Raw genomic sequence first — 115,343 nt, 5'->3', positions numbered from 1 at the left:
CACGGGAGCACGGCCGGACGATCGCGGTGTTCCCGGAGACGAAGCACCCGACGTACTTCCGGTCCATCGGCCTGCCGCTGGAGCCGAAGCTGGCCGCGGCGATCCGCCGCAACCGGCTCGGCCGGCGCGAGTGCGTGGTGCAGTCCTTCGAGCCGACGAGCCTGCGGCGCATGACGGACCTCGGCGTACCGCTGTGGCAGGCCCTGGGGACCACGGGCGGCCCGTACGACCTGCCCGGGCGGACCTACCGGGACATGATGACGCCGACGGGTCTGGCGGAGATCGCCGCGTACGCGGACTGGATCGGGCCGGACAAGGCGTCGCTCGTCGGCACCTCGCTCGTCGCGGACGCGCACGCGGCGGGGCTGCGGATCGGGCCGTACACCTTCCGCGCGGAGAACCAGTTCCTGCCGGAGCGGTTCCGGCGCGGGAGCGGAGCGAACGATTTCGGGGACGCTTTCGCCGAATACGCGCTGTACTACCGCATGGGGGTCGATGCGGTCGTGACCGACTTCCCGGACCTGGCGGTGATCGCGAGGAGGAGCTGATGTTCTTCAAGGACAAGCACTGCCCGACCTGCAAGGGCAGCGGCACGCAAGTGTTCACACCGCTCAAGCCCGAGGAGCGCAAAGCACTCGGGACGAACCGCACGGACCTGTGGCGCTGCACCGCCGCGGGCTGCCGGTGGTATCAGCCCTGGGACCACCAGGCCGGCGGGGGCCGGCTCCCGGAGGAGTTGCAGAACCCGGGAGCCGACGCCTCGCGGTGATCCCTACAGGTTGGAGAAGTCCGGGCCCTTGGTGCGAGTGCGCTTGATCTCGTAGAAGCCGGGGACCGACGCCACGGCGAGGGTGCCGTCCCACAGGCGGCCGGCCTCCTCGCCCTGCGGGGCCGGGGTGACGACCGGGCCGAAGAAGGCGATCTGCTCGCCGTCGGGTCCGGGCACGGCGATGACCGGGGTGCCGACGTCCTGGCCGACCTTGTCGATGCCCTCCTTGTGGGAGGCGCGCAGCTCCGCCTCGTACGGGGTGGAGTCCCAGTGCTCCAGGAGGGACTCGGGCAGGCCGACGTCCTTCAGGGCCGCGGCGACGGTCTCCTTGCCGGGGCCCTCGGCCCGGTTGTGGATGCGGGTGCCGAGCGCGGTGTACAGGTCGCCGAGGACCTCGGGGCCGTGCTCCTGCTGCGCCGCTATGACGACCCGGACGGGGCCCCACGCCTTGGTCTCCAGCAGCTCGCGGTACTCCTCGGGCAGCTCGTCCAGCCTGTTCTCGTTCAGGACGGCGAGGCTCATGAGGTGCCAGCGGACCTCGATGTCCCTGACCTTCTCCACCTCCAGCACCCAGCGGGAGGTCATCCAGGCCCAGGGGCACAGCGGGTCGAACCAGAAGTCGACGGGGGTCTTGTCCGACATGTCTCTCCTCGAAAGGCAACCGTTTCTCCGGCAACGCCGGTGTGCGCTCGCCTCATTCCCGGCTGCCCCGTGTCAGGTGCGCGTGGCAGGATCGGTCCTGTTCAGCCGTGCCCCACGACATCTGAGGAGTGCCGCCCGTGCCCGGTGAGAATCTGTCCCGCGACGAGGCCCGGGAGCGGGCCGCCCTGCTGAGCGTCGACGGGTACGAGGTGTCCCTCGACCTGCGTTCGGCGGTCGGCGAGGACCAGGGTGACGGGCCCCGCACCTTCCGCTCCGTCACGACGGTCCGCTTCCGCTGCAACGAGCCCGGGGCGAGCACCTTCGCGGACCTGATCGCGCCGAGTGTGACGGCCGTCTCGCTCAACGGCCGTGATCTGGACCCCGGAGAGGTCTTCGACGGCTCCCGGATCACGCTGGAGGACCTGGCCGCGGACAACGAGCTGGTGGTCGACGCCCAGTGCGCCTACTCCCGCACCGGCGAGGGTCTGCACCGCTTCGTCGACCCCGAGGACGGCGAGGTGTACCTGTACACGCAGTACGAGCCGGCCGACTCCCGCCGGGTCTTCGCGAACTTCGAGCAGCCCGACCTGAAGGCCCCCTACCGCTTCGAGGTGCGGGCCCCCGAGGGCTGGACGGTGTGGAGCAACGGCGCCGGTGAGCAGACCGACGGGGTGTGGCGGTTCGCCGAGACCAAGCCGATCTCGACGTACATCACCTGTGTGGTGGCGGGCCCGTACCACTACGTGACGGACTCCTACGCGCGTACGTTCGCGGACGGCACGACGCTGGAGATCCCGCTCGGCGCCCTGTGCCGCAAGGGCCTCGCGCCCCACTTCGACGCCGACGACGTGTTCCTGGTCACCAAGCAGGGCCTGGACTTCTTCCACGACCACTTCGACTTCCCGTACCCGTTCGGCAAGTACGACCAGGCGTTCGTGCCCGAGTACAACCTGGGCGCGATGGAGAACCCGGGGCTGGTGACGTTCCGGGAGGAGTTCATCTTCCGCGGGAAGGTGACGCAGGCGTCCTACGAAGGCCGGGCCAACGTCATCCTGCACGAGATGGCGCACATGTGGTTCGGCGACCTGGTCACCATGGAGTGGTGGGACGACCTGTGGCTGAAGGAGTCCTTCGCGGACTTCATGGGCGCGTTCTCCCTGGTCGGCGCGACCCGTTTCGTCAACGGCTGGATCACCTTCGCCAACCGCCGCAAGGCCTGGGCCTACCGCGCCGACCAGCTCCCATCGACGCACCCGATCACGGCGGACATCCGCGACCTGCAGGACGCCAAGCTCAACTTCGACGGCATCACGTACGCCAAGGGCGCGTCGGTGCTGAAGCAGCTCGTGGCGTACGTCGGTGAGGAGGCGTTCCTGGAGGGCGCCCGGCGCTACTTCAAGCGGCACGCGTACGGCAACACGCGCCTCGGTGACCTGCTGTCGGTGCTGGAGGAGACCGGCGGCCGGGACATGAGCACCTGGTCGCGGTCCTGGCTGCAGACGGCCGGGGTGAACGCGCTGACCCCGCAGGTACTGCTGGACGCGGACGGCCGCGTCGAGGAACTGGCGGTCGTCCAGGAGGCGGCCGAGTCGCACCCGGAGCTGCGGCCGCACCGGGTGGCCGTGGGCCTGTACCGGGTCACGGACGGCGGGACGCTGGAGCGCTACGCGCGCGTGGAGACCGACGTCGACGGCGCCCGCACGATCGTGGCGGACCTGGCCGGCGCCGAGGCTCCCGACCTGGTCCTGGTCAACTACGACGATCTGACCTACTGCAAGATCCGCTTCGACGAGACCTCGCTGGCGACCCTGCGCGAGCACCTGGGAGCGGTCACCGACCCGCTGGCCCGCGCCCTGTGCTGGTCGGCGCTGTGGAACATGACGCGTGACGCGCTGCTCCCGGCGCGGGACTTCGTGGACATGGTGCTGCGGTTCGGCGGGCGCGAGTCCGAGATCGGCGTCGTGCAGATGCTGCACGCGTGGGCGGAGTCGGCGGTCACCCACTACACGGCGTCCGCCCGGCGCGAGACGGCCGCGGCGCTGCTGGCCGAGGGCGCCCGGCGCGAGCTGTACGCGGCCGTGCCGGGCGGCGAGCACCAGCTCGCCTGGGCGCGCTTCTTCGCCCGGACGGCCACCACCGAGGCGGACTTCGCACTGCTGGGGGACCTGCTCGCGGGCACGGCGACGGTCGAGGGCCTCGAACTGGACCAGGAGCTGCGCTGGGTGTTCCTGGAGCCGCTGGCCGCGCACGGGGTGGTGGACGAGAAGGCCCTGGCCGAGGAGCTGGCCCGGGACGACACGGCCTCCGGCAAGCGCCACCAGGTGCGCTGTCTGGCCGCCCGCCCGTCCGAGGCGGTCAAGGCGCAGGCGTGGGCGCAGGTCGTGGAGTCGGACGCGCTGTCCAACGCCATGGTCGAGGCGACCATCGCGGGCTTCTCCCAGGGCTCGCAGCGGGAGCTGATCGCGCCGTACGCCGGGAAGTACTTCGCGGCGATCGAGCGGGTGTGGGCCGAGCGGTCGATCCAGATCGGCATGCACGTGGTGCAGGGCCTGTTCCCCTCACTCCAGCAGTCGCAGGAGACGCTGGACGCCACGGACGCGTGGCTGGACGCCCACAAGGAGGCGGCCCCGGCGCTGCGTCGGCTGGTGCTGGAATCCCGTGACGATCTGGCACGCGCGTTGCGCGGACAGGCGTGCGACGAGGCCGCTGACCAGTAGCTTTGGCCTGAGATCGGGGCGTTCCGCCTTCGTTACGAGACAAGTGCCTCCGAGCCGTAACCCCTGGTCCGCACCCGAACGGACCAGGGGCTTTCGGCAACCGAACATCCGTCCTTTAGTGCCGGGTTGTCCGTAATTGTCGACGGACTCGTAACAGCGGTTCAAAGAGGGTCGGAACGCGGGAAATTGCCAGTCATGACCCACAACACCCCGCTCTCCCCCCGCCCGCTGCACGACCTGTCCGGCGGTGGCCGCCCCCGCGTGCTGACGACGGCCGAGCTCCGCGCGCACGGTGTCTCCACGGCCGAGACGAACGAGCAGTGCCGTGCGGGCGGCCCCTGGCAGCAGCTCCTCCCGGGCGTCGTCCTGCTCCACCCGGGCCCGCCGACCAGCGAGGAGCGGCTGCACGCGGTGCTGATGTACGCGGCGCGGGAGCGCGGCACCGGGGTGCCCGCCCAGCCCGGCGCGAGCCGGCCGCACGCCCCCGCCTACCCCGAGGTGATGATCACCGGCCTGGCCGCGCTGACGCTGCACGGCTTCTCCTCCACTCCCCCGCTGCCGTCCCTGGAGGCGATCGACGTCCTGGTCCCGCGGATGCGGCGGCTGCGCTCCACGGGCTGTGCGCGCATCGTCCGCACGCCCGTCGTGCCCGACCCGGAACAGGTCACGGGGGTGCCGGTGGCACCCGTGGCCCGCGCGCTGGCCGACGCGGTGGCCGAACTGGCCGACGCCGTCACCGTGCGCCGGCTGCTCACGGAGGCGGTCCGGGGCGCCCACTGCGACCCGACGGCGGTGGTCCGCGAGCTGAACCGGGCCCAGCTGCTGAGCCGCCCGCACGTGGTGGACGCGGTGGAGTCCCTGCTCGCGGAGGGCCGGGCCCGCGCCGAGGACCGCCTGTACCGCATGATCGGCGAGTACGGCCTGCCCGACCCGGTCTGGAACGTCGACCTGCGCCTGCCCGGCGGCCCCTACCTCGGCGGGGTCGACGCGTACTGGCCCGACCAGGCGGTGGCGGTGGAGCTCGACACCCGGGCGCCCCGGCAGGACGACGACGCCCTGTGGTCGGAGTACGCCCGCAAGCGCGAGCACCTGGAGCGGCTGGGGATCACGGTCGTCCACATCACGCCGAGGAAGCTGCGCGACGCCCCGGAGCAGCAGGCGACGGTGATCCGCACGGCCCTGATGGCCTCGGCCGACCGCGAACCGGCCGCGTGTGTCGTGGTGTTGCCCCGGTAGTGACGAGCCGCGACAACACCAGGAGGGGAGAGGAGGGGCCGCCGGGGCACACCGGCGGCCCCTCCTCGTGCCCGGGGCCCTACCGGCCGCAGAACTCCGCCTCGACGCAACGGGTCTCAGGCCTTCTTCAGCACCAGCTCCGTGTTGCGGTCCTTCGGGTCGCCGCCGAGGGTCGTCCTCGCGCCGGGGGCGTTGAGGGACAGCTCGCGGTAGAGCGCCGCGAGGCCGGTCTGGGAGAGGTCGGAGAAGTCCGTGCGGTGCGGGGCCGAGGACTCGACCAGGGTCGTGAACAGGGAGATGGTGCCGTCCTTGTTGTCGGTCAGCTCGATGACCCGGGCGAGCTGCGGGAAGTCGACATGGGAGGCCGTGGAGATCTCCCAGAAGGAGCCGCCACCCGCCAGGGCGTGCGGGGTGATCACGTTCTTGTGGATGTGCCCGTTCACCCAGGCGAGCACCCTGGGGTGGCCGCCGAGCAGGGCGAGGACCTCCTGGCCGTCGTGGCGGCGCTCGTCGGGCCTCGCCGGGTCGCTGCGCAGGTTCGTCATCGTCTTGCTGGTGTGATGGCTGAAGATCACCGCGTAGGAGTCCTTGTTGTCCCGCAGCGTCTTGTCCAGCCACTTCAGCTGGGCCGTGCCGATAGACCCCTCGTAGTGGCCGCCGGAGTCGGTGGTGTCCAGGCTGATGCCGATGACGTCGTCGGAGATGCGGAAGGCGTAGTACTGGGTGCCCGCGTCCAGGTTGGCGGAGGAGTAGCCGTGTCCGGCAGGACCGAGGCCGCGGTGGGCCGGGTCCAGGTGCGCCTCGACGTACTCGGCCGGGGTGAAAGGGGCGCGCCTCTCGTCGGGGGTGACCGACCGCATGGAGCGGGCGTGGGACTTCAGGAAGTCGTGGTAGCGGACGCCCTTGGGGTCGGCGGCCTGCTTGATCTGCGCCTGCAGCTGCCGCGCCTCGGCCGCGGTCACGTTCATCAGCTTCTTGCCGCCGACGGCGAGTTCGGTGAGGTAGGAGTCGCCGTGCGAGGCGTAGCAGCCCATCGGCAGGGTGTCGTGGTTGCCGACGGTCGAGTACCAGGGCAGGTTGAGGCCGGGGCTGCGCACCTCACGGATCGCCGCCTTCAGGAAACCGTCGAGGTGGGGGAAACCCGCCTGCTTGTCGCTGTCGCGGACGGCGGCGTCCGGCTGCCAGTACTGCTTGAGGCCGCTGTTCTGGACGCCCTCGTAGCGGCGCGGGTCCCCGGTGTTGGGTGTGATGCGCCCGCCGCTCATGATCTTCAGGTACCAGTCCAGCTCGGACTTGGCGTTGTTGTCGGTGTTGTCGCCGGTGGTCATGGCGAAGTGCAGCGGGGCGCCCGTGACGGGGGCGCCACGCAGTGCGTTGATCCGCTCCACGAGCGCGATCGCGCCCTGCACGGTCAGCGCCTCGTGCGGCCGCCAGGCGTGGATGTCGGCCGAGCGCAGGTACTCCAGGCGCAGCGGGTGCTGCGCGTCGATGATGTGCAGATCGGTGAGCTGCACGAACGCGGCGAGCGCGGTCCGGCGTCCGGCACGGCCCGACTGGGGCGCGGCCAGGTCGGAGCGGACGACTCTGCTCCAGCCGGGGCCGTCCCCGAGGCGCCGGTAGCCGGAGGCGCCGCGCGGGGTGGCGACGTTCGCCACGGTGGTGCCCTTGGTGTAAGGGGCGAGCGGCGCGGCCGGTGCCTGCCGCGAGGAGGCGGCGACGGCCTCGGTCGCCTGCTGGGTGCCCGTGGCGGCCTGGCTGTCGCTGGGCCGCAGGGCGTAGCCGACACCCCCGGCCAGGGCGACCGCACCGGTGGCGGCGAGGACGGAACGACGGTGGATGCCCTGGCCGGAGCCGGCGACTGAGCGTGTGCGCGACATGCGCTTCTCTCCCCGAGTGCGAACGCGTCGGCAGTGGTCGCGGGGCGCTCACGACGTGAACACCTCGCTCGTACTGGATCGTTCGCAGCGGGAATGACCTGCGCGTGAACGAGGCGGCAACGCGCAGCGCCGATCACCGAACGTGGATCTCGGACCGCCCCGCACGTCGCCGCCTGCTCCGGATGCGGCCCGGAGCCGGTCACGCGGCGTTCATCTTCCGGGGTACCGCACCTACTCCACGGCGTCCGCCAGCCGTCCGGTGACCGGGCGTTCGCGCCACATCCGCAGCGCGATGTCGACCATCGAGATCCGCACCAGCCCGGGGACCGCGTCCAGGTCGTGCCAGGCGGCGAGGTCGGTGGAGCCGTTCACCTCGTTGCGCAGTTCACCGCCGATGATGCGGCCCTCGTAGACGAGCCGGACGCCGTGGTGGTCGACGGGGGCTCCGAAGCCGTTGCGGAAGACGCTGTGCGAGGAGTTCACGCCGAGCAGCCCGGTCACCTCGATGCGGTACCCGGTCTCCTCCTCCACCTCCCGCCGGACGGTGTCGTAGGGATCCTCACCGTGCTCCATGCCGCCGCCCGGCACGACCCATTCGAGCGTGCCGTCCCAGGCGGGCGAGCGGGCGAGCAGGATCTGTCCGTCCCGGACGCATATGGCGTAGGCCGCCACCCTCAACTTCTGTCTCACTCCGGGACGTTAACCGATTTCTTCACCACCTTCGGGACTGATGTCCACAAATCGCATCGCGGGTTTTCCCCATACATCCATTTCGTTTGGGTCAACCCTCCCCAAAGGACTTCACCTTGCGTAAAGCTGTGCGATCGTCCGGGCCTGCCGTTCGGGCCCGTGCGACCAGGGCCGATCGACCCCGGTCGTTTCCCGCTCGTTCCTTTACCTACAAGGGATGCCGATGACCCCTCCCACCCCGCGCGATCAGATATCGGGCCCGAGACGTGTGGCCCGCATCGCCGTGGCCGCCGGTCTCGTCGCCGCGCTCTCCGCGGCCGGGCCGATCCCGATGGCCTTCTCCGCCGACGGACCGGGCGCGGACGCCCCCGCCGACCCCGGCGTCAAGTCCGCGCACACCAAGCTCGGTTCGGACGACGCGGATCTGCTCGCGGAGGCCAAGGCCGACGGTGACAAGACCGTCACGATGATGATCGCCACCGCGCCCGGGAAGACCGAGCAGGTCGCCGGAGAGCTGGACGCGGTCAAGGGCGGCTCGGTGGGCCGGGCCGACGACAAGCTGGGCTACGTCCGGGCCACCGTCCCGACCGCCAAGGCGGACTCGGCGATCGCCGCCGCCGCGAAGCTGTCCTCCGTGCACGGCATCGACCTGCGCGAGGAGATCCCGCTGGACGACCCGACGCCGAGCGCGGACACGGCCAAGGGTGCGAAGGCCGCGCAGGGCACGTACCCGGCACCGGGGAAGAACACGCCCGCCGAGAACCCGTACAACCCCTCGTTCGAGACGGGCGCGGTCGACTTCGTCGAGGATCACCCGAAGGCCGACGGACGCGGCGTCACCATCGGCATCCTGGACTCCGGCGTGGACCTCGGCCACCCGGCGCTGCAGAAGACGACGACCGGTGAGCGGAAGATCGTCGACTGGGTGACGGCGACCGACCCGATCATCGACAACGACAACACCTGGCGCCCGATGGTCACGGCCGTGTCCGGCCCGGCCTTCAGCTACCAGGGCCAGTCGTACAAGGCACCGGCGGGCTCCTACGCCGTCAGCCTCTTCAAGGAGTCGTACACCGCCGGCGGCGACGCCAAGGGCGACGCCAACCGCGACGGCGACACCACCGACGCCTGGGGCGTGCTGTACGACGCCAAGACCGGCACGGTCCGGGTCGACCTGAACAACAACAACGACTTCGCCGACGACGAGCCGATGAAGCCGTACAAGGACGGCCGGCAGGTCGGGTGGTTCGGCACCGACGACCCGAAGACCGACGTCGCCGAGCGGCAGCCGTTCGTCGTGGAGATCCGCAAGGACGTGCCCATGGACCCGCTGGGCGGTTCCTGGGTCGGCAAGAAGTCCGACTATGTGAACATCGGCGTCATCGAGTCCGAGCACGGCACGCACGTCGCCGGCATCACCGCCGCCAACGGCCTGTTCGGCGGGAAGATGGACGGTGCCGCCCCCGGCGCCAAGCTGGTCTCCTCGCGCGCCTGCACCTGGTCCGGCGGCTGCACCAACGTGGCGCTCACCGAGGGCATGATCGACCTCGTCACCAAGCGCGGCGTCGACATCGTCAACATGTCCATCGGCGGTCTGCCGGCGCTGAACGACGGCAACAACGCGCGCGCCGAGCTGTACACACGCCTCATCGACACCTACGGCGTCCAGCTGGTGATCTCCGCGGGCAACTCCGGCCCCGGCGCCAACACCATCGGCGACCCGGCCCTGGCCGACAAGGTCATCTCGGTCGGCGCGTCCGTCTCCAAGGAGACCTGGGCCGCCAACTACGGCTCGGTCGTGGAGAAGAAGTACGCGATGATGCCGTTCTCCTCGCGCGGCCCGCGTGAGGACGGCGGCTTCACGCCGACCCTGGTCGCCCCGGGCGCCGCGATCAACACCACGCAGACCTGGCTGCCGGGCTCCCCGGTCGCAGAGGCGGGTTACTCCCTGCCGGCCGGCTACTCGATGCTGCAGGGCACCTCGATGGCCTCCCCGCAGGCCACGGGCGCCGCGGCGCTGCTGATCTCGGCCGCGAAGCAGAAGAAGATCGACCTCACGCCGGCGACCCTGCGCACGGCCCTCACCTCCACCGCCGACCACATCAAGGGTGTGCAGGCGTACGAGGAGGGCGTGGGCCTCATGAACATCCCCGACGCCTGGGACGCGATCCGCGACGACGCCACCGCCCACACCTACTCGGTCAAGGCGCCGGTCGACACCGCGATCGACCAGTTCCTGAAGACCCCGGGCTTCGGCACGGGCCTGTACGACCGTGAGGGCGGCCTGAAGGCCGGGCAGAAGAAGACGTACGAGATCACCCTGACCCGTACGTCCGGCGCCGACAAGGCGATCCGCCACGAGCTGCACTTCGAGAACAACGCGGGCGGCACGTTCCGCATCGTCGGCTCCGACGAGGTGAGGCTGCCGCTGAACCAGCCGGTGACCGTCAAGGTCCAGGCCGCGCCGAAGTCCGCCGGCCTGAAGAGCGCGATCCTGGAGGTCGACGACCCGAAGACCGAGGGCATCGACGAGCAGGTCCTCGGCACGGTCGTGGTCTCCGCGCCGCTGAAGTACACCTTCTCCGCCTCGGACTCCGTGCAGCGCAACAGCACCCAGCACTACTTCGTCACCGTCCCCGAGGGCGCCAAGACCCTCGAGGTCGCGATGAGCGGGCTGAAGGACAAGAGCCAGACCCGGTTCATCTCCATCCACCCGCACGGCACGCCGTCGGACCCGGCGTCGACGGTCAACTGCTACCCGAACTACAACAACCCGGCCAACACCTGCCGCCCGGACGTGCGTTCGTACGCCGACCCGCAGCCGGGCGTCTGGGAGATCGAGGTCGAGTCGCGCCGTACGTCGCCGCTGCTGGACAACCCGTACAAGCTGGACGTCGCCGTGCTCGGTGCGGCCTTCGACCCGGAGACCGTGACCGTGCCCGAGGCGAAGGTCGGCACCCCGGCCACCGCCTCCTGGAAGGTGACGAACGGCTTCGCCGCACTCGACGGCAAGCTGGCGGGCGGTCCGCTCGGCTCGGCCAAGGTGGCCCGCCCCTCGATCAAGCAGGGCGAGAAGCAGACCACGACGGTCGAGGTGCCCGCGGGCGCCAAGTCGCTGGACGTCGCCATCGGCGGTGTCTCGGACAACGCCGCGGACCTGGACCTCGCCGTGTACGACGCGTCGGGCACGCAGGTCGGCAGCTCCGCCGACGGCGACTCGGAGGAGTCTGTCTCCATCCCCTCCCCGGCCGCCGGGAAGTACTCGATCGAGGTCGTCGGCTACTCGGTGCCGGCCGGCACCACCGCGTACGACTACCGGGACGTGTTCTTCTCCCCCTCCCTCGGCAGCGTCACGGTCGACGGGTCGGCGCCGGTGAAGCTCGGCACGGGCGACTCCGCCACGGTCTCGGGCAGCGTCACCGCCGCGGCGGCCGCTCCCGAGGGGCGTGAGTTCTTCGGCCAGGTCCAGCTGGTCAACGCCCGCGGCACGGTCGCGGGCCTGGGCAGCGTGAAGATCGAGAAGGTTCTGCCGTAACGGCAACACGGCATCGGTGGGGCGGGCGTCCGTAGGGGCGCCCGCCCTTCCTGTTGCTCCTCACGGGCACGGAACGGCGCGCGAGGCGGGCAGCGCGTCGGTGATCCACGCCCGGTCGCGGGCGATCTCCTTCTCCCCCGTCGCCCACATGTCCGGGTGGGCCTGGTCGCCGGAGACACCGACGAGCATGTGGTCACCTGCTCGGAGGGAGGGCTCGGAGCCGGTCTCCATGGGGAAGGTGATCCGTGCCCGGCCCTTGTCGGGCTTGTAGTAGCGCGTCACGTCCAGGGTGATCCGGTCCTGGCCGGTACCGGGAACGGTCTCGACCTCGGCGACTGTGCCCTCGACGACCAGCCGGGCGCAGGCCAGATACCCGGCGTGGCCGAGCTTGGCGCCCGCTTCGGCGTGCGGCCGCCCGGCGCTGCTGTCGGCGGCGGACGACCCGCCCTGATCGCTCCCGGCGCTCATGCCGCCGCTCTGGACGACGAGCCAGCCCATGCCGATCACGAGACTGGCCCCGACGGCGGCGACGAGGCCCTTCACGGCCACGGCCAGGGGCTCGGGCCGCTTGCGGCGCGAGGCGAGTGGCGTCACGGAGGCGCCGCCGCCGGTCTCGGTTCCGGGTGCCTGCGCGGGCTCGGCGAGGGCGTGCCCGAGGAGGCCCAGCTGCTCGCGCAGCACCCCCACGTCGGCGGTCACGGCCCGGTACTCGGCCATGAACGCCTCGCTCGCACGGGCCTCGCGCGGTGGCGCCTCGCCGGTGATCGCCGCCATCAGCGCATCGGTCCCGTCGCGCCCGGCCTGGTCCTGTGGGGCGGTCATGTCACACCACCTCGTCCTCGTGCAGGCGGGCGCGCAGGGCCCGTACCGCCGTGTGCAGCCGGCTCTTGACCGTGCCCTCCGGGATGCCGAGCTGCTCGGCGATGGACCGGACCGGCAGGTCGGCGTAGAAGCGCAGGACGACGACCTGCCGCTGGGCGTCGGGCAGCTCGTCCAGGCCCTGGGCGACGGCGACGGACAGCACGCTGCTGTCCTCGCCGGAGGGATGCTCCGTCTGGCGCAGCGCGGCCAGCCGCTCCCCGAGCCGCTCCTGGCGGCGCTTGGCCCGGTGCCAGTCCATCGCGAGGTTGGAGGCGACGACCGCCGCCCACGCCGAGACGTCCCGCGGCGCCTCCCGGCCGCTCGCGGCCCGCTCCAGCAGCCGCAGGCGGACCTGCTGCACCCCGTCCGGCAGGTCCGCCTGCGGCACCCCGCCGAGCGCGAGCACCGCCCGTACCCGGCGTTCCTGTGCCGCGTCCAGCGGATCGGTCTCGCCGCGGCGATCGCCCTGTCTCGGCGGAACGTCGCCGGACCCGGCGTGCGCCTCCCGGGCGCGCCGGGCCCTCCCGCGCAACAGCACAAGCCACCCCCTAGCCGTGTTTCTCCTACGACGCCGGGACGGCCCGGAACGTTCGGTGGTCTTTCGGCCTGGTTCCGTCGCGGCCCGCCCGGATCCGGCCGGATTGGGCCGAGGCGTACATCACACTTCCGTGTGGCCGGGACCGGCATGGGCAGGCGAGCTTGCGGCGCACGACCCCTGCCGGACGAATTCCTCCAGCTCAGCGGGGTCGACACCGCAGGTCCGCAACCATGGAGTGGGACGAGCCGTCCCACTCTCCGGGCAGACCGGGGAAAGAAGTGGACAGGCGGGCCGTGGTCGGCCGCATGATGGAAAAGCCTCGGCCAAGCAACGAGTACGTGAAGAGACGCAGGAGAGGGAGTCACCGTGAGGGTCGGAATCGTCGGAGCCACCGGACAGGTGGGCACGGTCATGCGCAGGATCCTCGCGGAGCGGAACTTCCCGGTCACCGAGCTGCGCCTGTTCGCCTCGGCCCGTTCCGCGGGGTCGCAGCTGGACGGCGTGACGGTCGAGGACGCGGCGACCGCCGACTACACCGGCCTCGACATCGTGCTGTTCTCCGCGGGCGGCGCCACGTCCAAGGCACTGGCCGAAAAGGTCGCCTCCCAGGGTCCCGTGGTGATCGACAACTCCTCCGCGTGGCGCAAGCACCCGGAGGTGCCCCTCGTCGTCTCCGAGGTCAACCCGCACGCGATCAAGAACCGTCCCAAGGGCATCATCGCGAACCCGAACTGCACGACCATGGCCGCGATGCCGGTGCTGCGTCCGCTGCACGCCGAGGCGGGCCTTCAGGCCCTGGTCGTCGCCACGTACCAGGCGGTCTCCGGTTCCGGCCTCGCGGGCGTCGCCGAGCTGCACGGGCAGACGCAGAAGGTCGTCGCCGACGCCGAGAAGCTCACCCACGACGGCGAAGCGGTCGACTTCCCCGAGCCGGGCGTCTACAAGCGCCCCATCGCCTTCAACGTGCTGCCGCTGGCCGGCAACATCGTCGACGACGGGCTGAACGAGACCGACGAGGAGCAGAAGCTCCGCAACGAGTCCCGCAAGATCCTGGAGATTCCCGAGCTCAAGGTCTCCGGCACCTGCGTGCGCGTCCCGGTCTTCTCCGGCCACTCCCTGCAGATCAACGCCCGCTTCGCCCGTCCGATCTCCCCGGAGCGCGCGGCGGAGCTGCTGAAGGACGCCCCGGGCGTCGAGCTCTCCGACATCCCGACGCCCCTCCAGGCCGCCGGCAAGGACCCGTCCTACGTCGGCCGCATCCGCCGCGACGAGACGGTGGACAACGGCCTGGCCCTGTTCGTCTCCAACGACAACCTCCGCAAGGGCGCGGCCCTGAACGCGGTGCAGATCGCGGAGCTGGTGGCGGCGGAGCTGAAGGGCTAGTCCCTGTCCCTCGCGGGGGCCCTTCGCACCTCGTAGAGGAAGCAGCCGTACTCGACGGCCCGGACGTGGACGAGTGCCACGGCCGGGTCGTCGAACGCTTCCCGGAAGGCCTGCTGGAAGGCGCCGGCTTCCCGGACCAGCCTCCCGCCGAGGATGTGCCCTTGGGCCGAGTAGCGGCGCACCGTGCGATGGCTGTTCGTGAAGGGCAGGGCGTCGCCTGCCGGGCCCTCGCACTCCTCGGCGTGCAGGAAGACCGGACCCTGTTCGTCGTAGGCGCCCGGAGCGGCGCCCGTTTCCGCGGCCCAGCGGCGCAGCGGGGCGTAGGACACCAGGGCGATGCGTTCGCCCGGCTCGCTGCGTCGCAGGCAGCAGCGCAGGGGCGCGCCGCCCTCGGTGTCGGTGAAGGGGGCCGCGGGGCGGCCCGCGTCGTCCGTCGAGCGCAGCTCCTTCAGGGCGCGCGGGGGGATGGCGCGTGCGGTGTACGTGGTCGTCGTCATACTCCTCAGACTGGCTCGCACGGGGCCGTGTCACCGGCGGGATCCGGACGTCGCGTTCCCGCACCCGGGGGCGGACCCGGACGCCTCCGTGGATCAGGCGAGCCCCGCCCGGGCCCTGGCCTCCCGAGGGGTATCCCTAGCAGAACCCCGGGTCGTCGCCTGACGCCGAGCCGCCGTGGAAAGATGACGCAACCCACCCATAACGAGGAGATGACCGCGTGCCTGGCACAAACCTGACCCGCGAAGAGGCGCAGCAGCGGGCGCAGCTGCTCGCCGTTGACTCGTACGAGATCGAACTCGACCTCTCCGGCGCGCAGGAGGGCGGCACCTACCGGTCCGTGACCACGGTGCGCTTCGATGTGACCGCCGGGAACGGCGCGGAGTCGTTCATCGACCTGGTGGCGCCGGCCGTGCACGAGGTGACCCTGAACGGAGACTCCCTCGACCCGGCCGAGGTCTTCGCGGACTCCCGGATCGCCCTGCCCGGCCTGCTCCAGGGGCGCAACATCCTCCGGGTCGTCGCCGACTGCGCGTACACCAACACCGGTGAGGGCCTGCACCGGTTCGTCGACCCCGTCGACGACCAGGCCTACCTCTACACCCAGTTCGAGGTGCCGGACGCCCGCAGGGTGTTCGCGAGCTTCGAGCAGCCGGATCTGAAGGCGACGTTCCAGTTCACCGTGAAGGCCCCCGAGGGCTGGACCGTCATCTCCAACTCGCCGACGCCCGAGCCGCAGGACAACGTCTGGGTCTTCGAGCCGACGCCGCGCATCTCGACATACATCACGGCGCTGATCGTCGGCCCGTACCACTCGGTGCACAGCGTGTACGAGAAGGACGGCCAGTCCGTCCCGCTCGGCATCTACTGCCGTCCCTCCCTCGCCGAGTACCTGGACTCGGACGCCATCTTCGAGGTGACCCGGCAGGGCTTCGAGTGGTTCCAGGAGAAGTTCGACTACGCGTACCCGTTCGAGAAGTACGACCAGCTGTTCGTGCCGGAGTTCAACGCCGGCGCGATGGAGAACGCGGGCGCGGTGACCATCCGCGACCAGTACGTGTTCCGCTCGAAGGTCACGGACGCGGCGTACGAGGTGCGCGGCGAGACCATCCTCCACGAGCTGGCCCACATGTGGTTCGGCGACCTCGTGACCATGGAGTGGTGGAACGACCTGTGGCTGAACGAGTCGTTCGCCACGTACACGTCCATCGCCTGCCAGGCGGATCACCCCGAGTCGCGCTGGCCGCACTCCTGGACCACGTTCGCCAACTCCATGAAGACGTGGGCGTACCGCCAGGACCAGCTGCCGTCGACGCACCCGATCATGGCCGAGATCAACGACCTCGACGACGTGCTCGTCAACTTCGACGGCATCACGTACGCCAAGGGCGCGAGCGTGCTCAAGCAGCTCGTCGCGTACGTCGGCGAGGACGAGTTCTTCCGGGGCGTGCAGGCGTACTTCAAGGCGCACGCGTTCGGCAACACGCGCCTGTCGGACCTGCTGGGCGCCCTGGAGGAGACCTCGGGGCGTGATCTGAAGTCGTGGTCGAAGGCCTGGCTGGAGACGGCCGGCATCAACGTGCTGCGCCCGGAGATCGAGACGGACGCCGACGGCGTCGTCACGGCCTTCGCCATCCGCCAGGAGGCCCCGGCCCTGCCCGCCGGTGCCAAGGGCGAGCCGACGCTGCGCCCGCACCGGATCGCCGTCGGCCTGTACGACCTCGACGAGGCGAGCGGCAAGCTGGTCCGCCGGGAGCGGATCGAGCTGGACGTGGACGGCGAGCTGACCGCCGTGCCGCAGCTCGTGGGCGAGCGCCGCCCGGCCGTGGTCCTGCTCAACGACGACGACCTGTCGTACGCGAAGGTCCGTCTGGACGAGCAGTCGCTGGCCTTCGTCACGGAGCACCTCGGCGACTTCGAGTCCTCCCTGCCGCGCGCCCTGTGCTGGGCGTCGGCCTGGGACATGACGCGGGACGCCGAGCTCGCGGCCCGTGACTACCTGTCGCTGGTGCTGTCCGGCATCGGCAAGGAGTCCGACATCGGTGTCGTGCAGTCGCTGCACCGCCAGGTGAAGCTGGCGATCGACCTGTACGCCGACCCGGCCGCCCGCGAGGCGCTGCTGGCCCGCTGGACGGACGCGACGCTGGCGCACCTGCGGGCGGCGGCTCCGGGCAGCGACCACCAGCTGGCGTGGGCGCGCGCGTTCGCGGCGACGGCCCGCACGCCGGAGCAGCTGGACGTGCTGGACGCGCTGCTGGACGGCTCGCAGACGATCGAGGGTCTGGTCGTCGACACGGAGCTGCGGTGGGCGTTCGTGCAGCGGCTCGCGGCGGTCGGCCGGTTCGACGAGGCGGAGATCGCGGGCGAGTACGAGCGGGACCGGACGGCCGCCGGTGAGCGGCACGCGGCCACGGCCCGTGCGGCCCGCCCGACCGCGGAGGCCAAGGCCGAGGCGTGGGCGTCGGTCGTGGACTCCGACAAGCTGCCGAACGCCGTGCAGGAGGCGGTCATCGGCGGCTTCGTCCAGACCGACCAGCGTGAGGTGCTCGCTCCGTACGCGGACCGGTACTTCGAGGTGGTCAAGGACATCTGGGAGTCCCGCTCCCACGAGATGGCCCAGCAGATCGCCGTCGGTCTCTACCCGACGGTCCAGGTGTCGCAGGAGACCCTGGACAGGACGGACGCGTGGCTGGACTCCGCCGAGCCGAGCGCGGCCCTGCGGCGCCTGGTCTCGGAGTCCCGCGCGGGCGTCGAGCGCGCCCTGCGGGCCCAGCGGGCGGACGCGGCGGCCGGGGAGTAACCCCGCGGGTCTTCCCTCGGTGACAGAAGGGGCGTCCGGTGCACCGGGCGCCCCTTCGTCTGCCCTGCATCCACCACGGACGGACGACGAACTCCTCCTCGCCCAACCGAAGCCGTTGTGCGACGACTTCACTGACAGAAGGTGTCAGCGAACCTCCGGATAGTGGTGCCGTGATCCTCAACCACCACTCCCGCCGCGCCGAGCGGCTGCTTGTGCCCGCTGCTTTCGCCACCGCTCTCGGCAACAATGTCCAGCTTGTCGTCGGGGCGCTGCTCCTGATCAGGGAGCAGCGGACCATGATGGCCGTCGGCTGGCTGTTCATCGCCGTCGCCGGGCCGCAGGCGCTGCTGTCGCCGTTCTTCGGCCGGCTGGCCGACCGCTTCGACCGGCGAGCCCTGTGGATCGGGTGCGATGTCACCAGCGCGGCGCTGGCTCTCGGGCTGCCGCTGTGGCTGGCTTGCGGTGGTGCCCCGGAACCCGGGGTCTACTGCGCCAATCTGGCGCTCGCCATGGTCGCCGCCCTGTTCTTTCCGGCCAGCTCCGCGCTGATCAAGGAACGAATTCAGGCGGACGGGCTGCGGCGGTTCAACGCCCGCTACGAGATGGCGACCCAGGCGGGGATGCTGCTGTCGGCGACTGTCGGCGGGCTGTGCGTCCAGGCGTTCGGTGCCGTGCCGCTGCTGGTGTTCAACGCCGGGACTTTCCTGGTCTCGGCGCTCTGCGCCGCTGCGGTGGGGCGTTGCCCGGAGCGGGTACCGACGGCCACCGCGGCCGCGGAGCAGGCGCCGGTCCGGGCGGCTGCACGGGGGCCGCTGCGGATGCGGCGTTTCATCCTGCTCTACGCCCAGGGCAGCGTGGTCGTCACGGTCTTCAACGCTCTGCTGCCCACCGCGGTGATCGGTGAACTCCGCCTGGGAGCAGGGACGTTCGGTGTCGTGGACGCCTTGGGGAGCCTCGGTTTCCTGGCGGCCGCCGGAGCCTACCGGGTCGTCAGCAGACGCGGCGCGGACCTTCACATCGCCGTCGTGGGCTTTCTGCTCTGCGATGTCTGCCTGGTGTTCCAGGGCCAGTTCGGGATCGTCGGATACTTCGTGGGGGTGCCGCTTGGTGCGTTCTTCTTCGGGCAGGCCCGGATCGCCTCCCGCACCATGTTGATGGCCTCGGCCGACGATGCCTCGGTGGGCAGGGCCTTCGGGCTGGCGAACGGTGGCGGGCTGGCGGCTACGGTCGGGGTGATGTTCCTGGTCGGGATGGTCACCGACCACAGTGACACGCGCTACGGCTTCGGGGTCCTCGCCGCCCTCGCACTGTCGGCCACCCTGTCCGCCGGACTGCTGCTGAGGTCGCCTGCCACGTCCCGGCCCGATGCGTCCGCCGGCCGGTACCGGTCGAGCACGGCCGCCGCCGTCTCCGCGATCCTGCGGCGGAGCTCCTCGGGGGCGAGCACCTCGATGTCCGGACCCAGTGACAGGAGTACGGGAACCGCCAGGTCGACCGATTCGAGCGGCACCGTGGCCGTCACCCAGCCGTCACCGTCCGGCGGGCCTGCCGAGACTTCGACCGCGCGGACCAGTGCCGCGTCCAGGCGGTCCGGCAGTGCGGCGAGCAGCGCCGGAGCGATCCGGAGGGAGGCCTGAAGCCGCAGTCGGCGGGCGTCGTAGGCGGTGAGGTAGTCCTGCCAGTGTGCGGTCAGGTCGAAGCCGTCGGGGCGCTCGAAGCCGTCCTCCCCGACCTCGAGGCGGAGGATCGACGACACCCGATAGGTCCGCACCGAGCCGTCCACCGCTGCGACGAGGTACCAGACGCCCGCCTTGAGGACCAGGCCGTAGGGGTCGAGTTCGCGCTCGACCTCCTGCGGCTCGGCCCAGCGGCGGTAGCGCACCCGGATGCGCCGCTGGTTCCACACGGCATGGGCGAGCGCTACGAGAGCGGGCGGGGAGTCCTGTTCCCGGTACCAGCCGAGAGCGTCGAGGTGGAAGCGCTCCCGGATCCGGTCGGCTCGGTCCCGCAGGGGGATCGGGAGCGCCGCGGACAGTTTCAGCTGTGCCGCCGCGAGCACCTCGCCAAGGCCCAGGTCGTCCGCCGCGCCGGGCAGCCCGGCCAGGAACAACGACTCGGCCTCGTCGGCGTGCAGGCCGGTGAGCTGGGTCCGGTAGCCGCCGAGCAACTGGTAGCCACCACGGTGCCCGGCGTCCCCGTAGACCGGAATGCCCGCACTGCTCAGTGAGTCGATGTCCCGGTAGACGGTCCGGGTCGACACACCCAGCTCTTCGGCGAGCTCGCCGGCCGTCAGCCTGCCCCGGTTCTGCAGCAGGAGAACGAGGGAGAGGAGCCGGGCCGCGCGCATGAACCGATCATCGCAGCGCAGCGCCCCGCACGTCCGTCGGCTTCGGGAGAACGTTCCGCCGCGTGCGGTCCAGCGCCCGCGACGGCCGCGACACGAACTGCCCCGCCACCGTCGCCCCGAAGGCCAGCCCCATGCCCACCAGTTGCACCGGCGTCAGCGCCTGCCCGAGCGCCGCCCAGCCGACGACGGCCGCGGTCAGCGGGGAGAGCGGGCCGAGGAAGGTGACCTGGGTGGCGGTCATGCGGCCGATGCCGCGGAACCACAGCCAGTAGGCGAGGGCCGTGTTCGCGAGGGCGAGGTAGAGGTAGCCGCCGACCGCCCGGCCGTCCAGCGCCGGCGGGGCGCCCTCGACGAGGAGGGCGAGCGGCGCGATGATCAGGCCGCCCGCGGTCAGCTGCCAGCCGGTCAGCGCCAGCGGTCCGACGCCCTCGGGGCGGCCCCACCGCTTGGTGAGCACGGTGCCGGTGGACATCGACGCCGTGGAGGCGACGGCCGCCAGCAGGCCGAGGGTGTCCAGCGCCCCGGCCGCCCGCAGGACGACGAGGCTGACCCCGAACGCGGCCACGGCCCCGGTCACCAGCGTCCGTGCCGACGGCCGCTGGCCGAGCAGCAGCGCCGAGAGACCGGCCACGAACAGCGGCCCGGCCGAGCCGACGACCGCCGCCAGGCCGCCGGGCAGCCGGTAGGCGGAGAGGAACAGCAGCGGGAAGAAGGCGCCGATGTTCAGCGCGCCGAGCACCGCCGCCTTCCACCACCAGGCGCCGCGCGGCAGCACCCGGGCGAGGGCGAGCAGCAGCAGACCGGCGGGCAGGGCGCGCACCAGGGCGGTGAACAGGGGGCGGTCGGGCGGGAGGAACTCGGTGGTGACCGCGTAGGTCGTGCCCCAGGAGACGGGCGCGAGGGCGGTGAGGGTGATGAGGACCGGGCGGGAGAGGGCCATGGGAGACACCCTTCTGAGTAGGTCAGCAGAAAGTAGCTTACCGCTAAGCAACTTTCCGTCAAGCTACTTTCTTGCGGGTGACCGAGGTGCGGCCGATACTCGTGCCATGAGCGAACGCCCCGAGCAGCGCAAGGACCCCGTCGACGCGATCATCGAGCAGTGGGCCGCGGTCCGGCCCGACCTGGACACCGCCGCCATGGAGGTCTTCGGCCGGGTCGGCCGGCTCTCCCTCGCGATGGGCGACCGGATGGAGAAGGCGTACGCGAGGTTCGGGATCTCACGCGGGGAGTTCGACGTCCTGGCGACCCTGCGCCGCTCCGGGGAGCCCTACACGCTCTCCCCCCGTCAGCTGTCCGCGACGCTGATGCTCACGACCGGTGGCATGACGGGGCGCCTGGACAAGCTGGAGCGTGCGGGGCTGCTGCGCCGCTCGCCCGATCCGCACGACCGGCGCGGGCTGCGGGTCACGCTCACCGACAAGGGCCTCGGGGTGGTCGACGAGGCGGTCGCGGCGGGCCTGGCCGTCCAGACGGAGGCGCTGTCCGCCCTGGACGCGGAACGGGCCGCCCTCCTGGCCGGCCTCCTGCGGGAACTGCTGGCGGGGACGGAGAGGCCCTGACGACAAACGAGGGCGTCGCCGCGGTACTCGCGACGACGCCCTCGAAGAGGAACGCTGATCAGGCCTTGACTTCGCTCTTCGCCTCGGCCTTGGTGGCGATGTTGGAGCTGGTCGGGTCCTTCTTCTTGTGCGTCTTGTCGCCGACCATCACCAGACCGGCGATGACCAGGTACAGCACGATCGGGGCCACGACGAAGAGGCCCAGCGTCTCGATGACGCTCAGGCCCGGGCCGGGGTCGTCACCGTCGTCGCGGGTGAGCGCGCTCGCGGGGGACGACATGAGCAGCATCATCAGCGTCGTACCGGCTGCCAGGGCGCCGGCGCGCAGGGCGTTCTTCTTGTCCACGGTGTCAAAATATCCAACGCCGACCGGGCCCGCGCGCCCGGGGTGCCGTAAGAGCCCCCGCCTCATGCGCCGCCCTCCCTGAGCACCTCCATCAGCGCGTGCAGCCGGGGCGAGGCGGCGAGGTCCTCCAGCGTCACGGGCCGCCCCTGCGCGTCCGCGATCGGCAGCCGCCAGTTCGGGTACTGGTCCCAGGTCCCCGGGAGGTTCTGCGGCCGGCGGTCGCCGACACCGTCGGGGAGCCAGACGCCGACCATGCGGGCCGGGGTACGCAGCAGGAAGCGGTGGACGGCCTGGATCTGGGCCTCCTCCGAGGAGGTGTCGCTGCCGCCGCCGGTGCCCTCCAGCAGGCCGAGCCGGGACAGCACGGACAGCCACTCCCCCGCGTCGGCGGCGGCCTCGGCGCGCTCCTCCTCCAGGGGGCGGGTCAGCAGCCCCAGGCTGTCGCGGAGTTCGACGTGCTCCCCGGTCAGGCGGGCCGCCGTGGAGGGCAGGTCGTGGGTGGTGGCGGTGGCCAGACAGTCGGCGCGCCAGCTCTCGGGGGGCAGGGGATGGCCGTCGCCGTCCCAGTCGCGCTCGAACCACAGCACGGACGTGCCGAGCACCCCGCGCTCGCGCAGAGTCTCGCGCACGCCGGGCTCGACGGTGCCGAGGTCCTCGCCGATCACCAGCGCCCCGGCCCGGGAGGCCTCCAGGACGAGGACGGCGAGCATGGCCTCGGCGTCGTAGCGGACGTAGGTGCCCTCGGTGGGCGGGTGGCCCTGGGGGACCCACCAGAGGCGGAACAGGCCCATGACGTGGTCGATGCGCAGGGCGCCGGCGTAGCGGAACAGGGCGCGCAGCAGCTCGCGGAACGGGGCGTAGCCGGACGCGGCCAGCCGGTCGGGCCGCCAGGGCGGCAGGCCCCAGTCCTGGCCGAGGGCGTTGAAGGCGTCCGGCGGGGCTCCCACCGACATACCGGAGGCGAAGTACTCCTGCTGCGCCCAGGCGTCGGCGCCGCCGGGATGCACGCCGACCGCGAGGTCGTGCACGATCCCGACCGGCATCCCGGCCTCGCGTCCGGCGCGCTGCGCGGCGGTCAGCTGGGTGTCGGTGAGCCAGGCGAGCCGGGACCAGAAGTCGACCCGGTCCATGAGGCCGTTGCGGGCCCGGGCGGTCTCGTCCGACCGCGGGTCGCGCAGGCCCGTCGGCCAGCGGTGCCAGTCCGAGCCGTGCACCTCGGCGAGTGCGCACCAGGTGGCGTGGTCCTCCAGGGCCTGGCCCTGTGCCGCGAGGAAGTCGCAGTAGGCGGCGCGCCGGCCGGGCCCGAGGGGGACCTCGCCGAGCAGCTCCAGCGCCTCCCGCTTGAGCTCCCACACGGCGTCCCGGTCGATCAGGGCGCCCTGCCGCAGCACCGCGTCGCGCAGCCGGCCGGAGCTCTCCAGCAGGGCGCGCAGGCGCTCGGGATCCCGTACGTAGGCGGCCTCGGGGACGTCCTCGATGCGCAGGTGGACGGGGTCGGGGAAGCGGCGCGAGGAAGGGCGGTAGGGGGAGGGGTCGGTGGGGGCTCCGGGCACGGCCGCGTGCAGCGGGTTGACCTGGATGAATCCGGCGCCCAGCGACCGCCCGGCCCAGCCTGCCAGTTCGGCGAGGTCACCGAGGTCGCCCATGCCCCAGGAGCGGCGCGACAGCAGGGAGTAGAGCTGGACGAGCAGTCCGTGGGAGCGTCCGGGCGGGGCCGGCAGGCGGGGCGGGGCGACGATCAGGTGTGCGGTGGCGGTGCGGCCGTCGGGGGTGGTGGCCGTCAGATGGTGGACGCCGGGTGGGAGGCCGTCCGCCGTGGTGCGGCTCTCGCCCTGCTCGGTGTCGACGCGCAGCCGGGTCCCCTCGGGGAGCGCCGCCAGGGCGGCCGGGGGGCTGCCGCCCCAGCCGACGACGGTCGGCGGCAGCAGCCGTTCGGCCCGTTCCCCCTCGCGGGCCGCGAGCGCGGCGCGGACGGCGCCGGGCGTGCTCGCGTCCACGCCGAGGGCGGCCAGGGTCAGGGTGACCGCGGTGGCCGAGGCCGCGACCGTGCGGTCCGGGGACGGACTGTAGGAGGTGGCGACGCCGTGCAGGACGGCGAGGCGGGACAGGTCCTCGGAGGGCGGGTCGGCCGGCCGGGGTGCGGTCATCTACATCCTCGTGAAGTCCGGGACGAAGGCCGGGGGCTCGCTGGTCAGGGGGGCGGCTTCGGCGAGCGGCGGCTCACTGGTGAGGGGCTCGGCGTCGGGCAGCGGGGGCTCGCTGGTCAGCGGCAGTTCGGTGTGGGTGCTCTCGGAGCTGAAAACGCAGTAGCGCGGGTCGTCGTGGTGGGTGTCGTCGAGGTCGGCGGACGGGTCCGCCACGGGTTTGGACTGGGCCGGGAGCGGAAGGAAAGTCATCGCAGCCACGGGGGCCTCCTTGTCGGTTTCTGCTCAATGGGTCATGGCAGCCCTACCCAGTCGACGCGAAGGCAGACGCCCTGGGCCCGACATCGTGCTTCTGCTCACATTCCACTCCCCTCCACACAGTCAAGATTCCGGCATTTCGGTTACAACGGCCACTCTCGTTGACACCCCCGCCGGAGGGGTGGTGGGCTCGTTCCGCCGGTCGAACACATCTGGAGGGGGCCTGTGGGACTACGGCGTGGGAAGCGGACCGTGGCCCTCGCGGCCGCCGTCGTCGCCGGGAGCCTGGTCGCCCCGCCCGCCGCCATGGCGGCTCCCTCTCCCCCGGGCACGACCGCGACGCCCGCCCCCGACACCGCCGGACCGGACCTCTCCGTCTGGCCGCGCCCGCAGTCGCTGCGCGCGAACGGCGCCCCGGTCGCGGTGCCGGACGAGGTCGCCCTGATCGCCGACGCGCAGGCGGACCTTCCCTCAAGCTCTCGGCTTCGCTCGAGCAGGGGGGACCCCCATGCGATCGAGGCCCTGCGCGAGCTGCTGCGACAGGCCGGGGCGCGCCGGATCACGGACACGGCCCGGCCGGGCGCCCTGGTCGTGCGCGCGCGCACGGAACCCGTCCGCCCGGGGGACCGCCACGCCCTGCCCTCCGGGGGGTACGAGCTGTCCGTGGGCCGGGGCGGCATCTTTCTCACCGGCACCGGCGAGGACGGTCTCTTCCACGCCGCGCAGACGCTGCGGCAGCTCCTGCGCCCCGACCGCACGATCGCGTCGGCCGTCGTACGCGACTGGCCCGGCACCGCCGTACGCGGCATCACCGAGGGCTTCTACGGCACCGCCTGGACGCACCGGCAGCGGCTGGCGCAGCTCGACTTCATGGGGCGCACCAAGCAGAACCGCTATCTGTACTCCCCCGGGGAGGACCTCTACCGGCAGGCCCGCTGGCGTGAGCCCTACCCGGCACAGCAGCGGGCCCGGTTCCGGGAGCTGGCCGAGCGGGCCCGCCGCAACCACGTGTCGCTGGGCTGGGCGGTGGCCCCGGGCCAGGCGATGTGCTTCGCCTCGGACGCCGATGTGCGGGCGCTGACGCGCAAGCTGGACGCGATGTGGGCGCTGGGCTTCCGGGCGTTCCAGCTCCAGTTCCAGGACGTCAGCTACAGCGAGTGGCACTGCGGGGAGGACGCCGACCGGTTCGGCTCGGGCCCCAAGGCGGCGGCGCGGGCGCAGGCCCGGGTGGCGAACGCGGTGGCCGGGCACCTGGCGCGGCGGCACCCCGGCACCGCCCGGCTGTCCCTGATGCCCACCGAGTACTACGAGGACGGCACGACCGACTACCGGCGCGCGCTGGCGAGCGAGCTGGCCGCGCCCGTCGAGGTGGCCTGGACGGGCGTCGGGGTGGTGCCCCGCACCATCACGGGCGGCGAACTGGCCGACGCACGCGAGGCGTTCGGGCATCCGCTGGTCACCATGGACAACTACCCGGTCAACGACTACGACCCCGGCCGCCTGTTCCTCGGCCCGTACCGGGGCCGTGAGCCGGCCGTCGCGACCGGTTCGGCCGCCCTGCTCGCCAACGCCATGCAGCAGCCGGAGGCCTCCCGCATCCCGCTGTTCACCGCCGCCGACTACGCCTGGAATCCGCGCGCCTACCGGCCCGGAGAGTCCTGGCGTGCCGCGATCGCCGACCTCGCGGACGGGGACCGGCACCGCGAGCAGGCCCTGGCCGCGCTGGCCGGCAACGACGCCTCGTCGGTCCTGGACGACGCGGAGTCGGCGTATCTGCGCCCGCTGACCGAGGCGTACTGGGCGTCCGGCCCGGCGGGTGGGACCGGTACCGACCGCGAGGCGGCGCGGCGGCTGCGTGAGGCCTTCACCGTGCTGCGCGAGCTGCCCCGCCGCCTGTCCGGAACCGGCCTCGGCTCCGAGGTCGCCCCCTGGGCGCGGCAGCTGGCTTCCTACGGGGAAGCGGGCACGGTCGCGCTCGGCATGCTGGACGCGCAGCGTGCCGGGGACGCGGCGGCGGCCTGGAGCGCGTACCGCAGGCTGGGCGCGCTGCGGGCCCGGCTGGAGTCGGCGCAGGTCGAGGTCGGCACGGACGTGCTGGACCCCTTTCTGCGACGGGCGCAGAAGTCGTACGCGGCCTGGTCGGGCATCCATCACGAGCCGCCCCGCAATCCCGGCGACGGCCGCACCCTGCGCTTCCCGCGGGCGCGGGCGCTGACCGCCGTGACGGCCCTGACCGAGCCGGGCACCGAGGGGGTCGTCGAGGTGCACGTGCCGGGGCAGGGCTGGCGGGCGGCGGGCCGGCTGGACCGGTCCGGGGCGACCGAAGTGCGGCCGGCCGCACGCGCCGACGCCCTGCGGGTCACCGGCCCCGCCCCGTCCCGCGTCCACCACCTCGTCCCCTGGTTCGCCGAAGCCCCCGCCGCCTCCCTCGGTCTGCCCCGCGACCGTGCGGACGTCGAGACCGGGCGGACCGAGCGGCTGACCGCCCGGCTCGGCTCACTGCGCCCCGCCGACGCCCGCGGCAGGCTCACCGCCGAGGCGCCCGAAGGCGTTCGCGTCCGGGTGCCGAAGGGCGAGCTGACCGTGCGGCGCGGCACGACGGTGGAGGTCCCGGTCGAGGTGAGCGTGGCGCGCGGCGCCCCGCTGCGGTCGTACGAGGTGCGGCTGGGATTCGCGGGAGCGGACCGCACCCTCACCGTCCGTGCGGTCCCGCCCACCGGCGGCCCCGACCTGGCCCGCACCGGCACCGCCCGTTCCTCGGGCGACGAGACGCCCGACTTCCCCGCGTCGGCGGCGAACGACGGCGACCCCGAGACCCGCTGGTCGTCGCCGGCCGACGACGGCGCCTGGTGGCAGGTCGAGCTGGCCCGCCCGGCGCGGCTCGGCCGGGTCGCGCTGCACTGGCAGGACGCGCACCCCTCGTCCTACCGCGTCCAGGTCTCCCCGGACGGCCGCCGCTGGCGCACCGCCGCGACGGTGCGGGACAGCGGGGGCGGCCGGGAGAACGTCCCGATGGACGAGCCGGACGTGCGTTTCGTGCGCGTGCAGGGCGACAAGCGGGCGACGCAGTACGGGTATTCGCTGTGGTCGGCGGAGGCGTACGCCGTCTCGGAGTGAGCATCGTGAGAATCGGCCCGGCAATTCCCCGCCGATCACTATTCACTCAGTACATGTACTCAGTGCATAATGATCGGCATGAGCACCCGCCACATCCTGCTGGGCCTGCTCGCGACGGGGCCGAGCCATGGCTACGACCTGAAGCGACGCCACGACGAACGCTTTCCGCAGGCCCGCCCACTGGCCTACGGGCAGGTCTACACGACCCTGCAGCGCCTCGTGCGGGACGGCCTCGCCGAGGTCGACGGCACCGCCTCGGACGGCGGGCCGGAGCGCACGGCGTACCGGACGACCGACGAGGGGACCCGCGAACTGGCCCGGTGGGCCCAGGAGATCGCACCACCCGCGCCCTTCGTGGCCAACGAGATCTTCGCCAAGGTCGTGGTCGCGATCCTGTCGGGCGGTGACCCGGCCCGGTATCTGAGTGCTCAGCGCGTCGCGCACATGGAGCGCATGCGCGAACTCACGGCGGTCAAGGCCGCCAAGGGAGCCGATCTCGCGACCGTGCTCTCGGCGGACTACGCCCTCAACCACCTCGACGCCGACCTCCGCTGGATGAACACCACGGCGGCCCGGCTCACCACCCTGACCGCGGAGGTCGACGCAGCATGAGCAGACCCGTGCCCCTTCTCACGGCCGCCGGTCTCACCAAGGCGCACGGCCGGACCCCCGCCCTGCGCGGCGCCTCGGTCGCACTGCACGCCGGCGAGATCCTCGCCGTGACCGGTGCGAGCGGCAGCGGGAAGTCGACGCTGCTGCACTGCCTGGCCGGCATCGTCCGCCCGGACGCCGGCTCCGTCACCTACGACGGCCGGCGGCTGGAGGACCTGCCAGAGAAGCAGTTGAGCGAGCTGCGGCGCACCGAGTTCGGCGTGGTGTTCCAGTTCGGGCAGCTCATCCCCGAGCTGACGGTCCTGGACAACGCCGCCCTGCCCCTGCTGCTGGCGGGCACCGGCCGGGCAGAGGCCCGGGCCCGGGCCGGTGAGTGGCTGGAGCGGTTCGGGGTGCGGGGCCAGGAGGACCTGCGGCCCGGCGAGCTGAGCGGCGGCCAGGCGCAGCGGGCCGCACTGGCCCGGGCCCTGGTCACGGGCCCGCGGGTGGTCTTCGCCGACGAGCCGACGGGCGCGCTGGACTCCCTGGCCGGCGAACAGGTCATGACGGCCCTCGTCCACACGGCCCGTGAGGCAGGCACGGCCGTCCTGCTGATCACGCACGACGCCCAGGTGGCCGCGTACGCGGACCGCGAGGTCCAGCTGCGGGACGGGGCCGTGACGGCGCTGGGGGTGACGGCGTGACGTCGCTGAAGGCCGATCTGCGTCTCGCCTGGGAACTCACCCGCGGTTCCGACCGCGGCGAGTGGTGGCGCGTGACCCTCACGGCGACGGGGGCCGCGCTCGCGACCGGGTTCACGCTGGCCGCCGTCGCTCTGGCGTCGCTGCGCGGCCAGTACAACGTGCCCGTGGCCGCGGGCCTGCTGAACCAGCCCGGCACGCGGTCCGGCGTGATCGTCAGCCTGATGCTCCTGCTCGTGCCCGTGCTCGGGTTCCTCGGCCAGTGCGCCCGGATCGGGGCGGTGCACCGCGACCGGCGGCTGGCCGGGCTGCGGCTGGCCGGGGCGACGGCCTGGCAGGTGCGGCGGATCGCCGCGCTGGAGACCGGCCTGGCCTGTCTGCTGGGCTCGGCGGTCGCCACCGTCCTCTCGGTGCTGCTCCTGCTGCGCCTGTGGGGCCGGCCGACCGTCCTGGCCTGGGCGGGGATGGCCCTGGTCGCGGTCGCCGTACCGCTGCTGGGCGCGGCGGCGGGCGCGCTGGCGCTGCGCCGGGTGGTGGCCTCGCCCCTCGGCTGGGTGCGCCGGCTCGGGCCGCGCTCCGGGCGGGGGCCGGGGCTGCTGTTCCTGGCGGGGGTGATGCTGGTCGGGGTGGTGACGCTGGTAGCCGTGCTCGGCGCGTCCTCGGCCGCCCCCAACCGGCCGTACGCCGGGCCGCCGCTGATGATGGTGGGCGTGGTGCTCACGGTCGGTGCGGGCGCGGTGTGGCTCTCCGGGGCCGCGGCCAAGGTGACCGGACGGGTCCTCGCGACCCGGGCCCGGTCGGCGGCGGCGCTGATCGCGGCGGAGCGGCTGCGTGACGACCCGTGGGCGGCTGCCCGCACGCACGCGGCGGTGCTGCTGGTGACGGTCATCGGGGGCGGCTTCATGGGCGTGCGCGCGGTGCTCCTCGCCGAAGTGCGCTCCAGCAAGCAGCTCTCCGAGAACCCGGACTACTACATCACCGGCCTCGATCTCACCGGCGTCGCCCTCGCGGTCGCCCTCGCGATCACGCTGTCGGGCCTCGCCGTCGGCACCGCCGAATCCCTGGCCACCCGCCGCCGCGGTCTGGCCGCGCAGGTCGCCGCCGGAGTGCCGCGCGCGGTCCTCGGCCGGGCCCTGCTGCTGGAGACCGCGCTGCCGCTGGCACCGGCGGTGCTCCTCGCGGGCCTGGGCGGGACGGCCGTCGCCGCCTGGTACGCGCTGCTCACCGGTCACCCGTTCCCGTGGGCGGCGGCCCTGGTGCCCGTCGCCGTCTACGCCGGCTGCCTGCTCGCCGCGGCGACCTCGCTGCCGCTGCTGGGCCGCTCGGTGCGACCGGCGGAGCTGCGGTACGCGTGAGCGCCGGCACAGCCGGCCCATGACCGGCCGGCCCCGGGGGAACAGGGGACCCCCGGGGCCGGCTCACGGGTGCGCGGCTGCACGAAGGCCCGGATCCTCGTCAGGCGGAAATGCCGTCGATCCGGGCCATGGCGTCGTCCGCGCCGAACGGCTGCAGGTACGGCAGCCAGCGCGGGTCCCTGTGGCCGGTCCCGATGATGCGCCAGGCCAGACCCGACGGCGGGGCGGGTTTGTGGCGCAGCCGCCAGCCGATCTCGAAGAGGTGCCGGTCGGCCTTCACGTGGTTGCAGCGACGGCAGGACGCCACCACGTTGTCCCAGACGTGCTTGCCCCCGCGGCTGCGCGGGATGACGTGGTCGACGCTGGTTGCGACGCCACCGCAGTACATGCACCGGCCCCCGTCGCGGGCGAACAGCGCCCGGCGGGTCAGAGGAACGGGCCCCCGATAGGGAACCCGGACGAATCGCTTGAGCCGGACCACGCTGGGTGCGGGGACTGTGACGGTCGCGCTGTGCAGATAGGCGCCGGACTCCTCGAGGCAGACGGCCTTGTTCTCGAGGACGAGGACGAGCGCGCGGCGGAGCGGTACGACACCTAGCGGCTCGTACGACGCGTTGAGGACCAGGACATGCGGCACGGATGCCTCCTTGGACGCCGGCGGCGCGTGGCTCGCGCCGGGACGATTCGTAGCCAGTCTCCCCTCATGCCTGGTGGAAGCGCCACCATGTCCCCGTAACGGGCTGGGAGTGTTTTCGACCACATCCCATTCATCCCCCGGATCATGGCCCGTTCAAGCCCAGGTGAGCACGGTCTCTCCTTCACACATTCCGCGAGAGCACACACAATGCCCCGTTAGTGTGGTGGTTCTGCCCCTTCGGTGACCCTGCCGTGACCTTGACCCCCTGAATCACCGCACCGGGGCGGACCGCTGCACCTGGAGGTACCTGCCGTGTCCTTGTCCCTCGCGGACGCCGTCCTGATGGCCGCCGACCCGTCACCGTCGCCGACCCCCTCGGAATCCCAGTCCCCGAGAGTGCCTTCGCTCCAGGACGCCCAGGAGAGCGCCACGAACGCCGCCGGCTGGGTCGAGCAGAACTGGTCGACGTGGCTGGCGATCGGGCTGAGGGTCCTGCTCATCGTGGTGATAGCCGCGGTGCTGAGGGTCGTCGTACGCCGGGCGATCACCAAGCTGATCGACCGCATGAACCGGACCGTGCAGTCCGTCGACGGCAGCGCGCTCGGCGGCCTGCTCGTGAACGTCGAGCGCCGGCGACAGCGCTCGCAGGCCATCGGCTCGGTGCTGCGTTCGGTGGCGTCGTTCCTGATCATCGGCACCGCCGCGCTGATGATCCTCGGCACCTTCCAGATCAACCTCGCTCCGCTGCTCGCCTCGGCCGGTGTCGCCGGTGTGGCGATCGGCTTCGGCGCCCGCAACCTCGTCACGGACTTCCTGTCCGGCGTCTTCATGATCCTGGAGGACCAGTACGGCGTCGGCGACACGATCGACGCCGGCGTCGCCTCCGGCGAGGTGATCGAGGTCGGCCTGCGCGTGACCAAGCTGCGCGGCGACGGCGGCGAGATCTGGTACGTCCGCAACGGCGAGGTCAAGCGCATCGGCAACCTCTCGCAGGGCTGGGCCACGGCCAACGTCGACGTCACCGTCCACGCCGGGGAGGACCTGGACAAGGTGAAGGCCACCCTGGACGAGGTCGCCGAGAAGATGAGCGCCGAGGAGCCCTGGAACGAACTGCTGTGGGGCCCGATCGAGGTCCTCGGTCTGGACAGCGTGCTGCTGGACTCCATGGTCGTGCGCGTCACCGCCAAGACGATGCCCGGCAAATCCCTGACCGTGGAGCGCGAACTGCGCTGGCGCGTCAAGCGTGCCTTCGACGCGGCGGACATCCGGATCGTCGGCGGAGCCACGGCCTCGGTGGAGGAGCAGCCCGTCGACCCGACGGCGGGCATGGCCGCGCCGTCGGTGTACGCGAACACGGGGTCCCCGCAGTCGGCGGCGGCGTCCCCGCTCACTCCCCCCGCGCCGACGAGCACCACGAAGTAGCGGCACCCGCCCGTACGCGGAGAGGGCGGTGTCCGGTCCGGCCGGACACCGCCCTCCGGTGTGTCCGGATGGCGACGGGCCGTCCCCTCTTGACGCCCGCACGACGGGGGCCTACTTTCCTCCCATCGATAGGAAACTTTCCTAACAGTGGTCGGGCGGGTTGCTCCCCGATGGACTTCCCCGCCCGATCACTGAGAAGCTGAGCAGCCGAAGGGCAGGTGTGGACACGCATGGCAGGAACCGCCGGCACGCCGGGCACCCCGCGCGTCCTGCGCGCCATGAACGACCGGGCCGCCCTGGACCTGCTGCTGGAGCACGGGCCCCTGTCCCGCACCCGGATCGGCAAGCTCACCGGCCTGTCCAAGCCGACCGCCTCCCAGCTCCTGGCCCGCCTGGAGGCGGCGGGTCTCGTGCTGGCCACCGGCACCACCGAAGGCCGGCCCGGCCCGAGCGCCCAGCTCTACGAGGTCAACCCAGCGGCCGGTCACGCCGCCGGACTCGACGTCACCCCGCAGCGGATCCTCGCCGCCGTCGCCGACATCACCGGCCGCACCGTCGGCCGCCACGAGCTGCCCACCCCCGGCAGGCGCACCGGCACCCCGGTCGTCCAGCAGGTCACCGATGCCCTGGACGGCGCGGTGAAGGCGGCCGGTCTCGCCCGGGACGACATCCACCGCCTGGTCATCGGCACCCCCGGCGCCTTCGACCCCGCCACCGGCCGGCTGCGCTACGCCGCCCACCTCCCGGGCTGGCACTCCCCCACCCTGCTGGACGAGCTCGCCGCCGCGCTGCCGATGCCGTTCGAGTACGAGAACGACGTCAACCTGGTCGCACTCGCCGAACAGCGCCTCGGGGCGGCCCGGGGCCACGCGGACTTCGTGCTGCTGTGGAACCAGGAGGGCCTGGGCGCCGCCCTGGTCCTCGGCGGCCGGCTGCACCGCGGCTGGACCGGCGGCGCCGGCGAGGTCGGCTTCCTGCCGGTGCCGGGCACGCCCCTGGTCCGCCGGGTCACCAAGGCCAACAGCGGCGGCTACCAGGAGCTGGCCGGCTCCCAGGTCGTCCCGCGCCTGGCCCGCGAACTGGGCATCGAGGGCGCCCCGCAGGGCCCGTACGCCGAGGCGGCCGCCGAACTGCTGGCGAGGGCGGCCCGGTCGGGCGACGACGCCCACCGGCACCTCCTGCAGACTTACGCGACCCGGCTGGCCACCGGTCTGGCCTCGCTGGTCTCGATCCTCGACCCCGAGCTCGTGGTGCTGAGCGGAGCCGTCCTCACCTCGGGCGGTGAGCCGCTGCGCGCCCTCGTCCAGGCCGAACTGGAAGAGCTGGCCGCGTCCCGCCCGCGCCTGGTCGTGGGCGACGTCCGTGAACACCCCGTGCTGCGCGGCGCGCTGGAGAGCGCGCTCGCGACCACCCGCGACGAGGTCTTCGACACCTCCCGCTGACCCACCCCCTCCCGGTAATCCCCTTCTTCCCCCGTGCCCCAGGGAGCTCCGCCATGCCCGGAAAATCCAGAAAAGCGAAGTTTGCGCTCGCCGCCTGCTCCTCCCTCGCCCTCCTCGCCACGGCCTGCACCGGCCAGTCGGGCGCGGGCGCGAGCGACGACGCGTCCAAGGAGACGACCCTCACCTTCTGGCACGCCTGGAGCGCGCCCTCGGAGGTGAAGGCCGTCAAGGACCTGGTCGCCGGATTCGAGAAGACGCACCCCCACATCCACGTCGACGTCGTCGGCAACATGACGGACGACAAGATGAACCAGGCCCTGCGCACCGGGGGCGCCAAGGCCCCGGACGTGATCTCGTCGTTCACCACGAACAGCGTCGGAAAGTTCTGTTCCTCGGGCGCCCTGGTCGATCTCGACCCGTTCTTCGAGAAGTCGGGCATCGACCCGCAGCGGACCTTCCCGAAGGCGATGAGCGAATACACCCGGTTCGAGGGCAACCGCTGCACGGTCCCCCTGCTCGGCGACGCGTACGGCCTCTACTACAACAAGACAGCGTTCAAGAAGGCCGGCATCACCAGCCCGCCGAAGACCTGGTCGGAATTCGAGAAGGACGCCGAGAAACTGACGATCCCCCAGGGCGACACCTACCAGCAGCTCGGCTTCATGCCGAACTACCACGGCTGGGAGACCACCACCGAGCACTACCTCGGCCAGTTCTCCCCGAAGTACTTCGACAGGAACGGCAAGTCGAACGTCGCGAAGGACCCCGCCTTCGCCCAGGCCTTCACGGTCCAGAAGAAACTGGTCGACTCACTCGGCGGCTACCGCAAGCTGGAGACCTACCGCTCGAAGCTCGGCGACGAATGGGGCCCCAAGCACCCCTTCCACACCGGCCAGGTCGCCATGCAGCTCGACGGCGAGTGGCGCCTGGGCATGGCCCTGGCCACCAAGCCGAAGTTCGGCATCGGCGTCGCCCCGCTGCCCGTCCCCGACGACCGGGCCGACGAGTACGGCAAGGGCTACATCACCGGCACCATCGCCGGTATCGCGGCGACCAGCCGGAAGCAGAACGCCGCCTGGGAGCTGGTGAAGTACATCTCCACGAACACCGACGCGGTGGTGAACTTCTCCAACGCCATCCACAACGTGCCCTCGACGCTGGCGGCCCTGAAGTCCCCGAAGCTGAAGTACGACCCGCGTTTCAAGACGTTCCTGGAGATCGCGGCGAACCCGGACTCCACGACGGCCCCCGCCTCCGTCAACGGCGGTGTGTACCTCACCACGATCCAGCAGTTCGGCTACGACTACGAGAGCGGCAAGGCGACCGATCTGAGGAAGGGCCTCCGGGAAACCGCCCGGCAGATCGACACGGACATCGCGCAGGCGAAGTAGCCCATGAGCACCTGCACACTGCGGGCGAAACACCGCCGCTCGACCCTGCGCACCCTCGCCTTCCTCTCCCCCTGGCTGATCGGCTTCACGGTCTTCTTCGCCTATCCCCTGCTCTCCACCGTCTACTTCTCCTTCATGCACTACGACGGCTTCAAGCCGCCCACGTGGAGCGGCACGAAGAACTGGGTGTACGTCGTCGAGCACTACCCCCTCTTCTGGCCCGCCCTGCGCAACACCCTGTGGCTGGTCGTCGTCATGGTCACGCTCCGGGTCGCCTTCGGCCTGGGCGTGGGCCTGCTCATCACCAAGGTCAAGACGGCCACGGGCGTCTTCCGCACCCTCTTCTACCTGCCGTACCTGGCCCCGCCCGTGGCGGCCACGATGGCCTTCGCCTTCCTCCTCAACCCCGGCACGGGCCCGGTGAACTCGATCCTGGAGAAGGCCGGACTCCCCACCCCCGGCTGGTTCAACGACCCCGCCTGGTCGAAGCCTGCGCTGACCCTGCTGGCCCTGTGGGGCATCGGCGACCTGATGGTCATCTTCATGGCGGCCCTGCTCGACGTGCCGAAGGAGCAGTACGAGGCGGCCGAGCTGGACGGCGCGAGCCCCTGGCAGCGCTTCCGCTACGTCACGCTCCCGACCATCTCGCCGATCGTGATGTTCGCGGTGGTCACAGGCGTGATCCAGACGATGCAGTACTACACACAGCCGCTGATCGCCGGGAAGGTCGCCTCGGGCGTGATCCAGGGCGCGGGGACGCTGTTCGAGCCCGGCTACCCCGACAAGTCGACCCTCACCCTCCCCCAACTCGTCTACAACCTGGGCTTCCAGCGCTTCGACTACGGCTCGGCCTGTGTGGTCGCCCTGGTCCTCTTCGCCCTCTCCATGGCCTTCACGGCACTCCTGATGCGCCGCCGGGGCGGCCTGATCCAGGCAGGTGAACGATGACGCAGGTGCTCGACAAGCCCCTGGAGCCGGCGACACCCCCGTCGCCGGCGCAGCGCACGGCCCGCCACAGGGCGCTGCTGCAATGGATCGCGATCCACTCCCTCGGCATCGCGGCGGCCCTGTTCTTCGCGCTCCCCTTCGTGTTCGTCCTCCTCACGTCCCTCATGAGCGACAGCCAGGCGCTCAGCCGCGACCTGATCCCGCACACCTGGGAGTGGGGCAACTACGCCACCGTCTTCGACACCCCCGGCTTCCTCGCCTGGTGGAAGAACACCCTGATCTACGCGGGCCTGGGCACGGTCCTCACGGTCGTCTCCTCACTCCCGGTGGCCTACGCCCTGGCCAAGTTCCGCTTCCGGGGCCGCAACCTGGCCCTGATGCTGGTCATCTCGATGATGATGCTGCCGCCGCAGGTGATCGTCATCCCGATGTACCTGTTCTGGGCGAAGCAGCTGGACCTGTCCGGCACGCTCTGGCCGCTGATCATCCCCATGGCGTTCGGCGACGCGTTCTCGATCTTCCTGCTGCGCCAGTTCCTCACCACGATCCCCGACGAGTACCTGGACGCGGCGAGGGTCGACGGCTGCGGCGACCTGCGCACGCTGCTGAAGGTCGTTCTGCCGATGGCCAGGCCGGGCATTGCCGCAGTGGCGCTCTTCCAGTTCTTCTACGCGTGGAACGACTACTTCGGCCCCCAGATCTACGCCTCGGAGAACCCGGGCGCCTGGACGCTCTCCTACGGCCTGGAGTCGTTCAAGGGCGCGCACCACACCGACTGGAACCTCACCATGGCCGCCACCGTGCTGGTCATGGCCCCCGTGATCCTCGTGTTCTTCTTCGCCCAGAAGGCGTTCGTCGAGGGTGTCACGCTCACCGGAGTGAAGGGTTAGACATGAAACTCACCGTGGTCGGCGGAGGCTCGACCTACACCCCCGAACTCGTGGACGGCTTCGCCCGCCTGAGGGACACCCTGCCCGTGGAGGAACTGGTCCTGATGGACCCCGCCCAGGACCGCCTCGACCTGGTCGGCGGCCTGGCCCGCCGCATGTTCGCCCGCCAGGACCACGCGGGCCGCATCACCACCACCTCCGACCTCGACGAGGCGGTGGACGGCGCGGACGCGGTCCTCCTGCAACTGCGCGTGGGCGGACAGGCGGCGCGCGAGCAGGACGAGACCTGGCCGCTGGAATGCGGCTGCGTGGGACAGGAGACCACCGGCGCCGGCGGCCTGGCCAAGGCCCTGCGCACGGTCCCGGTCGTCCTGGACATCGCGGACCGCGTCCGCCGCACCAACCCCCGCGCCTGGATCATCGACTTCACGAACCCGGTGGGCATCGTGACCCGCGCCCTGCTCCAGGCGGGCCACAAGGCGGTGGGCCTGTGCAACGTGGCGATCGGCCTCCAGCGCAAGCTCGCCGCCCTGCTCTCCGTGGAGGCCTCCGCGATCCACCTGGACCACGTCGGCCTCAACCACCTCACCTGGGAGACGGCCGTACGCCTCGGCGGCCCGGAAGGCGAGGACGTCCTGCCGAAGCTGCTGGGCGAGCACGGCGACACGATCGCGGCGGACCTCCGCCTGCCCCGCCCCCTGCTGGACACGCTGGGCGTGGTCCCCTCCTACTACCTGCGTTACTACTACGCGCACGACGAGGTCGTACGGGAACTGGGGACGAAGCCGTCCCGGGCGGCGGAAGTCGCCGAGATGGAACGCCGGTTGCTCGCGATGTACGCCGACCCGGCCCTGGACGAGAAGCCGGAGTTGCTCGCCCAGCGGGGCGGTGCCTTCTACTCGGAGGCGGCGGTGGACCTGGCGGCGGCCCTGCTGGGCGGCGGTGGCTCGCCGTACCAGGTGGTGAACACGTACAACCGGGGCACGCTGCCGTTCCTCCCCGACGACGCGGTGATCGAGGTCCAGGCGGCCGTGGGGGCCAAGGGCGCGACCCCGCTCCCCGTCCCGCCCGTGGACCCGCTCTACGCGGGCCTGACGGCCGACGTCACGGCCTACGAGGACCTGGCCCTCCAGGCCGCCCTGCTCGGCGGCCGGGACCGCGTCTTCCGCGCCCTCCTCTCCCACCCCTTGGTCGGCCAGTACGCGTACGCCGAGACGCTCACGGACCGGCTGATCGCACACAACCGGGAGCACCTCACGTGGGCGTGACCGCACGTGTCCTCGCCATCGACGCGGGCAACAGCAAGACGGACGTCGCGGTCGTGACGGCGGAGGGGGACGTCCTCGCCACGGCACGCGGAGGCGGCTTCCGCCCCCCGGCCGTGGGCATCGACACGGCGATGGACACCCTCGCGGAAACGGTGGGGCGGGCCCTCACCACCGCCGGACTCACGTCGGTCACCCACGTCTCGGCGTGCCTGGCGAACGCCGACTTCCCCGTCGAGGAGCAGAGCCTGGCCTCCGCACTGCGGGCACGCTCCTGGGGCGCGACGGTGACGGTCCGCAACGACACCTTCGCGATCCTGCGGGCCGGAGTCACCGAACCCCGCGGTGTGGCGGTCGTCTGCGGCGCCGGCATCAACTGCGTGGGCATGCGCCCCGACGGCCGCACGGCACGCTTCCCGGCCCTGGGCAGGGTCTCGGGCGACTGGGGCGGCGGCTGGGGCCTGTCCGAGGAGGCCCTCTGGCACGCGTCCCGTGCCGAGGACGGCCGCGGCGCCCCCACCGCCCTCTCCCACACCCTCCCCGCCCACTTCGCCCTGCCCTCCATGTACGCGCTCGTCGAGGCGCTGCACCTGGGGCACATCCCCGCACTCCGCCGTCACGAACTGACCCCCGTCCTCTTCGCCACGGCCGCCGACGGAGACACGATCGCCCGGACGATCATCCGGCGCCAGGCCGAGGAGGTGGTCTCCATGGCCGTGGTGGCCCTGACCCGCCTGGACCTCCTGGACGAGCCGGCACCGGTCCTCCTCGGTGGCGGCGTCCTGGCGGCCCGGCACGCCCGACTGAACGCCCCCATCGAACGCCTGCTGACCGACCGCGCACCGAAGGCGGTCCCCCGAGTCGTGACGGCGAGCCCGGTCCTGGGGGCGGCGCTGCTGGGCCTGGACACGGTGGGCCCGGGCGAGGGGGCGCAGGAGCGGTTGCGGAGGTACTACGGCGTGTGAGTCACCCGGGCCGTCGTCCGTGTGGCCGGTCCGAGCCGAGACGCGCCCGCACCCGCGTACGGCGAGAAGGGGCCGTGCCGGGGAGGGTGTCCGCCCGCAGCGGTTGGCGCGTCAACACCAGTCAGTCGGTGTGACACCCCATCGCGCCGTTCCGAGGACGGACACCCCCGGCGCGGCCCCGACCCACACCCGGCGATCCGCGCGGCCACCCGCACCCCCACCCGGCGCCACGGGAACCGAACACCCTCCCCGTTCGTGTTCCAGGACAAGGCGTGGCGCCTGGGGGTGGTGCGCCACGCTGCGATCCGATCAAGATCAGGGCAAGGCCGGTGCGGATGTCAGTCCCGGCAGCGATACTTGCGGCGACGGATGACCACGGGGGAGGTCACAGTGACGCACACGCCGAAGAGCAGCCCGCCACCACCAGGTCCGGCCCTGCCCGTCCTGCCGGCGGTCCCGGCACAGGCAGCGCCCCCCACCCGGCCCACGGGAAACGCTCCCGCGCCCCCGAGCCCCCCGACAGGCCCCCGCCGCACCGCCTTCGCCGAGGGTCTCGACCAACTCCGCTCCGCCGCCACCACCGAGCCCGGACGCCTGCGCATCATCGGCGCCCTGCTGGCCCTCCTCGTCATCGCCTTCGGCTCCGTCACCGCCTGGCAGATGACCGACCGGGCGGCCGCCGCCGACGACGTCCTCACCCGCAGCCAGCCCCTCAGCTCGGACGCCGCCGACATCTACCGCTCCCTCGCGGACGCCAACACCGCCGCATCCAGCGGCTTCCTCGCCGGCGGCCAGGAACCGGCCGCCACCCGCGACCGCTACGAGCGCGACATCCGCACCGCCGCGGAGAAGCTCGTCAACGCCGCCGCGAACGCCGAACCGAACTCGCCGTCCACGGCGACCATCGCCGAGCTCAACCGACTCCTCCCGGAGTACAAGGGCCTGGTGGAGCGCGCCCGCACCTACAACCGGCAGGGCTTCCCCGTCGGCGGCGCCTACCTCCGCTACGCCAACGAGAAGATGCAGGAGCAGATGCTCCCGGCGGCGGAGGACCTGTACAAGAAGGAGAACCAGCGCCTCGGCGCGGACTACGCCGCGGCCACGCCCTACCCCTGGGCCGCCATCGCCCTCGGCGTCGCCGCCCTGGCCGCCCTCGCCTGGGCCCAGCACCGCAACTACCAGCGCACGAACAGGGTCCTGAACCACGGCCTGGTGGCCGCCACCGCCACGGCGACGGTCGTGCTGCTGTGGCTGGTCGTCGGCCACACCGTCGCCCGCGCGGGCCTGAACGACTCCTTCGACCACGGGGTCCGCTCACTGAAGGTGCTGCACGACGCGCGCATCGCCTCCCTGAAGGCCCGGGGCAACGAGAACCTGACCCTGGTGGCCCGCGGCGCGGAGACGAAGAAGGTCGGCGAGAAGACGTACGACGCCTACGACTACGACTTCGGCGAGGACATCAAGGCTCTCGCCACCCACCTGGCGGCAGCCGAGAAGCTGGCCGACGACACCTCGGGCGAGCGTCCCGTCAGCGCCGCCACGGGCAACATGCGGGTGTGGAAGAAGCGCCACGCAGCGGCCCGCCAGCAGGACGAGTACGGCAACTACCAGCAGGCGCTGAAACGGGTCATCGGCGACAAGGACACGACCGGAGAGTGCTTCGACAGCGTCGACGAGAACCTGCGCACGGCACTCGCGCACGAGGAGACGGAGTTCAAGCGCGCGGCGGGCGACGGCCGCGACGCGCTGACGGGCATGCCGGCCGGTGTGGCCGTACTGGCGGTGCTGGGCGCCGCCGGCGCGGTCCTGGGCATCGGCCGCAGACTGTCGGAGTACCGGTGAACGGGCCAGGCGCGAAGGGAGGAACGACCGTGCGAGACACGCTCAAGGGCTGGGGCGGGGTGACCGCGATGGCAGTCGTCTGCGCCCTGGTGGCGCTGGTGGCCCTCTGCCTGCCGCTCACCACGGACGCGACGCCGGCCCGGAACACCACCGCGACCACCTGGACCGCCGAGACCAAGGCGGAAAAGGACTGCAAGGACCCCGAGAAACAGACCCTCTCCCCCTCCTCCGCCGACGGCGACACCATCCGGAAGATCAAGGACCGCGAGGGCGGGAAGCGCAAACTGATCGTGGGCGTCGACCAGAACAGCTTCCGGTGGGGCTACCGCGACCCCAACAGCGGCAAGTCCGCGGAGCTCGAGGGCTTCGACATCGACCTGGTCCACCGCATCGCCGAGGACATCCTCGGCGACCCGGACGCCGTCCAGTTCAAGGCGATCCCCACCGACCAGCGCATCCCGGCGATCCAGGGCGACCGCGTGGACATGGTCGTCCGCACGATGACGATCGCATGCGACCGCATCGACGACGTGGCGTTCTCCGCGCCCTACTTCAAGACGGGCCAGCAGGTCCTGGCCCCGAAGACCTCGCCCGTCAAGGGCTACGACGACACGCTCACGGGCCGCAAGATCTGCACGGCGTCCGGCTCCACGGCCCACTCCAGGCTGCAGGCGGACAAGGACGCCCGCGAACTGCCCGCCGACACCGACATATCCACCGCCGTCCCGAACCAACTCGACTGTCTGGTCAGGCTGCAGCTCGGTGAGGTCGACGCCGTCGTCACCGACGGCGCGCTCGCGGCGAGCCAGGCGGCACAGGATCCGACGGTCCAGCTCAAGGGCGACGCCTTCACTACCGATTACTACGGCGTGGCGATGAAGAGGGACGCGGACGATCTGGTACGCCGGGTCAACCAGATCCTGGTCGACTACCGCAAGGACACCGCGAACGGCTGGCAGGCGTCGTACAACCGATGGCTGGCGGCCACCATGGGCAAGGATGCGAAGAAGTCGGAACCACCGGCACCGCAATACCTCCGCACGAGCTGATGACCGGCACGCAGCCGGACCACGACCGAGAACGCCCCGACGGGCACGACCGCAGCGAGAGGTGATCGATGGGCGTCACGGGACCCACCGGGCCGGTGATGGACCGGGACGAGGTGGACCGTGCGCTGGCGCGGCTCGGCGCGGAACACGAGGCGATCGAGACCTCGCTCCTCGCCCTGCAGGACCACGCGGGCCGCAGACTCCTGGAGGGCGCCGAGCTCACCGGCGTCACAAAGGAGCACTGGACGTCCACGGAGGCGTCGATCACGCTGCTGTGGACCTACTTCGACGCGTACACGGGCGCGCTGCGCTCCGCCCGGGACATCCGGGCCCGCCGCCGCTGGTCCAGCCGCGAGGACCTGGTGGAGCTGACGGAGCTCCTGAACGGCGACTCGGTCACCGTCGCGGGCAGCGCCACGGCGACGGCCAACGCCCCGACCCTGCACGCCGGTCCGACCAAGCTCAGCGAACGCCACTCGCTGCGCACCCTCGTCGACCGGATGAACGAGCTGTACGCGGCGAGCCTGGACATGGTGGTCGCCGCGGACGCGGTCTGGTCGGCGCTGCCGGCCCGGATAGACCTGCTCGCGGCCGAGCTCCAGCGCACCCGCCGGCTCGCCCACTCGGTCGGCGTGCGCCCCGGCGAGCACCCCGCCGGTGACGATCTGGAGCGCATCACACGGGTCCTGACCAGGCTGCGCGAGGAGGTGGTCTCGGACCCGCTGGCGTTCTGGCTGGCCGCGGAGGGCAGTTCGGCGCCGGGCGGCGGCAGACCGGACACGACGGTGTACGACCGCGAGGCCCGCGCCCTTGAGGACGTACGCCGGGAGATCGACGCCGTGCTGACGGTCCGCCAGGACGCCGAGAAGCGGATCGTGCGGCTGCGGGACATCCTCAGCCGCGCGGACCGCACGCTCGCCGAGGCGCGCACGGCACGCGGCGAGGTCCTCGCGAAGATCGCGGCGACGGAGGTGCCGGTGGTCAGCGGACCGCCGACCGTGCTGCAGGAGCAGCTGGCGGCGGCGGCCGAGTACCGCAGACAGGCACAGTGGCACCGGCTGTCCCCGCTGCTGGAGTCGCTGGAGCAGAAGGCCGAGGACGAACTGCTGCGCGCCCGGGAGTCGTTGACGGCGGTCACCGCACCGCTGGCGGTCCGCGCCGAGCTGCGCGGCCGTCTCGACGCGTACAAGGCGAAGGTCGCCCGGCACGGCTTCGCCGAGGACACACTGCTGGTGGAGCGGTACGAGAAGGCGCGCCGCATGCTGTGGAGCGCGCCGTGCGACCTGCGCGCCGCGGAGCAGGCGGTGCTGCGCTTCCAGCACGCGGCAGCGGAGCTGCTCGGCGGGGGCCCGCGGCCGCCGGAGCAGGGCGTGCCGGAGGACGACCGGAGGGGGCCGGGCGCATGAGCGACGAGGGGGAGTCCATGAGCCGGGCACCGCACGAGCCGGCCGGCGGGCCGCCACGCACCTGTCAGCGGCCGGATTGCGAGGGCACGTACGAGGACGTCGGCGGCGGTGAACTGTACTGCGACACCTGCGGTCTGGCCCCGGTCGTCGCGGCTGGGGGTCCCCCCTCCGGCGCGGGCATGGTCGGGTCGCCTCCCACCGGCGTCACCGCAGGGGGCCGGGGAGGATCCGCCGGCAGCGGCAGTTCCCGCTCCAGCGGCCGCAGTTCACGGACGTCGTCCCAGTCGTCGAAGTCCCGCCGCTCGGTATCGGGGCGTCTGTCGCGGTCTGTGTCGGGCAAGTCGACGGGCCGCTCGGTGTCGGTGCGCAGCTCCGGCTCGTCCACCGGCTCGGGATCCCGGGGCCGGCTGGGCGCCGGGCTGGTGCAGGTGCCGCCGATCCCGCGGCCCGACCCGCGCGAGATGGTCCTGGACAACCCCGAGGTGCCCGAGCGGAAGCGGTTCTGCTCGCGCTCCGACTGCGGCGCCCCGGTGGGCCGGGCCCGCGGCGACCGGCCGGGCCGCACGGAGGGCTTCTGCACCAAGTGCGGGCACCCGTACTCGTTCGTGCCGAAGCTGAAGGCCCTGGACGTCGTGCACGGCCAGTACGAGGTGGTCGGCTGCCTGGCGCACGGCGGGCTCGGCTGGATCTACCTCGCCGTCGACCGGGCCGTGTCCGACCGGTGGGTGGTCCTGAAGGGCCTGCTGGACACCGGCGACCAGGACGCGATGGCCGCGGCGATCTCCGAGCGGAGGTTCCTCGCGGAGATCGAGCACGCCAACATCGTGCGGATCTACAACTTCGTGGAGCACCTGGACCAGCGCACGGGCTCCCTCGACGGCTACATCGTGATGGAGTACGTCGGCGGCAAGTCGCTCAAGGAGATCGCCAACGCCCGCCGCACCCCGCAGGGCAGGCGCGACCCGCTGCCGGTGGAGCAGGCCTGCGCGTACGGCATCGAGGCGCTGGAGGCGCTCGGGCACCTGCACAGCCGCAACCTGCTGTACTGCGACTTCAAGGTCGACAACGCCATCCAGACCGAGGACCAGCTCAAGCTGATCGACATGGGCGCGGTGCGCAGGATGGACGACGAGGAGTCGGCCATCTACGGCACGGTCGGCTACCAGGCCCCGGAGGTGGCCGAGGTGGGCCCGTCGGTGGCGAGCGACCTGTACACCGTCGCCCGCACCCTCGCGGTCATGACCTTCGACTTCCAGGGTTACACGAACGTCTACGCCGACTCCCTGCCCGATCCCGACCACATCGAGGTCTTCCGGCAGTACGAGTCGTTCTACCGGCTCCTGGTCCGTGCCACGGACCCCGACCCGGCCCGCCGGTTCGCCTCGGCGCAGGAGATGTCCGAGCAGCTGACGGGTGTGCTGCGGGAGGTCGTCTCACTCCAGACGGGCCGCGCCCGCCCCGCCCTGTCCACGCTCTTCGGTCCGGAACTGCGCGTCACGGACACGGAGTTGTTCCCGAGGCTGGACGGCGAGGTGTCGCGCCTGGGGGCCCGGGTTCCGCGGGCCCGGACTCGTGGCGCGCCTCCCGCCGCCTTGCCCGACCCGCAGCGGCCCGGCCCCGCGCACAGCCTCGTGAAGCCCGTCGACGCCCCGGCCGCCGCCTTCGCCCTGCCCGTCCCGCGCGTCGACCCGACCGACCCCAACGCCGGTTTCCTGGCAGGTCTGATGACCTCGGCGCCGGGCGAGCTGCTCGGCGCCCTGGCGGCCGCCCCTGCCCCGTCGATCGAGACACGGCTGCGGCGGATCCGGGCCTGGCTGGAGACCGGCGATCCGGCCGCGGCACTGCAGACGCTGGTCTCGCTGGAGGGTGAGCGGCCCGACGACTGGCGGGTGGTCTGGTACCGGGGTCTGGCCGCCCTGGTGACCGGCGACGACGAGGGGGCAGCCCTCGCCTTCGACGCGATCTACGACGCCTTCCCGGGCGAGATCGCGCCCAAGCTGGCGCTGGGCCTGTGCGCGGAGGTGCTGGGCCAGTCGGACAACGCCGCCGAGTACTACCGGCTGGTGTGGTCGACCGACCCGAGCCATGTGAGCGCCGCGTTCGGCCTGGCCCGCGTCCAGCTGGCGACCGGCGACCGGCACGGCGCCGTACGCACGCTGGAGTCGGTCCCGGAGTCCTCCATCCACTACACGGCGGCGCGCGTCGCGGCCGTCCGGGCGCGGCTGCGGCAGCGCTCGGCGACCGCGGCCGACGCGGCGTTCCCGGGGGATCTGGCGGCGGCCGCCGCGCAGGTCGAGGCGCTGGAGGCGTACGGTCTGGATCCGGCGCGCCGGGAACAGTTGGCGGCCGAAGTCCTCGGTTGCGCGCTGGACTGGGTACTCTCCGGGGGCCAGGGTTCCGCCCCTCCCGCCGCCGGGGGACGGACGCTGCTCGGCAGCGGCCTGGACGAGCGGGGCCTGCGTTTCGGTCTGGAACGCTCGTACCGCACGCTGGCCCGGCTGGCGCGGGGCGGCGAGGAGAGGATCGACCTGGTGGAACGTGCCAATCGTTACCGCCCCCGGACGTGGGTGTAGTTGATGTCGCAGATGCCCCAGTTGTCCGCCTGCCCGAGTTGCGAGGAACCCCTCGAGTCGGGTGACCGTTTCTGCGGTGCGTGCGGATACGACCTGTCCGCCGTGCCGGAGCGGCCGCAGGACAACCCGACCATCGCCATGAACGGCGCGGTGCCCGCCCAGGGCACCCCGGCCGGTGCGTACCCCGAGCCGCCGTCGGCGCCCCCCGCCGGCTCGGCGTGGCCCGCGCCCGGCCCGGACGGCGCGGGCGCCCCGGACGCGGTGCACCTGCCGGCGGACCTCCCCGGCACGGACTCGGGCGGCTCCGCCCTGCCGCCGGAGACACCCCCGCCGCCGAGCGCCCCGCCGGCCGCGGGCGGGGGCGTGCGGTTCGACCGGCCGCAGCAGGCCGACGGGCCCGCCGCGTCACCCGAGATCTACCAGACACAGCCCGACGAGTACCTCCTCCAGGCGCCGGACCCACGGGCGTCCGCTGAGCCGGCGGCCCAGGCCGCGGGCACCGGCGGCAAGGTCTGCGTCGCCTGCCGGGCCGGCCGCGTGGACGACGACGGCTACTGCGAGAACTGCGGCCACGCCCAGCCGCGCGAACGGGACCACATGGAGCAGGAGTCCGGCCCGGTGGCCGCGGTCAGCGACCGCGGCCTGCGCCACCACCGCAACGAGGACGCGTTCGCCATCGGCACCACCGCGCTGCCCGACGGCTCCCCCGCCTCCGTCGCGATCGTCTGCGACGGCGTCTCCTCGGCGACCCGCCCCGACGACGCCTCCGCGGCGGCGTGCAAGGCGGCGAGCGAGACGCTGCTGGCGGCCCTGCCGCGCGGCACCCACCCGCAGCAGGCGATGCACGACGCGATCCTCGCCGCCTCGCGCGCCGTCAACTCGCTGGCCGCGGAGCCCGCCACGGCGCTGGAGCAGGCCCCGCACCAGAACGCCCCCGCCTGCACGATCGTCGGCGCCGTGGTGACGTCCGGCCTGCTGATCGTCGGCTGGGTCGGCGACAGCCGCGCCTACTGGGTCCCGGTCGACCGCGGCGCTCCCCCCGCCCGGCTCACCGAGGACGACTCCTGGGCCGCCCAGATGGTCGCCGCGGGCCTGATGAACGAGGCCGAGGCCTACGCCGACGACCGCGCCCACGCGATCACCGGCTGGCTCGGCGCGGACGCCTACGAACTGGAACCGCACACCGCCGCGTTCAAGCCGGACCGGCCCGGCGTGGTGGTCGTCTGCACGGACGGCCTGTGGAACTACGCGGAGGCGGCCGAGGAGATGGCCCGGGTCGTCCCGCTCGACGCCGCCACCCATCCGCTGCACAGTGCCCGGGTGCTGCTCGGCCACGCCCTCGACGGCGGGGGCCACGACAACGTAACAGTGGCGCTCGTGCCGTTCCCGGCCGTGCCCCAGGGGGCAGGATCGGCCTGAGGCCACGTACGCCGGACGCCTCGGCGGACCGGAGGGGACCGGTCCGCCTACCGTCATCACCCCGCCGCGGCGGGGGCTTTGGAGGGGGAGCGAAGCAGGCATGGCCAACTTCTCGAAATCGAACGTGCCCCAGTTCTCGGTGGACGTCTACCAGAACGAGTACCTGCCGGAGGGCGCCGGCGAGGTCAACGCCATCGTCACGGTGACGGCGACCGGCGGCGGCACGATCGGCAGCGCGGTCGCGGCGCCCCACCTCTACTCGCCCGGCCAGGGCCCGTCCGCGGCCGTGGCGGTCATGGTCGACTGCTCGGGCTCGATGGACTACCCGCCGACCAAGATGCGCAACGCCCGCGACGCCACGGCCGCCGCGATCGACACCCTGCGCGACGGCGTGCACTTCGCGGTGATCGGCGGGACGCACGTGGCGAAGGAGGTCTACCCGGGCGGCGGACGCGTCGCGGTCGCCGACGCCACCACTCGCGAGCAGGCCAAACAGGCGCTGCGTTCGCTGAGCGCGGGCGGTGGCACGGCCATCGGCACCTGGCTGAAACTGGCCGACCGCCTGCTGTCCTCCGCGGACGTCGCGATCCGGCACGGCATCCTGCTCACCGACGGCCGCAACGAGCACGAGTCGCCCCAGGACCTGAAGGCCGCGCTCGACGCGTGCGCCGGACGCTTCACCTGTGATGCGCGGGGTGTGGGCACCGACTGGGAAGTGAAAGAAGTCACAGGGATCGCCTCCGCCCTGCTCGGCACCGCCGACATCGTCGCCGACCCGGCCGGTCTCGCCGCGGACTTCACGCGGATGATGGAGACCGCGATGGGCAAGGAGGTCGCGGACGTCTCCCTGCGGCTGTGGACCCCCGTCAACACGAGCGTGAAGTTCGTCAAGCAGGTCGCGCCGACGGTCGAGGACCTGACCGGCCGGCGCACCGACGCGGGTCCGCGCGCGGGCGACTACCCCCTCGGTTCCTGGGGGGACGAGTCGCGTGACTACCACGTCTGCGTCGAGGTCCCGGTCGCGAACATCGGGCAGGAGATGCTGGCGGGCCGGATCTCACTGGTGGTTCCGCAGCCCGACGGCAGCGTCCAGAACCTCGGCGCGCAGGGTCTCGTACGGGCCGTGTGGACGGACGACATGGTCGCCTCGACGTCGATCAACCCTCAGGTCGCCCACTACACCGGGCAGGCCGAACTGGCGCAAGTCATCCAACAGGGGCTGGATCTTCGCAAGTCCGGAGATATGGATGGCGCGACGGCCAAACTGGGCAGGGCCGTTCAGCTCGCGAGTGCCTCCGGGAACGCCGATACTGCGAAACTGCTTGCGAAGGTGGTGGACGTGGTCGATGCCGCGACCGGTACTGTGCGACTGAAGGCGAAGGTCGCGGAGGCTGACGAGATGACGCTCGAAACCCGTTCCACCAAGACCGTTCGCGTCAAGAAGTGACCTAGAAGAGATCGAAGGAGGGACGCGCCGACATGCCGACCTGCCCGAACGGACACCAGTCGGGTTCCGACGACTGGTGCGAGGTCTGCGGTCACCGCATGGCGGGTGCCGTGCCTCCGCCTCCTCCCCCGCCGCCGCCCGGTGGCTACGGCTTCCCGCCCCCCGCAGGCCAGGGTGGCCCGCAGGGCCCCGGCGGCCGGCCCGGCGGACGCCCGCCGCACCTGTCCGCCGTACCGAACGCCGAGCCGGAGCTCTGCCCGCAGTGCCGCACGCCCCGTGAGGGCGGCGCGCCGTTCTGCGAGGAGTGCCGGTGGAACTTCCTGACGAACACGGCGACGTCGTACACCCCCGCCGCCCCGCCGCCGGGCCCGGGCGGGCGTTTCCAGCCGCCGGGCCGGCAGGGCGGCCCGCCCCCCGGCCCGTCGTACGGCGGTGACTCCTTCGACTACCAGGGCTCCCGCCCGTCGCAGATCAACCGCCCGGCCGAGCCGATCCCGCCGTTCGGCGGCGACCCGTCCGGCCGCCCCGGCCCCGGTGGGCCCGGCCCGGGTGGCCCCGGCCGCCCTCAGGGCGGTGGCTACGGCTACCCGCAGCCCGGCGGTGCCCCGACCTCGCCCGGTCCCGGTGGCCCGGGTGGCCCCGGCGGCTTCGGCGGCCCTCCCGGCCCGGGTGGTCCCGGTGGCCCGGGTGGTCCCGGCGGGCCCGGTGGCTTCGGTGCCGACCCCTCGCGGCCGGTCCCGCCCCCGCCCGGACCCGGCGGACCCGGCGGACCCGGCGGTGCTCCGCAGGCGTTCCACCAATCCGCTCCGCCGGCCCCGCCCGGATTCCCGCAGGAGACCCAGCGTCCCCCGCAGCAGGGCGGTCCGTCCTTCGGCGGCGGTGACGACGACTGGGTGATCTCCCCGCCGACGTCCGGCCCGGGCGGCCAGGGCGGCCCCGGCGGCCCCGGTCAGGGCGGCTACGGCTACCCGCAGCCCGGCGCGACCCAGGCACCTCCCGGCCCCGGCGGTTTCCCGCAGCAGCCCCAGGCGCCGCAGGGACCCTCGACGTGGACCGCGACCATCGGCCCGGACCGCGACTACTTCATGGCGATGATGCAGCGCTCCGGCCCCGAGGCCGCGGGCCTGAACCTGCCCGCGTACTCGCCCGAGCAGCAGCGCACGCTCACCGGCAACCAGCTCACGATCGGCCGCCGCCGGCACTCCACCGGTGACACCCCCGACATCGACCTGTCGACGCCGCCGGAGGACCCGGGCGTCTCGCACCAGCACGCGGTGCTGGTCCAGCAGCCGGACGGCAGCTGGGCGGTCGTCGACCAGAACTCGACGAACGGCACGACGGTCAACGGCTCGGACGAACCGATCCAGCCCTTCGTCCCCGTTCCCCTGCAGGACGGCGACCGGGTGCACGTGGGCGCCTGGACGACGATCACGATCCGCCGCGGCTGAGGCCGCTGGGGAGTCACTGAGATCGTTCACGACGGGAGGGGCCAGGCGTACGGCCCCTCCGGGTCGTCCAGCCAGGCCCACTCCGTCTCCTCGCCGACGGTGATGCCGTAGCGCTCGCGCTGTGGCCTGCCCTCCTGCTCCCACAGTGCGTGCGCCTCCTGCGGGTCCAGGCTGCCCCGGGTGAGGGCCAGCAGGAACCGGAACAGGTCGTCCTCGCGGGCCCGGTGCGGCACCCCGCCCAACTGGACCGGCTCGCCCCCGGGCCGGCCGGCGCCGCGCAGCGGCACGAAGTAGGCGGGCGTGTGCAGGAAGCGTCCCTCGGCGCGCCCCGCTCCGGTCACCGTGAGCAGGATCAGGCCGGTGGCGAGCGGCATGAGGATCCGGCCGCCGGGGCGGCTCTGCGTCACCCAGGCGCGCGGGACGCCGCCCAGGGCGCAGGTGGCGATGATCCGGTCGAACGGCGCCCGCTCGGGCACGCCCCGCGCGCCGTCGCCGGTGACGACCGCCGGGTGGTATCCGGCCGCGTCCAGGTGCCGGCGGGCCGACTCGGTGATCTCCGGGTCGAGGTCGACGGTCGTGACCTTGTCGTCGCCCAGCCGGTGGGCCAGCAGCGCGGCGTTGTAGCCGGTGCCGGCGCCGATCTCCAGGACCGTGTGACCGTCCTCGACGCGCAGCGCGGTCAGCATGTCGGCCATCAGGGACGGCTGGCTGCTGGAGGACAGCAGTTCGCCGTCGCGCAGCCGGGTGGCCAGCGGGGTGTCCTCGTAGGCGCCGCGCAGCCACCGCTCCCGCGCCCCGGGGTCGGCGCTCTCGCCCCAGCGGCGTTCGTAGCCGCCGGCGACACCGACGTAGTAGTACGGCACGAAGAGGTGCCGCGGGACCGCCGCGAAGGCCTCCCGCCAGCGTGGGTCGGCGGCCCAGGCCCCACTCGCCTCGATGCGCCGCACCAGCGCCGCCCGCGCGACGGCGGCGCGAGAGTCGGTGTCCCTGCCGGGTGCGCCCATGTCTCCACAGTAGGGGCAGGGTCCTGGCAGGAAGGGCGGGTCCTAGGTCTTGAGTCCTATGCCGGGGCGTCTGAGACCATGGATCGCGTGAATGAGATTCGGCGCGGCACGCTTCAGGAGCAGACCTTCTACGAGCAGGTCGGCGGGGAGGAGACCTTCCGTCGGCTCGTCCACCGTTTCTACGAGGGTGTCGCCGAGGACCCGCTGCTGCGGCCGATGTACCCCGAGGAGGACCTGGGCCCGGCCGAGGAGCGCCTCGTGCTGTTCCTCATCCAGTACTGGGGCGGCCCCACGACGTACAGCGAGAACCGCGGCCATCCCCGGCTGCGGATGCGGCACGCTCCCTTCGCCGTCGACCGGGCGGCGCACGACGCGTGGCTGAAGCACATGCGGGTCGCCGTCGAGGAACTCGGCCTGTCCGAGGAGCACGAGCACACGTTGTGGAACTACCTGACGTACGCGGCGGCCTCGATGGTCAACACCGCGGGCTGACGCCTGCGGGGCCCTGCCGGTAACGCCCCGGGGGGCTGCTCAGCGGACGCTGACGTCCAGCGCCCCGAGCCCGGCACGTCGTACGGCGACGGACCCGTACGGCGTGCGCAGCCGCAGCCACGCGCCCGACGAGAACAGCGCCGGCGGCACACCGGGCCGCAGGAAACCGAGGGACTGTGCCGCGTGCACGGCCCGGACCGGGAGCGGGGTGTCCCCGACCGTACGGGACCAGACGTCCCGGCCGATCCGGTCCAGCTCGGCCCGCGTCCGCCCCTCGGGGGGCAACGCCTGCGTACGCGAGCGGAACTCGGCGACCACCGAGCCCACGAGCTCGCGCAGCGCCTTGGGAGCCGGCAGCCCCGGCTCGGCCCGCCAGTCGCCCCGGGGCGGCAGCACACCCGCCCACGGCGGCCCGGTCACGGCTCCCGGCACGACGGCCGTGCCGGCCTTCTCGTCCACCGACTCCAGGAACTCACCGGCGGACACGGTCACGTCCAGCGTGACGTCGAGACCCTTCTCGTACGGCTTCGCCAGCCGCACCGCCCGCACGGCGAGCACCTCGAAGGACGGCGGCCGGCCGAAGACGGCCAGTGCGGTTCCGGCGGCCTGCAGACGCACGGCGGCCCCACGGTCGTAGTGAAGCAGCCGGGAGAGGAAGGCGGCGAGATCCGCCGCCTCCCCCTCGTCGGCGAGGTGGAGCACCGTCATGCGGCGACGGCCTCCTCCTCGGCGTCATCCATGTACTCGCGCAGGAACTCCCGCTCCTCCGCGGTGATCCGGCGCGGGCGCTGCGCCTCGAAGTCGAACGGCACGATCACCGTCGAGGCCCGCACGTAGACTTGGTCGTCGTCCTTCACCTCGTAGGTGAGGGTGAAGGACGCGGCCTTTATCTCGGTGACCCACAGCTCGATGTCCACCGGGTGGTGCCGGTGCACGAGCTGCCGCTTGTAGTCGATCTCATGGCGTGCCACCACGGACCCCTGCTTGAAGTCCTTCTCCGGGCGGAACAGGAAGTCGATACGGGCTTCCTCCAGGTAGCGGAGGAACACCACGTTGTTGACGTGGCCGTACGCGTCCATGTCCGCCCAGCGCAGCGGGCAGCGGTAGATGTGCCGCAAGATCGATCAGCCCCGGGTCAGCTTCTTGTAGGTGGCGCGGTGCGGACGGGCGGCGTCCGGACCGAGCCGCTCGATCTTGTTCTTCTCGTACGACTCGAAGTTGCCCTCGAACCAGAACCACTTGGACTCGCCCTCGTAGGCGAGGATGTGCGTGGCCACCCGGTCCAGGAACCACCGGTCGTGGGAGACGACCACGGCCGCACCCGGGAACTCCAGCAGCGCGTTCTCCAGGCTGGAGAGGGTCTCGACGTCGAGGTCGTTGGTCGGCTCGTCGAGGAGCAGCAGGTTGCCGCCCTGCTTGAGGGTGAGCGCGAGGTTCAGGCGGTTGCGCTCACCGCCGGAGAGCACGCCGGCCGGCTTCTGCTGGTCCGGACCCTTGAAGCCGAAGGCGGACACGTAGGCGCGGGACGGCATCTCGACCTGGCCGACGTTGATGTAGTCGAGCTCATCGCTGACCACGGCCCACAGCGACTTCTTCGGGTCGATGTTCTCGCGGCTCTGGTCGACGTAGGAGATCTTGACGGTGTCGCCGACCTTGATGGCGCCGGAGTCCGGCTGCTCGATGCCCTGGATCATCTTGAACAGGGTGGTCTTGCCGGCGCCGTTCGGGCCGATGATCCCGACGATGCCGTTGCGCGGCAGCGTGAAGCTGAGGTCGTCGATCAGCAGCTTGTCGCCGAAGCCCTTGCTGAGGTTGTTGACCTCGACGACGACGTTGCCCAGGCGCGGGCCCGGCGGGATCTGGATCTCCTCGAAGTCCAGCTTCCGCATCTTGTCGGCCTCGGCGGCCATCTCCTCGTAGCGGGCCAGACGCGCCTTGGACTTGGCCTGGCGCCCCTTGGCGTTGGAGCGCACCCACTCGAGCTCTTCCTTGAGCCGCTTCTGCCGCTTGGCGTCCTTCTGGCCCTCGACCTTGAGGCGGGCGGCCTTGGTCTCCAGGTACTTGGAGTAGTTGCCCTCGTAGGGGTAGAGGCGACCGCGGTCGACCTCGCAGATCCACTGGGCGACGTTGTCGAGGAAGTACCGGTCGTGGGTGACCGCGACGACGGTGCCCGGGTACTTCGCGAGGTGCTGCTCCAGCCAGTTCACCGACTCGGCGTCGAGGTGGTTGGTGGGCTCGTCGAGCAGCAGCAGGTCGGGCTGCTCCAGCAGCAGCTTGCACAGCGCGACGCGGCGGCGCTCACCACCGGAGAGGTTGGTGACGGGCCAGTCGCCGGGCGGGCAGCCCAGGGCGTCCATGGCCTGCTCCAGCTGCGCGTCGAGGTCCCACGCGTTGGCGTGGTCGAGCTGCTCCTGGAGCTTGCCCATCTCGTCCATGAGCTCGTCGGTGTAGTCGGTCGCCATCTGCTCGGCGATCTCGTTGAACCGGTCGAGCTTGCCCTTGATCTCGGCGACACCCTCCTGGACGTTCTCCAGGACGGTCTTCTCCTCGTTCAGCGGGGGCTCCTGGAGCAGGATGCCGACCGTGTAACCGGGAGTGAGGAAGGCGTCACCGTTGGACGGCTGCTCGATGCCGGCCATGATCTTCAGGATCGTCGACTTGCCGGCGCCGTTCGGGCCGACGACGCCGATCTTCGCTCCCGGGAGGAAGCTCGTCGTCACGTCGTCGAGGATCACCTTGTCGCCGTGCGCTTTGCGCGCCTTGCGCATGGTGTAAATGAACTCAGCCAAGAGAAACCGTCCGGCAGCTTGAAACTGGCAGTGGGCAGATACACCCCATCTTGCCGTACCGCCAGGGCTGGGCGGAAACGCGTATGGCTGGGCGGTCCTGACCTGGGTCTTTGTGATGGACTGCTGAGACTGGCCTGTCACTGTCGATCGCCGTTGGTCGGTTTCAGGCGCGGGATCTCGCAGACGATCTCGCAGTGAGCGGCGGGCACGACGATGTCCGCCGGCGGTGGACATCTGCTGTCCGGTCCTGCCGTGGAGTTCCGGCGTCGACGTCAACCGGATCAAGACGCTCAGGCGCCGGATGTTCGGCCGGGCGGGCTTCCAGCTGCTGGGGAAGCGAGTCCTGCTCGCAGGATGAGCTCTGGTGCCGTGCGATAGATTGCGTGCGACACGAGAGAAGAGCTCGCATGGACTCCCGCATCCCGCGGTTGCGACGCAAGCTGGCACGCATCCCCTACGCGCCGAACCGAAGCCACTCCTTCGGGGAGGAGCAGCACGAATTTCGTCTCGGCCCCCGCCTCACCAAGGGGCAGGCAGATGCCTTTCAGGCCGAGCATGACGTGGAACTTCCGCAGCCCTATCGAGACTTCCTCACCAACATGGGCGGCAGTGGTGCGTCTCCGTACTACGGACTGATCCCGTTGGAGGACTGCACGCTCTTCACGATGAACTCCGGAGACGCCGGCACGGGCTCAAGGGGATTCAGCCGGGCCTATCGCCCCACCCGCCGTGGTGACCTGTTCCTGCACGTCATCGAACGCGGCTGCAGCGATCTCGTCCTCATAGGCATGACCGGCCCTCTCACCGGGCGCATGCTCATCGGCAACGCCGACGGCTTCTGGGGCCCGAACGTCTCCTCAGCCCCGGACTTTCTCGCCTGGTATGAACGATGGCTCGACCACATGGCTGCCGGGCAGGACAACCGGGCTCTGGAGCTCACCTCACCCCAGCTCAGGGCGCATCCGACTCGGCAGCGGCTCGCTCACTCGCCGTGACCGCAGCGTTGGATGTCAGCGGAACAGTGCGTGAGGCCTGCGAAGCCCTTCTGCAACTGCCGTCTGCTGGATCCTGCCAGTGCCAGGGCAGCACCGGGGGCAGCCGGGGAATGCTGTCACTGCGCTCAAGCAGGCGCCAGGTAGTCATCGGGCAAGGGACTGCCCGCCGCGCCCGTCAGACAGCCAGGGCCTTGGGTCGATGACCGGGCCGGGGCCGGCCGTCCTTCATGCCGTCCTCTCAGGTGTCCGCGCCGTCGGTGGTCGGCAGGAGTGCGGCCAATTCGGCGTTGTCCGGACGGTGGGCCGCCTCGGCTGCCTTACGCAGAACGGCGCGGTCGACCTTGTCCACATCAGCGATCAGATGGATCACCACGCCGTCGCCGGGTACCGCGTATTCGTGGCTGCCACCGGCCTTCCGGTACCAGGCGTCGCCGTCGTGCTCACAGGTGACCTGCTTCTCCGACACCTCGCCCAGCGGCTGCTTGGGGCAGCTCTCTGCCGTCATCGTGCCACGTCCTACGAAGAGGCCGAACTTGGTGGACCCCTTCTCGGACCGATACGCGGCAGCGAACTCGCCGTTGTACTCGCCAACCGACTCCTGGAACACGCTGTAGCCGGAGACCTCGGTGACATAGACGAGTTCCGGCGCGACGCCCCAGTCGCCCGCGGCGGCGTCCAGATCGGCGCTGTCGGCGGCCGTACCACCGCTCTTGTCCGCGTCACATCCTGTAAGGAGAACCGGCAACAAGAGAAGGGGGAGCAGCGCACGCGCGGGTCGCATCATGCGCACATCCTTCCGCACGGGCATCCCGCGAGCACAAGCAATTTCTGGATTCCCCCGCCCATGTCTCCGCCCTCGGCGGTGCCCTGGCCGGGCGACGACGACGGCCAGGGGCAGGCCCCGGCCGTCGCAGGCGAGACGGACCTTGGTCGTCAGCCCGCCGCAGGACCTGCCGAGCGCCTCGTGAGCCGCCGCGCGTGCCGGATCTTCAAGCCGCCCTTCGTCACTGTGGTACGTGCGCCGGGCAGGTGTGACGCGTGGGGCCGTCCGGATGCCGAGAAGTGAGGCCCCTCTCGACGGTCGCCCGCACAGCGCTCCGCTGCAGCTCAGGGACCGCTCAGGCGCGTTGCGACCGGAGAGGTCTGAGAGGACTCTCCGGATACCGGTCACTCAGGGGGCGGAAACCAGCCAACAATCACTGTTGCTTCACCCGGGTTTCACATGCGGCACACCTTCAATTGCCGAGGTACCCAGCGAATACGTCAACCGCTGCGGCCTTCTTCCTTCATGAGGCGTTCAGGCCATCCCTTCCGTCGACCGGCATATATCACTGCACTTCGGCTCGGGTTTATGCCTATTGTGATGCCCGCATGAGGCAGCCGGACCAAGCTGCCCGACCAGGCGACCACTCAACGACCGGGAGCCACTACCAGGGGGACACATCGCTCATGGCTTTTCGCCGGTCTTTCGTGCCCACCGATGCGACCTGTGCAGTTCCCCGCCGGTGTGCGCCCATGCCCAACTCCCGGTGAGCGCCTCAAGAAGCCGCTTACGGTCGTGAACCTGCTCTCTCTCGATGAGGAAACCTGACTTTCCATGCGCAGACTGATACGCAATCTCGCCCTGTCGGCCTCTCTCTTCTCTGTTCTCGCCTTCACTCCGCAGGCCATGGCCGATGACCACGGTCCCTCAGGCAGCAGCATGATCGTGCCCGGGACCAGCGTGAAGTTCTCCGAGAACGGATCCAGTGACCCCCGTACCCGTGCTGTCGCGGCGGAGAACCCTGCCGCTGTCCGCGCCACTGCGACTCTCTGCGGATCCGGGTACGAACTCGAGTCCGCCGAGCAGCTCCCGGACGCCCGTCGATTCGGCACCCTGTTCACGTACACGAGGTCCACGACCAGAGTGTCGGGGGCTTGCGCGGTGTTCGACAACAACCTCGGCACGGCGAAGCGCATGAAGCTGAAGCTGTGCCCGAACAAAACCGGTGTGGACTGCAAGGTGGACGAGGGGACCTTTTCGCAGTACGCAGGCCCGGTCAAAGGCGAGGGCAACCACGACGCCGGCTGGAACAATTGCTCCCGAGTGACCGCGATCATGTGGTCGGACGGCGTAGCGATCATCGACCGAGCCCGGTACGTCGCACCGTGCGACTGACCACGTCCGGGTGTCCGCGTACCAGCGTGCCGTCCCTCACGGCCTTCGCATGGGCGAGCGCTTCACTCTTGACCGTGCGCGGCTGACTACGCCAACGCGTGACAGGGCCTGGCCCCTCGGGGGGAGGCCCTGTCGACCGCGGACGGAAGCAATCTGACGGATTTCGTCACCACCTTCCAGCGGTTCTCCTAACGACGGTTACCGATACGTCGGCAGGCATCTTAAAGAGGCGTCGGCCGACGGCGGATCGAAGATGCTCGACGAAGGCGAACTCTCCACCATCTTCAATGGCGGGCTCCGGGTCTTTCCGATCTTCCAGGACAACGGCAGTTCCCTGGCCGAGTACTACTGGGGGAACGGATACACCCAAGCACCCGCCGGCGAACTGTCCTTCAATCAGATCGAGGAATACAAGGGCACCGACGGAACAGACACCTTCTGGCTGGAACGAGACGCTCACCGAATCGGCAGCGACCCCCGTCAGAGCAGCGTCAACAGGCGAGCTCAGTATCAGGCCAACCAGCAGCGTCTCCTTGGATCGAAGTAGCGTCAGGACGCATGGCCCTCTTCGCTCTCTTCGGCCCGCCCGCGATCACGCTCCTCCTCTTCCTCATCGGAGTGTTCCCGTACGCACTGTGGGTCACCAGGAAGAAGCCCTCACGGAAGGCCCGTCTGGCTGCGGTGGGAAGCGCAGCAGCTCTCGCCGCCTACGGTGCCGGAACCTTCTACGGTCTCGCCTACGCGAATCCGCTCGACCTCTGTGCCACGAGGACCGCCAATGGCGACTACGTGGACACCGGGCGGGACTACAGCCTGGAGTCGGCGACCGTCCATCACTTCCCCCCATCCGTCACCTGCCATTGGAGCAGCGGATACAGCACCAACGATGGGGCGTTCTGGACCACGCCTCTGCTTTACGCCGGGCTGGCCTGCGCGACCGTCTGCTTCACCTTGATACTCATCGACCGCTCGAAGCGCAGAAGGGCCCCCCGTGGCAACGCGCTTGACGCGTAGACGGGTTCTCGGTCTCGGCCTCGGGACCGGGGCAGCATCAGCCTTCGCGACCACCGGCCCGGCTCAGGCCGCCCCTACTGCCGACGCGCACGCCTGGACCAGGCGCGAATCGGCAAACGGCTGGCCCATCCTCGATCGCGCTGGGAGCCGATGTGAAGAACACCGGCATGAGCGAAGCCGAGCAGGGATCAATCCGAGATTCGATTTTCCGCTCTCGGCTGCACGCCGGGTGACAGTGAGCGGCCGTCCATCTGGATCGACGACGAGATCAGCGCCGTGGACCGCCTCGCCGCGTGGCTCCGTGCCGTCCGTATCGGCCGGCGCCCGAACACTCCCGGTCAGGTGCCGGGCCGGTGTCCGCCCGGGTCACTCCCCCGACGTCGGCTCCCTGCGACGCAGCACGATCAGGGTGGCTCCACCGATCACGACCAGGCCGATCGCGACGCCCGCGATCAGGGGGGTCATGCCGGAGCTGCCCGTCTCGGCGAGGTTGGTGTCGGAGGCCGTGCCGCCCACGGTCATCGGGCTCGGCTCGCTGAGGGTCTGGGTGGTCGTGCCGGTGTCGCTGCCACGCGTCCGGCAGTCCAGCATGCCGGTGAAGCGCTTCTCGAGACCGTTGGGGCCGTGGATGGTGAAGTCGTAGGCCTGGTCCTCCTGGAGCGGGACCGTCACCGTGCGGGACTCGCCCGCGGCGATGGTGTGCTGCAGCCCGGCCAGTTCGAAGGTGAACGGCTCGTCGCCCTTGTTGGACGCGATGATGTCGACGCCGCCCTCGGCGCAGTTCTTCGCCGCCGACAGCGCCGGGACCGCGCCCTGCTTCGCCCACGTCGCCCCGGCCGTCGCGGACACCGTCGACTCGCTGGAACCGGCCAGGATCTGCGTCTGGCTGCGGCTCTCGGAGGCGAAGGCCCGGCCGACCGGCACGGTCGTCGAGGCCTGCACGGTCAGTTCCGACGTGCCAGGCGCCGCGTCCTCGGGCACCTCGAAGTACACCTGACCGCCGTCGGACGTGGAGGTGACGGCCTTGCCCTGCTTGTCGACGACCCGCACCCCGCTCGTGGCGGCGTCGGCGGGCGGGGTGACCGTCGCGCTGCCGGCGTTGGTGCGCACCGTCACGGGTCCGAGCAGCTCGCCCGGCCGACCGGAGACCGCGGACGGCTCGAGGGTGAGCGAGGCGCGGGGCTCGGGAAGGTTGCGGGCGCTCTTCTCCAGATAGTCCGCGAGCTGCTCGGCCTGCGGATCGAGGGCGTCGACGGCGGCGTCGTCCGAGTAGCGCCAGATCGCCACCTGTGTGCCGGCCGCCGCGTCCTGTTCGGTCAGCGCGCCCCGCACGCCCGCCTTGCGCGCCAGCGTCGCGAGGTCGTTCACCTGCGGGTAGGAGTTCTGCAGGATCCAACGGATCTTGCCGGCGTCCTGGTTGGCCCCCAGGGACGTGCCGCTCCAGGGCGTCTCGTGGTACTTGGCGTCCCGCTGCGTGGGGTTGTGGAGATCGACGCAGTACGTCTGCAGCATGCCGCCGCCGTCGACGGACATCTCGAACAGGCCCGCCGAGATCTCCTGGTCACCGGTGCCGGCGTGTATCACCGCCGCGCCGAACGTCTTGAGGCCGCCTATCGTCGCGGCCGCCCCGCCCTGACTCTGCGTCGTATCGTCGGCGGCCGCCCGGTCGGCACCGGCCAGCCCGCCCGCGGCGACAAGGCCGGACACCACCGTGGCGGTGGCGAGGCGGGCCGCGCCTCGCCTGCGTACGAACAGCTCAGAGAACGAAGCAAACACCAAATTCCCCTTCGAGCAGGACCTGTTGATGTGGGGGGACGGTCCCACCTGCAGAATCAGAAGCCTCACCGGACACAGAAGTCCCGAGAGCCATGTCCGGCATCCTAGGGACGCGGGAGACCTCGCCCGCCGGTCAGACGGTCGGACGAGTGATCCGACTCGGAATCGTTATCGCCAACACCCCCGGCGAGCAGGGCTTATCGACAAATCGCCCCTGGTCGTTCGGTGCGCACTCGCCGATAAGCCGCAGTCCGGGCGGGCCCTGCTGCTTGACGTTATGTCAGAACAACTGCATTTGCTGCTTGTTGTGCGCGAGCCGCCGCCTCTTCCTCCGAACCCTCCAAAGGGGTCTCCCAGTTGGGCTCGGGCTGCGTCGGAGTGGGGGCGGCTGCCTCCGTCTTGCCCGCGCGCCTGAAGGCCGCCGTGCCCCACGCCAGGTCGTGACCGATCGCCACCGCGTCGATGTCCGCCGATGTCCAGCTCTGCCCCTCGCGGACGTCCGTCCGTACCTTCAGCCTGCCCTGCACGATCACGGGTTCACCGACCGTCAAGGAGGCCGCTGTGTTCGTGGCCAGCTGGCGGTTGGCCCACACCGTGAAGAAGTTGGTGTGCCCATCGGTCCACGCGTTCTTCTCGCGGTCCCAGTAACGTGCGGTCACCGCCAGCCGGAACCTCGCCGACGGGCCTGACGCCATCTCCCGGTACACCGGCTGCGTCGCCACCCTGCCCACCGCGCAGACCATCGTCTCGTTCATCGCGAACCCTCCCTCGCCCGGATTACGGCTACGCACCGGGCCGACACGCGTACGGGCCCGTCCCGTACGGCTGCGTCTGCCAGACTGCCGCCGCCGGGCCGGGCCCGCTGAGCGCTGTGGACCACGGCCGGCCTGTGGACAACGCCGCCACTCGCAGGGGTGACGGCGAATGCGCGCGCCGCCGGAGGAGCGACAGCGACACCCCGGGCACGCACAGCCGCACCCTCCGGCCTCCCCGCCCCTCCCCCCTCCAGGGGCCTCACCAGACCAGGCAGAGGCTCACTGGTCCACCCAACAAAGCCTCACCGGCCCCCAAAGCCTCACCGGCCACCCCTAGCCCACTGCTCCACCCACAGCCTCACCGGTCCCAGGAACATCACCGCCCCGTACCCACCACCCTCGCGTACTGCTCCCGGACCTCCCGGTAGCGCAGCAGCTCCGCCGCCACCGGGTCCAGCACCCGGGCCCTGCCGCATCCGGACGCCGCCTCCCGCAATCGGCGTTCCGCCTCCAGGCCGTAGCGCCGGGCCGGGCCGCGGGCCGCCATCCGGCAGCTCCACTCGATGAGCGGACCGCCGACGATGCCGATCACCATCAGCAGCACAGGCACCCCCAGGTTGGGCGACACGACCCCGATGATCTGGCCCAGCAGCCACAAGCCGCCCAGGAACTGCAGGATCGTCATCGACGCCTGGATGAGTACGGCCACCGGCCACCACCCGGGCCGCGGCGGCCGCCCCGCCGGCACGCCCGCACGCGCGGTCAGCTCGTCCAGCGCCTCCGGCAGCCCCTGCGAGCCACGCACGGCCGCCTCGCGCACCGCCTGCGCCCAGGGCGCCGGCAGCCCGGCCGACGCCCGGTCGGCCACCGTCCGCACCGCCTGCTCGACGCGCTGACGGGCGGTCGCCTCCTCGTCGGCCTGCGTGCGTCCGGGGAGCCGCCCCGTGGTGGGCTCGCCATGGTCCTGGTACCAGCGCCACAGCCGCAGCCAGGGCGTACCGCAGGCCCGGTTGGCGTTGCGCAGCCACGCCCGCTCGGCCGCCTCGCCCGCCGCCGTGGCACCCACCGCGTCCGCGAGCCGGTCGGAGAACTCCTCCCGGGCCTGTTCGCTGAGCCCGGTCCGCCGCTGGGTGGCGTAGACGGGCCACAGCCGTGCCGCGGCCATGTCCACATCGGCCGAGATACGACGGTTCGGCGCGCCGCGCTCCGAGACGAACTGCCCGAGGGCCTCCCGCAGATCGCCCACGCCGTCTCCGGTGAGCGCGGACAGCGCGAGCACGGTCGTGCCCGGTTCGCCGTACTCCCCGAGGGCGATGCCGTCCTCGTCGAGGAGCCGCCGCAGATCGTCGAGGACCTGTTCGGCGGCTTCCCCGGGCAGCCGGTCGATCTGGTTGAGGACGACGAACATGACCTCGGCGTGGGCCGCCATGGGCCGCAGATAACGCTCGTGGAGCACGGCGTCGGCGTACTTCTCCGGGTCGACGACCCAGATGACCGCGTCGACGAGCCCCAGGATGCGGTCCACGTGCTGACGGTGCTGTACGGCGGCGGAGTCGTGGTCGGGCAGGTCGATCAGGACGAGTCCGCGCAGCGGCGACTCGCCGTCCCCGGACGGCAGCGGGCGGCGGCGCAACCGGGGCGGGATGCCGAGCCGTTCGATGAGGCCGGCCGCCCCGTCGCTCCAACTGCACGCGATGGGCGCCGCGGTGGTCGGACGGCGTACGCCCGTCTCCGAGATGGTCACCCCCGCGAGCGCGTTGAACAGCTGCGACTTGCCGCTTCCGGTGGCGCCCGCGATGGCGACGACGGTGTGCTGCCCGGAGAGCCTGCGCCGCGCGGACGCCTCGTCGAGCACCCGGCCGGCCTGCGACAGCGTCCGGCTGTCGAGCCGGGTACGGGAGAGCCCCACCAACTGGCGCAGCGCCTCCAGCCTGGAGCGCAGCGACTTCTCGTACACCAGTGGGGTCACCGTCGGCGGGGCGGCGGAGCGGCTGTCCGTCACGGGGAACCGGCCTCCTTCGGCTGTCTCGTTGACCCGGCGCGCGATGAGCCCGTCGTCCCAGGTCTCGGCGGAGTCGGTGCGCGCCGCGCGCTCGCCGTCCGGGGCGGGCCGGCCGGCGGTGCCCGCCGCCTTGCGGGCGTCGTCGTCCGGCTGATCGGCGTGCTCGGTGGGGTCCTGGTCAGTGACGGCGGTCACCGGTCACCTCTCCTTCTGCAAAACGGACAGCGCGGCGATGAGTTCGGCCTGTGGCTCGGGGTGGACGTCCAGCGCGTCGAGCGGGGCGAGCCGGCGCTCGCGTTCGGCGTGCAGGACGCGGTCCACGTGGTCGGTGAGCAGCCGCCCGGCCCGGTCGCGCAGCCGCAGCGCGCCGTGGGCGCCGATGCGCTCGGCGAGCCCCTCCCCGGCCATCCGGCCCCGGCGGCCGCCGAGCAGGGAGGTGGCGACCAGGGCTGCGACCAGTTCGGGGTCGGGCGCGAGAGTGCGGTCGAGTTCGCGCACCTCGTCCTCGGCGTGCTCCTCCAGCTCCCGCCGCCATCGCCGTACGGCCAGCCCGATGCGCTGTTCTGCGCTGTCGGCCGCCGCGTCGCGTGCGGCGAGTTCCGGGGCGGCGGACGCCGGTTCGCGCCGCCAGGCGTCGTCGATGCGCTCGTCGGCGGCGGTGACGGCGCACAGCAGCAGCGCGCCGAGGCTCTCCACGAGCGCGTCGAGGAGTTCACCGGCGGTGCAGTCCAGGGGGAAGGCACGCCACCGTTTGAGCGCGTCCCCGGCGAGGACCGCCCCGCCGTGCAGCCGGCCCCGCACGCGCGTGTGTTCGCTGTCGTACGCCGTCTCGACGGCGGAGGTGAGCCGCAGTGCGGCGGCGTACTGCGCTGCGGCGGCACCGGCCAGTTCGGGCATCCGGGACTTGAGGGAGTCGAGGACGCCGTACGCCGTGCGGGCGATGACGTGCTGCCTGGCCGCGGGGTCCTGGGCCTGGTGGATCAGCCAGCCGCGCAACTGGGCGACGGCGGTGGCGGGCAGGAGGCCACCGCCGAAGGCGGACTCGGGCAGTTCGGGCACGGTGAAGCGCGGCACCTCGCCGAGCCCGGCCTTGGTGAGCAGGGCACCGTACTGCCGTGACACCTCGTTCACCACCTGGTGGGGTACACGGTCGAGCACGGTCACGAGGGTGACGTCGTACTCCTTGGCGGTGCGCAGCATGTGCCAGGGGACGGCGTCGGCGTAGCGGGCGGCGGTGGTGACCATGACCCAGATGTCGGCGGCGCAGATGAGTTCGGCGGCCAGGACCCGGTTGTCGGACACCAGGGAGTCGATGTCGGGTGCGTCGAGGAGGGCGAGGCCGGGCGGGAGGGTCTCGGCGGACTCGACGCGCAGCACGCGCGCGGGGTCCTCTCCGGGGAGCAGGAGGTCTTCGGTGGCTTCCTGCTGGGGCACCCACACACGGGTGAGATCGGGCAGCACCCGCATCCCGCTGAACCAGTGGTGGTCCTCCGGATGGCAGACCAGCACGGGGGTGCGTGTCGTCGGCCGCAGCACGCCCGCCTCGCTGACCCGCCGCCCCACGAGGGAGTTCACCAGTGTCGATTTCCCGGCTCCGGTCGACCCGCCCACGACGGCCAGAAGCGGCGCTTCGGGGTCCCTCAAGCGGGGCACCAAGTAGTCGTCGAGCTGCGCGAGAAGTTCGTCGCGGTTGGCACGCGCGCGTGGGGCCCCCGCCAGGGGCAGCGGGAAGCGTGCGGCGGCGACACGGTCGCGCAGGGCGGAGAGTGCGTCGAGCAGCTGAGGCCGTACGTCCAAGGTCACCACATGTGCAGAATGCCCAATTTTAGGGGAATTCTGAAGCATATGAGCATGTCTGCGCGCCGATAGGACACAAGGGACGGAAGGGACGACTGGGACACGGGCACACTCCAGGCATAACGAGTGCACAACACCCGATGCGTCTGACGCCAAAAGCGGTGCACGATTCGTACCTGCCTGCGATTATCAGGACCGCTTCACCGAACCTCCACATCGAGCCACGGAGGCGAAGCGACAGGGGCAAGGACGCGGGAGCCCTATCCTTGTCCCCGGCAACGTCACGGTTCGGCCCACACCAGGGCACCAGACAGAGGCCACCACACCCGGCCCCCGTAGCTCAGTGGATAGAGCAGGCGCCTTCTAAGCGCTTGGCCGCAGGTTCGAGTCCTGCCGGGGGCGCCACCTCTCACCAGCAAAAACGCCCCACAGGGGATCTCCCCTCCAGGGCGTTTCGTGTCTCTGACGGCAACGCTGACGGCAACGACCCCGTCCTCGCCGGACAGCAGGTCTCCCAGCTTGTCCAGTGCGGCCGCTGCTCCGTCAGAGACCAGGCCGGTTTCCCGCCACTGCTCCCCCTCGGCAACGGGCAGACCGCGACCAACCCGGTATCGAGGGGCCTGGACCTACACGAGCTTGGCGACGTTGCGCTGCACCACCGTCGAAGACGGGCAGGTCCACAGACTGCCCGACGCGCCGGAAGCTCACGGCCCCATGATCACTCGCCCGTGGCAACTCCAGCCCGAAGTCGCTCCGACGGCCGCCTGGCGACGCACAGGCTCTCAGGAGGACGGCCCCAAGACCAGCTGCATACGCACATAGTTCGCGTGGCCGGGGCCGGGCCGGCGGTGCCCGTCGGGTTTCCATCCATGCCGGGCGTAGAAGGCCTGGGCTCGGCTGTTGCGCTCCCATGCTTCGAGCACCCCGCTCGTCAGAGAAGCATCGCGAAGGAGCTGCAGAAAGGCGGCGTGCAACTGGCTACCGATCCCCTGCCCCCAGCGCCCGGGGCGGACGTGGATCTGGTGCAGCTGGCCGACGGCCGAGGCATCCAGGTCAGCCTCCAGCGGAGGGCCCATCGCCAAGATGCCGACGATCTCACTGTCGCTCACGGCGCACAGAACTGTCCGGGCGTCGTCCTGCACGGCACGCATCCACATTTCTCGTCGAACAGAGCGTGCCTCAGGAGAGGTGAGCTCCGCCTCCGATAATCCTCCTGCCTGGTAATACGCTGTGCGCGCTTGAGTATGCAGGTCAACGACCGGGTCCAGGTCGTCGAGATTCGCCGTTCGCAGCAAGGTCTGGGAAGTCGTCACGATCATCTGACGCGCTTACCTTGATGTGCAGTTCCCCGCCCACGACTCCACCTCCATGGCGAGGGGCCCTCCCTTGGACAGGGCTTTCCGCGGGTCACGCTCGGCGTAGGGGTTCCGCCCATGACTGCGATGGAGGAGGCCCGGAGTCCGCACGAAGGGGGCGGCGCGAGGCGGTGGTGGAGGATCTGTCACTAGCGGGCGGCTCACGGCAGGCGCGATCATGGTCTGCCAACGTCAACGCCATCCCGGACCGGGCCCGAGCCAGAATCGCCCACCCGGACCAATCCGGACCCGAACCCTGGACCAGGAGGGGGCAAGCCGTGCGGCTGCGCTGTGCTGTGCTGGACGACTTTCAGAAGGTGGCGACCGAGGTCGCCGACTGGACGGGGGTCGCGGACGACGTGGAGGTCGTGGCCTTCGACCGGCACATCGAGGGCGAGGACGATCTGGCCGCCGCGTTGGCCGGTTTCGACATCGTCGTGACCCTGCGCGAGCGCGTGCCGTTCCCCGGGTCGTTGATCGCCCGGCTGCCCCGGCTGAAACTGATCGTCGCCTCCGGCATGCGGAACTCCGTCATCGACTACGCGGCCGCCGAGGCCCACGGCGTCACGGTGTGCGGCACGGCCAGCTCCTCCACCCCGCCGGTCGAGATGACCTGGGCGCTGCTGCTCGGCCTCGCACGCGGGCTCGTCCAGGAGAGCAACGCCCTGCGCTCCGGCGGTCCCTGGCAGAGCACCGTCGGTGCCGATCTGCACGGCCGGCGTCTCGGGTTGCTCGGCCTGGGGAAGATCGGCAGCCGGGTCGCGCAGGTCGGGCTCGCCTTCGGCATGCGGGTCGGGGCCTGGAGCCAGAACCTCACCCGGGAGCGCGCCGCCGAGGTCGGTGTGGAACTCGCCTCCTCCAAAGAGGAACTGCTGGCGGACAGCGACTTCGTGTCGGTCCACCTCGCCCTCGGCGACCGTACGCGTGGCCTGCTCGGCCGGTCGGAACTTGCCCTCCTCAAGCCGACGGCCTACCTGATCAACACCTCACGCGCGGCGATCGTCGACCAGGACGCCCTTCTCGACGCCCTGCACAGCGGCCGTATCGCCGGCGCCGGCGTGGACGTCTTCGACATCGAGCCCCTTCCCGCGGGCCACCCGATGCGCACGGCACCCCGCCTCCTCGCCACGCCGCACCTCGGCTATGTCTCCCGGGCCAACTACGCGACCTACTACGGGCAGGCGGTCGAGAACATCCGCGCGTTCCTCGATGGCGCGCCGGTGCGACGGCTGCCTTGAACCCGCCCGTCGGGCGCCGCACGTGAGCGGGCGGCCCTCCGCACATGCGAATGGCCGGGACCCGGTAACGGGTCCCGGCCATTCCCGACCGAAGGGTGGACCAGCGAGACGGGCGCCGACGTGAACAAAGGCGCCCCGCTGCCTCGGACGTCAGTGGTCCTTGCCGCCGATGACGACACTGCTGCTGCAGCCCTCGCTCGAACAGCTCTGCGCCTGGCTCGCGACGACGTGGACGTCCCCGTTCTTGTCGCGATATACGGCCTCGTGCACGCAGCGAACATTCCCCTTGCCGTCATCGACGCACTTGCCGGAGCCACTGGACCCGCCCGAGCCGTCAAGGGCGAAGGCCTGACCGGCCCCGGCTCCGATGAGAGCCACGCTCCACAGAACCCCCGCTACGACTGCGATCCTCTTTGCATTCGGCATGTCCATACTCCTTTACGGCGATTCCCCGCGTGGACGACGGGGACCTTCGAGAACTTTCATCGGCAAAAGCCGGGGGCGGGCCCCGGGTCCCGAAACATCGTTCGAGTCTCAAGGCCCGCCCGGATCACCTGTTCAGTGACCGCCGCCCAGAGCGAAGGCGTTGGTGCAGGTAACCGACTTGGACTGGTCCACAGGCTGGTTGGCCAGGATGTCCAGGACCTGAACGTTGATCCGGCCGATGTTGAGGACGCCCGACTGCGACTCGTTGCCACACGCGTTGGACTGCGTGCTGTCCACCTCGAGCGACGACCCGTCGCCGGCCTGGCTGACGCCGGCGCCGAGGAAGGTGACGGTGCCGAGCGCGGCCATGACGACCGCGGCCTTCTGGAACTTGCGCATTACCTCTCCGTTTCTCACGTCGAACACGGGCCGTGATGGACCGCTTACCGACAGTGTTAAACCTAGGAGACGTTCGCGGCTTTTGACAGCCGAAACGCCGAGTCGCGCCATTTTCTTCAAATGCCCGTGAGGAACCTGCGGCGTCGCGGGGCCGACAGGACCGCACAACGGCGAGCGGGCCCCGGGTCCGGACACGAGGTCCGGACCCGGGGCCCGCTCAGATCACCTGGTCAGCGACGGTTCACTTACCGATGCCGAAGGCGTTGCCACAGGTCACCGACGTGGACTGGTCCACGGGCTGGTTGACCAGGATGTCCAGGATCTGGACGTTGGCGCGGCCGATGTTCAGAACGCCCGACTGCGACTCGTTGCCACAGGCGTTGCTCTGGACGCTGTCGATGTCCACGTTCGGCTTGTCGCCACCGTAGGCCTGGCTGACGCCAGCACCGAGGAAGCTGACGCTGCCGAGCATGGCCGCGACGACCGCGGCCTTCTGGTACTTGCGCATTACTTCTCCGTTTCTCGGTCCAACACCTTCCGTGTTGGATCGGTCACTTACAGTCGCTGACGGTAGACGATTTTTTCCCGCTCTTCACAGACAAAACGCGCACACGCGCAACTTTCATGAAAAAACCATCTTCTCGGCAGCCGTGACCGGTCCCTGGCCATCGCGTTGAAGGGGCAGTGCGGTCGCGCGCTGCTGCCGCACTCATCCAAATCGTTAAGGAGAACGTGATGTCTCACATCGCGAAGGTTGGCGCTGTCGCACTGGGGACGGGCGCCATGGTGCTCAGCGGGGCCGGTCTGGCCTCGGCGGACGCCGGCGCCAAGGGTGCGGCGATCGGTTCGCCGGGCTTCCTGTCGGGCAATGTGGTCCAGGTTCCGCTCCACGTGCCGATCAACGTGTGCGGGAACACCGTCACCATCATCGGTGCACTGAACGAGGCCTCCGGCAACGTCTGCAAGAACGGCGACGACGAGAAGGACAAGAAGAAGGCCGGCAAGAAGGCCTCTCACGGCCACGGCCACTGAGCCTGCCGTTCCCCCCGAGAGCCCCGGCGCCCCCAGCGCCGGGGCTCTCGCCGTGCAGCCCCCTCATCTCGCGTACCGGTACATGTGGCTGACGTTCTCCGGGAGGACAGGGTCGTTGACGGAGGCCCGGTCGGGGGTCGCACCGCCGTCCCAGCGGTGCACCCTGCTGTGATTGCGCCGGCAGGTGCCGCGTCGTTCCCCACCCCAGCCTTCCGGATTCGGGTCCGTCTCTCCTGCGGCGACGGTCCAGTTGCCCTCTCGATGAGCTGACGGACCGGTGAGGAACGACGGCGCCCTGTGCACGGCGCGCAGTCCGTGCGCGCAGTCCGTGCTCGTAGTCCGCGGTGCCGCTCGGCCTCGGTGACGGGCCGCGCCCTTCCGGCCATTGCAGTGACATGAGAGGCAGTCCTCCGATCAGCTGCACCAGGGGGAACGACAAGGAGGCGGTCCCCAGCGCCGCTGGGGACCGCCTCCTGGCTGGGGGGGTCTCGGCCCTACAGCCACAGGTTGCCGTGTGCCGGCTTGGCGTCGTTCAGGGCGGACACGGCTTCCTTGGCCGTGGGCAGCAGGGCGTTCGAACCTTCGGCAGTCACGTCGAGCGGAACGCGAGTGGTCGCGTCGCCGCTGATGCTGGTGGCTGCCAGGTCCCGGGCACGGTGCCCCTCCGCCGCTGCGGGCGCCTGCTCCGCGGCCGGGCGAGGGGCCGGAGCCGGCTGCGGGGCCGGCGCAGCCTGCTGCGGGGCGGGCGCCTGGTACGGCGCAGCCTGCTGCGGAGCGGTACGGCGCAGCCTGCTGCGGAGCCGGTGCCTGGTACGGCGCAGCCTGCTGCGGGGCGGGCGCCTGGTATGGAGCACTCTGAGCAGCCGGCGCCTGGTCGGGGGCGCTGTAGCCGGTCGGGCCCTGCTGAGGAGCTTCGTAGGCGAACGCGGGCGTGGCGGAACCGGCGGCGATCAGAGACCCGGCAAAGACGGCGGCAGCCTTCAGAGACTTCATCGTGTTCCTTTCTTCGGCAACGCGCGTCGCCGGAGGGAATTCTGTCGCCGTGCCTAACGAGCCCTGGCCTGGGCGGAAACCGGAGATGCCGAAGATTGCCAATACCTCATACGAAATCTATTAAAAGACTGAAGAACAACAGTCGTGGCGCCGCTCCCCTGGGGGCGGCGCCACGACCGGGCGGGGCTCAGGATGCCGGTGGCAGTACCGGTTCCAGCAGCGGCACACCGGGGAGCGTGACGGCCGTCTCCTCCGGGGTTGCTGTCGACGAGGTCTCGGACGACTCGTCGGCCACCTCGTCGGACGGTGTGGACACGGCCGGCTCCTCTTGGAGTGACGGGACGCCCCCGGTCAGCGCGGCGATGAGGTCGCCGGCCCCGCCCAGCAGGTCGTCGACCGAGGGAAGGACGCTGCCGACACCGGAGGTGATCGTCTCCAGGAGGCCGTCGACCGCTCCGGCCACGAGGTCCAGCAGGTCGGTCACGGGGTCGGCGGCGCGCGGCACCGACACGCCGGGTACCGCGGCGGGCAGGGCGGGAGCCGGCAGCCGCACCACCGTCGACACGAGCGAGGTCCGCGTGTCCCTGGCGTGCGACTCGGCCAGGGCGGCCTTCGCGGCGGCTGCCAGCCTTTGGGCCTCGGCCGGGGGCAGCGTCCCGTCGCTGTCCCGGAGTACGGCGTTCAGCAGATCGGCGACGGGGGTGAGCTCGCCCCAGTTCACTCTCGCGACCTGCGCGAGCCGCGCGTCCGCGCCGGGAAGCCGGGCCTCCGGCGCCGCACGGTGACCGTGCCCCCGGGACGGTTCGGCCGCCATGGCGACGGGGCCGGTGATCCCGACCAGAAGGGCGGCGCAGAGCGCGCCGGACACGATGCGCCGTGCGGACAGAGCACTCATGGGGATTCCTTTCGACGGCGTTGGATCTTGATCCCACCGTGGAAGCACCCACGACTTCCCGCAACCGTTCATACTCTTTTCGGGATTTCCCAATTCCTCCTTTTGCCGCGTCCCGCCTGATCAGACGGTTTGTCAGGGCGCACTTGCACGGCACCTGATGGCGCAAGGCGACGGCCCGCGCCGAGCGGAAGTCCGCCCCGAGGGCGAGTCGGCGGCCGGAGGCGGCAAGGAAATGCGGTTTCACGATTCCGACACACTTGTCAGATTTCATCGGATTTCATCGACTATGTCCGGTTGATGACTAGAGTTGCGAACCGCCCGACGCACTCTCAGCGCGGACACATCGCAGCCGTGGCGCTCTGCCACGACTCCCCGTTCCGAAAGGCAACGACCGGTCATGCGTCATTCCTTGGGCCCGCTGTTCCGCCGCGCGACCGTGGGCGTCCTCGCTCTTGCCGCCGTGTGGGCGGCCGGCAGTTCACCCTCCGCCGCACCGGCGGCCGCGCCCGTGCCGGAAGCCGAGCGTCTCAGCTTCACCGAGCGGTATCGCGCGCTCCAGCACGGCGGCATCGTACGCGCTGCCAACGCATCGATCACCTGCCGCGCGGCCGAGAGCTCTTCGTGTTCCGAGACGCAGGCAGGCGGCCCCGGTGTGAACGGCGACTTCGACATGTTCTACGTCGACGTCGACCGCGACGCCAACACGTACAACTCCTCCCGCGGGGAGGTCCGCCTGCCCAGTGGCTCCCGGGTGACGTACGCGCGCCTCTACTGGGGTGGCAACCTGCGCGTGGGCGAACAGAAGCCGCCGCAGGACAACGAGCGTGTGCTGATCGCCGAACCGGGCGGCGAGTACAAGGAGTTGATCGCGGACACCACGGTCGGACACCGCGTCATGGACGGCATGGACGCCTTCCAGGCCTCGGCCGACGTGACACGGCTGGTGCGGGAGGCCGGAGCCGGCCTGTACACCGTGGCGCAGATCAACATCGCCATGGGCAGATCCACGGCCGGAGCCTGGGGCGGCTGGACACTCGTGGTGGCCTACGAGAACCCCGCGGAGCCGCTGCGGCACCTCGCGGTCTGGGACGGCTTCACCCCGCTGGGGGCCGTGGAGATCGGCATGGGCGGCCTCGACTTCGCCGCGGACGCGTGGGGCCGTGCGGGCCTGGTGGCGTACAACGGCGACCGCGGCACCGGCGGAGACTCGCTCACCGTGACGGCCGGTCAGGCCACGACCGCCCTCGGCAACTCCGCCAACCCCCGCGACGACGTCCTCAACTCCACCATCAGCGAGCCCGGCACGGACGCGGCCCGGACGCCCGCCCACGGCAACACCCTCGGTTACGACTCCGACGTGTTCGACCTCGCAGGCGCCCTGCAGCACGGCGGTGACCGGGCCACCTTCCGGCTCCAGTCTCAGCAGGACGCGGCGTGGGCCGGTGTGTTCTACGCCGCCGTCGACGCACGGCGGTGAGTACGTCGCCGTCCGCCCCGAACGCCTTCGCGAGCGAGGAACCCGCGCACATGCACGTGTCACCCACCGCACCTCATCCCAGAGTCCTGCACCTCACCCAGCCGGTGGACGGCGGTGTCGCGCGCGTCGTCACGGACCTGGTCCAGGCGCAGCTGTCGGACGGCCTGGACGTCACCGTGGCCTGCCCCGACAGCGCGCTCACCACGAAACTGCGGACGCTCGGCGCGCGTGTACGGCACTGGCACGCCACACGGTCTCCCGGCACCTCGCTCATCCGGGAAGTACGGCACCTGGCACAGGTCATCGACGAGGTACGTCCGGACCTGATCCACGCGCACAGCGCGAAGGCCGGGCTCGCCGGGCGGCTCGCGGTACGCGGGCGGATCCCGACGGTCTTCCAGCCGCACGCCTGGTCGTTCGAGGCGGTCGGCGGGGGCACCGCGACCCTGGCGCTCCTGTGGGAACGCTGGGCGGCGCGGTGGGCCTCACGCGTGGTGTGCGTGAGCGAGGCGGAGCGCGCGACCGGCATGGGCGCGAGGATCACCGGCCGCTGGACCGTCGTCCCCAACGGCATCGACCCGGAGCGCTTCCGTCCGGCCGCCCCCGGGGCCGTCCGGGCCGGACTCGCCCCGCTCGCCGGCATCGACCCCACGGCACCGCTCGCCGTGTGCGTGGGGCGGCTGTGCCGGCAGAAGGGGCAGGACGTCCTCCTGGAGGCGTGGGAGACAGTCGAACAGCAGGTGCCCGACGCCCGTCTCGTCCTCGTCGGCGACGGGCCGGACCACGACCGGCTGCGCGAAAACGCCCCGCGATCCGTGGTGTTCGCGGGAGCCGTCGCCGACGCCTCCCCCTGGTACCAGGCCGCCGATCTCGTCGTCCTGCCGTCCCGCTGGGAGGGCATGGCGCTGGCGCCGCTGGAAGCGATGGCCTGCGGGCGGCCGGTCGTGGTCACGGACGTCGACGGCGCCCGGGAGAGTCTGCCCTCCTCCACCTCCACCCGGTGCCTGGTTCCGCCGGAGGACCCGGCGGCGCTGGCCGAAGCCGTCACCGCGCTGCTGGCGGACCCGCTGCTGCGCGCATCGCTCGGCGACCAGGGCCGCCGGCACGTGCTGTCCGCCCACGACGTGCGGCACACCGCCGAAGCCGTCTCGGACGTCTATCGCGATCTGCTCGGCCCGTGGACCGCCACCCCCCTCAGCGCTGCGCACGGTCAGCCGCTCGACACCGGACGTGGCGCCGAGGCGAACCGGCCGGTCCAGCGCGTCGAGCCCACCGAGTACAGGGAGTCCATCCACTCGTGACCGCCGAACGTACCGTGCCCTCCCCCGGCGTATCGCCGCGGGAGCACGGATCCTCACCAGTCTCGGTCATGCCCCCGCGCGGCACGACCACCGGTTTCCGTTCGTCCGCCCCGCGGCCCCCGGCCCGGTCCGCCTCATCCGTCCCGCTGCTCGCGGCGGACGGCCTCGCCGCCCTCGCGGGCACGCTCGCGCTCACCGGGTCCCAGCGCCACCCGCTTTTCGTCACCCTGCTGATCGCCGGCTCGTTGCTGCTGCGCCGCCGTGACGGGCGGCCGCCGGTGCCCGGGCTGCTGGACGAACTGCCCGCCCTGTGCGGCCGCATCGCGGTGGCGTGGCTGGCCCTCGCGGCTCTCGTGGCGGCGTACCGGCCGGAGCACGCGCTGTCCCTGCCAACCGTGCTGACGGGCCTCGCCCTGCACACGGTGGCGGGCTGCGCGCTGCGCGCAGCCGTGCACGCGCGGCGCCGTGCAGCGCTGCTGCGCCACCCGCGCACGGCACTCGTCCTCGGCCCGGTCACGACCGCGCAGCGGGTGGCCGCCGCCGTACTGCGTCACCCGCGCTGCGGGGTCCGGCCGGTGGGGATCGTCGCCGAGCAGCCGGAGGGCACCGAGACGCTGCCGGTGCTGACGACCGCCGAGGAGGTCGAGCGGGCGGTCATCCAGAACGGGGTACGGGCGGTGCTGGCCGTGCATCCCTCCGTACGCGCCGACCAGGAGCCACTGCTGCGGGCGCTGGCCGGCTCGGGCTGCGTGGTCTGGGAGATCGACGCCGACACCCCGTCGTACGCGGCGCGGGAACGGCTGGCGGGGTTCTCCTGCCGCCGGCTGGACATGGCCCCCGCCCGGCGTGACAGCGCGGCCAAGCGGGCCCTCGACATCCTGGTGTCGGGGACGTTGTTGCTGCTGCTCAGCCCGCTGCTGCTGACCTTCGCCGCGGTGCTGCGGATCAGCGACGGGCCGGGCGTGGTGTTCCGGCAGGAGCGCATCGGCAGGGGCGGCGAGCCGTTCACCCTGCTGAAGTTCCGTACGCACCGCCCGGTCGACGAGCACGAGTCGGCGACCCGGTGGAGCGTGGCGACGGAAACCGAGATGCGCTGGTTCTGCCGGATGCTGCGGCGCACCTCGCTCGACGAACTGCTCCAGCTGTGGAACGTGCTCCGGGGCGACATGAGCCTGGTCGGGCCCCGGCCCGAACGCCCCTACTTCGTCGCTCAGTTCGGCCAGGCCTATCCCGGTTACTCGGTCCGCCACCGCATGCGCACCGGCATCACCGGCCTCGCCCAGATCCACGGCCTGCGCGGCGACACCTCGATCGAGGACCGCTGCCGTTTCGACAACGCCTACATCGACGACTGGTCCCTGTGGCAGGACGTCTGCATTCTGCTGCGCACCGCCGCCACGGTGGTACGCCCCACGGGGAGCTGAGAACCGGTGAGCCTCGCACTGACGCCCCTCCCCCGCCGCGACGCCGCGCTGACCCCGGCCCTGCTCGTGGTGGCCGTACCGGCCCTGCTGGCGCTGCCCCTGACATCGGACGGAGCGGGGCCCGCCGACGTGTTCTCCGGGCTGGTGGTGGTGTACTGCGTGATCCGTCTCCTGCTCGAACGGCGGCGCCCGCTGTCGCCCGCCGCCGCGGTGATCCTGGGTCTGCCGGTCGTGGGGCTCGCGCTCTCCACCATGGGTGCGTTCTCGTCCGAGGCCGGGCTCGCCGGCCTGGGACGCTATCTGCAGACCTTCGTCCTCGTTCCGGCGGCGGTCCTGCTGCTGCTGCGCGACCGGACCGGCTTCCGGATGGTGGCCTGGGCCTGCGTGGGACTCGGTCTGTGCCAGGGGGCCATCGGCGTCCACCAGTTCGTCACCGGGACCGGTGCGTCCTACCAGGGCGCGAACATCCGGGCGGTGGGCACCTTCGGATCGCACGACGTGATGGGCATGGCGACGGCGGTCGCCCTCGGCCTGGTGTGCGCGACCGGTATCGCGCTGGGCCGGGTGTCCGTTCGGCAGCGGGTGGCCGCCGCCGCGTGCGCTTCGGTGCTGCTGCTGCCGCTGGCGCTCTCCTTCAGCCGGGGAGCCTGGATCGCGACGTTCCTGACCTGCGCCGTACAGCTGGTCCTGACCGGATGGCGGCGCGCTCTGAAGGTGGCCGCGGCCGCCGCCGCCGTGGGTGTGATCCTGGTGGGCGGGTTCGGTGTGGGCTCGGTTCTCCTGCAAGAGCGGATCGGCAGCATCGCCCAGGTCGCCGACGCCCCCGACCAGTCCGTCGTCGACCGGTACACCCTGTGGGCGTCCGCCACGGACATGTGGCGGCAGCACCCGCTGACCGGGGTCGGCCTGAAGGGCTTCCCGGAGTACCGGGACGGACACGCCACGCTCGCGCTGTCGTCGGGCAGCGAGACCGGGGGCGCGGGAGCGGTGTACCAGCGGCAGCCGCTGCTGTCTCCGCACAACATGTACCTGCTGGTGCTGAGCGAGCAGGGCCTGATCGGGCTGCTGGCGCTCGCCGGAAGCTGGCTGGCGCTGCTGGTGTGCGGGATGCGGCGGCTTGTGCGCGTCCGCGACCGCGGCCCGGGAGCCGACTGCGGGCTCGTCGCCTGCGGGCTGCTGATCTGGCTGCTGACCGACTTCATGTACGGCGACATCGGCGGGCCCTCGACCGTGCTGATCGCCGTGGCGATGGGGCTCGGGGCCTGGTGGGCGCTGACCGGCGACGCGCGCGCGGACGCGCCCCGCAGTGCGGTGCCCGAGCCCGCCGAGGAGGCCCTGGTCCGATGACGGTGGTGCCCTCGCATTCCCCCGGCTCCGACACGGACGACGCGGTGACCGTGCCCCCGGCTCGGGCCGCCACCGGCACCGGCGACGGTACCGAGCAGCCCTCGGCGCCGTCGCCGGTCTCCGGAAGCTTCCTGGCCAGGGCCGCGCTCGTCACGGCGTCGCTGTCCATCGCCGGTTCCCTGCTCGGCCTGGTGCGCGACCAGTCGCTGGCGCGGCTGTTCGGTGCCGGGAGCGACACCGACGCCTTCCTGGTGGCGTGGACGGTTCCGGAATTCGCCGCGACGCTGCTCATCGAGGACGGGCTGGCGATCGCGCTGATCCCGGCGTTCAGCATGGCGCTGGCCCGCCGTGCCGGGGGCGCCCCGGGCGACCCGGTCCGCGCCCTGGTCCGCGCCACCCTGCCCCGGCTCTGTCTCGCCCTCGCCGCGGTGGCCGCCCTGATCGCCGGCACGGCTCCCCACCTGGTCCAGGCGCTCGCTCCCGGTCTGCCCGACCCGGCGCTCGCCGCCGACTGCACCCGGATCACGGCCACCTGCGTGCTGGCCTTCGGGCTCGCCGGGTACTGCAGTGCCGCCCTGCGGGCCCACCGCTGCTTCCTCGCCCCCGCGGCGATCTACGTCGTCTACAACACCGGCATCATCGCCGCGATGTTCCTGCTCGGTGAGGGCTGGGGCGTGCGTTCCGCCGCGGTCGGGGTCGCGGCGGGCGGCTGTCTGATGGTGGCGGTGCAACTGCCGTCGCTGTGGCGTCGGCTGGCGTCGCCCACGCCGCACCTGGCCAAGGCCCGGGCGGTGGCGGAGGAGCGGCCGGTGCAACTCGCCCTGATCGCCGCGGTGCTGCTCTTCGCCCTGTGCCGGCAGTCGCAGGTGCTCGTGGAGCGCTTCCTCGCGTCCGGCCTGCCCGCCGGTGCCATCTCGCACCTGAACTACGCGCAGAAGGTCGCCCAGATCCCGATGACGCTGTCGCTGATGGTGTGCACCGTCACCTTCCCGGTGGTGGCGCGGGCTCTCGCGGACGGGGACACCGCGCGGGCCCGCAGTCGCGTGGAACGGGACCTCGCGCTCGCCTCGTGGCTGGTGCTGCTGGGCATGTGCGCGGTGGTCGCCTGCGCCCCCCAGATGATCGGACTGCTCTTCCAGCGGGGGGCGTTCACCCCGGGCGACACCGACGCGACAGCGGACGTCATGCGCGTGTACGCCCTCGGGCTGCTGGGTCAGACCTTGGTGGGCGCCCTCGTGCGGTCCTACTTCTCAGCGGGCCGGGCGAGCTGGTACCCGCTCGGCGCGATGGCGGCGGGCATCACCGTGACGTCCTGGATCGGCGCCGGCTCCGTGCACTCCTGGGGCGTGGCGGGGATCGCCGCCGCCAACGCGTTCGGCATCACCGTCACGGCGGGCCTGCTGCTCGCCGGGCTGCGATCGGGCCGGCGGAACGGCTCTCACGGCGTCTCGGTCCGGGTCCGGCCGGTCCTGGCCGAGCTGAGCAGGCTGGTGTCCGCCGCGGCCGTCGCCACGGCCGCGGGGGCGTTCGCCGCGAGCCGGCCGGCGTCCCCGGCGGCGGGCCTCACGGCCGGCCTCCTGACCGTGACCTTCGTCTTCGTCCCGCTCAGCTGGGCCTTCGGGGCCCAGAGTTCCGCGTCCGCTCTGCGCTCCCTACGCGCCGTCACACGAAGGCTCACACATGGCCGTTTCCGCTGACTCCCTCGACACCGGCAGACCCCGGGCCCCGCGCAGGGGCCCGGCCCCCTGGGTGGCGATGTACCACTCGGTCGGCGACTGCTCGGACGACCCGTACCGCATCACGGTCACGCCCGGACGACTCGCCTCGCAGCTGGCCTGGCTGCGCCGGCGCGGGCTGCGGGGCGTGTCCGTGACCGAGCTGCTCGCCGCCCGCGCCCGGGGCGAGGGGCACGACCTGGTCGGGCTGACCTTCGACGACGGGTACGCCGACTTCGTCACCGACGCCCTGCCGCTGCTGCACCGCTGGGGCTGCGGCGCGACCCTCTTCGTGCTGCCCGGACGGCTCGGCGGCGACAACGCCTGGGATCCGCTCGGCCCGCGCAAGCCGCTGCTCACCGGGGACGGCATCCGGCGCGCGGCCGCCGAAGGCGTGGAGATCGGCTCGCACGGGCTGACGCACGTCGACCTCACCAAGGCGGACGACCACACGCTCAGGGCCGAGGTCGCCGAGAGCCGCGCACAGCTCGAGGAGCTGACCGGCGCCCCGGTCGAGGGCTTCTGCTACCCGTACGGCACGATCGACGCCCGCGCCGTGGAGGCCGTACGGGAAGCGGGCTACACCTACGCCTGCGCCATCGACCCGGGCCCGCTGACCGGCCCGCACGCCCTGCCGCGGGTGTACGTCGGCCAGGACGACACGGCGTGGCGCCTGCACCTCAAGCACTGGCTGCACCGGCTGCGCCGGCGCCCGGTGGAGGGCCTGTGAGATGAGGGCTCTGCACATCATCACCGGCCTCGGTGTCGGCGGGGCCGAGCAGCAGCTGCGGCTGCTGCTGCGTCATCTGCCCGTCGACTGCGACGTCGTGACGCTCACCAACCCCGGCGCGGTCGCCGAGGGCCTGACCGCCGACGGAGTCCGTGTCACGCATCTCGGCATGGGCGGCAACCGGGACCTGGCCGCCCTGCCGCGCCTGGTCCGGCTGATCCGCGCCGGCGGCTACGACCTGGTGCACACCCACCTCTACCGGGCTTGCGTCTACGGCCGTCTCGCCGCACGCCTGGCCGGGGTCCGGGCGGTCGTCGCCACCGAACACTCCCTGGGCGATTCCCAGATGGAGGGCCGCGACCTGACGGCAGGCGTGCGGGGGCTGTACCTCGCCAGTGAGCGGCTCGGTTCGGCGACGGTCGCCGTCTCCCCGACGGTGGCCGAGCGCCTGAAGCACTGGGGCGTGCCCGCGCCCCGTATCGAGGTCGTCCCGAACGGCATCGACCTCGACCGGTTCCGCTTCGACCCGGAGCGGCGCGCGCAGGCCCGCCGGTACTTCGGCCTGCCGGAGGACGCCTGGGTCGTGGGCGGAGTCGGCCGGCTCACCGCGGGGAAGCGGTTCGACGTCCTGGTCCGCGCGCTGGCCCTGCTGCCGGACGAGTGCCGGCTGCTGCTGGTGGGCGGCGGCCCCGAGGAGCACGCGCTGCGTCGCACGGCCCACGAGGCCGGCGTGGCCGAGCGCGTCGTCTTCACCGGCGAACGTCCCTACGTGCGCGACGACTCGCCGGGTCCGGACCTGCCGTCGCTCACCTCGGCGATGGACCTGCTGGCGTCCCCGTCCACGGAGGAGGCCTTCGGGCTGGCGGCCGTGGAGGCTCTGGCGGCCGGGCTGCCGGTGCTCTACGCCTCCTGCCCGGCCATCGAGGACGTGCGGCCGTCCGCCGCCGCCGGCGCCCGGTGTGTGCGCGGCGGTCCCGAGGCCTACGCCCGCGCGATGACCGAGGCCCGCGCGGCCGGCGCCCGGCCGCGCGGGGTCTCGGAGGTCGCCCGCCACTACAGCATCACCCACTGCGCGGCCCGTCTCACCGACGTGTACGCGACAGCGGTCTCCAGTTCGCCGTCCCTCTCACCTCTGGGAGCCACCTCCTCATGACCGACACTCCGCCCCGTCAGCACCGCCTGTCCCCGGCTCGTCTCAGGGGCCTTCCCCTGTGGTCCGTGCTGGCGGCGGGCACCGTCGTCGGGGGTCTGCTCGGCGGTTCCTACGGCGTGCTCACACCCTCCACGTACACGGCCACGAGCTACGTCATCGCCGTACCCACCGAGAAGTCCACGCCGGACGCCGCCCTCGGGTTCGCCCAGGCGTACGGCCGGGTCGCCACGCAGCTCGCGGTGCTCGGGGACGCTCAGGTGTACGCGGGCGTTCCGGTGCGCACCCTGCAGCACAGTGTGCGCACGGCGACGTCGCCGGACGCGCCGATGGTCGCCGTGTCGGCCACGTCCTCGCGCCCCGGCCTCGCCGTCGACATGGCCAACGCGGTCACCCGCTCGCTGACCCGCCACGCGGAGGACAGCAGTGACAGCACCCACGTGCGGCTCGTGCGGTTCTCCCGGGCGGTGGAGCCGCGCGAGCCGACGTCCGCGTCACCGGTGGTGACGGGTCTGGTGGGGGCGAGCGCCGGCGGTCTGCTGGGCGGCCTGGCCCTGCTGGCTCGGCCCCGCAAGAGCGGCCGGGACGCTGAGGGCGCCCCGGCCGCCTCGGTGCCCGGCCCGGCCGCCGCCGCCGATGTGCGCGGCAAGCGGTGACGACGGCGGGCCCGGTCCGGCACCGGGGAGCGGTGTCTCGCCGGGCCGGCGGATCACCACCAGTCGAAGCGCAGGCAGAGCTTTCCGCCGAGCCACTCCTCGACCCAGCTGCCCAGGTCCAGGGGCGTGCAGTCCGGGGGCGGCGTCGTGCCGGGCGGGGTCGGCTTCGGCGTGGGTGTGGGCGTGAGGGGCGGGGCCGCCTGGTCGCCGCGGCCGAACAGGGCGGACCGGTACACGTGGGAGGACTTCGGGTTGGCTCCGCACTGCCACACGCCGTGCGGGCAGTAGTCGGTCAGCGTGTTGTAGAGCGGCCTGTACTCGTCCATCCAGGCGAGCATGCGCCGCATGTACTCGGGATTGTCACCGTTGCGGAAGAGACCCCATTCCGGATAGGAAATGGGTTTGCCGTGAGCCTTCGCGAAATCCACATGGTGCTGCAGCCCGTAGGGCTCTTTCACCTGTTGATCGAACGACATTCCGTTCGGCTGATCGTAGGAATCCATGCCGATGACGTCGACCGTGTCGTCCCCCGGGTAGCACTTCGTCCAGGGAACGGCATCATGGCCACGGCTCGGCGTGAAATCGAATCGGAATTCCTGGCCCGGCACGGAACGCATGGTGGCGACGATCCTGTTCCAGTACTTCTTCCAGGCCTCCGGGTCCGGCCCACAGCGATGGGTGTACGTGGTGCCATTCATCTCCCAGCCGAGCACGATGACCGTGTCCGGCACCTTCAGCTCGACCAGCCGCTCGGCGAGGACACGGAAGTGGTGATCGAACTCCCCGGCCGCTCCGCGCCGCAGCAGCTGCCGGACCTCGTTGTCGGAGACGCCCTCCTCGTTGCGCTCCTGCATGGGGACGTTGAGGACGAGCATCCGGTCGGCCTTCTTGTTGCGCCAGTGCGCCCACACGTCCAGGAAGTCGGCGGCGCCCTCGATGTCCCGCCAGCGGTGTCCTGGCAGGTAGGTGTGGCCGACGCGGAGCTCCGTGCCGCCCAGCCAGTGGCTGAACAGCGGCATCCGCGCCACGCCACGGGCGTCGGACTTGAGGAAGACACCGAAGGCGGGGATCCCCTCACCGGCCGCCGCGGTGGTGGGGGCCGGTGCGGGTACCGGGAGCTGGGCGACGGCCGGAGGCGTCAGGGCCGGCGGTGTCGGCTCCGGGGGCGTGAGGGCCGGAGATGTCAGGGCCGAGGGCGTCGCGGCGGGGACCACGGGGGTCGGCGCCGGTGCCCCGGGCTCGGCGGCCTGCGCCACCCCCACCTCCGCCACGAGGACGGACGCCAGGGCGGCCGACGCGGCGACCGCTGCCGCGCCCAGGGTCAGCCGGCGGACCTTGGCCCGCCTGTGCCGTGGGGCCATGCCTGCTCCTTTGTTCGCTCTCGTCCGGAGTGCTGCCGCAATTGGTGTTATTGACGGGCAGTCATATTAGTGAGTCACAGAAAAGCCTGGAGCGCCAGTGCCGTTGCGGCTTTCGAGTGCCGGGCTCGCCCGTGCGGGTGAGCCGGTCGAAGAGAAAGAGAGAATTCGTGTCGCTGCTCGACATCCGCGTCCCCGCTGTTGTGCTGCGGATCGACCGGAATCCTTTCCACCACGGAACGCTGGGAGCGGTGCGCTCGCTCGGCAGGGCGGGAGTGGAGGTGCACGTCGTCGCTGACACCGCGGGAAGTCCCGTCGGAGCGTCACGCTACGTACGTCACATGCATCCGCCGCCGCCCCCGGGCGCGTCCGCGGAGGAGATCCTCGCCGTGCTGCGCCGCGTGGCCGACCGGATCGCGCGGCCCGCCGTCCTGGTCCCGATGGACGACGCGAGCGCCATCACCGTGGGGCGGGCACGGGACGAACTCACCTCCTCCTACCTGCTGCCGGAGCTGCCCGGCACCCTGGCCGAGCGCGTCGCCGACAAGGCGGAACTGGCCGCCGTGTGCGCGTCCGCCGAGGTCCCGCACCCGCAGACGCTGATCCCGGACAGTGCGGCCGGGGTCGACGATGCCCTGCGACGGCTCGGGCTGCCGCTGGTGGCGAAGTGGAGCCGCCCCTGGCTGCTGCCCACCGGCGGCGGGCTGCGCAGCACGGTGCTGGTGCGGTCCGCACCGCAGGCCCGGGAGCTCTTCCTGCGCACCGAGGAAGCGGGCAGCCGGCTGCTGCTCCAGGCATACCTGTCACCCGGGCCGGACCGGGACTGGTTCTTCCACGGGTACGCCGACCGCTCGGGCACCGTGCGCGCGGGCGGTCCCGGCCGCAAGCAGCTGGCCTGGCCGCGGGGGGCGGGCCTGACCGCGGTGGGCCGCTGGACTCCCAACACCCAGGTGCAGGCGCTGGCCGAGCGGCTCACCGGCGAGCTGGGTTACCGGGGCATCTTCGACCTCGACTTCCGCCGCTGCGGTGAGACGGGCCGTTACCACCTGCTCGACTTCAACCCGCGTGCCGGCGCCCAGTTCCGGCTCTTCGCCGACAGCACGGGCCTGGACGTCGTACGGGCCCTGCACCTGGACCTGACGGGCCGTTCGCTGCCGGACGGGGCTCCGATGGCCGGGCGGGAGTTCGTGGTGGAGAACTACGCGCCGATGGCGGCGCTGCGTGCGGCGCCGGGCGGGCGCGAACTGGCCTGGTACGCGGCGGACGACCGCTCCCCCGGACGGGTCATGTGGGCCCAGTGGTGCCGGCATGTGTCCCGCCGGCTGTACGAGCGGCTCGGCACGACGACGGTGCCGACGCCCCGGCGGATCCCCCGGGCGGCCTCGCCCTCCCTGACCGACAACGAGAAAGCGAGCAGTTGATGGTGTACGACCTTCTGGTGGTGGGCGCAGGCCCCTACGGTCTGTCGATCGCGTCCCACGCCGCGGCCGCCGGACTGAGCCTGCGCGTGTTCGGCCGTCCCATGGCGTCCTGGCGGGACAACATGCCCCGCGGCATGTTCCTGAAGTCGGAACCGTGGGCGTCCAACCTCTCCGACCCGGCCGGCCAGTGGCGTCTGGACGTCTACTGCGCGCAGCACGGACTGACGGCACGCCATGCGCAGCCGATCCCCGTCGAGGCGTTCGCGGAGTACGGCCTGTGGTTCGCGCGCAATGCCGTGCCGGAGGTGGACGAACGCACGGTGACCCGTGTGGCGGCCGGGCCGGGCGGTTTCACGGCGGTCACCGAGGACGGAGAGGAGGTGCAGGCGCGGACGGTGGCCCTGGCGGTCGGTGTGATGCCGTTCGTCGAGGTACCGCAGGCACTGCGCGGACTGCATCCCGCCCTGGTGACGCACAGCAGTCACCACAGCGACCTCGACCGCTTCCGTGACAAGGACGTCACGGTGATCGGTGGCGGGCAGGCGGCCCTGGAAACGGCGGCCCTGCTCGCCGAGCAGGGTACGAAGGTCCGGGTGCTGGCGCGGGCGGACCGGCTGGTGTGGAACGACGTGCCGCCGCCCTGGGAGCGCCCACTGTGGCGGTCGGTCCGCTCCCCGCACAGCGGCCTCGGCCCCGGGTGGAAGAACTGGTTCTACGCGGAGCGTCCCAACCTGTTCCGGCGACTGCCGGAGCCGACCCGGGCCCGCATCGCGACCACGGCGCTGGGGCCGGCGGGCGCGTGGTGGGTGCGGGACCGGGTGGAGGGCGTCGTGGAGCTGCTGCCGGGCCATGAGGTCACCGCGGCCTGTGCGGTGCCGGGCGGGGTGCGGCTGGACATGGCGAGCCGCACGGGTGCCCTGCGCAGCCTGGAGACCGAACACGTCATCGCCGCCACGGGGTTCCGGGCGCGTTGCGACCGGCTCGGCCTGCTCGCCCCGGAGCTGCGCGGGACACTGACGGCACTGCCGGACGGCTCCCCGGCGGTCGGGCGCAGCTTCGAGTCCTCCTGCCCCGGCCTGTTCTTCGCGGGTCTGGTGACGGCCTCGGGCTTCGGCCCGGCCATGCGGTTCGTGCAGGGCGCGTCGTTCACGGCGTCGACTCTCGTCCGCGGCGTACGCCGCCGGCTCGGGGCGATGCCGGTGGGCGGCGTCGTCCCCGCTCCGGTGGACGGCAGCCGGAGCGAGTCGCCGTCGCCCGTGCACCGCTGACGGGCGACTCACACGGTGGCAGGCGGGCCGCTGACGGCGACGGCGTCGTCGGCGGCCCGCTCTCGTGCCGGGAAGGCGGTCGGGCAAGCCGGTGCCGCAGGACGGCCGACACCCCCCGGACCGTGGTCGGCGGGGGGTGCGGGTGGTGCGGTCCGGGGCGGCCGTGCTCGGCCGCCCCGGGAAGGGTCAGCGGGACGAGGTGGCGCGGCCCCGGCGGTACATCAGCACTCCGCCCGCGATCAGGACGGCACTGGCGGCCGACGCCGCGGCCAGGGCCTCGCTGCCGGTCTCGGCCAGCTGGGGCACGCTGCTGGACTCTTCCTGCTCCGCCACTTCCTCGGTGACGGACGAGTCCTCGGTGTCCGGGGTGGTGGAACGCGGCTTCTCGCTGTCCGGCGGGAGGGAACCGTCCTTGGCCGGGGGCTTCGGCTTCTCCTCGTTCGACGGCTTGTCGTCGTCGCCGTGGCCGCCGTCGCGGGAGCCGTTCTCGCAGTCGTTCTCGAGCGCGTCGTTGAACAGCGCGCCCCCGTTGACGCTGTTGCCGCACACGTTCACGGGCACATCGAGCGGCACCTGCACGTTGTTCCCGGAACCCAGGCCGGGGGAATCCTTGACGATCGCCGACGCGTCCGCGTCCGCGTCGTGGCCCGAGTGGCCCGACGACTTGTGCGAGACGTTCCTGCAGGAGTTGCCGAACGCGGTGTTGAGCGCCGCGAGCACGTTGACGGTGTTGCCGCACACGTTGACCGGCACCTCGACCGGCACCTGCACGCTGTTCCCGGACAGCGCACCGGGAGAGTCCTTCGCCACTCCCGACGCGTCGGAGTCGGCGAGGGCGGGGCTGCCGTACAGGGACAGAATCCCCGTGGCGGCGGCCGCCGCGAACGCTCCCTTGCTCAGGGTCTGTCGCATTGCAGTTGTCCTCCTGCTTGAAGAATCGGGGCGGCCGGCCTCGGTGCGGGGGTCCACATCCAGGGCCGACGGTGCGGCGGCATGAACAGGTCGCAGCGCTGAACAGGAACCAGGCGTGTGGACTGCTGTCTCGCGGCACGGGGGCTGCGGAGGAAGCGTCTACTCGCCGTTGCCCTGCGCGACGGCCGGTCCGCCGGCGCGTGCCGGGACAGCGGCCGTCACCGGCACATCAAGGGCGGAAGCGGCGGCCGCCGCAGCGATCATGGCCTCCTTGAGCACTGCGCGTTCCTTTCTCGTGGCGCCGCATGCTCTACTGCCTCATCAACCCGGTGCAGAAGAATTGGTTCCGCAGGTTCACCCGGTTGGCCCGCGTCCCGTCCGGCGGAGCGGACGGGCGGTACGGGGCGTTCAGGAGACGACGTCCTTGCGGGCGAACCCGCGGAAGGCCAGGGCGAACAGCACGAGTGCGTAGGTGACGGAGACCGACGTGCCCTGGATCATGTCCGTCCACTCCAGCCGGGGCCGGACGGCGTCGAGCCAGGCGTACTGCCAGTGCGCGGGCAGGAAGTGGCGCCAGTCGCCGAGGGCCGTGACCTCGTCGAGGACGCTGCCGATGATGGTGAGGAACACCGCGCCGCCGACCGCGCCGAGCGGGGCGTCCGTCCGGGTCGAGAGGCAGAACGCGAGGGCGGCGGTGACCAGTTGGGACACCATGATGTACGCGACGACGATCAGCATGCGCTGGGCGGCGGTGCCGGTGGACAGGCTGCCGCCGGTGGGGAGTTCGAGCGGCCCCCAGCCGTAGGCGGCGGTGCCGGCGATCAGGGCGACGACCGGGAGCAGGACGAGCGCGGCGAGGCTGAGGGTGAGTCCGACCGCCAGCTTGGACCACAGCAGCCGGGCCCGGGGCACGGGGGCCGCGAGCAGATAGCGCAGGGACGACCAGCTCGCCTCGGAGGCGACGGTGTCGCCGCAGAACAGGGCGACGGGGATGACGAGCAGGAAGCCCGCGGCGGAGAAGAGGTTGACCGCGGCGAAGTTGACCCCGGACGCGGTCGCCGTGTCCATGAGGTTGACGCGGTTGTTGTTGCCGCCCGGATCACCACCGACCTGGAAGGCGATCAGCAGGATGATCGGCAGGGCGACCAGGACGCCGCCCATGACCAGGGTGCGCCGCCGTTTCAGCTGCCGGGCCAGCTCGACGCGGAAGGGCAGGGTGCGGCCCGCGCGGTAGCCGTCGGCGACCTCGGCGGGCGGCTCGGCGAGCGTGCTCATGCTTCGGCTCCGATCAGGGTGAGGAAGGCGTCCTCCAGGCGGCGGTGGGGACCGACCGAGCGCACCGCCACGTCCAGGCGGACGAGGTCGGCGACCAGGCGCTGCGGGGTGCCGTCGGCGTCGAGCTGGATGAGGAGGCCCTCGTCGGCGCGCACGGCCGAGGCGACGCCGGGCAGGGCGGCGACCTTTTCCACGACGGGCTCGTCCACGGGTGTGGCCGTGCCGACGAGGAGGGTGTCGCCCGAGCCGACGATGTCCTCGACGGGGCCCGCCTGGACGAGCTGCCCGTGGTCCATCACGACGAGGTGGGTGCAGGTCTGCTCGACTTCCGCGAGGAGGTGGCTGGAGACGATGACCGTGCGGCCGGCGGCGGCGTAGCGGATCATCACCTCGCGCATCTCGCGGATCTGGGGCGGGTCCAGGCCGTTGGTCGGTTCGTCGAGGATGAGCAGGTCGGGCAGGCCGAGCATGGCCTGGGCGATGGCGAGACGCTGGCGCATGCCCTGGGAGTAGGTGCGCACCGCCCGGGCGAGCGCGTCGCCGAGGCCCGCGATCTCCAGGGCCTCCTCCATGTGTGCGTCCTCGGCCGGGCGGCCCGTGGCGCGCCAGTACAGCTCCAGGTTCTCGCGGCCGGACAGGTGGGGCAGGAAGCCCGCGCCCTCGACGAAGGCGCCGACCCGGGACAGGACCGGGGCTCCGGGCGCGATGGCGTGGCCGAAGACGCGGATCTCGCCGCCGTCGGGCTTGATCAGGCCCATCAGCATGCGCAGGGTGGTCGTCTTGCCCGCTCCGTTGGGGCCGAGCAGGCCGAGGACCTGACCCTGCTCCACGCGGAAGGAGAGGTCCTTGACGGCGTACCGGTCGGTGGACTTGGCGTACCGCTTGGTCAGGTCCGTGATCTGGAGGGGGACTTCGGCCAGGGCCGGGTCCGGCGGGGCGGGTGCGGCGGTGCGGCGGCGGCCCGTGAGGATCAGCGCGAGCGCGATGCCCGCGCCGGCGAGCGGCAGCCACCACACCCAGGCGGGCAGCCCGTCCCGGGTGTCGCGCTGTCCGAGGGCCGAGGGGACCTTCAGGTCGCCGTCGAGGGAGACCGTGTACGTGGCGGGGGCGGCCGGGGAGGCGTAACCGAGGTCGGTGGAGGCGAGGACCAGGCGGAGCCGGTGGCCGTCGTCGATCTCGTGGTCGATCGCGGGGAGCGTGACGGTGACGTCCTTGCCGGCCTTGGCGCCTTCGACCCTGAGGGGGGTGACGAGCTGGGAGGGCAGCACCTGCTGGGTGCCGCCGCCGGGGCCGACGTCGTAGAGCTTCGCGAAGAGGACGGCGTCGTCGCTGGTGGACTTCACGTGCACGGTGGCGGTGGGCGAGCCGGTGATCTGGAGGTCCTCGCGCATCGGCGCGGACTCGAACGCGGCGAACTGGCCCGGGAAGTCGAGGGAGACGCCGATGCCGAGCGTGGAGAGCTGGCTGAGGCCGCCGGCGCCGCCGAGTCCGGGCAGGGCGGAGACGCCGGGCGGGCTGGCTCCGGGCGGGTTGTCGAAGCTCTGCTCGCGGCCGGCCAGGGAGACGGAACGCTGCTTGCTCTCCAGGCCGGGGTAACGGTCCGAGGTCACTCCGGTCAGGCGGGGTTCGCCGTCCCCGGAGCCCGTGCCGAGGGTGCGGGTGACGCGGAAGGCGGGGCCGGTGTCGGCGCCCTTGTCGCCCTTGAGGTAGCGGTCGAACCAGGAGGCCACGCGGCCTTCGACCCGGCCGGTCTCCATGTCGCCGCCGTCGTGGCCGCCGGCGATCCAGTCGACGTCGACGGGGGCGCCGTTGGCGCGGATCGTCTTCGCGGCCTGGTCGGCCTGGCCGAGCGGGAAGAGGGAGTCGGTCTGGCCCTGCATGAGCAGCGTCGGCACCTCGATGTTCCTGCCGACGGCGGACGGCGACCGCTCCTGAAGCAGCTTGCGCGCCTCGGCGTCCGGCTTGCCCGACTCGGCGACCCGCTCGTACATCCGGCACAGCGCGGGCTCGAACTTCTCGCAGCCGCCGCCGGAGTTGACGAAGATGCCGGCCCAGAGCTTCTTGAACACGCCGTTCGGGAAGAGGGCGTCGGCGAGGTTCCAGTAGGTGATCGCCGGGGCGATGGCGTCGACACGGTCGTCGTGGCCCGCCGCGAGCAGGGCGATGGCGCCGCCGTAGGAGGCGCCCGCCATGCCGACGCGGGGGTCGCCCTTCTTGTCGAGCTCGACCTGGGGCTGCTTCGCCAGCCAGTCGATGAGCTTCGAGACGTCGGCGACCTCACCCTCGGGATCGTTGAGGCCGATCTTCCCGCCGGACTTGCCGAAGCCGCGGGCCGACCAGGTCAGGACCGCGTAGCCGTCCCGGGCGAGGTCCTCGGCCTGCTGCCGTACGTCGTTCTTGCTGCCGCCGAAGCCGTGCCCGAGCAGGACGGCGGGGCGGCGGCGGTCTCCTCCGGAGGTGAAGAACGAGGTGTCGACGCGCACGCCTTCGCCGGTGGCCAGGAACCGGTCCTGGCGGTGGACCGGGGGCGTCTCGTCGTTCGCGACGGCCGTCCACGTGCCCGCCCCCGCGAGGACGACGACGGCGGCCCCGGCGGCGAGGAGCCTCCGGGGCCTCCGCAGCAGCCCGTGGAGTCCGGGCAGTCGAAGATCCATGCGTCAACCGTACGGGGTGAAGCTGTCGAACAGTTGTCGACCGCAGGTCGAACCGGCCCCCCTCCCAGAGGAGTACGGGGCGCCTCGGCATACCGCGAGCGCGGTACCCGCGCGCCGTTCACGACGCGCTCGGGGCGGCCGGGAGGCCCGTCCGGGCCGTGGAGAGGCAGAACATATGACTACCTTGACGGGGTGATGTGTTAACACAATACTTCGTTGGGCTAACGCATCGACCTAGAGGCATGGCATGCCAAGAACCCGAAGGAGCACCTCATGAGCACCGCCCTCTGGATCGCGATCGGTATCGCCCTGGTCGTCGCCGTCGTCGCGGGCGTCAAGAAGAACCGGGGCTGACCCGCCCGGCCGGCTCGCCCGGCCGGATCACTCGTCCTCGTCGGCTTGCTCGACGCCCTCGCCGGACATTCCCAGGAGGAGGGACGGTACGGCGGACGCCGTCAGCATGAGGGTCGTCAGCAGCGCGGGCATCCGCTCGATCATGTCGGGCTGGTTCTGGAAGACGACCATGAGCAGTACGACGACCATGCCGGCGCCGACCGCGCACTGGTAGCCGATGAAGGAGACCCGGTCGCGCAGCCCGCGTTCCCGTTCGTCCAGTCCTGCCCGGGGCCGCTCGGCCACACCGCGGGTCATGGAACGCAGCACGCCCCACAGCAACAGCCAGAGCGCGAAGGCCACGAGCCACCACGCGTCGGAGAACGCGTTGCCGTCCGAGATGAGTGACAGCACCACCATGGCCGGGCTCAGCGCGCAGAGGGAGAGCACCACAGGACGCAGGGGACTGCGCGCCGGATCCGCCCCGTCGGCACCGTCCCGGCTCACGAGCCGGCCTGCTTGTTGTACAGCTGGGCGGAGAGGGGGGCGAAGGGCTCGCGGTTGAAGATCGCCTCCACGGGAAGCTCGAACACGTCGCTGAGCCGGAACGCCAGGTCGAGACTCGGGAAGTAGTCACCCCGCTCGATGGCACCGATGGTCTGCGGGTGCACCTCCACCAGCGCGGCCAGCGCGACGCGGCTGAGCCCCCGCTCGGCGCGGAGCACCCTCAGCCGGTTGTAGATCCGCATTCCCTCGCGATGACTCACTGGGCTCATGGAAGGAACGTATGGGTAACACAACACTTCGTCAATGAACGGCAACAGCTCGGCGCAGAGCCGCGACGGCCCCTCCCCGCTGGTCCAGGGAGGGGCCGATGCCGATGCCGGTCAGTGGTTGCGCGGGAAGCCCAGGTCCACGCCCGCCGGGGCGTCGGCCGGGTCCGGCCAGCGGGTGGTGACGACCTTGCCGCGGGTGTAGAAGTGCGTGCCGTCGTTGCCGTAGATGTGGTGGTCGCCGAAGAGCGAGTCCTTCCAGCCGCCGAAGGAGTGGTAGCCGACGGGGACCGGGATCGGGACGTTCACGCCGACCATGCCGGCCTCGACCTCCAGCTGGAAGCGGCGGGCCGCGCCGCCGTCCCGGGTGAAGATCGCGGTGCCGTTGCCGAACGGGGAGGCGTTGATCAGGTCCAGGGCCTCCTCGTAGGTCTCGGTGCGCAGCACGGTCAGCACCGGGCCGAAGATCTCGTCCTGGTAGGCCTTCGCGGTCGTGGGCACCTTGTCGAGCAGCGAGATGCCGATCCAGTGGCCGTCCTCGAAACCGTCGACGGTGAAGCCGGTGCCGTCCAGGACGACCTCGCAGCCCTCGGCCGCGGCACCCTCGACGTAGGAGGCGACCTTGTCGCGGTGGACCTTGGTGATCAGCGGGCCCATCTCGGAGGCCGGGTCGTTGCCCGGGCCGATCTTGATCTTCTCGGCGCGCTCGCGGATCTTCTCCACCAGTTCGTCGCCGATCGAGCCCACGGCGACGACCGCGGAGATGGCCATGCAGCGCTCGCCCGCGGAGCCGTAGGCGGCGCTCACCGCTGCGTCGGCGGCCGCGTCGAGGTCGGCGTCCGGCAGCACCAGCATGTGGTTCTTGGCTCCGCCGAGGGCCTGGACGCGCTTGCCGTTGGCGGAGGCGGTGGTGTGGATGTAGCGGGCGATCGGGGTGGAGCCGACGAACGACACCGCCTTGACGTCCGGGTGCTCCAGCAGGCGGTCGACGGCCACCTTGTCACCGTGGACCACGTTGAAGACGCCGTCCGGCAGGCCGGCCTCCGCGAGCAGCTCGGCGATCTTGATCGAGGCCGACGGGTCCTTCTCGGACGGCTTCAGCACGAAGGTGTTGCCGCACGCGATGGCGAGGGGGAACATCCACATCGGCACCATCGCCGGGAAGTTGAACGGCGTGATGCCTGCGACGACGCCGAGCGGCTGACGGATGGAGGACACGTCGACGCGGCTGGCGACCTGCGTGGACAGCTCGCCCTTCAGCTGCACGCTGATGCCGCAGGCCAGGTCGACGATCTCCAGGCCGCGGGCGACCTCACCGAGGGCGTCGGAGTGGACCTTGCCGTGCTCGGCGGTGATCAGCTCGGCGATCGCGTCCCGGTTGGCGTCCAGCAGGGCGCGGAACGTGAACAGGATCGAGGTGCGCTGCGCCAGCGAGGACTGGCCCCAGGTCAGGTAGGCCTCCTTGGCGGCGGCGACCGCCGCGTCCACCTCGTCGACCGAGGCGAACGCGACCTTCGTCGTCACCTCGCCGGTCGCCGGATCCGTCACCGGCCCGTGCGTGCCCGAGGCGCCTTCGACGGTCTTGCCGCCGATCCAGTGGTTGACGATCTTCGTCATGGCCGGGAACTCCTTCACAGATGGCGGCGTCGGGTGGAGACGTGCCGTTCGTACAGCTCACGTGCCTTGACCGCGGACGGCCGTGTCGCGGTCTCGGCCACGGGTACATCCCACCAGGCCTGCGCGGGAGGCGCGCCCGACACTGTGTCTGCCGTTTGGGTCTCGACGTAGACACATGTGGGAGTGTCGGCGGCCCGGGCCTCGGCGAGGGCCTCGCGCAGGTCCCGCACGGTCTTCGCACGCAGGACGCGCATGCCGAGGCTGGCCGCGTTGGCGGCGAGGTCGACGGGCAGCGGCGCCCCGGTGTACGAGCCGTCCTCGGCCTGGAAGCGGTAGGCGGTGCCGAACCGCTCGCCGCCGACCGACTCGGACAGGCCGCCGATGGAGGCGTAGCCGTGGTTCTGGATGATCAGGACCTTGATCGCGATGCCCTCCTGCACGGCCGTCACGATCTCCGTCGGCATCATCAGATAGGTGCCGTCGCCGACCAGCGCCCACACGGGCCGGTCGGGGGCGGCCATCTTGACGCCGATGGCGGCCGGTATCTCGTAGCCCATGCAGGAGTAGCCGTACTCCAGGTGGTACTGGTCGTGCGACCGGGTCCGCCACAGTTTGTGCAGGTCGCCGGGGAGGGAGCCGGCGGCGTTGATCAGGATGTCCGAGGCGTCGGCGATCTCGTCCAGGGCGCCGAGGACCTGGGGCTGGGTCGGGCGGGTGTCGGGTTCATCCACCTCGTAGCAGGCGTCGACGCGCTGTTCCCAGCGCTCCTTGTCCTCGGTGTACTCCGTGGCGTACGGGTCGGCGACCCGGTACGCGTGCAGCCGGAGGGCGTCGGTGAGCTCCTGCAGGCCGCTGCGGGCGTCCGCGACCAACGGCTGCCCGGCGAGCTTGTGACCGTCGAAGGGCGCGATGTTGAGGTTGAGGAAGCGGACCTCCGGGTTGCCGAACAGCGTTCCGGAGGCGGTGGTGAAGTCGGTGTAGCGGGTGCCGACGCCGATCACCAGGTCGGCGGTGCGGGCGAGTTCGTCCGCGGTGGCGGTGCCGGTGTGGCCGACGCCGCCGACGTCCTGGGGGTGGTCGTGACGCAGGGAGCCCTTGCCCGCCTGGGTGGAGGCGACCGGGATGCCGGTCGCCTCGGCGAACTCGGCGAGGGCCTCCTCGGCGCGGCTGTGGTGGACGCCGCCACCCGCGATGACCAGGGGCCTCTTCGCCGAGCGGATGATCCCCACCGCCTCGGCCAGTTCCGTCGGGTCGGCGCCGGGACGCCGTACCGTCCACACGCGCTCGGCGAAGAACTCCTGCGGCCAGTCGTACGCCTCGGCCTGCACGTCCTGGGGCAGGGCGAGGGTGACGGCGCCGGTCTCGACGGGGTCGGTGAGCACGCGCATCGCGTTCAGCGCGGACGGGATCAGGGCCTCGGGCCGGGTGATCCGGTCGAAGTACCGGGAGACCGGGCGCAGGCAGTCGTTGACCGACACGTCGCCCGCGTACGGCACTTCGAGCTGCTGCAGGACGGGGTCGGCGGGGCGGGTCGCGAAGATGTCACCGGGCAGGAGCAGCACCGGCAGGTGGTTGATGGTCGCTAGGGCCGCGCCGGTGACGAGGTTGGTGGCGCCCGGGCCGATGGACGTCGTCACCGCGTGCGTGGACAGGCGGCCGGACTGGCGGGCGTAGCCGACCGCCGCATGCACCATGGCCTGTTCGTTGCGGCCCTGGAGGTACGGCATCTCCTCGGCGTGCTCGAGGAGCGCCTGGCCGATTCCGGCGACGTTGCCGTGGCCGAAGATGCCCCAGGTGGCGCCGATGAGCCGCTGCCGGACGCCGTCGCGTTCGGTGTACTGGACCGCCAGGAATCGCACGAGCGCCTGTGCGACGGTCAGTCGCGTCGTCGAGGTCATCGGTGTCCCTCCCTCTGGGTGGTCACGGATACGCGACGCCCGCACCGGGCGTTCACCGGGCGGGGCCGCGTTCGCCTCGCCGTCGAGACCTCCGGCGCGGGGCCGTAGCGGGCGGGGAGTTGTCGCTCGCTCTTCGCTCCTGCCAAAGCAAAGCGGCTTCCCGCGCCGGAGGCGATCTGGACCCGGGGCCTGCCCGGGAGGGGGAACGCTCGGTCTTCCGTGCCGTCGCCCGTCGTGAGTGTGGGGGTGATCATGACGCGGCCCTCACAGCAGTCCGACGGCGGTGTCCACGGCGGCGGCCACATCGCCGTCCGCCGGATACAGCAGCGAGCGGCCGACCACCAGGCCGCGCACGGTGGGCAGGCGCAGGGCGCCGCGCCACTTCTCGTAGGCCCCGGCCTGCTCCTCGGCGGAGCCTCCGACCTCCCCGCCGAGCAGCACGGCGGGCAGGGTGGAGGTCGCCATGACCTCGGCCATGTCGTCGGGGTTCTCGGTGACCGGCACCTTCAGCCAGGTGTAGGCGGACGTGCCGCCCAGGCCCGAGGCGATGGCGATCGACTTGGTGACGGCCTCGGCGGAGAGGTCGTTCACGACCTTGCCCTCGGGGGTGCGGTGGCTGAGGAACGGCTCGACGAAGACGGGGAGCCGGCGCGCGGCCATGGCGTCGATCGCCCGGGCGGTGGACTCCATCGTGGTGAGGGAGCCCGGGTCGTCGTAGTCGATGCGCAGGAGCAGCTTGCCCGCGTCGAAGCCGAGGCTCTCGATGTCCTCGGGGCGGTGGCCGGTGAAGCGGTCGTCGAGCTCGAAGCGCGCGCCCTGGAGGCCGCCGCGGTTCATCGAGCCGAGGACGACCTTGCCGTCGAGGGCGCCGAGCAGGAGCAGGTCGTCGAGGATGTCGGCGGTGGCGAGGACACCGTCGACGCCCGGGCGGGACAGGGCCAGGCAGAGGCGTTCGAGGAGGTCTTCGCGGTTGGCCATGGCCATGCTGCGGCCGCCGGCGGCCAGGGCGCCGCGGGCCGGGTGGTCGGCCGCGACGATCATCAGGCGGCCGCTCGTGTTCAGCAGCGGCCGGCGGGTGCGGCGGGCGGCGGCCTCCGCGATCGCCTCCGGGCGGTTGCTGCGCAGGGTGACGAGCTCGGAGATGTCGACGGTCACCGGACGGCCCCCGCGGTGACGGCCGCCTCGATCTCGTCCTGGGTGGGCATCGCGGAGGAGCACTCCAGGCGGGAGGCGACGATCGCCCCGGCGGCGTTGGCGTGCCGCATGGTCTTCTCCAGGTCCCAGCCGGCCAGCAGGCCGTGGACGAGACAGCCGCCGAAGGCGTCGCCGGCGCCGAGGCCGTTGAGGACGTTCACCGGCAGTGGCGGGACCTCGGCGCTCTCCCCCTCGCGGTGCACGGCGAGGACGCCCTTGGGGCCCTGCTTGACGACGGCGAGTTCGACGCCCGCGTCGAGCAGGGCGCGGGCGGCGGCGTGGGGTTCGCGCACCCCCGTGGCGACCTCCACCTCGTCGAGGTTGCCGACGGCGACGGTGGTGTGCCGCAGGGCCTCCGCGTAGAAGGGGCGGGCCGCGTCGGGGTCGGTCCAGAACATCGGGCGCCAGTCGAGGTCGAAGACCGTCGTGCCGGACTTGGCGCGGTGGGCGAGGGCCGCGAGGGTCGCCGTCCGGCTGGGCTCCTCGCTCAGTCCCGTGCCCGTGACCCAGAAGACCCGGGCGTCACGGACGGCGTCGAGGTCGAGCTCATGGGCGTCGATCTCCAGGTCGGGAGCCTTGGGGCGGCGGTAGAAGTACAGCGGGAAGTCGTCCGGCGGGAAGACCTCGCAGAAGGTGACCGGGGTGGGCAGGCCGGGGACCGGGGTGACCCAGCGGTCGTCCACGCCGAAGTCCCGCAGTGCCTGGTGGAGGTAGGTGCCAAAGGGGTCGTCACCGGTGCGGGTGATCACCGCGGTCCGGCGCCCCAGACGGGCCGCCGCGACCGCGACGTTGCTCGCCGAACCGCCGAGGAACTTGCCGAAGGACGTGACCTGCGGCAGCGGGACGCCGGTCTGCAGCGGATACAGATCCACTCCGATCCGCCCCATGGTGATCAGGTCGTACGACATCGGCTTCCCCTTGGTGTCGGCTCTCCCCGGTGTTGTAGCCCCCTTCGTGAAGCCCTGTCAATGTTTTGTCCAGACATTCGGACCAGATCATGACAGCGCTTTCCGCCCGACCTGGTCCGCGCCCTCCTCGTCCCGCTCCCGTCTCCCTTCCTATAGGCCCCTCGAGTCTTCGGCTCTACGTGTCGGTCCGCCTCTCCAAGCGGCTGCCGCGCGGCAGAGTGACGGACATGATGTCGCTGGGGGTGTCCAGCGCGATGCGGTGCCAGCGCCCGCGGGGCACGACGACCGCCGTGCCCGGCGTCAGCCTGGTCTGCGCCTCGGGCTCCCCCGGCCGCTCGGGGCGGAGGATGAGGCGTATCCCGCCGGTGAGGCAGGAGACGACCTCGTCGGCGGCGGTGTGAATCTCCCAGTGGTCGGCGTGCAGGTCGTCGTCGGTCTCCACGTGGAAGGTCATCATCTGCCAGCTGTCCTGTTCGGGGTCGAACGCGGGCTCTTCGGCACGCACCTCACCGCCTTCGCCGAGACGGATGAACGAAGTGAACAGGCCGATCGGGGTGAGCTCGGTCATGGCGGGTGCCCTTTCCGTTGCCGAGAGGTCGGGGGGTCAGTCGGTGAGTGCGCGGCGCAGGGCGACACCGAGTTCGGTGATCTGCCGCTGCGAGACGTCGGCCGAGAGGATCGCCTGCGAGCCGTGGAAGGTACCCGGCCACTGGTGCAGTTCCACCGACACGCCGGCCTGGAGCAGGCGCAGCGCGTACGCGATGTCCTCGTCGCGGTTCGGGCAGAGCTCAGCGGTGGCCACATAGGCGGGCGGCAGGCCGGTCAGATCGGTGGCGCGGGCCGGGGCGGCGTACGGCGTGGCGGGCGTCGAGCCCAGGTAGTGCCGCCAGGACGCGGCGACCTTGTCGCTGTTCATCCAGGGTGTGTCGGTGAAGTTGCGCCGCGACCACGTTTCCGGCCGGTCGTCGAGCCCGGGCTGGTTGAGCAATTGGAAACGGATCCGTGGACCTCGCTCGTCACGAGCCCGCAGCGCCAGCCCGGCCGCGAGGCCGCCCCCGGCGCTGTGCCCACCGACCGCGATCCGTTCCGGATCGAAGCCGAGTTCGGCCGCCCGCCCGGCGGCCCAGGTCAGCACGGCGTACGCGTCGTCCAGGGCAGCCGGAAAGCGGTGCTCGGGCGCCAGGCGGTAGCCGACCGAGATCACCACCACACCGGAACTGTCGGCCAGCCGCGCGGCCCAGGGGTGCTCGGTGTCCACGTCTCCCATCACGAATCCGCCACCGTGCAGCCAGATGACGGCGCCGTGCGCCTGGTGCGGGCGGTAGACACGCACCGGCACCGCCGGATCGCCGGGCACCTGGTGGTCTTCGACCTCCATGCCGGACGTGTCCGGTGCCGGTACGGCGGTGGCCAGTTCGGCGAAGCTCTTGCGCTCGACGACCGGGTCGGTGAGGTCGGCGCGGGGGAACAACGGGATGAATGCCTCGAGTTCAGGGTCCATGCCGCTCATCTTCACGGCGGCCCCCGCCCCGGGCATCCGCCAACTGTCGCTCGTTCGGCTCCCGTTGTGCACCGATCGGCGCCTATCCTCATGCCATGGAGGCACTGGCCGTACGGCTGTCGCAGTTGGACGCGCAGGTCGAGGGCGCCATTCGCGTCGTCATGTTCTACGACACCCTGATGCGCCGGCGAGTGGACCTCCCGGCACTCGCCCGGGCCTCGGCGGGACTGGCCCAGTGCGCGGCAGGCATCCGGCTGCACGGCACCGGGCGGGCGATCCGCATGGCGCCCGACGGCAGGGAGGCGCCCGCGCCGGGCCCCATACCCTCGCCGGGCACGACGCCTGTCACCCTCGATGACGAGGAGATCGGTGAGGTGTGGCTGGAACGGCCCGGGACGCCCCTGCCGCTGGACGAGGTCCTGCTGGACCGGCTCGCCCTCGCCACCGCCGCGGTCGTCGAGCGGTACGGTCCCGCCCGGACCACCATGGCCGATCCCGCCCTCGTCGAGCTGGCCGTCAGCTCCGAGACCGACGAGGCGGCCCGGGCCCGGGCGCTGCGACTGCTGGGCTTCGCGGCCGGACTGCCCGTCCGCGTGGTCGCCGTACGGTCGCAACTCCCGCTCGACCGGCTCGGCGTCCTGCTCTGCCCGGCCCGCCCGGTCAAGGCCGCGCCGGTCGGCGACGTGGGTGTCATCCTGGCCACGACCGTGGACCCGAGCCGGTTTCCGGACGGGGTGCGCGCGGGCATAGGCGCCGCCGAGCGCCCCGACCGGTCCTGGCAGCAGGCCCGCATCGCTCTACGCTTCACCGCGCCCCGCCGGCCGGTCGTCGATCACGGCAGCCTCGGGGCGCCGGCCCTGCTCGCGCAGGTTCCGCCGGACGTCATGCGGGACAACGCCGACGTGGCCGCGATCGCCCGACTGGCCGCTTGCCCGGATGACGTGGAGACTCTGGACGCCTACTGTGCGACCGGCTCCCTGCGCCGGGCCGCCGACCTGCTGCACCTGCACCACAGCAGCGTCGCCCGGCGCCTCGTACAGATCGGCAAGGCCCTTGGGTTCGAGCTCACCGAGCCCCACGGCCTGATGCGGGCCGGTCTCGCCCTCATGGCCTGGCGGCTGCTGGACGACTGAGACCCTGCCAGGGCGCCGCGTCAAGGCGCCCCGCCGCCGCACGGGCCCGCGTCTTTGCCCCGGCTGTGTCACAAACGCCCCTCCCCCGTCACACATGTCGCGTGTACGCGGGTCTTCCGTCACACCCGGCGCACAGGCCCTGCCCGGTCCCGCCGGGCGTCGTTGACCGGACACAGGCTTGTTGATCGCCAGCGCAGCGCCCGGCTCCCCCGGACGGCCGTCCACGGCCGCCGCCGTGGTGCGCGCGGGGAGGTGCACCTCATGACCGACCGGAGACTGTGGTCCTACAAGGACATCGCGGCGCACATCCGGGTGCAGCCGGACACCGTGCGGTCCTATCGAAAACACGGGCTGCTGCCCCCGCCGGACCATGTCGAGGGCGGCAAGCCGTACTGGTACGCCGACACCGTCCGGGCCTGGGTCGCCTCCAGGCCCGGCAACCGCGGCCGAAGAACCGACTGACCCGGCCCCGCCCTGCCCGTGCCCCGCCTCCGGGTGGGGCACGGCCGTCCGCCGACGCGTCAACTCCACGGCTCGATGACCGTCGCCCCCGCTCCCGGCGCGGTCCCCATCGCCGCCAGAGCGGACGGAACCTCCTGCAGCCCGATCGTCGACGTCACCAGCAGGTCGGGGCGCAGCACGCCGCTGCGGACCAGCTCCAGCATCGGCGGGTAACGGTGCGCCGCCATGCCGTGGCTGCCGAGGAGTTCGAGCTCCAGGGCGATCGCGCGGGCCATCGGCACGGGTGTCGTGCCGTCCGGCGAGGCCAGCAGGCCGACCTGGACATGCCGGCCGCGGCGGCGCAGGCCGTTCACGGAGGCGGCGCAGGTGCCGGGTGAGCCGAGGGCGTCGAGGGAGAGGTGGGCACCGCCTCCGGTGAGGTCCCGGACGGCCGCCGCGGTGTCCGGCACGGACGTGGCGTCCAGGCACTGGGCGGCCCCGAACGTCCGTGCCAGCTCCAGGGCCCGGGCCGACACGTCGACGGCGACCACCCGCGCGCCCGACGCCGCCGCGATCATCACCGCCGAGAGCCCGACCCCGCCGCATCCGTGCACCGCCACCGACTCCCCGGCCGCGACCCGGCCCTGCTGCACCACCGCCCGGTATGCCGTGGCGAACCGGCAGCCGAGCGAGGCCGCGGTCGCGAAGGACAGCTCCCCGGGCAGCGCCACGAGGTTCACGTCGGCGTGGTCCAGGGCCACGTACTGGGCGAAGGATCCCCAGTGGGTGAAGCCGGGCTGGGTCTGGCGCTCGCACACCTGGTGGTCGCCCGCCGCGCAGGACGGGCAGGTGCCGCAGGCGCAGATGAACGGCACGGTGACCCGGTCGCCGGGCCGCCATCCGGTCACCCGGTCGCCCACGGCCTCGACGACTCCGGCCAGTTCGTGCCCGGGCACGTGCGGCAGGGCGATGTCCGGGTCGTGGCCCTGCCAGCCGTGCCAGTCGCTGCGGCACAGCCCGGTGGCCTCGACGCGTACGACGACCCCGTGCTCCGCGGGCTCCGGGTCCGCGACCTCCCGCACTTCGGCCGTCTCCCCGTACCGCTCGAACACCACGGCCCGCATGGACCCACCCGCCTTCCGTTCGTGTTCGGGACGCCGACCATCCTCGCCCGCCGGCCGGTCACGCGCCCGGACCGGTCGGTCGCGCCCCGGGGGCCGAACGCTAGCCCCGGGCCCCGACCTTGTCCCGGGCCGGTTCCGCCTCTCGCGCCGGTGCCGGCTCCTCCCCCTCGGTCAGGCCGAAGCGTGCGTGGAAGCGGCGCAGGGGGCCCGGGGCCCACCAGGTGGCGCCCCCCGTGAGGCGCATGACCGCGGGGACCAGGAGGCTGCGGACGATCATGGCGTCCATCAGGACCGCCAGGGCGATGCCCAGGCCGAGCATCTTGGTGTTGGTCACCCGGGAGGTGCCTATCGCGACCATCACCACCGCCAGGATGACCGCCGCCGCCGAGATCAGCCCACCGGTGCGCTGGAGGCCGTGGCGGACGGCCCGGTCGTGGTCGCCGGTGTGGTCGTACTCCTCCTTGATGCGGGAGAGCAGGAACACGCCGTAGTCCATGGACAGGCCGAAGGCCACGCAGAACATCAGGACCGGCAGGGTCGTCTCGATGGATCCGGGGCTGGTGAAGCCGAGCAGGCCGGACAGGTGGCCGTCCTGGAAGACCCAGACGACCGCGCCGAACATGGCCGTCAGGCTGAGCGCGTTCAGCACGACCGCCTGGACCGGAATCAGCACGCTGCCCGTGAGGAGGAAGACCAGGAGCAGGGTGACGATCGTGATGAAGACGGCGGCGAGGGGCAGGCGCTTCCCTATGGCGTCCTTGGAGTCGACCAGGACGGCGGCCGTGCCGGTCACCTGGGTGCCGAAGGGGGCCCGGAGCTCGCGCAGTTCGCCGACGAGACGCTGCGCCGGCTCGCCGACCGCCTCACCCTTCGGCAGGACCGTGAAGTACGCGGAGTCGCCCTTCACCAGCGGCCCGTCCACCCGCGCGGCATCGGGGAGCCGGGCGATCCGCTCCTTGTAGGCGCCGTACTGCGCCTTGGTGGCACGGCCCTCGGCCAGCACTTCGAGGCCGCCGCCGGGGCTGCCCGGGAAGCCCTCCCGGATGTGCTGCTGCACGGCATGGGACTCGGAGGACGAGGGCAACTGGCGGTCGTCCGCGGTGCCGAACTTCACGCCCAGGAAGGGCAGTCCGAGCAGGACGAGGACGGCCGTGGTGCCCAGCGCGAAGAACGGGGCGCGGCGCATGACGAGGGTCGCCGTGCGCGCCCAGGCCCTGCCTTCCTCCCCGGCCGGCTTCGGCCGCCGTCCCCGCCGGAACGCGCGTCGCAGATCCCAGGAGTCGACCCGGTGCCCGAGCAGCACCAGCGCGGCCGGGAGCAGGATCAGCGCGGCCGCCGCGGCCAGCAGGACGACGGCGATCCCGGCGTAGGCGAACGACCGCAGGAAGTACTGCGGGAAGACCAGCATCGCGGCCAGGGACACCGCGACCGTGAGGGCGGAGAAGAGCACGGTGCGGCCCGCCGTGCGCAGGGTGGTGCCGATCGCTGTCACGGGGTCGGCGCCCGTCGACAGTTCCTCGCGGAAGCGGCGGACGATGAACAGGGCGTAGTCGATGGCGAGGCCGAGTCCGAGCGCCGTGGTGAGGTTGATCGCGAACACGGACACGTCGGTGAGTTCGGTGAGGCCGCGCAGGATGGCGTTGGTCCCGAGGATGGCGACGATGCCGATGCCGAGCGGCAGCAGGGCCGCGACGGCGCTGCCGAAGACCATCACCAGCAGGACGAGCGTCACCGGCAGGGCGATGAGCTCGGCCCGGGTCAGATCCTCCTGGATGATCGCCTGCATCTCGTGCCGCACGGCGACCGGGCCGCCGACCGTGACCTCCGCCGGGCCGTGCACGCCGCGGTAGTGGTGCGCGATGCGCTCCAGGGTCTCGCCGGCGGTCTTCTCGTCGCCGGTGATGCGGGCGGCGATCAGTGCCTCGTGGCCGTCCTCCGAGCGCAGGGCCGGGGCGCCGGACCGCCAGTAGGAGCCGATGCCGGTGACGCCCCGCTCGCCCGCCAGCCGCTCGGTGAGCCGCTCGGCCTCTGCGGCGACGGCCGGGTCGTCGACCGAGGCGCCGCCCGCGTCGAGCAGGAGCAGGAAGTTGGGCTGGGAGCCGGGGAACTCGCGTTCCAGGGTCTTGGTCGCGCGTGTGGACTCGGCGGCCGGGTCCTCCCAGCCTCCGGCGCCGAGCCGGTCGGCGACGCCGCTGCCGGCCAGGACCGCGAGCGCGGTGACCACCAGCGCCACCAGCAGCGACAGTCTGGGCCGGGCGGTGACGAGACGGGTCCAGCCCCCGACGCGCGGTGATGCGTTGACTTCGGTCATCGTGCGGTGTCCCCTTCACCGTGACCCGTGCCCAGGCGCAGCCTGACAGCACGGAGCTGCCATAGACTGGCAAACACGAGAGATCGCTCGCATTTCCGGATCCAGAATGCGAGTGACCGCTCGTGTTTGTCAATCGCGCGATGAGACCTGGGGATGACGCGTGCCCGAAAAGCCCGAGAAAGCCGGAACCGAGACGACGGCGGCGACCACCGAAGACCGGCCGCGCCGCCGCCAGGCCCGCGGCGAGCGCCGCATCACCCAGCTGCTCGAGGCCGCCGCGGCGGTTTTCTCCACGACGGGTTACACGGCCGCCAGCACCAACGCCATCGCCCGCGAGGCGGGCGTCTCGCCGGGCACGCTGTACCAGTTCTTCCCGAACAAGGAAGCGATCGCGATCGAGCTGGGCAGCCGGCTCATGCACGAGATGCGGCAGTCGTACGACGAGATCCTGACCCCGATCGACCCGGCGGCGACCCCGCTGGAGGAGGTGATCACCGGGGCGGTCGACCGCTTCATCGAGTTCAACGGCCGCCACCCGGCCTTCTTCGCGCTGATGCACGGCCCCGACATTCCGGGGCGCATCGCCGAGGAGCACGACGCACTGCACACCACACTGGTGGCCCGGGTCGAGGCGCTCCTCGTCCCGTTCGTGCCCGACGCGTCCGCCCCGGCCGTCACCCGCACCGCCCGGATGTGCGTCGGCATCTACAAGGCCGGCCTGGAGCTGGTCCTGGCCCACGAGGGCGCGGAGCGGGACGCGTACATCCAGGAGTTGAAGGACGCCCTTCTGCGGTACCTGCGACCACTGGCGGGGGCGTCGTGCGTTGATACCCCCTAGGGGTACAGTTGGTGGTGCGGATCCCCAGCGGACCCCACAGCCCCACATGCCTCTGCGAGGAGTAACGACATGACCGCCCAGACCGACACCACGGGCCCCGTCACCACCGTCTTCAAGGTGAGCGGCATGAGCTGCGGACACTGCGAGGGCGCGGTCTCCGGCGAGATCTCCCAGATCTCCGGCGTGAGCTCGGTGACGGCCGTCGCCAAGACCGGCGAGGTCACCGTCGTCTCCGCGGCCCCGATCGACGACGAGGCCGTGCGCGCCGCCGTCGACGAGGCCGGCTTCGAACTGGCCGGCCGCGCCTGAGCCACCCCGGCCGGCGGCCGGCAGGTCTGAGACCCGTCGGCCCTGGCACTCGTACTCGTGTACGGGCCGTACGGCGCCGCCCCGGTCCGTACGGCCCGTTCCGCTTTCCGGGCGCCCCGTCTCCAGGAGTGAGGACATGACCAGCACCACCGCCACGGCGCCGACCGGCCGGGAGCCCGCGCTCACCGAGGTCGAGCTGCTCATCGGCGGGATGACCTGCGCCTCCTGTGCGGCCCGCGTCGAGAAGAAGCTCAACCGCATGGACGGTGTCACGGCCTCGGTCAACTACGCGACGGAGAAGGCACGGATCGCCTGTCCGGAGGGCACCGAGGTCGCCGATCTGATCGCCACCGTGGTGAAGACCGGCTACACCGCCGAGGAGCCCGCGCCGCCGCGGGAGGAGACCACCGACGCCGGGGAGGACCCCGAGCTGTCGGCCCTCCGGCGACGCCTGACCGTCTCCGCCGTCCTCGCCCTGCCCGTCATCCTGGCGGCCATGGTCCCGGCCCTGCAGTTCGACAACTGGCAGTGGCTCTCGCTCACGCTCGCCGCACCGGTCGTGGTCTGGGGCGGACTCCCCTTCCACCGGGCCGCCTGGACGAACGCCCGGCACGGCAACGCGACCATGGACACACTGGTCTCGCTGGGCACGCTTGCCGCCTTCGCCTGGTCCCTGTGGGCGCTGTTCCTCGGTGACGCGGGCATGCCGGGCATGCGGCACCCGTTCGAGTTCACCGTCTCGCGCGGCGACGGCGCCTCCTCGATCTACCTGGAGGTGGCCTCCGGGGTCACCGCCTTCATCCTGCTGGGCCGCTACCTGGAGGCCCGCTCCAAGCGCCGCGCCGGAGCCGCGCTCAGGGCGCTGATGGAACTGGGCGCCAAGGACGTGGCCGTTCTGCGGGACGGGCGCGAGGTGCGGATCCCGGCCCAGCGGCTGGCCGTCGGCGACCGGTTCGTCGTACGGCACGGGGAGAAGATCGCCACCGACGGCACGGTCGTCGAGGGCGCCTCCGCGGTCGACGCCTCGATGCTGACCGGCGAGTCCGTGCCGGTGGACGTGACGGCCGGGGACGCGGTCACCGGCGCGACGGTCAACGCGGGCGGGCGGCTGGTCGTGGAGGCCACCCGGGTAGGCGCCGACACCCGGCTCGCGCGGATGGCGAAGCTGGTGGAGGACGCGCAAAGCGGCAAGGCCGAGGTGCAGCGGCTCGCCGACCGGGTCTCCGGGGTCTTCGTGCCGGCGGTCCTGCTGATCGCCGTCGCGACGGCCGGGGCCTGGCTCGGGGTGACCGGGGACGGTGTCGCCGCGTTCACCGCGGCCGTGGCGGTCCTGATCATCGCCTGCCCGTGCGCGCTGGGCCTGGCCACGCCGACCGCGCTGATGGTCGGCACGGGGCGGGGCGCGCAGCTCGGCATCCTCATCAAGGGGCCGGAGGTCCTGGAGTCCACGCGCCGGGTGGACACCGTCGTCCTCGACAAGACCGGCACGGTCACCACCGGCCGGATGGCCCTCCAGGAGGTGCACGTCACCGAGGGCACCGACGAGAAGGAGGTGCTGCGGCTCGCGGGCGCCGTCGAGCACGCGTCCGAGCACCCCGTCGCCCGGGCGATCGCGCGGGGGGCCGAGGAGAGCACCGGGCCGCTCCCGGACGTCGAAGGGTTCGAGAACGTGCCGGGGCGGGGCGCACGCGGGCGTGTGGAAGGCCGTGACGTCGCCGTCGGGCGGCTCTTCGACGACGTGCCGCCGGAGCTGGCTCGCGCGCGGGACGAGGCCGAACGGGCCGGGCGTACGGCCGTCCTGGCCGGCTGGGACGGGTCGGCGCGGGCCGTGCTGGCCGTGGCGGACGCGGTGAAGGAGACCAGCGCCGAAGCCGTACGGGAGCTGCGCGCGCTGGGGCTCACGCCGGTGCTGCTGACCGGGGACAACCGGACGGTGGCCCAGGCGGTGGCCGCGGCCGTCGGCATCGAGCAGGTGGTGGCCGAGGTGCTGCCCGAGGACAAGGTCGCCGCGGTACGGCGGCTGCAGGCCGAGGGCCGGGTCGTCGCCATGGTCGGCGACGGCGTCAACGACGCGGCCGCGCTCGCCGCCGCCGATCTGGGGCTGGCCCTGGGCACCGGCACGGACGCGGCGATCGAGGCCGGTGATCTGACGCTGGTCCGCGGCGATCTGCGGGTGGCCGCGGACGCGATCCGGCTGGCCCGCCGGACCCTGGCCACGATCAAGGGCAACCTGGTGTGGGCCTTCGGCTACAACGTGGCCGCGCTGCCGCTGGCCGCCGCGGGCCTGCTGAACCCGATGATCGCCGGAGCCGCGATGGCCTTCTCGTCGGTCTTCGTCGTCACGAACAGCCTGAGGCTGCGGACGTTCCGGTAAAGTCACCCGAATTGCCCCAAGTTCACGGCGAACGTGATTTGAGCCCCTCTGGAGTCCCGGGCCCGGCTCACATAAGCTCTTCACAAGGCTCGCGCATCATCCTTACGCTTGGGTCCCGGACGGGATATCCGAGGCTCTTGCGTATCTAAGGGACATATGCAAGAGACGCAGATCACAGTGATGTGAACGTAACCATCCGAGGGGTTCGAAGGTCTAAGTTGACGATGTCGGGGAGCGTCTTGGGGGGCGCCACCTGGCATCTGGGGATGTCTTGGGGGACTTCCTCAGGTGGGGGTACCTCCCGGCTCGAACGGAGTTGAGAGCTTGGGGGAGCGTTGCCGGGGCACGTACACCGGGAAGCTTTGAGCGGCCCTCCCGGGCGTGCGCTGTCCCGGCAGATCGCACCTCACAGAAGTACGGCGAGTTCTGCTCGTTTGGCTCAACAGCGATTCAGGCGCTGTCCTCACAGACGCCCGGCCGGATCCCGTGGGGGGAATCCGTACCGGGACTGGGAAGGCGCCCTGGTCGTCGGCCCGTGGGGGGACCGACGCCGGGGCGCCTTCTTCATTGCGTGAGAAATCCCGTGAGAGATCACGCGACAGCACGCAAAAGCCCCCGCACCCGGCAACCGGATACGGGGACTGACGCGGTGGGGCGGCTCAGCGCTCCTCGACGGGAACGAAGTCGCGCTCGACCACGCCCGTGTAGATCTGGCGCGGGCGGCCGATGCGGGAGCCCGGCTCCTTGATCATCTCGTGCCACTGGGCGATCCAGCCCGGCAGCCGGCCGAGGGCGAACAGGACCGTGAACATCTCGGTCGGGAAGCCCATGGCCCGGTAGATCAGACCCGTGTAGAAGTCGACGTTCGGGTAGAGGCTGCGCTGGACGAAGTAGTCGTCGGAAAGCGCGTGCTCCTCCAGCTTCAGCGCGATGTCCAGCAGCTCGTCGGACTTGCCGAGAGCGGACAGCACGTCGTGCGCGGCGGCCTTGATGATCTTGGCGCGCGGGTCGAAGTTCTTGTAGACCCGGTGGCCGAAGCCCATCAGGCGGACGCCGTCCTCCTTGTTCTTCACCTTGCGGATGAAGGTGTCGACGTCGCCGCCCGAGTCGCGGATGCCCTCCAGCATCTCCAGCACGGACTGGTTGGCGCCGCCGTGCAGCGGGCCCCAGAGCGCGTTGATGCCGGCGGAGATCGAGGCGAACATGTTCGCCTGCGAGGAGCCGACCAGACGGACCGTGGAGGTCGAACAGTTCTGCTCGTGGTCCGCGTGCAGGATCAGCAGCTTGTCGAGCGCGGAGACCACGGTCGGGTCCAGCTCGTACTCCTGCGCCGGGACCGAGAAGGTCATGCGGAGGAAGTTCTCGACGTAGCCGAGGTCGTTGCGCGGGTAGACGAACGGGTGACCGATCGACTTCTTGTACGCGTACGCCGCGATCGTCGGGAGCTTGGCGAGCAGGCGGATCGTGGAGAGGTTGCGCTGGCGCTCGTCGAACGGGTTGTGGCTGTCCTGGTAGAACGTGGACAGCGCCGAGACGACCGAGGAGAGCATCGCCATCGGGTGGGCGTCGCGCGGGAAGCCCTTGTAGAAGTTCTTGACGTCCTCGTGCAGCAGGGTGTGCTGCGTGATGTCGTTCTTGAACACCGAGAGCTCGTCGACGGTCGGCAGCTCGCCGTTGATGAGCAGGTAGGCGACCTCCAGGAAGGTGGAGCGCTCGGCCAGCTGCTCGATCGGGTAGCCGCGGTACCGCAGGATGCCCGCTTCGCCGTCCAGGTAGGTAATGGCGGATTTGTACGCGGCGGTGTTGCCGTAACCGCTGTCCAGCGTCACCAGACCGGTATGGGCGCGGAGCTTTCCGATGTCGAAGCCCTTGTCACCGACGGTGCTGTCGATCACCGGGTAGGTGTACTCGCCGTCGCCGTACCGCAGTACTACAGAGTTGTCGCTCACGTCTTCCCTCACCGACGTTGTGCCTCATCTTCGAGGTTGCCCTGACTGTCTCTACCATCCCCCACTTGGCTCAGGAGAGTGCACTCGGGGTCGACCATCGGGCCTATTGACGGCACTGAGTGCCGTCAACTTGCTCATCCTGCCCCCTGGACTCCCCTTCCGGAAGTGCCTTGTGACCTTCACGACTCATTTGATCGATCATTTTTCGCGGAACCGAGCCGGAAGTCGAGTGCCGTGCACCGCCGGCCTGCCGAAACGGTGCGCACCGCCTGGCCGATCGCCTTGCGCGAGCCGACCAGGACGACCAGCTGCTTGGCCCTGGTGACGGCCGTGTAGAGCAGGTTGCGCTGGAGCATCATCCAGGCGCCCGTGGTGACCGGGATGACGACCGCCGGGTACTCGCTGCCCTGGGAGCGGTGGATCGTCACGGCGTACGCGTGGGCCAGCTCGTCGAGTTCGTCGAACTCGTACGGCACCTCCTCGTCCTCGTCCGTGAGCACCGTCAGGCGCTGGTCGACCGGGTCGAGCGAGGTGACCACGCCGACGGTGCCGTTGAAGACACCGTTCTTGCCCTTCTCGTAATTGTTGCGGATCTGGGTGACCTTGTCGCCGACACGGAACACCCGTCCGCCGAATCTCTTCTCGGGCAGGTCGGGGCGGGCGGGGGTGACGGCCTGCTGGAGCAGGCCGTTGAGGGTGCCGGCACCGGCGGGTCCGCGGTGCATGGGGGCGAGGACCTGGACGTCCCGGCGCGGGTCCAGGCCGAACTTGGCCGGAATGCGGCGGGCGGCCACATCGACGGTGAGCCGGCCGGCCTCCTCGGTGTCGTCCTCGACGAAGAGGAAGAAGTCCTTCATGCCGTCCGTGACCGGGTGTTGGCCGGCGTTGATGCGGTGTGCGTTGGTCACCACCCCGGACTGCTGGGCCTGCCGGAACACGCGGGTGAGCCGGACCGCGGGGATCGGGCCGCCGTCGGCCAGGAGGTCCCGCAGGACCTCGCCCGCGCCGACGCTGGGCAGCTGGTCGACGTCCCCGACGAACAGCAGGTGCGCCCCCGGCGGGACGGCCTTGACGAGCTTGTTGGCGAGGAGCAGGTCGAGCATGGACGCCTCGTCGACGACCACCAGGTCGGCGTCCAGGGGGCGGTCCCGGTCGTAGGCCGCGTCGCCGCCGGGCTTGAGCTCCAGCAGGCGGTGGACGGTGGAGGCCTCGGCGCCGGTGAGCTCCGACAGGCGTTTGGCGGCCCGGCCGGTCGGGGCGGCGAGCACGACCTTGGCCTTCCTGGCGCGGGCCAGCTCCACGATCGAGCGGACCGTGAAGGACTTGCCGCAGCCCGGACCGCCCGTGAGGACGGCGACCTTCTCGGTCAGCGCCAGCCTGACGGCGGCCTCCTGCTCCGGGGCGAGATCGGTGCCGGTCCGCCCCTTCAGCCAGCTCAGCGCCTTGTCCCAGGCAACGCTCCGGAAGCCCGGCATCCGGTCCTCGCCGGTGCGCAGCAGGCGCAGCAGCTGGGCGGAGAGGGAGAGTTCGGCGCGGTGGAAGGGGACGAGGTAGATCGCGGTGACGGGTTCGCCGCCGTCAGGACCGGGCACCTTCTCCCGTACGACGCCGGGGTCCCCGCCGTCCTCCTGCGGCTCGGCCAGCTCGGCCAGGCATTCGATGACCAGGCCCGTGTCGACCTGGAGCAGCTTTACCGCGTCCTTGATGAGCTGCTCCTCCGGCAGGAAGCAGTGGCCTTGGTCGGTGGACTGGGACAGCGCGTACTGCAGGCCCGCCTTGACGCGCTCCGGGCTGTCGTGCGGGATGCCGACCGACCGGGCGATCTTGTCGGCGGTGAGGAAGCCGATACCCCAGACGTCGGAGGCGAGCCGGTAGGGCTGGTTCTTCACGACCGAGATGGAGGCGTCGCCGTACTTCTTGTAGATGCGCACGGCGATGGAGGTGGACACCTCGACGGTCTGGAGGAAGAGCATGACCTCCTTGATGGCCTTCTGCTCCTCCCAGGCGTCGGCGATCTTCTTCGTGCGCTTGGGGCCGAGCCCGGGGACCTCGATGAGGCGCTTGGGCTCCTCCTCGATGATCCGGAGGGTGTCCATGCCGAAGTGCTGGGTGATGCGGTCGGCGAAGACCGGGCCGATGCCTTTGACGAGGCCGGAGCCGAGGTAACGGCGGATGCCCTGGACGGTGGCCGGCAGGACGGTCGTGTAGTTCTCCACGTGGAACTGCTTGCCGTACTGCGGGTGGGACCCCCAACGGCCCTCCATGCGCAGGGATTCACCGACCTGTGCGCCCAGCAGGGCACCGACGACCGTGAGCAGGTCACCGGCCCCTCTTCCGGTGTCGACCCGGGCGACCGTGTAGCCGTTCTCCTCGTTGGCGTAGGTGATGCGTTCGAGTACGCCTTCCAGCGTGGCCAGTCGCCGCTCGCCCGTCTGGGCGGCCCCCGCCTGATCGCTCATGATCCGACCGTACCGCCCGGGTACGACAGCGCGGCGGGACCGGACCTTCGGAGCGGGGTTTCCCGTAAAGCGACCGATCAGTATGCGGTCGCGGCTTCGCCTTTCACGGTGAATCCACAAGAAAGGCAGAAACTTTACGCTTCAAGCATCACGCCTTCCGGCTGTGCGACGACACCCCGTGGAAGAATTCAGAGGTCCATGAAAAAGGGGGGCGGACTCGATTCCGGAGCGACCGTGATACCGATGCGCCCGCCAGGCCCGAGCACCCCCGGCCGCGCGTACGCGGCGGGCACGCTGCTCGTCGGCCTGTGCGCCGTCGGCACGTTGGCCCTGCTCGTGACGGCTCCGATGTCCGGGCATCACGCGATCGTGGCTCCCGGCAATTCCACGCCGAAGGGGAGCACGCACGGCCCTCCCCCGTCGTATGGGGCACCACCGCCGCGATTCCCGCCCCCTTCCGGGTAAGGGACCGGCTTGTTCCGCCTCGGCCGCCCCATTGCCCGCCCCCCGATGACGACGACCGACGACCGACGACGAGGAACGATGTCACCCCAGGCCCAGAGCGTCGCCCTGTGGATCATGTCCCTGGCCATCAACGTCACGGCGGCGTGCGCGGGGATCGTCTGGGGCTGGGAGGCCTTCGCGCAGTTCCTGCTGCCGGCGTTCGGATCGGTGGTGGGGGCGTCCATGGTGAGCTACAGCCTGCGGCGGTGAGGACGCGCGCTGAGCGGGCGAAAGTCGATTGCCGCTCCGCGATCCCCGTGACTACTGTCCCCCGGCATGCCTCCGACACTGCGCACTCCACGCCTGTTGCTCGACCCCTACGTCCCGGACGACGAGGAGAGCTTCGTCGCTCTGTTCCAGGACACCAGGGTGTCCCGGTGGATGGGTGACGGACCGGTCACCGAGGCGGAGGACCGGGCGCTCTTCGGGCGGATCTTCAGCAAGGTGTACGCGGGGAACCTGTTCGACGTGTGGGCGGTCCGGCGTGGGGGGCTCCTGGTCGGGCACGCGGAGATCAAGCGGACCGAAGAGGCCGGGGGGCACGAGATCGTCTATGCCCTGGGACCTGAGGTCTGGGGCAGCGGGCTCGGAACGGAGCTGGCGGAGGCGCTGGTGGATTACGGCTTCGAGGCGCTCGGGCTGACCGAGGTGCACGCCACCGTGGCCGCGCGGAACGAGGCGTCACTGCGTCTGCTGGGGAAGATCGGGTTCGGGCACACCCGGGACATCGTCGAGGCCGACGGCACCCTGACACATCTGCTGACCCGCCGGCTCCGGGGGCGCATCCGGTGAGGTGAGTCAGGGGTACGGCGCCGTCCGGCGGCACCGTACCCGAAACGGCGGGGAGGGGCGCCGAGCGCCCGCACCACGTCGGCTGCACGCGCGCCGGCAGGTCAGGGGATCAACACGGGCCGCAGGACGTTGTCGGTCTGTTTCTGCTCAATGTTCGTCGCCGTGCCCTCCTCGCACCGGGTCTCCTGCATCTGCACGCCCTGGGGCCCGAACAGCAGACCCCAGACGATGTCTTGGAGGCCCTGCCTCTGTACGCGGGTGGTCTGGCACGAGGAGATGTGGTTCTGGTCGCCGTCGGCCGGCGGGGCGGGGTCGGCCGCGACCGGGGCGGCGGAGGCCAGGGCCGCCGCCAGGACGATGACGGTCGCGCCGGCCGAGTGGGCGAGCGAACGGTACACGGAGTGCAGTCGGGGAGTTTTCATGATCACACTATGAACGGACAGCGCCCGGGAGAAAGACTGACGGCCCCGAGGGGCGGGCCGACTCAACCCGATCGTGCGATGCGCCGATGGCGACCGAGCGAGCCGGTCGACGGCAAGGACGGCGTCAGGGCGCCTCGGTGACCTGGATGCCCTCGACGGACCGGGTGAGCCATCCGGCCCAGGAGGTACCCGCCCGACCCACCACCCGAGGCCGGTTCACGTCCGGCGGGTGGAGGGCTGTGGCGGCAGCATCACCTCTCCGCTGCGGTTGAGCCGCTGCCAGGGCAGCCGGTAGCCGTGGATCGCGGTCAGGCAGGCCTGGACAAGGACCAGGTACATCACCTGGCGGTAGACGACCTGCTGGAGCGGGAGCGCCCAGAGGGGCCGGAGCCGTTCGCCGTCGAGGTGGAAGGCGTACGCGGCGCAGACGGCCTGCACGGCCAGCACCCCGCTCCAGGCCAGCACCGTGGTGAGCGGGTCCCCGAACACCAGGCCGTACAGGGCCAGTATGTCGATCAGCGGGGCGAGCAGCGGGGTGAGGATCTGGAAGACGGTCAGCAAGGGCAGACCGAGACGGCCGAAGCGGCCCGCCGTGCCACGCTCGACCAGAGCGTGCCGGTGCTTCCACGCCGCCTGCATCGTGCCGTAGCTCCATCGGTAGCGCTGGCGCCACAGTTGGCGCAGCGAGGCCGGTGCCTCGGTCCAGGCGAGGGCGTCCGGCGCGTAGCGGATCTCCCACCCGGCCCGGTGCAGGGCCATGGTGATGTCGGTGTCCTCGGCGAGGGTGTCCGCACTCATCATCCCGGCGTCGCGCAGGGCCTCGACCCGGAATGCCCCCACGGCACCGGGAATGGTGGGCATGCAGTGCAGCAGGTCGTACATGCGGCGGTCGAGGTTGAAGCCCATGACGTACTCGATGTGCTGCCAGCGGCCGAGCAGACGCCGGCGGTTGCCGACCTTGGCGTTGCCCGCGACGGCGCCGACGCGCGGGTCGGCGAACGGCTGGACGAGGCGGCCTACGGTCGAGGGGGCGAAGACGGTGTCGGCGTCCAGCATGACGACGAGGTCGTGCGAGGCCCGCGTGACGCCGTTGTTGAGGGCGGACGGTTTGCCGCCGTTGGGCTGCCGGACGACGGTGACGTTCTCCAGGGCGAGGGACTGCGCGAGGTCGGCGGTGCGGTCGTGGGACCCGTCGTCCACGACGATGATCTCGACGGGGTGGTCGCTCGCGGCGAGCGACCGGAGGGTCTTGGGGATGCACAACTCCTCGTCGTAGGCGGGCACGACGACGCTGACGGGCCGGGTGACGGGCCGGTGGGCCGCGGTGTGCCGGCGCCGGTACCGGCGGGCGTGCCGGCCGGCCAGCACGAGCAGGAGCGCACACCGAGCGAGGACGAGGGAGCCGACCACCAGCAGCAGCACGCTGACCGCCGACACCGCTGTCCCGGACACGGTGACAGCGGCCACGAAGAAGCGGCCCTGCCACAGCTCCCCCGTCCCGACGGGACTGGTGAAACTGTCGGTGCCGACGAGGCCGGCGAGGGTGGTGAAGCGGTACCCCTGGGCCTTCAGCCGGGGGATCAGGCTCTGGAGGGCCTCGACGGTCTGCGACCTGTCGCCTCCCGCGTCGTGCAGGAGGACGACGCCGCCGGCCGGCGGGTCGGGCATGGCCGCGTCGGCGATGACCCGCGCGCCCGGCCGCCGCCAGTCGTCGGTGTCCTGGTCGATGAAGGCCAGGACGTATCCCTTCTCCCCCAGGCGCCGGGTCACGGCCCACGCCCGGTCGTCGAGGGCCGAGATGGTCGAGGAGTAGGGCATCCGCATCAGCGACGTGTTGATGCCCGCGGCCCCGGCGAGGGCGAGTTGGGTCAGCGCGAGCTCACGGTCGACGGCGCTCGCGGACTGGGTGGCCAGGTCGGGGTGGGAGAAGGTGTGCACACCGACCTCGTGACCGGAACGGATCACACGGCGCAGAACTCCCGGGTGCCGGACGGTCTGTTGCCCGGTGACGAAGAAGGTGCCGGGCGTGCCGTAGTGGTCGAGAACGGCCAGTATGCGGGGTGTCCAGGTGGGGTCGGGGCCGTCGTCGAAGGTCAGCACGACGGTTTTGGCCGGCGGGCGATAGGTCCGCAGGTGATCGTGGGTGGTGTCGACGACGGGGCCGCCGCCGGCGATCACGCGGGGCACGCCGGAGGAGGGGCGCCCGGCGCGTCCTTCCTGGTCAGCGGTGAATCCCCGCGTGGTGTACCCCTCGATCAGGAGGACCGAGGCGACGAAGGCCAGCAGGACGAGGGGCACGACGAGGCGGAACCGGTGCCGGGGCGACAGGGGCACTCGCGTCTCCCGCGGACCGGGCGGCCTGGGCGAGGGGCCGGGTGGCCGGTGAGGGCGGCGCCGCATCAGGGAGCCTCGGCCGCCGAGGGGCTGGAGGGCAGGAGGGTGGCCGTGGACGGCGCCACGGAGCGGGGGGCCGGGGCCGGTCCGGGGGGCTGGGAGGGGGGCGGCGGTGTCGTCGGCGCCGGGGGCTCGGGGGCCGGTGGGGCGGTGGTC

The 115,343-nt window shown here is 71.7% G+C and carries 95 protein-coding genes, 1 tRNA gene and 2 pseudogenes (1 of these 98 running past the window's edge); 52 read left to right on the top strand and 46 right to left on the bottom strand.

The annotated features are described in order from the left end of the window. Positions 1 to 548, top strand: partial view of a glycerophosphodiester phosphodiesterase family protein gene (locus tag ADK65_RS20630; RefSeq protein WP_053671794.1) — the 3' portion only. It extends 490 nt beyond the left edge of the window; 548 of the gene's 1,038 nt are visible here — the last part of the coding sequence; the start codon falls outside the window, past its left edge; it ends in the stop codon at positions 546 to 548. After that, positions 548 to 769, top strand: coding sequence for a hypothetical protein (locus ADK65_RS20625; protein ID WP_053671793.1), 222 nt, complete (start codon positions 548 to 550; stop codon positions 767 to 769). The genes ADK65_RS20630 and ADK65_RS20625 overlap by 1 nt, the downstream gene beginning before the upstream one ends. 3 nt (positions 770 to 772) lie before the next feature. Here the strand turns inward: ADK65_RS20625 and ADK65_RS20620 are convergent, their stop codons facing one another. Continuing rightward, entirely contained in the window at positions 773 to 1,411 is a 639-nt protein-coding gene (locus ADK65_RS20620) for a DsbA family protein (protein WP_053671792.1), read from the bottom strand. 137 nt (positions 1,412 to 1,548) lie between these two features. Between ADK65_RS20620 and pepN (ADK65_RS20615) the strand changes: the two genes are divergently transcribed. Beyond that, entirely contained in the window at positions 1,549 to 4,128 is a 2,580-nt protein-coding gene (gene pepN / locus ADK65_RS20615; RefSeq protein WP_053671791.1) for an aminopeptidase N, read from the top strand. 195 nt (positions 4,129 to 4,323) lie between these two features. After that, positions 4,324 to 5,364, top strand: coding sequence for a hypothetical protein (locus ADK65_RS20610; protein WP_053671790.1), 1,041 nt, complete (start codon positions 4,324 to 4,326; stop codon positions 5,362 to 5,364). 116 nt (positions 5,365 to 5,480) lie between these two features. Here ADK65_RS20610 and ADK65_RS20605 read toward each other — a convergent pair whose 3' ends face one another. Next, positions 5,481 to 7,241: a TIGR03767 family metallophosphoesterase gene (locus ADK65_RS20605; protein WP_053671789.1), complete on the bottom strand. Its 1,761-nt coding sequence runs from the start codon at positions 7,239 to 7,241 to the stop codon at positions 5,481 to 5,483. Between the two features lie 231 nt (positions 7,242 to 7,472). After that, a complete protein-coding gene (locus ADK65_RS20600; protein WP_234352920.1) occupies positions 7,473 to 7,931 on the bottom strand; it encodes an NUDIX hydrolase in 459 nt (152 codons plus the stop codon). Between the two features lie 223 nt (positions 7,932 to 8,154). Here ADK65_RS20600 and ADK65_RS20595 point away from each other — a divergent pair, with 223 nt between their 5' ends. After that, positions 8,155 to 11,466 carry a S8 family serine peptidase gene (locus ADK65_RS20595; RefSeq protein ID WP_053671787.1) on the top strand — a complete coding sequence of 1,104 codons (3,312 nt, stop codon included), beginning with the start codon at positions 8,155 to 8,157 and terminating at the stop codon, positions 11,464 to 11,466. A gap of 60 nt (positions 11,467 to 11,526) precedes the next feature. Here the strand turns inward: ADK65_RS20595 and ADK65_RS20590 are convergent, their stop codons facing one another. Both ADK65_RS20590 and ADK65_RS20585 read right to left on the bottom strand, forming a co-directional pair. Then, complete coding sequence (locus tag ADK65_RS20590) at positions 11,527 to 12,288, bottom strand: hypothetical protein (RefSeq protein WP_053671786.1); 762 nt, start codon at positions 12,286 to 12,288, stop codon at positions 11,527 to 11,529. A gap of 1 nt (position 12,289) precedes the next feature. After that, complete coding sequence (locus tag ADK65_RS20585) at positions 12,290 to 12,862, bottom strand: RNA polymerase sigma factor (protein ID WP_199825673.1); 573 nt, start codon at positions 12,860 to 12,862, stop codon at positions 12,290 to 12,292. Between the two features lie 369 nt (positions 12,863 to 13,231). Between ADK65_RS20585 and ADK65_RS20580 the strand changes: the two genes are divergently transcribed. Then, positions 13,232 to 14,248 carry an aspartate-semialdehyde dehydrogenase gene (locus tag ADK65_RS20580; RefSeq protein WP_053671785.1) on the top strand — a complete coding sequence of 339 codons (1,017 nt, stop codon included), beginning with the start codon at positions 13,232 to 13,234 and terminating at the stop codon, positions 14,246 to 14,248. Here the strand turns inward: ADK65_RS20580 and ADK65_RS20575 are convergent. Then, positions 14,245 to 14,745 (bottom strand): DUF1203 domain-containing protein, encoded by a 501-nt coding sequence (locus ADK65_RS20575; protein WP_053671784.1) that lies wholly within the window; start codon positions 14,743 to 14,745, stop codon positions 14,245 to 14,247. The two genes, ADK65_RS20580 and ADK65_RS20575, sit on opposite strands and share 4 nt — an antisense overlap. 218 nt (positions 14,746 to 14,963) lie before the next feature. Between ADK65_RS20575 and pepN (ADK65_RS20570) the strand changes: the two genes are divergently transcribed. Further along, a complete protein-coding gene (pepN, locus tag ADK65_RS20570; protein ID WP_053671783.1) occupies positions 14,964 to 17,543 on the top strand; it encodes an aminopeptidase N in 2,580 nt (859 codons plus the stop codon). A gap of 38 nt (positions 17,544 to 17,581) precedes the next feature. Then, positions 17,582 to 18,688: pseudogene (locus ADK65_RS37285) on the top strand (MFS transporter); the annotation flags it as partial. Positions 18,689 to 18,819: 131 nt separating this feature from the next. On the opposite strand, the gene ADK65_RS20560 reads toward ADK65_RS37285, so the two are convergent. Together ADK65_RS20560 and ADK65_RS20555 are read right to left on the bottom strand one after the other, a co-directional pair. After that, positions 18,820 to 19,890 carry a helix-turn-helix transcriptional regulator gene (locus tag ADK65_RS20560; protein ID WP_053671781.1) on the bottom strand — a complete coding sequence of 357 codons (1,071 nt, stop codon included), beginning with the start codon at positions 19,888 to 19,890 and terminating at the stop codon, positions 18,820 to 18,822. A gap of 7 nt (positions 19,891 to 19,897) precedes the next feature. Further along, entirely contained in the window at positions 19,898 to 20,830 is a 933-nt protein-coding gene (locus tag ADK65_RS20555; protein ID WP_053671780.1) for an EamA family transporter, read from the bottom strand. Between the two features lie 106 nt (positions 20,831 to 20,936). Here ADK65_RS20555 and ADK65_RS20550 point away from each other — a divergent pair, with 106 nt between their 5' ends. Next, positions 20,937 to 21,449 carry a MarR family winged helix-turn-helix transcriptional regulator gene (locus tag ADK65_RS20550; protein ID WP_053671779.1) on the top strand — a complete coding sequence of 171 codons (513 nt, stop codon included), beginning with the start codon at positions 20,937 to 20,939 and terminating at the stop codon, positions 21,447 to 21,449. Positions 21,450 to 21,507: 58 nt separating this feature from the next. Here the strand turns inward: ADK65_RS20550 and ADK65_RS20545 are convergent, their stop codons facing one another. The 3 genes from ADK65_RS20545 to ADK65_RS20535 all read right to left on the bottom strand — a co-directional run bounded on the left by ADK65_RS20545 (position 21,508) and on the right by ADK65_RS20535 (position 24,200). Next, the gene (locus ADK65_RS20545; RefSeq protein WP_053671778.1) at positions 21,508 to 21,795 is read right to left on the bottom strand and encodes a hypothetical protein; all 288 of its coding nucleotides are present in this window, start codon (positions 21,793 to 21,795) and stop codon (positions 21,508 to 21,510) included. Between the two features lie 62 nt (positions 21,796 to 21,857). After that, entirely contained in the window at positions 21,858 to 23,942 is a 2,085-nt protein-coding gene (gene malQ / locus ADK65_RS20540) for a 4-alpha-glucanotransferase (protein ID WP_053671777.1), read from the bottom strand. After that, positions 23,943 to 24,200, bottom strand: coding sequence for a hypothetical protein (locus tag ADK65_RS20535; RefSeq protein ID WP_053671776.1), 258 nt, complete (start codon positions 24,198 to 24,200; stop codon positions 23,943 to 23,945). It abuts the gene before it with no gap. Between the two features lie 222 nt (positions 24,201 to 24,422). Between ADK65_RS20535 and ADK65_RS20530 the strand changes: the two genes are divergently transcribed. The 4 genes from ADK65_RS20530 to ADK65_RS20515 all read left to right on the top strand — a co-directional run bounded on the left by ADK65_RS20530 (position 24,423) and on the right by ADK65_RS20515 (position 29,961). Beyond that, complete coding sequence (locus ADK65_RS20530; protein WP_053671775.1) at positions 24,423 to 27,314, top strand: beta-N-acetylglucosaminidase domain-containing protein; 2,892 nt, start codon at positions 24,423 to 24,425, stop codon at positions 27,312 to 27,314. A gap of 78 nt (positions 27,315 to 27,392) precedes the next feature. After that, complete coding sequence (locus ADK65_RS20525; protein ID WP_053671833.1) at positions 27,393 to 27,926, top strand: PadR family transcriptional regulator; 534 nt, start codon at positions 27,393 to 27,395, stop codon at positions 27,924 to 27,926. After that, positions 27,923 to 28,609: an ABC transporter ATP-binding protein gene (locus ADK65_RS20520; protein WP_053671774.1), complete on the top strand. Its 687-nt coding sequence runs from the start codon at positions 27,923 to 27,925 to the stop codon at positions 28,607 to 28,609. The genes ADK65_RS20525 and ADK65_RS20520 overlap by 4 nt, the downstream gene beginning before the upstream one ends. Continuing rightward, positions 28,606 to 29,961, top strand: coding sequence for an FtsX-like permease family protein (locus ADK65_RS20515; protein ID WP_053671773.1), 1,356 nt, complete (start codon positions 28,606 to 28,608; stop codon positions 29,959 to 29,961). Before ADK65_RS20520 ends, ADK65_RS20515 begins: the two co-directional genes overlap by 4 nt. A 100-nt stretch (positions 29,962 to 30,061) precedes the next feature. Here the strand turns inward: ADK65_RS20515 and ADK65_RS20510 are convergent, their stop codons facing one another. Further along, entirely contained in the window at positions 30,062 to 30,598 is a 537-nt protein-coding gene (locus tag ADK65_RS20510) for an HNH endonuclease (RefSeq protein WP_030836042.1), read from the bottom strand. Between the two features lie 342 nt (positions 30,599 to 30,940). On the opposite strand from ADK65_RS20510, the gene ADK65_RS20505 reads away from it, so the two are divergent. The 14 genes from ADK65_RS20505 (at position 30,941) to ADK65_RS20440 (ending at position 50,105) form a co-directional block, all read left to right on the top strand. Beyond that, on the top strand, positions 30,941 to 32,020 hold the full coding sequence (locus ADK65_RS20505) for a mechanosensitive ion channel family protein (protein ID WP_053671832.1): 1,080 nt from the start codon (positions 30,941 to 30,943) through the stop codon (positions 32,018 to 32,020). Between the two features lie 230 nt (positions 32,021 to 32,250). Further along, on the top strand, positions 32,251 to 33,462 hold the full coding sequence (locus ADK65_RS20500) for an ROK family transcriptional regulator (protein ID WP_053671772.1): 1,212 nt from the start codon (positions 32,251 to 32,253) through the stop codon (positions 33,460 to 33,462). Positions 33,463 to 33,515: 53 nt separating this feature from the next. Next, positions 33,516 to 34,853: an ABC transporter substrate-binding protein gene (locus ADK65_RS20495; protein ID WP_053671771.1), complete on the top strand. Its 1,338-nt coding sequence runs from the start codon at positions 33,516 to 33,518 to the stop codon at positions 34,851 to 34,853. Positions 34,854 to 34,856: 3 nt separating this feature from the next. Then, positions 34,857 to 35,801: a carbohydrate ABC transporter permease gene (locus ADK65_RS20490; protein ID WP_053671770.1), complete on the top strand. Its 945-nt coding sequence runs from the start codon at positions 34,857 to 34,859 to the stop codon at positions 35,799 to 35,801. Beyond that, complete coding sequence (locus ADK65_RS20485) at positions 35,798 to 36,691, top strand: carbohydrate ABC transporter permease (RefSeq protein ID WP_053671769.1); 894 nt, start codon at positions 35,798 to 35,800, stop codon at positions 36,689 to 36,691. The genes ADK65_RS20490 and ADK65_RS20485 overlap by 4 nt, the downstream gene beginning before the upstream one ends. Positions 36,692 to 36,693: 2 nt before the next feature. Then, positions 36,694 to 37,959: a 6-phospho-beta-glucosidase gene (locus ADK65_RS20480; RefSeq protein ID WP_053671768.1), complete on the top strand. Its 1,266-nt coding sequence runs from the start codon at positions 36,694 to 36,696 to the stop codon at positions 37,957 to 37,959. Further along, positions 37,950 to 38,921 (top strand): N-acetylglucosamine kinase, encoded by a 972-nt coding sequence (locus ADK65_RS20475; protein ID WP_053671767.1) that lies wholly within the window; start codon positions 37,950 to 37,952, stop codon positions 38,919 to 38,921. The genes ADK65_RS20480 and ADK65_RS20475 overlap by 10 nt, the downstream gene beginning before the upstream one ends. Positions 38,922 to 39,311: 390 nt before the next feature. Further along, the gene (locus ADK65_RS20470; RefSeq protein ID WP_053671766.1) at positions 39,312 to 40,763 is read left to right on the top strand and encodes a hypothetical protein; all 1,452 of its coding nucleotides are present in this window, start codon (positions 39,312 to 39,314) and stop codon (positions 40,761 to 40,763) included. Positions 40,764 to 40,831: 68 nt separating this feature from the next. Beyond that, positions 40,832 to 41,812, top strand: coding sequence for a glutamate ABC transporter substrate-binding protein (locus ADK65_RS20465; RefSeq protein ID WP_107092344.1), 981 nt, complete (start codon positions 40,832 to 40,834; stop codon positions 41,810 to 41,812). Between the two features lie 68 nt (positions 41,813 to 41,880). Continuing rightward, a complete protein-coding gene (locus ADK65_RS20460; protein ID WP_053671765.1) occupies positions 41,881 to 43,218 on the top strand; it encodes a hypothetical protein in 1,338 nt (445 codons plus the stop codon). Between the two features lie 17 nt (positions 43,219 to 43,235). Further along, complete coding sequence (locus tag ADK65_RS20455) at positions 43,236 to 45,791, top strand: serine/threonine-protein kinase (protein WP_063788039.1); 2,556 nt, start codon at positions 43,236 to 43,238, stop codon at positions 45,789 to 45,791. 3 nt (positions 45,792 to 45,794) lie between these two features. Continuing rightward, positions 45,795 to 47,210: a PP2C family serine/threonine-protein phosphatase gene (locus ADK65_RS20450; RefSeq protein WP_107092340.1), complete on the top strand. Its 1,416-nt coding sequence runs from the start codon at positions 45,795 to 45,797 to the stop codon at positions 47,208 to 47,210. 100 nt (positions 47,211 to 47,310) lie between these two features. Continuing rightward, entirely contained in the window at positions 47,311 to 48,657 is a 1,347-nt protein-coding gene (locus tag ADK65_RS20445; RefSeq protein WP_053671762.1) for a vWA domain-containing protein, read from the top strand. A gap of 32 nt (positions 48,658 to 48,689) precedes the next feature. Further along, the gene (locus ADK65_RS20440) at positions 48,690 to 50,105 is read left to right on the top strand and encodes an FHA domain-containing protein (protein WP_053671761.1); all 1,416 of its coding nucleotides are present in this window, start codon (positions 48,690 to 48,692) and stop codon (positions 50,103 to 50,105) included. A gap of 26 nt (positions 50,106 to 50,131) precedes the next feature. On the opposite strand, the gene ADK65_RS20435 is transcribed toward ADK65_RS20440, so the two are convergent. Beyond that, complete coding sequence (locus ADK65_RS20435) at positions 50,132 to 51,109, bottom strand: methyltransferase domain-containing protein (protein ID WP_053671760.1); 978 nt, start codon at positions 51,107 to 51,109, stop codon at positions 50,132 to 50,134. A 78-nt stretch (positions 51,110 to 51,187) separates the two neighbouring features. Here ADK65_RS20435 and ADK65_RS20430 point away from each other — a divergent pair, with 78 nt between their 5' ends. Then, positions 51,188 to 51,601, top strand: coding sequence for a globin (locus ADK65_RS20430; RefSeq protein WP_053671759.1), 414 nt, complete (start codon positions 51,188 to 51,190; stop codon positions 51,599 to 51,601). A 39-nt stretch (positions 51,602 to 51,640) separates the two neighbouring features. Here ADK65_RS20430 and ADK65_RS20425 read toward each other — a convergent pair whose 3' ends face one another. The 3 genes from ADK65_RS20425 to ettA are packed head-to-tail and all read right to left on the bottom strand — an operon-like array spanning position 51,641 to position 54,390. After that, positions 51,641 to 52,309 (bottom strand): hypothetical protein, encoded by a 669-nt coding sequence (locus tag ADK65_RS20425; protein ID WP_053671758.1) that lies wholly within the window; start codon positions 52,307 to 52,309, stop codon positions 51,641 to 51,643. Continuing rightward, positions 52,306 to 52,719, bottom strand: coding sequence for an acyl-CoA thioesterase (locus ADK65_RS20420; protein ID WP_053671757.1), 414 nt, complete (start codon positions 52,717 to 52,719; stop codon positions 52,306 to 52,308). Before ADK65_RS20420 ends, ADK65_RS20425 begins: the two co-directional genes overlap by 4 nt. A gap of 6 nt (positions 52,720 to 52,725) precedes the next feature. Continuing rightward, the gene (gene ettA, locus ADK65_RS20415; RefSeq protein WP_053671756.1) at positions 52,726 to 54,390 is read right to left on the bottom strand and encodes an energy-dependent translational throttle protein EttA; all 1,665 of its coding nucleotides are present in this window, start codon (positions 54,388 to 54,390) and stop codon (positions 52,726 to 52,728) included. A 407-nt stretch (positions 54,391 to 54,797) separates the two neighbouring features. Between ettA and ADK65_RS20405 the strand changes: the two genes are divergently transcribed. Further along, positions 54,798 to 55,385, top strand: coding sequence for an SMI1/KNR4 family protein (locus ADK65_RS20405; protein WP_053671755.1), 588 nt, complete (start codon positions 54,798 to 54,800; stop codon positions 55,383 to 55,385). 238 nt (positions 55,386 to 55,623) lie between these two features. On the opposite strand, the gene ADK65_RS20400 is transcribed toward ADK65_RS20405, so the two are convergent. Together ADK65_RS20400 and ADK65_RS38895 are read right to left on the bottom strand one after the other, a co-directional pair. Continuing rightward, positions 55,624 to 56,169: a hypothetical protein gene (locus tag ADK65_RS20400; protein WP_078956069.1), complete on the bottom strand. Its 546-nt coding sequence runs from the start codon at positions 56,167 to 56,169 to the stop codon at positions 55,624 to 55,626. A gap of 78 nt (positions 56,170 to 56,247) precedes the next feature. Next, a pseudogene (locus ADK65_RS38895) lies at positions 56,248 to 56,379 on the bottom strand (IS5/IS1182 family transposase); the annotation flags it as partial. Positions 56,380 to 56,982: 603 nt separating this feature from the next. Between ADK65_RS38895 and ADK65_RS20395 the strand changes: the two are divergent. The 3 genes from ADK65_RS20395 to ADK65_RS20385 all read left to right on the top strand — a co-directional run bounded on the left by ADK65_RS20395 (position 56,983) and on the right by ADK65_RS20385 (position 58,557). Further along, positions 56,983 to 57,543 carry a hypothetical protein gene (locus tag ADK65_RS20395; protein ID WP_053671753.1) on the top strand — a complete coding sequence of 187 codons (561 nt, stop codon included), beginning with the start codon at positions 56,983 to 56,985 and terminating at the stop codon, positions 57,541 to 57,543. A gap of 160 nt (positions 57,544 to 57,703) precedes the next feature. Beyond that, a complete protein-coding gene (locus tag ADK65_RS20390; RefSeq protein WP_078956068.1) occupies positions 57,704 to 58,090 on the top strand; it encodes a glycoside hydrolase domain-containing protein in 387 nt (128 codons plus the stop codon). An 11-nt stretch (positions 58,091 to 58,101) separates the two neighbouring features. Beyond that, a complete protein-coding gene (locus tag ADK65_RS20385; RefSeq protein ID WP_053671751.1) occupies positions 58,102 to 58,557 on the top strand; it encodes a hypothetical protein in 456 nt (151 codons plus the stop codon). A gap of 366 nt (positions 58,558 to 58,923) precedes the next feature. Here the strand turns inward: ADK65_RS20385 and ADK65_RS20380 are convergent, their stop codons facing one another. From ADK65_RS20380 to ADK65_RS20365, 4 genes are all read right to left on the bottom strand, one after another. Continuing rightward, positions 58,924 to 60,333 (bottom strand): Cys-Gln thioester bond-forming surface protein, encoded by a 1,410-nt coding sequence (locus ADK65_RS20380; RefSeq protein WP_078956067.1) that lies wholly within the window; start codon positions 60,331 to 60,333, stop codon positions 58,924 to 58,926. A gap of 275 nt (positions 60,334 to 60,608) precedes the next feature. Continuing rightward, positions 60,609 to 61,088, bottom strand: coding sequence for a single-stranded DNA-binding protein (locus ADK65_RS20375; RefSeq protein WP_053671750.1), 480 nt, complete (start codon positions 61,086 to 61,088; stop codon positions 60,609 to 60,611). 376 nt (positions 61,089 to 61,464) lie between these two features. Further along, positions 61,465 to 63,285, bottom strand: a complete 1,821-nt coding sequence (locus ADK65_RS20370; RefSeq protein WP_053671749.1) for a YfjP family GTPase — start codon at positions 63,283 to 63,285, stop codon at positions 61,465 to 61,467. Between the two features lie 3 nt (positions 63,286 to 63,288). Next, positions 63,289 to 64,896 (bottom strand): dynamin family protein, encoded by a 1,608-nt coding sequence (locus ADK65_RS20365; protein ID WP_053671748.1) that lies wholly within the window; start codon positions 64,894 to 64,896, stop codon positions 63,289 to 63,291. Positions 64,897 to 65,216: 320 nt separating this feature from the next. On the opposite strand from ADK65_RS20365, the gene ADK65_RS20360 reads away from it, so the two are divergent. Continuing rightward, positions 65,217 to 65,292, top strand: a tRNA-Arg gene (locus ADK65_RS20360). A gap of 377 nt (positions 65,293 to 65,669) precedes the next feature. Here the strand turns inward: ADK65_RS20360 and ADK65_RS20355 are convergent. Next, on the bottom strand, positions 65,670 to 66,206 hold the full coding sequence (locus ADK65_RS20355) for a GNAT family N-acetyltransferase (protein WP_063788038.1): 537 nt from the start codon (positions 66,204 to 66,206) through the stop codon (positions 65,670 to 65,672). Between the two features lie 314 nt (positions 66,207 to 66,520). Between ADK65_RS20355 and ADK65_RS20350 the strand changes: the two genes are divergently transcribed. Continuing rightward, positions 66,521 to 67,480 carry a D-2-hydroxyacid dehydrogenase family protein gene (locus ADK65_RS20350; protein WP_053671747.1) on the top strand — a complete coding sequence of 320 codons (960 nt, stop codon included), beginning with the start codon at positions 66,521 to 66,523 and terminating at the stop codon, positions 67,478 to 67,480. A gap of 150 nt (positions 67,481 to 67,630) precedes the next feature. On the opposite strand, the gene ADK65_RS20345 is transcribed toward ADK65_RS20350, so the two are convergent. From ADK65_RS20345 to ADK65_RS20335, 3 genes are all read right to left on the bottom strand, one after another. After that, positions 67,631 to 67,906 carry a hypothetical protein gene (locus ADK65_RS20345; RefSeq protein ID WP_053671746.1) on the bottom strand — a complete coding sequence of 92 codons (276 nt, stop codon included), beginning with the start codon at positions 67,904 to 67,906 and terminating at the stop codon, positions 67,631 to 67,633. 132 nt (positions 67,907 to 68,038) lie between these two features. Continuing rightward, positions 68,039 to 68,305, bottom strand: coding sequence for a hypothetical protein (locus ADK65_RS20340; protein WP_053671745.1), 267 nt, complete (start codon positions 68,303 to 68,305; stop codon positions 68,039 to 68,041). A 241-nt stretch (positions 68,306 to 68,546) separates the two neighbouring features. Then, on the bottom strand, positions 68,547 to 68,813 hold the full coding sequence (locus ADK65_RS20335) for a hypothetical protein (protein ID WP_053671744.1): 267 nt from the start codon (positions 68,811 to 68,813) through the stop codon (positions 68,547 to 68,549). Between the two features lie 227 nt (positions 68,814 to 69,040). Here ADK65_RS20335 and ADK65_RS20330 point away from each other — a divergent pair, with 227 nt between their 5' ends. Then, complete coding sequence (locus ADK65_RS20330; protein WP_053671743.1) at positions 69,041 to 69,337, top strand: chaplin; 297 nt, start codon at positions 69,041 to 69,043, stop codon at positions 69,335 to 69,337. A gap of 494 nt (positions 69,338 to 69,831) precedes the next feature. Here ADK65_RS20330 and ADK65_RS38590 read toward each other — a convergent pair whose 3' ends face one another. Then, complete coding sequence (locus ADK65_RS38590) at positions 69,832 to 70,191, bottom strand: hypothetical protein (RefSeq protein WP_159038811.1); 360 nt, start codon at positions 70,189 to 70,191, stop codon at positions 69,832 to 69,834. Between the two features lie 326 nt (positions 70,192 to 70,517). Further along, positions 70,518 to 71,225 carry a hypothetical protein gene (locus tag ADK65_RS20325; RefSeq protein WP_053671742.1) on the bottom strand — a complete coding sequence of 236 codons (708 nt, stop codon included), beginning with the start codon at positions 71,223 to 71,225 and terminating at the stop codon, positions 70,518 to 70,520. Between the two features lie 397 nt (positions 71,226 to 71,622). On the opposite strand from ADK65_RS20325, the gene ADK65_RS20320 reads away from it, so the two are divergent. The 8 genes from ADK65_RS20320 to ADK65_RS20285 are packed head-to-tail and all read left to right on the top strand — an operon-like array spanning position 71,623 to position 81,025. Next, positions 71,623 to 72,702: a hypothetical protein gene (locus ADK65_RS20320; RefSeq protein WP_053671741.1), complete on the top strand. Its 1,080-nt coding sequence runs from the start codon at positions 71,623 to 71,625 to the stop codon at positions 72,700 to 72,702. A 50-nt stretch (positions 72,703 to 72,752) separates the two neighbouring features. Beyond that, the gene (locus ADK65_RS20315) at positions 72,753 to 74,003 is read left to right on the top strand and encodes a glycosyltransferase family 4 protein (protein WP_053671740.1); all 1,251 of its coding nucleotides are present in this window, start codon (positions 72,753 to 72,755) and stop codon (positions 74,001 to 74,003) included. Next, positions 74,000 to 75,427 carry an exopolysaccharide biosynthesis polyprenyl glycosylphosphotransferase gene (locus ADK65_RS20310; protein WP_053671739.1) on the top strand — a complete coding sequence of 476 codons (1,428 nt, stop codon included), beginning with the start codon at positions 74,000 to 74,002 and terminating at the stop codon, positions 75,425 to 75,427. The genes ADK65_RS20315 and ADK65_RS20310 overlap by 4 nt, the downstream gene beginning before the upstream one ends. Before the next feature lie 6 nt (positions 75,428 to 75,433). After that, positions 75,434 to 76,774 (top strand): O-antigen ligase family protein, encoded by a 1,341-nt coding sequence (locus ADK65_RS20305; RefSeq protein ID WP_053671738.1) that lies wholly within the window; start codon positions 75,434 to 75,436, stop codon positions 76,772 to 76,774. After that, complete coding sequence (locus tag ADK65_RS20300) at positions 76,771 to 78,471, top strand: lipid II flippase MurJ (RefSeq protein WP_078956066.1); 1,701 nt, start codon at positions 76,771 to 76,773, stop codon at positions 78,469 to 78,471. Before ADK65_RS20305 ends, ADK65_RS20300 begins: the two co-directional genes overlap by 4 nt. Next, complete coding sequence (locus tag ADK65_RS20295) at positions 78,455 to 79,219, top strand: polysaccharide deacetylase family protein (RefSeq protein WP_053671737.1); 765 nt, start codon at positions 78,455 to 78,457, stop codon at positions 79,217 to 79,219. The genes ADK65_RS20300 and ADK65_RS20295 overlap by 17 nt, the downstream gene beginning before the upstream one ends. A gap of 1 nt (position 79,220) precedes the next feature. Then, positions 79,221 to 80,372: a glycosyltransferase gene (locus tag ADK65_RS20290; RefSeq protein WP_053671736.1), complete on the top strand. Its 1,152-nt coding sequence runs from the start codon at positions 79,221 to 79,223 to the stop codon at positions 80,370 to 80,372. Continuing rightward, positions 80,369 to 81,025, top strand: a complete 657-nt coding sequence (locus ADK65_RS20285) for a hypothetical protein (RefSeq protein WP_053671735.1) — start codon at positions 80,369 to 80,371, stop codon at positions 81,023 to 81,025. The genes ADK65_RS20290 and ADK65_RS20285 overlap by 4 nt, the downstream gene beginning before the upstream one ends. A 53-nt stretch (positions 81,026 to 81,078) precedes the next feature. Here ADK65_RS20285 and ADK65_RS20280 read toward each other — a convergent pair whose 3' ends face one another. Next, positions 81,079 to 82,386, bottom strand: a complete 1,308-nt coding sequence (locus ADK65_RS20280) for a glycoside hydrolase family 26 protein (protein WP_053671734.1) — start codon at positions 82,384 to 82,386, stop codon at positions 81,079 to 81,081. Positions 82,387 to 82,553: 167 nt separating this feature from the next. Between ADK65_RS20280 and ADK65_RS20275 the strand changes: the two genes are divergently transcribed. Both ADK65_RS20275 and ADK65_RS20270 read left to right on the top strand, forming a co-directional pair. Next, on the top strand, positions 82,554 to 83,804 hold the full coding sequence (locus ADK65_RS20275; RefSeq protein WP_053671733.1) for a hypothetical protein: 1,251 nt from the start codon (positions 82,554 to 82,556) through the stop codon (positions 83,802 to 83,804). Then, positions 83,804 to 85,072, top strand: coding sequence for an FAD-dependent oxidoreductase (locus tag ADK65_RS20270; protein ID WP_199825671.1), 1,269 nt, complete (start codon positions 83,804 to 83,806; stop codon positions 85,070 to 85,072). Before ADK65_RS20275 ends, ADK65_RS20270 begins: the two co-directional genes overlap by 1 nt. A 186-nt stretch (positions 85,073 to 85,258) precedes the next feature. On the opposite strand, the gene ADK65_RS39800 is transcribed toward ADK65_RS20270, so the two are convergent. The 11 genes from ADK65_RS39800 to ADK65_RS20215 form a co-directional block, all read right to left on the bottom strand. After that, positions 85,259 to 85,984: a chaplin gene (locus tag ADK65_RS39800; protein WP_053671732.1), complete on the bottom strand. Its 726-nt coding sequence runs from the start codon at positions 85,982 to 85,984 to the stop codon at positions 85,259 to 85,261. 408 nt (positions 85,985 to 86,392) lie between these two features. Beyond that, a complete protein-coding gene (locus tag ADK65_RS20260) occupies positions 86,393 to 87,259 on the bottom strand; it encodes an ABC transporter permease (RefSeq protein ID WP_053671731.1) in 867 nt (288 codons plus the stop codon). Further along, on the bottom strand, positions 87,256 to 89,913 hold the full coding sequence (locus tag ADK65_RS20255) for a CocE/NonD family hydrolase (RefSeq protein WP_053671730.1): 2,658 nt from the start codon (positions 89,911 to 89,913) through the stop codon (positions 87,256 to 87,258). The genes ADK65_RS20260 and ADK65_RS20255 overlap by 4 nt, the downstream gene beginning before the upstream one ends. A gap of 381 nt (positions 89,914 to 90,294) precedes the next feature. After that, positions 90,295 to 90,753 (bottom strand): hypothetical protein, encoded by a 459-nt coding sequence (locus ADK65_RS20250; protein ID WP_159038810.1) that lies wholly within the window; start codon positions 90,751 to 90,753, stop codon positions 90,295 to 90,297. Next, positions 90,750 to 91,022, bottom strand: a complete 273-nt coding sequence (locus ADK65_RS20245; protein ID WP_053671728.1) for a helix-turn-helix transcriptional regulator — start codon at positions 91,020 to 91,022, stop codon at positions 90,750 to 90,752. Before ADK65_RS20245 ends, ADK65_RS20250 begins: the two co-directional genes overlap by 4 nt. 111 nt (positions 91,023 to 91,133) lie before the next feature. Beyond that, complete coding sequence (gene mmsA, locus ADK65_RS20240; protein ID WP_053671727.1) at positions 91,134 to 92,636, bottom strand: CoA-acylating methylmalonate-semialdehyde dehydrogenase; 1,503 nt, start codon at positions 92,634 to 92,636, stop codon at positions 91,134 to 91,136. Positions 92,637 to 92,650: 14 nt separating this feature from the next. Continuing rightward, the gene (gene iolD, locus ADK65_RS20235; protein ID WP_053671726.1) at positions 92,651 to 94,534 is read right to left on the bottom strand and encodes a 3D-(3,5/4)-trihydroxycyclohexane-1,2-dione acylhydrolase (decyclizing); all 1,884 of its coding nucleotides are present in this window, start codon (positions 94,532 to 94,534) and stop codon (positions 92,651 to 92,653) included. Between the two features lie 264 nt (positions 94,535 to 94,798). After that, positions 94,799 to 95,689: a Cgl0159 family (beta/alpha)8-fold protein gene (locus ADK65_RS20230; RefSeq protein ID WP_053671725.1), complete on the bottom strand. Its 891-nt coding sequence runs from the start codon at positions 95,687 to 95,689 to the stop codon at positions 94,799 to 94,801. Further along, positions 95,686 to 96,636, bottom strand: coding sequence for a 5-dehydro-2-deoxygluconokinase (gene iolC / locus ADK65_RS20225; protein ID WP_053671724.1), 951 nt, complete (start codon positions 96,634 to 96,636; stop codon positions 95,686 to 95,688). Before iolC ends, ADK65_RS20230 begins: the two co-directional genes overlap by 4 nt. Positions 96,637 to 96,811: 175 nt before the next feature. Then, complete coding sequence (locus tag ADK65_RS20220; protein ID WP_053671723.1) at positions 96,812 to 97,204, bottom strand: cupin domain-containing protein; 393 nt, start codon at positions 97,202 to 97,204, stop codon at positions 96,812 to 96,814. Positions 97,205 to 97,240: 36 nt separating this feature from the next. Beyond that, complete coding sequence (locus tag ADK65_RS20215; protein ID WP_107092343.1) at positions 97,241 to 98,137, bottom strand: alpha/beta hydrolase; 897 nt, start codon at positions 98,135 to 98,137, stop codon at positions 97,241 to 97,243. 95 nt (positions 98,138 to 98,232) lie between these two features. On the opposite strand from ADK65_RS20215, the gene ADK65_RS20210 reads away from it, so the two are divergent. Together ADK65_RS20210 and ADK65_RS20205 are read left to right on the top strand one after the other, a co-directional pair. Beyond that, the gene (locus ADK65_RS20210; protein WP_053671721.1) at positions 98,233 to 99,270 is read left to right on the top strand and encodes a PucR family transcriptional regulator; all 1,038 of its coding nucleotides are present in this window, start codon (positions 98,233 to 98,235) and stop codon (positions 99,268 to 99,270) included. 261 nt (positions 99,271 to 99,531) lie between these two features. Then, positions 99,532 to 99,732 (top strand): helix-turn-helix transcriptional regulator, encoded by a 201-nt coding sequence (locus ADK65_RS20205; RefSeq protein ID WP_053671720.1) that lies wholly within the window; start codon positions 99,532 to 99,534, stop codon positions 99,730 to 99,732. Positions 99,733 to 99,791: 59 nt separating this feature from the next. Here the strand turns inward: ADK65_RS20205 and ADK65_RS20200 are convergent, their stop codons facing one another. Together ADK65_RS20200 and ADK65_RS20195 are read right to left on the bottom strand one after the other, a co-directional pair. Next, positions 99,792 to 100,835 carry a zinc-dependent alcohol dehydrogenase family protein gene (locus tag ADK65_RS20200; RefSeq protein ID WP_053671719.1) on the bottom strand — a complete coding sequence of 348 codons (1,044 nt, stop codon included), beginning with the start codon at positions 100,833 to 100,835 and terminating at the stop codon, positions 99,792 to 99,794. A 100-nt stretch (positions 100,836 to 100,935) separates the two neighbouring features. Then, positions 100,936 to 103,146, bottom strand: a complete 2,211-nt coding sequence (locus ADK65_RS20195; protein WP_053671718.1) for an MMPL family transporter — start codon at positions 103,144 to 103,146, stop codon at positions 100,936 to 100,938. A 160-nt stretch (positions 103,147 to 103,306) separates the two neighbouring features. Here ADK65_RS20195 and ADK65_RS20190 point away from each other — a divergent pair, with 160 nt between their 5' ends. The 3 genes from ADK65_RS20190 (at position 103,307) to ADK65_RS20180 (ending at position 106,667) form a co-directional block, all read left to right on the top strand. Beyond that, positions 103,307 to 103,984, top strand: a complete 678-nt coding sequence (locus ADK65_RS20190) for a TetR/AcrR family transcriptional regulator (RefSeq protein ID WP_053671717.1) — start codon at positions 103,307 to 103,309, stop codon at positions 103,982 to 103,984. A gap of 69 nt (positions 103,985 to 104,053) precedes the next feature. Then, positions 104,054 to 104,293, top strand: coding sequence for a heavy-metal-associated domain-containing protein (locus ADK65_RS20185; RefSeq protein ID WP_053671716.1), 240 nt, complete (start codon positions 104,054 to 104,056; stop codon positions 104,291 to 104,293). Between the two features lie 136 nt (positions 104,294 to 104,429). Further along, positions 104,430 to 106,667: a heavy metal translocating P-type ATPase gene (locus tag ADK65_RS20180; RefSeq protein ID WP_053671715.1), complete on the top strand. Its 2,238-nt coding sequence runs from the start codon at positions 104,430 to 104,432 to the stop codon at positions 106,665 to 106,667. A 659-nt stretch (positions 106,668 to 107,326) separates the two neighbouring features. Here ADK65_RS20180 and ADK65_RS20175 read toward each other — a convergent pair. Next, the gene (locus tag ADK65_RS20175; protein WP_053671714.1) at positions 107,327 to 108,616 is read right to left on the bottom strand and encodes a citrate synthase; all 1,290 of its coding nucleotides are present in this window, start codon (positions 108,614 to 108,616) and stop codon (positions 107,327 to 107,329) included. A 179-nt stretch (positions 108,617 to 108,795) separates the two neighbouring features. Then, on the bottom strand, positions 108,796 to 111,075 hold the full coding sequence (locus ADK65_RS20170; RefSeq protein ID WP_053671713.1) for an ATP-dependent RecD-like DNA helicase: 2,280 nt from the start codon (positions 111,073 to 111,075) through the stop codon (positions 108,796 to 108,798). Between the two features lie 543 nt (positions 111,076 to 111,618). Here ADK65_RS20170 and ADK65_RS38585 point away from each other — a divergent pair. Continuing rightward, positions 111,619 to 111,789, top strand: a complete 171-nt coding sequence (locus ADK65_RS38585; protein ID WP_159038809.1) for a hypothetical protein — start codon at positions 111,619 to 111,621, stop codon at positions 111,787 to 111,789. Between the two features lie 66 nt (positions 111,790 to 111,855). Further along, on the top strand, positions 111,856 to 112,371 hold the full coding sequence (locus ADK65_RS20165; protein ID WP_053671712.1) for a GNAT family N-acetyltransferase: 516 nt from the start codon (positions 111,856 to 111,858) through the stop codon (positions 112,369 to 112,371). A gap of 101 nt (positions 112,372 to 112,472) precedes the next feature. On the opposite strand, the gene ADK65_RS20160 is transcribed toward ADK65_RS20165, so the two are convergent. Together ADK65_RS20160 and ADK65_RS20155 are read right to left on the bottom strand one after the other, a co-directional pair. Then, positions 112,473 to 112,793 (bottom strand): hypothetical protein, encoded by a 321-nt coding sequence (locus ADK65_RS20160; protein ID WP_159038808.1) that lies wholly within the window; start codon positions 112,791 to 112,793, stop codon positions 112,473 to 112,475. A gap of 216 nt (positions 112,794 to 113,009) precedes the next feature. Continuing rightward, complete coding sequence (locus tag ADK65_RS20155) at positions 113,010 to 115,193, bottom strand: bifunctional polysaccharide deacetylase/glycosyltransferase family 2 protein (RefSeq protein WP_078956064.1); 2,184 nt, start codon at positions 115,191 to 115,193, stop codon at positions 113,010 to 113,012. Between the last annotated feature and the right edge of the window lie 150 nt (positions 115,194 to 115,343).

The organism is Streptomyces sp. NRRL B-1140 (assembly GCF_001280065.1).
In the GTDB taxonomy this organism is placed as follows: domain Bacteria; phylum Actinomycetota; class Actinomycetes; order Streptomycetales; family Streptomycetaceae; genus Streptomyces.
Note: the sequence above shows the minus strand (reverse complement) of the source record. Positions and strands in the feature narration are given on the sequence as shown.

Coding starts and splice junctions, on each gene's coding strand:
- ADK65_RS20180 (WP_053671715.1), top strand. CDS start 104,430: ATGACCAGCACCACCGCCACGGCGCCGACCGGCCGGGAGCCCGCGCTC.
- ADK65_RS20575 (WP_053671784.1), bottom strand. CDS start 14,745: ATGACGACGACCACGTACACCGCACGCGCCATCCCCCCGCGCGCCCTG.
- ADK65_RS20520 (WP_053671774.1), top strand. CDS start 27,923: ATGAGCAGACCCGTGCCCCTTCTCACGGCCGCCGGTCTCACCAAGGCG.
- ADK65_RS20505 (WP_053671832.1), top strand. CDS start 30,941: ATGGCCGCCGACCCGTCACCGTCGCCGACCCCCTCGGAATCCCAGTCC.
- ADK65_RS20500 (WP_053671772.1), top strand. CDS start 32,251: ATGGCAGGAACCGCCGGCACGCCGGGCACCCCGCGCGTCCTGCGCGCC.
- ADK65_RS20620 (WP_053671792.1), bottom strand. CDS start 1,411: ATGTCGGACAAGACCCCCGTCGACTTCTGGTTCGACCCGCTGTGCCCC.
- ADK65_RS20560 (WP_053671781.1), bottom strand. CDS start 19,890: ATGCGCGCGGCCCGGCTCCTCTCCCTCGTTCTCCTGCTGCAGAACCGG.
- ADK65_RS38585 (WP_159038809.1), top strand. CDS start 111,619: ATGTCACCCCAGGCCCAGAGCGTCGCCCTGTGGATCATGTCCCTGGCC.
- ADK65_RS20320 (WP_053671741.1), top strand. CDS start 71,623: ATGCGTCATTCCTTGGGCCCGCTGTTCCGCCGCGCGACCGTGGGCGTC.
- ADK65_RS20385 (WP_053671751.1), top strand. CDS start 58,102: ATGGCCCTCTTCGCTCTCTTCGGCCCGCCCGCGATCACGCTCCTCCTC.
- ADK65_RS20325 (WP_053671742.1), bottom strand. CDS start 71,225: ATGAGTGCTCTGTCCGCACGGCGCATCGTGTCCGGCGCGCTCTGCGCC.
- ADK65_RS20155 (WP_078956064.1), bottom strand. CDS start 115,193: ATGCGGCGCCGCCCTCACCGGCCACCCGGCCCCTCGCCCAGGCCGCCC.
- ADK65_RS20590 (WP_053671786.1), bottom strand. CDS start 12,288: ATGACCGCCCCACAGGACCAGGCCGGGCGCGACGGGACCGATGCGCTG.
- mmsA (WP_053671727.1), bottom strand. CDS start 92,636: ATGACGAAGATCGTCAACCACTGGATCGGCGGCAAGACCGTCGAAGGC.
- ADK65_RS20260 (WP_053671731.1), bottom strand. CDS start 87,259: ATGAGCACGCTCGCCGAGCCGCCCGCCGAGGTCGCCGACGGCTACCGC.
- ADK65_RS20525 (WP_053671833.1), top strand. CDS start 27,393: ATGAGCACCCGCCACATCCTGCTGGGCCTGCTCGCGACGGGGCCGAGC.
- ADK65_RS20315 (WP_053671740.1), top strand. CDS start 72,753: ATGCACGTGTCACCCACCGCACCTCATCCCAGAGTCCTGCACCTCACC.
- ADK65_RS20480 (WP_053671768.1), top strand. CDS start 36,694: ATGAAACTCACCGTGGTCGGCGGAGGCTCGACCTACACCCCCGAACTC.
- ADK65_RS20405 (WP_053671755.1), top strand. CDS start 54,798: ATGGACTCCCGCATCCCGCGGTTGCGACGCAAGCTGGCACGCATCCCC.
- iolC (WP_053671724.1), bottom strand. CDS start 96,636: ATGTCGTACGACCTGATCACCATGGGGCGGATCGGAGTGGATCTGTAT.
- ADK65_RS20425 (WP_053671758.1), bottom strand. CDS start 52,309: ATGACGGTGCTCCACCTCGCCGACGAGGGGGAGGCGGCGGATCTCGCC.
- ADK65_RS20160 (WP_159038808.1), bottom strand. CDS start 112,793: ATGAAAACTCCCCGACTGCACTCCGTGTACCGTTCGCTCGCCCACTCG.
- ADK65_RS20445 (WP_053671762.1), top strand. CDS start 47,311: ATGGCCAACTTCTCGAAATCGAACGTGCCCCAGTTCTCGGTGGACGTC.
- ADK65_RS20255 (WP_053671730.1), bottom strand. CDS start 89,913: ATGGATCTTCGACTGCCCGGACTCCACGGGCTGCTGCGGAGGCCCCGG.
- ADK65_RS20555 (WP_053671780.1), bottom strand. CDS start 20,830: ATGGCCCTCTCCCGCCCGGTCCTCATCACCCTCACCGCCCTCGCGCCC.
- ADK65_RS20285 (WP_053671735.1), top strand. CDS start 80,369: ATGACCGACACTCCGCCCCGTCAGCACCGCCTGTCCCCGGCTCGTCTC.
- ADK65_RS20485 (WP_053671769.1), top strand. CDS start 35,798: ATGACGCAGGTGCTCGACAAGCCCCTGGAGCCGGCGACACCCCCGTCG.
- ADK65_RS20185 (WP_053671716.1), top strand. CDS start 104,054: ATGACCGCCCAGACCGACACCACGGGCCCCGTCACCACCGTCTTCAAG.
- ADK65_RS20195 (WP_053671718.1), bottom strand. CDS start 103,146: ATGACCGAAGTCAACGCATCACCGCGCGTCGGGGGCTGGACCCGTCTC.
- ADK65_RS20170 (WP_053671713.1), bottom strand. CDS start 111,075: ATGAGCGATCAGGCGGGGGCCGCCCAGACGGGCGAGCGGCGACTGGCC.
- ADK65_RS20295 (WP_053671737.1), top strand. CDS start 78,455: ATGGCCGTTTCCGCTGACTCCCTCGACACCGGCAGACCCCGGGCCCCG.
- ADK65_RS20490 (WP_053671770.1), top strand. CDS start 34,857: ATGAGCACCTGCACACTGCGGGCGAAACACCGCCGCTCGACCCTGCGC.
- ADK65_RS20450 (WP_107092340.1), top strand. CDS start 45,795: ATGTCGCAGATGCCCCAGTTGTCCGCCTGCCCGAGTTGCGAGGAACCC.
- ADK65_RS20270 (WP_199825671.1), top strand. CDS start 83,804: ATGGTGTACGACCTTCTGGTGGTGGGCGCAGGCCCCTACGGTCTGTCG.
- ADK65_RS20550 (WP_053671779.1), top strand. CDS start 20,937: ATGAGCGAACGCCCCGAGCAGCGCAAGGACCCCGTCGACGCGATCATC.
- ADK65_RS20165 (WP_053671712.1), top strand. CDS start 111,856: ATGCCTCCGACACTGCGCACTCCACGCCTGTTGCTCGACCCCTACGTC.
- ADK65_RS20215 (WP_107092343.1), bottom strand. CDS start 98,137: ATGGACCCTGAACTCGAGGCATTCATCCCGTTGTTCCCCCGCGCCGAC.
- ADK65_RS20290 (WP_053671736.1), top strand. CDS start 79,221: ATGAGGGCTCTGCACATCATCACCGGCCTCGGTGTCGGCGGGGCCGAG.
- ADK65_RS20330 (WP_053671743.1), top strand. CDS start 69,041: ATGTCTCACATCGCGAAGGTTGGCGCTGTCGCACTGGGGACGGGCGCC.
- ADK65_RS20465 (WP_107092344.1), top strand. CDS start 40,832: ATGGCAGTCGTCTGCGCCCTGGTGGCGCTGGTGGCCCTCTGCCTGCCG.
- ADK65_RS20205 (WP_053671720.1), top strand. CDS start 99,532: ATGACCGACCGGAGACTGTGGTCCTACAAGGACATCGCGGCGCACATC.
- ADK65_RS20460 (WP_053671765.1), top strand. CDS start 41,881: ATGGGCGTCACGGGACCCACCGGGCCGGTGATGGACCGGGACGAGGTG.
- ADK65_RS20210 (WP_053671721.1), top strand. CDS start 98,233: ATGGAGGCACTGGCCGTACGGCTGTCGCAGTTGGACGCGCAGGTCGAG.
- ADK65_RS39800 (WP_053671732.1), bottom strand. CDS start 85,984: ATGCGACAGACCCTGAGCAAGGGAGCGTTCGCGGCGGCCGCCGCCACG.
- iolD (WP_053671726.1), bottom strand. CDS start 94,534: ATGACCTCGACGACGCGACTGACCGTCGCACAGGCGCTCGTGCGATTC.
- ADK65_RS20355 (WP_063788038.1), bottom strand. CDS start 66,206: ATGATCGTGACGACTTCCCAGACCTTGCTGCGAACGGCGAATCTCGAC.
- ADK65_RS20435 (WP_053671760.1), bottom strand. CDS start 51,109: ATGGGCGCACCCGGCAGGGACACCGACTCTCGCGCCGCCGTCGCGCGG.
- ADK65_RS20280 (WP_053671734.1), bottom strand. CDS start 82,386: ATGGCCCCACGGCACAGGCGGGCCAAGGTCCGCCGGCTGACCCTGGGC.
- ADK65_RS20430 (WP_053671759.1), top strand. CDS start 51,188: ATGGATCGCGTGAATGAGATTCGGCGCGGCACGCTTCAGGAGCAGACC.
- ADK65_RS20345 (WP_053671746.1), bottom strand. CDS start 67,906: ATGCCGAATGCAAAGAGGATCGCAGTCGTAGCGGGGGTTCTGTGGAGC.
- ADK65_RS20440 (WP_053671761.1), top strand. CDS start 48,690: ATGCCGACCTGCCCGAACGGACACCAGTCGGGTTCCGACGACTGGTGC.
- ADK65_RS20335 (WP_053671744.1), bottom strand. CDS start 68,813: ATGCGCAAGTACCAGAAGGCCGCGGTCGTCGCGGCCATGCTCGGCAGC.
- ADK65_RS20595 (WP_053671787.1), top strand. CDS start 8,155: ATGACCCCTCCCACCCCGCGCGATCAGATATCGGGCCCGAGACGTGTG.
- ADK65_RS20495 (WP_053671771.1), top strand. CDS start 33,516: ATGCCCGGAAAATCCAGAAAAGCGAAGTTTGCGCTCGCCGCCTGCTCC.
- malQ (WP_053671777.1), bottom strand. CDS start 23,942: ATGACCGCACCCCGGCCGGCCGACCCGCCCTCCGAGGACCTGTCCCGC.
- ADK65_RS20455 (WP_063788039.1), top strand. CDS start 43,236: ATGAGCCGGGCACCGCACGAGCCGGCCGGCGGGCCGCCACGCACCTGT.
- ADK65_RS20625 (WP_053671793.1), top strand. CDS start 548: ATGTTCTTCAAGGACAAGCACTGCCCGACCTGCAAGGGCAGCGGCACG.
- ADK65_RS20300 (WP_078956066.1), top strand. CDS start 76,771: ATGACGGTGGTGCCCTCGCATTCCCCCGGCTCCGACACGGACGACGCG.
- ADK65_RS20400 (WP_078956069.1), bottom strand. CDS start 56,169: ATGATGCGACCCGCGCGTGCGCTGCTCCCCCTTCTCTTGTTGCCGGTT.
- ADK65_RS20200 (WP_053671719.1), bottom strand. CDS start 100,835: ATGCGGGCCGTGGTGTTCGAGCGGTACGGGGAGACGGCCGAAGTGCGG.
- ADK65_RS20220 (WP_053671723.1), bottom strand. CDS start 97,204: ATGACCGAGCTCACCCCGATCGGCCTGTTCACTTCGTTCATCCGTCTC.
- ADK65_RS20395 (WP_053671753.1), top strand. CDS start 56,983: ATGCGCAGACTGATACGCAATCTCGCCCTGTCGGCCTCTCTCTTCTCT.
- ADK65_RS20605 (WP_053671789.1), bottom strand. CDS start 7,241: ATGTCGCGCACACGCTCAGTCGCCGGCTCCGGCCAGGGCATCCACCGT.
- ADK65_RS20245 (WP_053671728.1), bottom strand. CDS start 91,022: ATGAGCCCAGTGAGTCATCGCGAGGGAATGCGGATCTACAACCGGCTG.
- ADK65_RS20375 (WP_053671750.1), bottom strand. CDS start 61,088: ATGAACGAGACGATGGTCTGCGCGGTGGGCAGGGTGGCGACGCAGCCG.
- ADK65_RS20610 (WP_053671790.1), top strand. CDS start 4,324: ATGACCCACAACACCCCGCTCTCCCCCCGCCCGCTGCACGACCTGTCC.
- ADK65_RS20340 (WP_053671745.1), bottom strand. CDS start 68,305: ATGCGCAAGTTCCAGAAGGCCGCGGTCGTCATGGCCGCGCTCGGCACC.